Origin of the sequence: Klebsiella quasipneumoniae subsp. quasipneumoniae (assembly GCF_020525925.1) — a bacterium.
Taxonomy (GTDB): domain Bacteria; phylum Pseudomonadota; class Gammaproteobacteria; order Enterobacterales; family Enterobacteriaceae; genus Klebsiella; species Klebsiella quasipneumoniae.
Window position 1 is genome coordinate 3,112,195 of the sequence record NZ_CP084876.1, and the last position, 110,848, is coordinate 3,223,042.

Annotated in this window: 119 protein-coding genes and 2 pseudogenes (2 of these 121 running past the window's edge); 39 read left to right on the plus strand and 82 right to left on the minus strand. The window is 55.3% G+C overall.

The window, feature by feature from the left end:
• Both gapA and LGM20_RS15135 read left to right on the plus strand, forming a co-directional pair.
• Positions 1 to 272: the 3' end of a glyceraldehyde-3-phosphate dehydrogenase gene (gapA, locus tag LGM20_RS15130; RefSeq protein ID WP_004203784.1), read on the plus strand. It extends 724 nt beyond the left edge of the window; only the last 272 of its 996 coding nucleotides appear in the window; its start codon lies off the left edge, out of view; the stop codon is at positions 270 to 272.
• Positions 273 to 346: 74 nt separating this feature from the next.
• Positions 347 to 1,231 (plus strand): D-hexose-6-phosphate mutarotase, encoded by an 885-nt coding sequence (locus tag LGM20_RS15135; RefSeq protein ID WP_023289274.1) that lies wholly within the window; start codon positions 347 to 349, stop codon positions 1,229 to 1,231.
• A gap of 60 nt (positions 1,232 to 1,291) precedes the next feature.
• On the opposite strand, the gene LGM20_RS15140 is transcribed toward LGM20_RS15135, so the two are convergent.
• Both LGM20_RS15140 and LGM20_RS15145 read right to left on the minus strand, forming a co-directional pair.
• Entirely contained in the window at positions 1,292 to 2,146 is an 855-nt protein-coding gene (locus tag LGM20_RS15140; protein ID WP_044522302.1) for an aldo/keto reductase, read from the minus strand.
• A 91-nt stretch (positions 2,147 to 2,237) separates the two neighbouring features.
• Positions 2,238 to 2,984, minus strand: a complete 747-nt coding sequence (locus LGM20_RS15145; protein WP_023289272.1) for a MipA/OmpV family protein — start codon at positions 2,982 to 2,984, stop codon at positions 2,238 to 2,240.
• A 416-nt stretch (positions 2,985 to 3,400) separates the two neighbouring features.
• On the opposite strand from LGM20_RS15145, the gene yeaG reads away from it, so the two are divergent.
• Both yeaG and LGM20_RS15155 read left to right on the plus strand, forming a co-directional pair.
• Positions 3,401 to 5,335 carry a protein kinase YeaG gene (gene yeaG / locus LGM20_RS15150; RefSeq protein ID WP_004203779.1) on the plus strand — a complete coding sequence of 645 codons (1,935 nt, stop codon included), beginning with the start codon at positions 3,401 to 3,403 and terminating at the stop codon, positions 5,333 to 5,335.
• Positions 5,336 to 5,420: 85 nt separating this feature from the next.
• A complete protein-coding gene (locus LGM20_RS15155; protein ID WP_012968476.1) occupies positions 5,421 to 6,704 on the plus strand; it encodes a YeaH/YhbH family protein in 1,284 nt (427 codons plus the stop codon).
• A gap of 45 nt (positions 6,705 to 6,749) precedes the next feature.
• Here LGM20_RS15155 and LGM20_RS15160 read toward each other — a convergent pair whose 3' ends face one another.
• Entirely contained in the window at positions 6,750 to 7,313 is a 564-nt protein-coding gene (locus tag LGM20_RS15160; protein ID WP_044522300.1) for a hypothetical protein, read from the minus strand.
• A gap of 157 nt (positions 7,314 to 7,470) precedes the next feature.
• On the opposite strand from LGM20_RS15160, the gene LGM20_RS15165 reads away from it, so the two are divergent.
• Positions 7,471 to 7,953 (plus strand): glutathione peroxidase, encoded by a 483-nt coding sequence (locus LGM20_RS15165; protein WP_044522297.1) that lies wholly within the window; start codon positions 7,471 to 7,473, stop codon positions 7,951 to 7,953.
• 121 nt (positions 7,954 to 8,074) lie between these two features.
• Here the strand turns inward: LGM20_RS15165 and LGM20_RS15170 are convergent, their stop codons facing one another.
• A complete protein-coding gene (locus LGM20_RS15170) occupies positions 8,075 to 8,386 on the minus strand; it encodes a hypothetical protein (RefSeq protein WP_044522295.1) in 312 nt (103 codons plus the stop codon).
• A gap of 91 nt (positions 8,387 to 8,477) precedes the next feature.
• On the opposite strand from LGM20_RS15170, the gene LGM20_RS15175 reads away from it, so the two are divergent.
• Positions 8,478 to 8,573: a hypothetical protein gene (locus tag LGM20_RS15175; RefSeq protein WP_224222709.1), complete on the plus strand. Its 96-nt coding sequence runs from the start codon at positions 8,478 to 8,480 to the stop codon at positions 8,571 to 8,573.
• Between the two features lie 70 nt (positions 8,574 to 8,643).
• On the opposite strand, the gene LGM20_RS15180 is transcribed toward LGM20_RS15175, so the two are convergent.
• Complete coding sequence (locus LGM20_RS15180) at positions 8,644 to 9,525, minus strand: LysR family transcriptional regulator (RefSeq protein WP_044522291.1); 882 nt, start codon at positions 9,523 to 9,525, stop codon at positions 8,644 to 8,646.
• Positions 9,526 to 9,700: 175 nt separating this feature from the next.
• Here LGM20_RS15180 and LGM20_RS15185 point away from each other — a divergent pair, with 175 nt between their 5' ends.
• Positions 9,701 to 10,891: an MFS transporter gene (locus tag LGM20_RS15185; protein ID WP_044522288.1), complete on the plus strand. Its 1,191-nt coding sequence runs from the start codon at positions 9,701 to 9,703 to the stop codon at positions 10,889 to 10,891.
• Here the strand turns inward: LGM20_RS15185 and LGM20_RS15190 are convergent.
• The 7 genes from LGM20_RS15190 to LGM20_RS15220 form a co-directional block, all read right to left on the minus strand.
• On the minus strand, positions 10,888 to 11,904 hold the full coding sequence (locus LGM20_RS15190) for an acyl-CoA--6-aminopenicillanic acid acyl-transferase (RefSeq protein ID WP_044522286.1): 1,017 nt from the start codon (positions 11,902 to 11,904) through the stop codon (positions 10,888 to 10,890). The two genes, LGM20_RS15185 and LGM20_RS15190, sit on opposite strands and share 4 nt — an antisense overlap.
• A 21-nt stretch (positions 11,905 to 11,925) precedes the next feature.
• Positions 11,926 to 12,648 carry a glutamine ABC transporter ATP-binding protein GlnQ gene (glnQ, locus tag LGM20_RS15195; RefSeq protein ID WP_044522351.1) on the minus strand — a complete coding sequence of 241 codons (723 nt, stop codon included), beginning with the start codon at positions 12,646 to 12,648 and terminating at the stop codon, positions 11,926 to 11,928.
• A 2-nt stretch (positions 12,649 to 12,650) separates the two neighbouring features.
• Positions 12,651 to 13,307 carry a glutamine ABC transporter permease GlnP gene (gene glnP, locus LGM20_RS15200; protein WP_023289264.1) on the minus strand — a complete coding sequence of 219 codons (657 nt, stop codon included), beginning with the start codon at positions 13,305 to 13,307 and terminating at the stop codon, positions 12,651 to 12,653.
• A 51-nt stretch (positions 13,308 to 13,358) separates the two neighbouring features.
• Positions 13,359 to 14,111: a glutamine ABC transporter substrate-binding protein GlnH gene (gene glnH / locus LGM20_RS15205; protein WP_023289263.1), complete on the minus strand. Its 753-nt coding sequence runs from the start codon at positions 14,109 to 14,111 to the stop codon at positions 13,359 to 13,361.
• A 127-nt stretch (positions 14,112 to 14,238) separates the two neighbouring features.
• The gene (locus LGM20_RS15210; RefSeq protein WP_023289262.1) at positions 14,239 to 14,793 is read right to left on the minus strand and encodes a carboxymuconolactone decarboxylase family protein; all 555 of its coding nucleotides are present in this window, start codon (positions 14,791 to 14,793) and stop codon (positions 14,239 to 14,241) included.
• Entirely contained in the window at positions 14,790 to 16,118 is a 1,329-nt protein-coding gene (locus LGM20_RS15215) for an aspartate aminotransferase family protein (protein ID WP_044522285.1), read from the minus strand. The genes LGM20_RS15210 and LGM20_RS15215 overlap by 4 nt, the downstream gene beginning before the upstream one ends.
• 128 nt (positions 16,119 to 16,246) lie before the next feature.
• Entirely contained in the window at positions 16,247 to 17,104 is an 858-nt protein-coding gene (locus LGM20_RS15220; protein WP_044522282.1) for a MurR/RpiR family transcriptional regulator, read from the minus strand.
• 226 nt (positions 17,105 to 17,330) lie between these two features.
• Here LGM20_RS15220 and LGM20_RS15225 point away from each other — a divergent pair, with 226 nt between their 5' ends.
• On the plus strand, positions 17,331 to 18,338 hold the full coding sequence (locus LGM20_RS15225; protein ID WP_044522281.1) for an AraC family transcriptional regulator: 1,008 nt from the start codon (positions 17,331 to 17,333) through the stop codon (positions 18,336 to 18,338).
• Between the two features lie 102 nt (positions 18,339 to 18,440).
• Positions 18,441 to 19,271 (plus strand): oxidoreductase, encoded by an 831-nt coding sequence (locus LGM20_RS15230; RefSeq protein ID WP_044522348.1) that lies wholly within the window; start codon positions 18,441 to 18,443, stop codon positions 19,269 to 19,271.
• 13 nt (positions 19,272 to 19,284) lie between these two features.
• Here LGM20_RS15230 and LGM20_RS15235 read toward each other — a convergent pair whose 3' ends face one another.
• Positions 19,285 to 20,220, minus strand: coding sequence for a LysR family transcriptional regulator (locus LGM20_RS15235; protein WP_044522280.1), 936 nt, complete (start codon positions 20,218 to 20,220; stop codon positions 19,285 to 19,287).
• 100 nt (positions 20,221 to 20,320) lie between these two features.
• Here LGM20_RS15235 and LGM20_RS15240 point away from each other — a divergent pair, with 100 nt between their 5' ends.
• Both LGM20_RS15240 and LGM20_RS15245 read left to right on the plus strand, forming a co-directional pair.
• Positions 20,321 to 21,430 (plus strand): alkene reductase, encoded by a 1,110-nt coding sequence (locus LGM20_RS15240; RefSeq protein ID WP_044522277.1) that lies wholly within the window; start codon positions 20,321 to 20,323, stop codon positions 21,428 to 21,430.
• Positions 21,427 to 22,026, plus strand: a complete 600-nt coding sequence (locus LGM20_RS15245) for an ester cyclase (protein ID WP_187142938.1) — start codon at positions 21,427 to 21,429, stop codon at positions 22,024 to 22,026. The genes LGM20_RS15240 and LGM20_RS15245 overlap by 4 nt, the downstream gene beginning before the upstream one ends.
• A 90-nt stretch (positions 22,027 to 22,116) precedes the next feature.
• On the opposite strand, the gene LGM20_RS15250 is transcribed toward LGM20_RS15245, so the two are convergent.
• Positions 22,117 to 22,866, minus strand: coding sequence for an SDR family oxidoreductase (locus LGM20_RS15250; protein WP_023289256.1), 750 nt, complete (start codon positions 22,864 to 22,866; stop codon positions 22,117 to 22,119).
• 167 nt (positions 22,867 to 23,033) lie between these two features.
• Here LGM20_RS15250 and LGM20_RS15255 point away from each other — a divergent pair, with 167 nt between their 5' ends.
• The gene (locus tag LGM20_RS15255) at positions 23,034 to 23,939 is read left to right on the plus strand and encodes a LysR family transcriptional regulator (protein WP_044522273.1); all 906 of its coding nucleotides are present in this window, start codon (positions 23,034 to 23,036) and stop codon (positions 23,937 to 23,939) included.
• A gap of 6 nt (positions 23,940 to 23,945) precedes the next feature.
• Here the strand turns inward: LGM20_RS15255 and LGM20_RS15260 are convergent, their stop codons facing one another.
• Complete coding sequence (locus LGM20_RS15260; protein ID WP_044522271.1) at positions 23,946 to 25,211, minus strand: Y-family DNA polymerase; 1,266 nt, start codon at positions 25,209 to 25,211, stop codon at positions 23,946 to 23,948.
• Between the two features lie 2 nt (positions 25,212 to 25,213).
• A complete protein-coding gene (locus tag LGM20_RS15265) occupies positions 25,214 to 25,633 on the minus strand; it encodes a translesion error-prone DNA polymerase V autoproteolytic subunit (protein ID WP_044522269.1) in 420 nt (139 codons plus the stop codon).
• 270 nt (positions 25,634 to 25,903) lie between these two features.
• Here LGM20_RS15265 and LGM20_RS15270 point away from each other — a divergent pair, with 270 nt between their 5' ends.
• Positions 25,904 to 26,146 carry a DinI family protein gene (locus tag LGM20_RS15270; protein WP_004203750.1) on the plus strand — a complete coding sequence of 81 codons (243 nt, stop codon included), beginning with the start codon at positions 25,904 to 25,906 and terminating at the stop codon, positions 26,144 to 26,146.
• Between the two features lie 161 nt (positions 26,147 to 26,307).
• Here the strand turns inward: LGM20_RS15270 and LGM20_RS15275 are convergent, their stop codons facing one another.
• Positions 26,308 to 27,444: a glycosyltransferase family 9 protein gene (locus LGM20_RS15275; protein WP_072096653.1), complete on the minus strand. Its 1,137-nt coding sequence runs from the start codon at positions 27,442 to 27,444 to the stop codon at positions 26,308 to 26,310.
• On the opposite strand from LGM20_RS15275, the pseudogene LGM20_RS15280 reads away from it, so the two are divergent.
• The 3 genes and pseudogenes from LGM20_RS15280 to LGM20_RS15290 all read left to right on the plus strand — a co-directional run bounded on the left by LGM20_RS15280 (position 27,439) and on the right by LGM20_RS15290 (position 28,755).
• A pseudogene (locus tag LGM20_RS15280) lies at positions 27,439 to 27,595 on the plus strand (hypothetical protein). The gene LGM20_RS15275 and the pseudogene LGM20_RS15280 sit on opposite strands and share 6 nt — an antisense overlap.
• 95 nt (positions 27,596 to 27,690) lie before the next feature.
• Entirely contained in the window at positions 27,691 to 28,191 is a 501-nt protein-coding gene (locus LGM20_RS15285; protein ID WP_023289251.1) for a YbaK/prolyl-tRNA synthetase associated domain-containing protein, read from the plus strand.
• A gap of 117 nt (positions 28,192 to 28,308) precedes the next feature.
• Positions 28,309 to 28,755, plus strand: a complete 447-nt coding sequence (locus LGM20_RS15290; protein WP_044522266.1) for a DUF441 domain-containing protein — start codon at positions 28,309 to 28,311, stop codon at positions 28,753 to 28,755.
• On the opposite strand, the gene LGM20_RS15295 is transcribed toward LGM20_RS15290, so the two are convergent.
• A complete protein-coding gene (locus LGM20_RS15295) occupies positions 28,739 to 29,533 on the minus strand; it encodes an AraC family transcriptional regulator (protein ID WP_072096654.1) in 795 nt (264 codons plus the stop codon). The genes LGM20_RS15290 and LGM20_RS15295 overlap by 17 nt on opposite strands.
• 107 nt (positions 29,534 to 29,640) lie before the next feature.
• Here LGM20_RS15295 and LGM20_RS15300 point away from each other — a divergent pair, with 107 nt between their 5' ends.
• Positions 29,641 to 30,816, plus strand: coding sequence for a CynX/NimT family MFS transporter (locus tag LGM20_RS15300; protein ID WP_162823503.1), 1,176 nt, complete (start codon positions 29,641 to 29,643; stop codon positions 30,814 to 30,816).
• Between the two features lie 31 nt (positions 30,817 to 30,847).
• Here LGM20_RS15300 and LGM20_RS15305 read toward each other — a convergent pair whose 3' ends face one another.
• Positions 30,848 to 31,540 carry a CTP synthase C-terminal region-related (seleno)protein gene (locus LGM20_RS15305; RefSeq protein WP_032452478.1) on the minus strand — a complete coding sequence of 231 codons (693 nt, stop codon included), beginning with the start codon at positions 31,538 to 31,540 and terminating at the stop codon, positions 30,848 to 30,850.
• 145 nt (positions 31,541 to 31,685) lie between these two features.
• Between LGM20_RS15305 and LGM20_RS15310 the strand changes: the two genes are divergently transcribed.
• Together LGM20_RS15310 and LGM20_RS15315 are read left to right on the plus strand one after the other, a co-directional pair.
• The gene (locus LGM20_RS15310; RefSeq protein WP_044522261.1) at positions 31,686 to 32,195 is read left to right on the plus strand and encodes a 2-thiouracil desulfurase family protein; all 510 of its coding nucleotides are present in this window, start codon (positions 31,686 to 31,688) and stop codon (positions 32,193 to 32,195) included.
• The gene (locus LGM20_RS15315; RefSeq protein ID WP_023289246.1) at positions 32,182 to 32,538 is read left to right on the plus strand and encodes a DUF488 domain-containing protein; all 357 of its coding nucleotides are present in this window, start codon (positions 32,182 to 32,184) and stop codon (positions 32,536 to 32,538) included. The genes LGM20_RS15310 and LGM20_RS15315 overlap by 14 nt, the downstream gene beginning before the upstream one ends.
• Here LGM20_RS15315 and LGM20_RS15320 read toward each other — a convergent pair.
• Positions 32,528 to 32,767, minus strand: a complete 240-nt coding sequence (locus LGM20_RS15320) for a putative hemolysin (protein WP_023289245.1) — start codon at positions 32,765 to 32,767, stop codon at positions 32,528 to 32,530. The genes LGM20_RS15315 and LGM20_RS15320 overlap by 11 nt on opposite strands.
• 301 nt (positions 32,768 to 33,068) lie before the next feature.
• Between LGM20_RS15320 and LGM20_RS15325 the strand changes: the two genes are divergently transcribed.
• From LGM20_RS15325 to LGM20_RS15340, 4 genes are all read left to right on the plus strand, one after another.
• The gene (locus LGM20_RS15325) at positions 33,069 to 34,082 is read left to right on the plus strand and encodes a sensor domain-containing diguanylate cyclase (protein ID WP_017898645.1); all 1,014 of its coding nucleotides are present in this window, start codon (positions 33,069 to 33,071) and stop codon (positions 34,080 to 34,082) included.
• A gap of 57 nt (positions 34,083 to 34,139) precedes the next feature.
• Entirely contained in the window at positions 34,140 to 34,241 is a 102-nt protein-coding gene (locus tag LGM20_RS15330; RefSeq protein ID WP_004150782.1) for a YoaK family small membrane protein, read from the plus strand.
• Between the two features lie 20 nt (positions 34,242 to 34,261).
• The gene (locus LGM20_RS26640; RefSeq protein WP_349817323.1) at positions 34,262 to 34,315 is read left to right on the plus strand and encodes a hypothetical protein; all 54 of its coding nucleotides are present in this window, start codon (positions 34,262 to 34,264) and stop codon (positions 34,313 to 34,315) included.
• Between the two features lie 118 nt (positions 34,316 to 34,433).
• Complete coding sequence (locus LGM20_RS15340; RefSeq protein WP_004203733.1) at positions 34,434 to 34,559, plus strand: hypothetical protein; 126 nt, start codon at positions 34,434 to 34,436, stop codon at positions 34,557 to 34,559.
• Positions 34,560 to 34,618: 59 nt separating this feature from the next.
• On the opposite strand, the gene LGM20_RS15345 is transcribed toward LGM20_RS15340, so the two are convergent.
• The 4 genes from LGM20_RS15345 to fraE form a co-directional block, all read right to left on the minus strand.
• Complete coding sequence (locus LGM20_RS15345; RefSeq protein ID WP_004203731.1) at positions 34,619 to 34,882, minus strand: DUF2534 family protein; 264 nt, start codon at positions 34,880 to 34,882, stop codon at positions 34,619 to 34,621.
• 130 nt (positions 34,883 to 35,012) lie between these two features.
• Positions 35,013 to 35,651 carry a leucine efflux protein LeuE gene (leuE, locus tag LGM20_RS15350; protein ID WP_044522258.1) on the minus strand — a complete coding sequence of 213 codons (639 nt, stop codon included), beginning with the start codon at positions 35,649 to 35,651 and terminating at the stop codon, positions 35,013 to 35,015.
• A gap of 89 nt (positions 35,652 to 35,740) precedes the next feature.
• Entirely contained in the window at positions 35,741 to 36,655 is a 915-nt protein-coding gene (gene lpxP / locus LGM20_RS15355; RefSeq protein ID WP_044522256.1) for a kdo(2)-lipid IV(A) palmitoleoyltransferase, read from the minus strand.
• Between the two features lie 674 nt (positions 36,656 to 37,329).
• Positions 37,330 to 38,373, minus strand: a complete 1,044-nt coding sequence (gene fraE / locus LGM20_RS15360) for a fructose-asparagine asparaginase (RefSeq protein WP_044522254.1) — start codon at positions 38,371 to 38,373, stop codon at positions 37,330 to 37,332.
• Positions 38,374 to 38,676: 303 nt separating this feature from the next.
• Here fraE and LGM20_RS15365 point away from each other — a divergent pair, with 303 nt between their 5' ends.
• Positions 38,677 to 39,885: an HD domain-containing phosphohydrolase gene (locus LGM20_RS15365; RefSeq protein ID WP_044522251.1), complete on the plus strand. Its 1,209-nt coding sequence runs from the start codon at positions 38,677 to 38,679 to the stop codon at positions 39,883 to 39,885.
• Positions 39,886 to 39,957: 72 nt separating this feature from the next.
• Complete coding sequence (locus LGM20_RS15370; RefSeq protein ID WP_044522250.1) at positions 39,958 to 41,742, plus strand: sensor domain-containing diguanylate cyclase; 1,785 nt, start codon at positions 39,958 to 39,960, stop codon at positions 41,740 to 41,742.
• Here LGM20_RS15370 and LGM20_RS15375 read toward each other — a convergent pair.
• Complete coding sequence (locus tag LGM20_RS15375) at positions 41,739 to 42,638, minus strand: LysR substrate-binding domain-containing protein (RefSeq protein ID WP_023289227.1); 900 nt, start codon at positions 42,636 to 42,638, stop codon at positions 41,739 to 41,741. The genes LGM20_RS15370 and LGM20_RS15375 overlap by 4 nt on opposite strands.
• A gap of 119 nt (positions 42,639 to 42,757) precedes the next feature.
• On the opposite strand from LGM20_RS15375, the gene LGM20_RS15380 reads away from it, so the two are divergent.
• Entirely contained in the window at positions 42,758 to 44,260 is a 1,503-nt protein-coding gene (locus LGM20_RS15380) for a UbiD family decarboxylase (protein ID WP_023289226.1), read from the plus strand.
• 84 nt (positions 44,261 to 44,344) lie between these two features.
• Here LGM20_RS15380 and LGM20_RS15385 read toward each other — a convergent pair whose 3' ends face one another.
• The 4 genes from LGM20_RS15385 to LGM20_RS15400 all read right to left on the minus strand — a co-directional run bounded on the left by LGM20_RS15385 (position 44,345) and on the right by LGM20_RS15400 (position 46,838).
• Positions 44,345 to 44,755 carry a Spy/CpxP family protein refolding chaperone gene (locus LGM20_RS15385; protein WP_023289225.1) on the minus strand — a complete coding sequence of 137 codons (411 nt, stop codon included), beginning with the start codon at positions 44,753 to 44,755 and terminating at the stop codon, positions 44,345 to 44,347.
• 135 nt (positions 44,756 to 44,890) lie between these two features.
• On the minus strand, positions 44,891 to 45,577 hold the full coding sequence (locus LGM20_RS15390; protein WP_044522247.1) for a KPN_01159 family EAL domain c-di-GMP phosphodiesterase: 687 nt from the start codon (positions 45,575 to 45,577) through the stop codon (positions 44,891 to 44,893).
• 427 nt (positions 45,578 to 46,004) lie between these two features.
• Positions 46,005 to 46,160 carry a hypothetical protein gene (locus tag LGM20_RS15395; protein ID WP_044522340.1) on the minus strand — a complete coding sequence of 52 codons (156 nt, stop codon included), beginning with the start codon at positions 46,158 to 46,160 and terminating at the stop codon, positions 46,005 to 46,007.
• 45 nt (positions 46,161 to 46,205) lie between these two features.
• Positions 46,206 to 46,838, minus strand: a complete 633-nt coding sequence (locus LGM20_RS15400) for an ECs1377 family protein (RefSeq protein ID WP_023289223.1) — start codon at positions 46,836 to 46,838, stop codon at positions 46,206 to 46,208.
• Between the two features lie 568 nt (positions 46,839 to 47,406).
• Between LGM20_RS15400 and LGM20_RS15405 the strand changes: the two genes are divergently transcribed.
• The gene (locus LGM20_RS15405; RefSeq protein WP_023289222.1) at positions 47,407 to 47,604 is read left to right on the plus strand and encodes a hypothetical protein; all 198 of its coding nucleotides are present in this window, start codon (positions 47,407 to 47,409) and stop codon (positions 47,602 to 47,604) included.
• A gap of 59 nt (positions 47,605 to 47,663) precedes the next feature.
• Here LGM20_RS15405 and LGM20_RS15410 read toward each other — a convergent pair whose 3' ends face one another.
• Positions 47,664 to 48,458, minus strand: a complete 795-nt coding sequence (locus LGM20_RS15410) for an AraC family transcriptional regulator (RefSeq protein WP_044522244.1) — start codon at positions 48,456 to 48,458, stop codon at positions 47,664 to 47,666.
• 77 nt (positions 48,459 to 48,535) lie between these two features.
• On the opposite strand from LGM20_RS15410, the gene LGM20_RS15415 reads away from it, so the two are divergent.
• From LGM20_RS15415 to LGM20_RS15425, 3 genes are read left to right on the plus strand one after another with little or no spacing between them, the layout of a single operon-like run.
• Positions 48,536 to 50,593: an FUSC family protein gene (locus tag LGM20_RS15415; protein ID WP_044522242.1), complete on the plus strand. Its 2,058-nt coding sequence runs from the start codon at positions 48,536 to 48,538 to the stop codon at positions 50,591 to 50,593.
• Positions 50,586 to 50,798 (plus strand): DUF1656 domain-containing protein, encoded by a 213-nt coding sequence (locus LGM20_RS15420; RefSeq protein ID WP_023289219.1) that lies wholly within the window; start codon positions 50,586 to 50,588, stop codon positions 50,796 to 50,798. Before LGM20_RS15415 ends, LGM20_RS15420 begins: the two co-directional genes overlap by 8 nt.
• Entirely contained in the window at positions 50,795 to 51,715 is a 921-nt protein-coding gene (locus LGM20_RS15425) for an efflux RND transporter periplasmic adaptor subunit (protein ID WP_044522240.1), read from the plus strand. The genes LGM20_RS15420 and LGM20_RS15425 overlap by 4 nt, the downstream gene beginning before the upstream one ends.
• On the opposite strand, the gene cydB is transcribed toward LGM20_RS15425, so the two are convergent.
• The 6 genes from cydB to LGM20_RS15455 all read right to left on the minus strand — a co-directional run bounded on the left by cydB (position 51,709) and on the right by LGM20_RS15455 (position 56,384).
• Complete coding sequence (gene cydB / locus LGM20_RS15430) at positions 51,709 to 52,719, minus strand: cytochrome d ubiquinol oxidase subunit II (RefSeq protein WP_023289217.1); 1,011 nt, start codon at positions 52,717 to 52,719, stop codon at positions 51,709 to 51,711. The genes LGM20_RS15425 and cydB overlap by 7 nt on opposite strands.
• Positions 52,716 to 54,122 carry a cytochrome ubiquinol oxidase subunit I gene (locus tag LGM20_RS15435; RefSeq protein ID WP_023289216.1) on the minus strand — a complete coding sequence of 469 codons (1,407 nt, stop codon included), beginning with the start codon at positions 54,120 to 54,122 and terminating at the stop codon, positions 52,716 to 52,718. The genes cydB and LGM20_RS15435 overlap by 4 nt, the downstream gene beginning before the upstream one ends.
• 55 nt (positions 54,123 to 54,177) lie before the next feature.
• The gene (locus LGM20_RS15440; RefSeq protein ID WP_023289215.1) at positions 54,178 to 55,065 is read right to left on the minus strand and encodes a manganese catalase family protein; all 888 of its coding nucleotides are present in this window, start codon (positions 55,063 to 55,065) and stop codon (positions 54,178 to 54,180) included.
• A 15-nt stretch (positions 55,066 to 55,080) separates the two neighbouring features.
• A complete protein-coding gene (locus LGM20_RS15445; protein ID WP_023289214.1) occupies positions 55,081 to 55,587 on the minus strand; it encodes a ferritin-like domain-containing protein in 507 nt (168 codons plus the stop codon).
• 26 nt (positions 55,588 to 55,613) lie between these two features.
• Positions 55,614 to 56,108 carry a YciE/YciF ferroxidase family protein gene (locus LGM20_RS15450; protein WP_023289213.1) on the minus strand — a complete coding sequence of 165 codons (495 nt, stop codon included), beginning with the start codon at positions 56,106 to 56,108 and terminating at the stop codon, positions 55,614 to 55,616.
• 90 nt (positions 56,109 to 56,198) lie between these two features.
• On the minus strand, positions 56,199 to 56,384 hold the full coding sequence (locus LGM20_RS15455) for a con-10 family general stress protein (RefSeq protein ID WP_004150795.1): 186 nt from the start codon (positions 56,382 to 56,384) through the stop codon (positions 56,199 to 56,201).
• Positions 56,385 to 56,995: 611 nt separating this feature from the next.
• Between LGM20_RS15455 and LGM20_RS15460 the strand changes: the two genes are divergently transcribed.
• Complete coding sequence (locus LGM20_RS15460; protein ID WP_044522237.1) at positions 56,996 to 58,201, plus strand: zinc-dependent alcohol dehydrogenase; 1,206 nt, start codon at positions 56,996 to 56,998, stop codon at positions 58,199 to 58,201.
• Positions 58,202 to 58,300: 99 nt separating this feature from the next.
• The gene (locus LGM20_RS15465; RefSeq protein ID WP_044522234.1) at positions 58,301 to 58,528 is read left to right on the plus strand and encodes a DUF1272 domain-containing protein; all 228 of its coding nucleotides are present in this window, start codon (positions 58,301 to 58,303) and stop codon (positions 58,526 to 58,528) included.
• A gap of 54 nt (positions 58,529 to 58,582) precedes the next feature.
• On the opposite strand, the gene LGM20_RS15470 is transcribed toward LGM20_RS15465, so the two are convergent.
• Positions 58,583 to 59,128, minus strand: coding sequence for a cysteine hydrolase family protein (locus tag LGM20_RS15470; protein WP_023289210.1), 546 nt, complete (start codon positions 59,126 to 59,128; stop codon positions 58,583 to 58,585).
• 290 nt (positions 59,129 to 59,418) lie between these two features.
• A complete protein-coding gene (locus LGM20_RS15475) occupies positions 59,419 to 60,060 on the minus strand; it encodes a GntR family transcriptional regulator (RefSeq protein WP_044522232.1) in 642 nt (213 codons plus the stop codon).
• A 157-nt stretch (positions 60,061 to 60,217) separates the two neighbouring features.
• Here LGM20_RS15475 and LGM20_RS15480 point away from each other — a divergent pair, with 157 nt between their 5' ends.
• The 4 genes from LGM20_RS15480 (at position 60,218) to LGM20_RS15495 (ending at position 62,246) form a co-directional block, all read left to right on the plus strand.
• Complete coding sequence (locus LGM20_RS15480; protein ID WP_044522231.1) at positions 60,218 to 60,691, plus strand: OsmC family protein; 474 nt, start codon at positions 60,218 to 60,220, stop codon at positions 60,689 to 60,691.
• Between the two features lie 136 nt (positions 60,692 to 60,827).
• The gene (locus LGM20_RS15485) at positions 60,828 to 61,151 is read left to right on the plus strand and encodes an antibiotic biosynthesis monooxygenase family protein (protein ID WP_044522228.1); all 324 of its coding nucleotides are present in this window, start codon (positions 60,828 to 60,830) and stop codon (positions 61,149 to 61,151) included.
• On the plus strand, positions 61,144 to 61,536 hold the full coding sequence (locus LGM20_RS15490; protein ID WP_044522226.1) for an amino acid-binding protein: 393 nt from the start codon (positions 61,144 to 61,146) through the stop codon (positions 61,534 to 61,536). Before LGM20_RS15485 ends, LGM20_RS15490 begins: the two co-directional genes overlap by 8 nt.
• On the plus strand, positions 61,533 to 62,246 hold the full coding sequence (locus LGM20_RS15495; protein ID WP_044522225.1) for an ArsR/SmtB family transcription factor: 714 nt from the start codon (positions 61,533 to 61,535) through the stop codon (positions 62,244 to 62,246). Before LGM20_RS15490 ends, LGM20_RS15495 begins: the two co-directional genes overlap by 4 nt.
• Before the next feature lie 273 nt (positions 62,247 to 62,519).
• On the opposite strand, the pseudogene LGM20_RS15500 reads toward LGM20_RS15495, so the two are convergent.
• The 29 genes and pseudogenes from LGM20_RS15500 to LGM20_RS15640 form a co-directional block, all read right to left on the minus strand.
• Positions 62,520 to 62,687 (minus strand): annotated as a pseudogene (locus tag LGM20_RS15500) (isocitrate/isopropylmalate family dehydrogenase); the annotation flags it as partial.
• Positions 62,688 to 63,004: 317 nt separating this feature from the next.
• Positions 63,005 to 63,328 carry a hypothetical protein gene (locus LGM20_RS15505; RefSeq protein WP_123806412.1) on the minus strand — a complete coding sequence of 108 codons (324 nt, stop codon included), beginning with the start codon at positions 63,326 to 63,328 and terminating at the stop codon, positions 63,005 to 63,007.
• A gap of 5 nt (positions 63,329 to 63,333) precedes the next feature.
• The gene (locus LGM20_RS15510; protein ID WP_021462616.1) at positions 63,334 to 64,026 is read right to left on the minus strand and encodes an EAL domain-containing protein; all 693 of its coding nucleotides are present in this window, start codon (positions 64,024 to 64,026) and stop codon (positions 63,334 to 63,336) included.
• A gap of 355 nt (positions 64,027 to 64,381) precedes the next feature.
• On the minus strand, positions 64,382 to 65,440 hold the full coding sequence (locus tag LGM20_RS15515; RefSeq protein ID WP_023322373.1) for a sensor domain-containing diguanylate cyclase: 1,059 nt from the start codon (positions 65,438 to 65,440) through the stop codon (positions 64,382 to 64,384).
• 422 nt (positions 65,441 to 65,862) lie between these two features.
• Positions 65,863 to 67,272 carry a tail fiber domain-containing protein gene (locus LGM20_RS15520; protein WP_044522218.1) on the minus strand — a complete coding sequence of 470 codons (1,410 nt, stop codon included), beginning with the start codon at positions 67,270 to 67,272 and terminating at the stop codon, positions 65,863 to 65,865.
• A 61-nt stretch (positions 67,273 to 67,333) separates the two neighbouring features.
• Positions 67,334 to 79,921 carry a TipJ family phage tail tip protein gene (gpJ, locus tag LGM20_RS15525; protein ID WP_044522215.1) on the minus strand — a complete coding sequence of 4,196 codons (12,588 nt, stop codon included), beginning with the start codon at positions 79,919 to 79,921 and terminating at the stop codon, positions 67,334 to 67,336.
• 62 nt (positions 79,922 to 79,983) lie between these two features.
• The gene (locus LGM20_RS15530; protein ID WP_032432808.1) at positions 79,984 to 80,589 is read right to left on the minus strand and encodes a tail assembly protein; all 606 of its coding nucleotides are present in this window, start codon (positions 80,587 to 80,589) and stop codon (positions 79,984 to 79,986) included.
• A gap of 51 nt (positions 80,590 to 80,640) precedes the next feature.
• Positions 80,641 to 80,976 (minus strand): hypothetical protein, encoded by a 336-nt coding sequence (locus tag LGM20_RS15535; RefSeq protein ID WP_031280393.1) that lies wholly within the window; start codon positions 80,974 to 80,976, stop codon positions 80,641 to 80,643.
• A 35-nt stretch (positions 80,977 to 81,011) separates the two neighbouring features.
• Positions 81,012 to 81,722: a C40 family peptidase gene (locus tag LGM20_RS15540; RefSeq protein WP_044522210.1), complete on the minus strand. Its 711-nt coding sequence runs from the start codon at positions 81,720 to 81,722 to the stop codon at positions 81,012 to 81,014.
• Position 81,723: 1 nt separating this feature from the next.
• Complete coding sequence (locus LGM20_RS15545) at positions 81,724 to 82,479, minus strand: phage minor tail protein L (RefSeq protein WP_044522209.1); 756 nt, start codon at positions 82,477 to 82,479, stop codon at positions 81,724 to 81,726.
• On the minus strand, positions 82,476 to 82,814 hold the full coding sequence (locus LGM20_RS15550) for a phage tail protein (protein ID WP_017880254.1): 339 nt from the start codon (positions 82,812 to 82,814) through the stop codon (positions 82,476 to 82,478). Before LGM20_RS15550 ends, LGM20_RS15545 begins: the two co-directional genes overlap by 4 nt.
• Positions 82,814 to 86,149: a phage tail tape measure protein gene (locus tag LGM20_RS15555; RefSeq protein ID WP_044522202.1), complete on the minus strand. Its 3,336-nt coding sequence runs from the start codon at positions 86,147 to 86,149 to the stop codon at positions 82,814 to 82,816. The genes LGM20_RS15550 and LGM20_RS15555 overlap by 1 nt, the downstream gene beginning before the upstream one ends.
• A 232-nt stretch (positions 86,150 to 86,381) precedes the next feature.
• Positions 86,382 to 86,747 (minus strand): phage tail protein, encoded by a 366-nt coding sequence (locus tag LGM20_RS15560; RefSeq protein WP_014228914.1) that lies wholly within the window; start codon positions 86,745 to 86,747, stop codon positions 86,382 to 86,384.
• Positions 86,748 to 86,804: 57 nt separating this feature from the next.
• Positions 86,805 to 87,266 (minus strand): major tail shaft subunit, encoded by a 462-nt coding sequence (locus LGM20_RS15565; RefSeq protein WP_014228913.1) that lies wholly within the window; start codon positions 87,264 to 87,266, stop codon positions 86,805 to 86,807.
• A 31-nt stretch (positions 87,267 to 87,297) separates the two neighbouring features.
• Positions 87,298 to 87,690, minus strand: a complete 393-nt coding sequence (locus LGM20_RS15570) for an HK97-gp10 family putative phage morphogenesis protein (protein ID WP_014907811.1) — start codon at positions 87,688 to 87,690, stop codon at positions 87,298 to 87,300.
• A gap of 5 nt (positions 87,691 to 87,695) precedes the next feature.
• Entirely contained in the window at positions 87,696 to 88,085 is a 390-nt protein-coding gene (locus LGM20_RS15575) for a hypothetical protein (protein WP_014907812.1), read from the minus strand.
• On the minus strand, positions 88,066 to 88,404 hold the full coding sequence (locus LGM20_RS15580; RefSeq protein ID WP_014228910.1) for a phage head completion protein: 339 nt from the start codon (positions 88,402 to 88,404) through the stop codon (positions 88,066 to 88,068). Before LGM20_RS15580 ends, LGM20_RS15575 begins: the two co-directional genes overlap by 20 nt.
• Positions 88,401 to 88,718: a head-tail connector protein gene (locus tag LGM20_RS15585; RefSeq protein WP_044522195.1), complete on the minus strand. Its 318-nt coding sequence runs from the start codon at positions 88,716 to 88,718 to the stop codon at positions 88,401 to 88,403. The genes LGM20_RS15580 and LGM20_RS15585 overlap by 4 nt, the downstream gene beginning before the upstream one ends.
• Positions 88,699 to 88,959 carry a hypothetical protein gene (locus LGM20_RS15590; RefSeq protein ID WP_014907814.1) on the minus strand — a complete coding sequence of 87 codons (261 nt, stop codon included), beginning with the start codon at positions 88,957 to 88,959 and terminating at the stop codon, positions 88,699 to 88,701. The genes LGM20_RS15585 and LGM20_RS15590 overlap by 20 nt, the downstream gene beginning before the upstream one ends.
• Before the next feature lie 58 nt (positions 88,960 to 89,017).
• A complete protein-coding gene (locus LGM20_RS15595; protein ID WP_017898995.1) occupies positions 89,018 to 90,304 on the minus strand; it encodes a phage major capsid protein in 1,287 nt (428 codons plus the stop codon).
• Between the two features lie 77 nt (positions 90,305 to 90,381).
• The gene (locus tag LGM20_RS15600; protein WP_044522193.1) at positions 90,382 to 91,302 is read right to left on the minus strand and encodes a S49 family peptidase; all 921 of its coding nucleotides are present in this window, start codon (positions 91,300 to 91,302) and stop codon (positions 90,382 to 90,384) included.
• A gap of 36 nt (positions 91,303 to 91,338) precedes the next feature.
• Entirely contained in the window at positions 91,339 to 92,598 is a 1,260-nt protein-coding gene (locus LGM20_RS15605) for a phage portal protein (protein WP_012542166.1), read from the minus strand.
• Positions 92,598 to 92,777 (minus strand): hypothetical protein, encoded by a 180-nt coding sequence (locus LGM20_RS15610; protein WP_032418045.1) that lies wholly within the window; start codon positions 92,775 to 92,777, stop codon positions 92,598 to 92,600. Before LGM20_RS15610 ends, LGM20_RS15605 begins: the two co-directional genes overlap by 1 nt.
• A complete protein-coding gene (locus tag LGM20_RS15615; RefSeq protein WP_012542167.1) occupies positions 92,771 to 94,492 on the minus strand; it encodes a terminase large subunit in 1,722 nt (573 codons plus the stop codon). The genes LGM20_RS15610 and LGM20_RS15615 overlap by 7 nt, the downstream gene beginning before the upstream one ends.
• Positions 94,492 to 94,926, minus strand: coding sequence for a phage terminase small subunit P27 family (locus LGM20_RS15620; RefSeq protein WP_012542168.1), 435 nt, complete (start codon positions 94,924 to 94,926; stop codon positions 94,492 to 94,494). Before LGM20_RS15620 ends, LGM20_RS15615 begins: the two co-directional genes overlap by 1 nt.
• Before the next feature lie 249 nt (positions 94,927 to 95,175).
• Positions 95,176 to 95,607 carry a hypothetical protein gene (locus LGM20_RS15625; RefSeq protein ID WP_077255369.1) on the minus strand — a complete coding sequence of 144 codons (432 nt, stop codon included), beginning with the start codon at positions 95,605 to 95,607 and terminating at the stop codon, positions 95,176 to 95,178.
• Positions 95,604 to 95,921: a hypothetical protein gene (locus LGM20_RS15630; protein WP_014228902.1), complete on the minus strand. Its 318-nt coding sequence runs from the start codon at positions 95,919 to 95,921 to the stop codon at positions 95,604 to 95,606. The genes LGM20_RS15625 and LGM20_RS15630 overlap by 4 nt, the downstream gene beginning before the upstream one ends.
• Complete coding sequence (locus LGM20_RS15635; RefSeq protein ID WP_014228901.1) at positions 95,873 to 96,235, minus strand: HNH endonuclease; 363 nt, start codon at positions 96,233 to 96,235, stop codon at positions 95,873 to 95,875. The genes LGM20_RS15630 and LGM20_RS15635 overlap by 49 nt, the downstream gene beginning before the upstream one ends.
• Entirely contained in the window at positions 96,219 to 96,383 is a 165-nt protein-coding gene (locus LGM20_RS15640) for a hypothetical protein (RefSeq protein ID WP_165454527.1), read from the minus strand. The genes LGM20_RS15635 and LGM20_RS15640 overlap by 17 nt, the downstream gene beginning before the upstream one ends.
• A 176-nt stretch (positions 96,384 to 96,559) precedes the next feature.
• Between LGM20_RS15640 and LGM20_RS15645 the strand changes: the two genes are divergently transcribed.
• Positions 96,560 to 96,760, plus strand: coding sequence for a hypothetical protein (locus LGM20_RS15645; RefSeq protein ID WP_016160651.1), 201 nt, complete (start codon positions 96,560 to 96,562; stop codon positions 96,758 to 96,760).
• Here the strand turns inward: LGM20_RS15645 and LGM20_RS15650 are convergent.
• The 4 genes from LGM20_RS15650 to LGM20_RS15665 form a co-directional block, all read right to left on the minus strand.
• The gene (locus LGM20_RS15650; RefSeq protein ID WP_156732021.1) at positions 96,744 to 96,893 is read right to left on the minus strand and encodes a hypothetical protein; all 150 of its coding nucleotides are present in this window, start codon (positions 96,891 to 96,893) and stop codon (positions 96,744 to 96,746) included. The genes LGM20_RS15645 and LGM20_RS15650 overlap by 17 nt on opposite strands.
• A 942-nt stretch (positions 96,894 to 97,835) precedes the next feature.
• The gene (locus LGM20_RS15655; RefSeq protein WP_016160650.1) at positions 97,836 to 98,186 is read right to left on the minus strand and encodes a hypothetical protein; all 351 of its coding nucleotides are present in this window, start codon (positions 98,184 to 98,186) and stop codon (positions 97,836 to 97,838) included.
• Entirely contained in the window at positions 98,183 to 98,680 is a 498-nt protein-coding gene (locus LGM20_RS15660) for a lysozyme (RefSeq protein WP_023317653.1), read from the minus strand. The genes LGM20_RS15655 and LGM20_RS15660 overlap by 4 nt, the downstream gene beginning before the upstream one ends.
• Positions 98,680 to 98,895, minus strand: a complete 216-nt coding sequence (locus tag LGM20_RS15665) for a class II holin family protein (RefSeq protein ID WP_016160648.1) — start codon at positions 98,893 to 98,895, stop codon at positions 98,680 to 98,682. The genes LGM20_RS15660 and LGM20_RS15665 overlap by 1 nt, the downstream gene beginning before the upstream one ends.
• Before the next feature lie 427 nt (positions 98,896 to 99,322).
• Here LGM20_RS15665 and LGM20_RS15670 point away from each other — a divergent pair, with 427 nt between their 5' ends.
• Positions 99,323 to 99,718 carry a hypothetical protein gene (locus LGM20_RS15670; protein ID WP_052469698.1) on the plus strand — a complete coding sequence of 132 codons (396 nt, stop codon included), beginning with the start codon at positions 99,323 to 99,325 and terminating at the stop codon, positions 99,716 to 99,718.
• Between the two features lie 612 nt (positions 99,719 to 100,330).
• Here the strand turns inward: LGM20_RS15670 and LGM20_RS15675 are convergent.
• The 5 genes from LGM20_RS15675 to LGM20_RS15695 all read right to left on the minus strand — a co-directional run bounded on the left by LGM20_RS15675 (position 100,331) and on the right by LGM20_RS15695 (position 103,149).
• Positions 100,331 to 100,933, minus strand: a complete 603-nt coding sequence (locus tag LGM20_RS15675) for a hypothetical protein (protein WP_044522175.1) — start codon at positions 100,931 to 100,933, stop codon at positions 100,331 to 100,333.
• A gap of 16 nt (positions 100,934 to 100,949) precedes the next feature.
• On the minus strand, positions 100,950 to 101,981 hold the full coding sequence (locus tag LGM20_RS15680) for a DUF968 domain-containing protein (RefSeq protein WP_044522167.1): 1,032 nt from the start codon (positions 101,979 to 101,981) through the stop codon (positions 100,950 to 100,952).
• Positions 101,982 to 102,180: 199 nt separating this feature from the next.
• Positions 102,181 to 102,573 (minus strand): LexA family protein, encoded by a 393-nt coding sequence (locus tag LGM20_RS15685; protein WP_051017642.1) that lies wholly within the window; start codon positions 102,571 to 102,573, stop codon positions 102,181 to 102,183.
• 40 nt (positions 102,574 to 102,613) lie between these two features.
• Positions 102,614 to 102,853: a hypothetical protein gene (locus LGM20_RS15690; RefSeq protein WP_050597314.1), complete on the minus strand. Its 240-nt coding sequence runs from the start codon at positions 102,851 to 102,853 to the stop codon at positions 102,614 to 102,616.
• A 62-nt stretch (positions 102,854 to 102,915) separates the two neighbouring features.
• A complete protein-coding gene (locus LGM20_RS15695; protein ID WP_032414031.1) occupies positions 102,916 to 103,149 on the minus strand; it encodes a DinI family protein in 234 nt (77 codons plus the stop codon).
• A 451-nt stretch (positions 103,150 to 103,600) separates the two neighbouring features.
• Here LGM20_RS15695 and LGM20_RS15700 point away from each other — a divergent pair, with 451 nt between their 5' ends.
• Positions 103,601 to 103,834 carry a DUF1737 domain-containing protein gene (locus LGM20_RS15700; protein ID WP_072013413.1) on the plus strand — a complete coding sequence of 78 codons (234 nt, stop codon included), beginning with the start codon at positions 103,601 to 103,603 and terminating at the stop codon, positions 103,832 to 103,834.
• A 405-nt stretch (positions 103,835 to 104,239) separates the two neighbouring features.
• On the opposite strand, the gene LGM20_RS15705 is transcribed toward LGM20_RS15700, so the two are convergent.
• The 6 genes from LGM20_RS15705 to LGM20_RS15730 all read right to left on the minus strand — a co-directional run.
• Positions 104,240 to 106,108, minus strand: a complete 1,869-nt coding sequence (locus LGM20_RS15705) for an AIPR family protein (RefSeq protein ID WP_044522161.1) — start codon at positions 106,106 to 106,108, stop codon at positions 104,240 to 104,242.
• Positions 106,109 to 106,719: 611 nt separating this feature from the next.
• The gene (locus tag LGM20_RS15710; RefSeq protein ID WP_044522146.1) at positions 106,720 to 108,483 is read right to left on the minus strand and encodes a sensor domain-containing phosphodiesterase; all 1,764 of its coding nucleotides are present in this window, start codon (positions 108,481 to 108,483) and stop codon (positions 106,720 to 106,722) included.
• 313 nt (positions 108,484 to 108,796) lie between these two features.
• Positions 108,797 to 109,237, minus strand: a complete 441-nt coding sequence (locus tag LGM20_RS15715; RefSeq protein WP_032414029.1) for a PerC family transcriptional regulator — start codon at positions 109,235 to 109,237, stop codon at positions 108,797 to 108,799.
• Positions 109,238 to 109,250: 13 nt separating this feature from the next.
• Positions 109,251 to 109,796, minus strand: coding sequence for a replication protein P (locus LGM20_RS15720; RefSeq protein ID WP_224222687.1), 546 nt, complete (start codon positions 109,794 to 109,796; stop codon positions 109,251 to 109,253).
• On the minus strand, positions 109,708 to 110,691 hold the full coding sequence (locus LGM20_RS15725) for a DnaT-like ssDNA-binding domain-containing protein (protein ID WP_044522130.1): 984 nt from the start codon (positions 110,689 to 110,691) through the stop codon (positions 109,708 to 109,710). The genes LGM20_RS15720 and LGM20_RS15725 overlap by 89 nt, the downstream gene beginning before the upstream one ends.
• A 51-nt stretch (positions 110,692 to 110,742) precedes the next feature.
• Positions 110,743 to 110,848, minus strand: the final stretch of a protein-coding gene (locus LGM20_RS15730; RefSeq protein WP_014907826.1) for a toxin YdaT family protein. 449 nt of this gene lie beyond the right edge of the window; 106 of the gene's 555 nt are visible here — the last part of the coding sequence; the start codon falls outside the window, past its right edge; its stop codon occupies positions 110,743 to 110,745.

Genomic DNA, 110,848 nt, shown 5'->3' on the forward strand with positions numbered 1-110,848 from the left:
ACCTGACCGTTCGTCTGGAAAAAGCAGCGTCCTACGAAGAAATCAAGAAAGCTATCAAAGCCGCTTCTGAAGGCGCAATGAAAGGCGTTCTGGGTTACACCGAAGACGACGTTGTTTCTACCGACTTCAACGGCGAAGTTTGCACTTCCGTGTTCGATGCTAAAGCAGGTATCGCACTGAACGACAACTTCGTTAAACTGGTTTCCTGGTACGACAACGAAACTGGCTACTCCAACAAAGTTCTGGACCTGATTGCCCACATCTCCAAATAAGTTGAGATGAAAAAGTAATCTGTAAGAGCGACTTCGGTCGCTCTTTTTTTTGTCTGCAGAGATAGGATTGCACAATGATAAATAAAATTTTTGCTCTCCCGGTGAATGAAACCATTTCGCCCGTTATCTCCCGTCGCCAGCTGGACGACCTGGAGCTGATTGTCATCGACCATCCGCAGGTGAAAGCCTCTGTGGCGCTGCAGGGGGCGCACCTGCTCTCCTGGAAACCCGCCGGTGAAGAAGAAGTCCTGTGGCTGAGCAACAACACCCCATTTAAACAGGGCGTCGCCCTGCGCGGCGGCGTGCCGATTTGCTGGCCGTGGTTTGGCCCATCGGCGCAGCAGGGCCTGCCGTCGCACGGCTTTGCCCGCAACCTGCCGTGGACCCTGGAAGGGCATGATGAAGACGACAGCGGCGTGATGTTGACCTTTGCGCTGCAGAACAGCGCTGAAACCATGAAGCTGTGGCCGCATGAGTTCACCCTCTATGCCCGCTTCAAGCTGGGCAAGACCTGCGAAATCGAGCTGGAAGCCCACGGCGAATTCGAGACCACCTCTGCCTTGCACAGCTACTTCAACGTTGGCGATATCGCGGCGGTGAAAGTGAGCGGTCTTGGCGAGCGCTATATCGATAAAGTGAAGAACGCCGAAGAAGGCGTTCTGAACAACGGCGTGCAGACCTTCCCGGATCGTACCGACCGCGTCTATCTCGACGCCGAAGGCTGCAGCGTGATCCACGACGACGCGCTCAGCCGCACGATCGACGTGGTGCATCATCATCAGCACAACGTGGTGGCCTGGAACCCGGGCCCGGCGCTGTCCGTCAGCATGGGCGACATGCCGGACGATGGCTATAAAACCTTCGTTTGCGTCGAAACCTGCTGCGTGACCCAGCCGCAGAAAGCCAGTGAAGAGACCCCGTCTCGCCTGGCGCAAACCATCAGCGTGAAAAAACGCTAACCGCAAAAAGCCCCGTTTATCACGGGGCTTTTTCTCTTCTCCACCTGGATGCGCTGTGGGTTAAACCATATCCAACCGGGTTTTCCGCGGCGGCGGCGGATAGAGGCGATCCAGCTGCGCAAGCTCTTGCGGGCTGAGAACGATATCAAGCGCGGCGGCATTCTGCACCACATGCTCGATAGTCGCCGCTTTCGGGATCGCCAGCATTCCCGGATGACGAATCACCCAGGCCAGCAGCAGCTGCGCCACCGTCACGCCCCGCGCGTTAGCCATATTGATGATATCGGTATGCTGAAAAAGTCCATCGCGTAAGCGCCCCGCCTGCGCCAGCGGACAATAGGCCATCACCGGCAGGGTGTGCTGCTGACACCAGGGCAGCAGATCGTATTCAATGCCCCGCGACGCGAGATGATAGAGCACCTGGTTGGTGGCGCAGCGTTCGCCGCCCGCCGTGCGCCACAGCGCCTGCATATCGTCGGTGTCCAGATTGGAGACGCCCCAACGGCGGATTTTGCCCTCGGCCACCAGCCTTTCCATCGCCTCGACCGTCTCCTGCAGGGGGATATCGCCCCGCCAGTGCAGGAGATATATATCCAGATAGTCGGTCTGCAGCCGGCGCAGACTGTTTTCACAGGCGCGGCGCATCGCCGCTCCGCCGGCGTGCCAGGGATAGACTTTAGAGACCAGCGTCACCCGGTCGCGCAGGCCGCGGATCGCCTGGCCCACTACCTCCTCCGCCCCGCCGTCGGCATACATCTCCGCGGTATCGATTACCGTCAGGCCATGGTCGATGCCCGCGCGCAGTGCAGCCACCTCCTGCTGACGCTGCGCCGCGTTCTCGCCCATATACCAGGTTCCCAGCCCGATGGCCGGAACTGCCGCCTGCTCGCCAAAGCATACTGTTTTTTTCACCATCGTCTCCTTCTTCGCGCCCTGCACCACCATAAAGCAAAACAGGGCGCGAAGCCCTGTTTTGATGCATAAAGCGCACTGTAATAATGCACAATCAGAAGGTGTAGGTGATCCCGGTTGAGATCAGACCGCTCCAGGATTTGTCCACCATCGGGCTATCGGTGATTTCATCCGACAGACGCGTGTAGCGCGCAATACCGTATACGCTCCAGTCGCCGAGGAAGCGATAGTTGGCCGCCAGCTCCAGATACGGGTTCCAGCTGCTGTCCGGATCGTAGCTGCGCATCCCGCTGCGACGGGACTCATGCTGCGAGACGCCATAGTAGTATTCGTTCTGATTGTCGCTGTTCCACTCGACGCCAATGCCCGGCGTCAGCGTCAGGTTCCCGTTGGTGTAGCGGTACAGCCAGGCGAGATCCCAGTTGATACCGTTGCTGTTATCCAGCGTATCGCCGGCAATCGTCGTGCGCAGGAAGCCATAGGGCGTGTTGTGGACATAAGAAAGACCGGCCATCACGGTCGATTTACGTTTATCCAGGCGACGCATTTGTTCGCTATCGCTGTCGCCCGGCTTGAAGTACATCGGCGACCAGTAGGCCGTTATCGACAGCTTATCGTTGGTATCATTCCACAGGTAGTAACCCCCGCCCAGACCGTGGAACCAGAAGTTATCGCTCTCATAACTAATGACCGGCACCGGATAAACATCCGCATCATACTGCTTGTACGGATGCTCAACGATGCCGACGCCAGCCCCAAGCGTGAACTTCCCATCGGCATGCGCCGCGCTGGCGGAGGTCGCAATCAGCACGCCGAGTGCCAGAAGTTTGATTTTAGTCACAATCCATATTCCCGTTGTCAAATAATCAGCCCGTGCAGTTTACCGTCGTAGGTCTCATGCCTCAAATTCTTTACCCGATATGACACAAATCGTTCACTTTCCCACCCTTCTCTTACCATCTGGTGACAGCCCGATGACAGCTTCACGTCCCGGCGAATCAAAAAGCGTCTTTTTCAGGATGAGTTATTGATATGTCATTGAAATTGATTTTCTGCGGCATGCAAGATTTCTAAATGCATCTACGCTTAAATTTAGAAGGTGTAATTGCAGGGCACATTCACGCTACCCCACCCGCAACCTGGCATAAGGGTTGCTGGATACCAGGAGAGCGATGTTCAGCTTATGTCTTCCGGGGGCCCCCACTATTCATATGAACGGCTCTCAACCTGTGCTAAAAAACGAAAGGACGGCATGCCATGAATATATTCGATCACTATCGCCAGCGCTATGAAGCTGCCAAGGACGAAGAGTTCACACTGCAGGAGTTTCTTACCATCTGCCGGCAAGATCGCAGTGCCTATGCCAATGCGGCAGAACGTCTGTTGATGGCCATTGGTGAACCCGTCATGGTTGATACGGCTCTCGAGCCGCGGCTATCCCGTCTCTTTTCAAACCGGGTCATCGCACGCTATCCGGCGTTTGAAGAGTTTTACGGTATGGAAGACGCCATTGAGCAGATCGTTTCCTACCTCAAGCATGCCGCCCAGGGGCTGGAAGAGAAGAAACAGATCCTCTATCTGCTGGGACCGGTGGGCGGTGGTAAATCATCGCTGGCTGAACGGCTGAAAGCCCTGATGCAGCGCGTGCCTATCTATGTGCTGAGCGCCAACGGCGAGCGCAGCCCGGTTAACGATCACCCGCTGTGCCTGTTCAATCCGCAGGAGGATGCGCAGATCCTTCAGAAAGAGTATGGCGTCCCTACCCGCTATCTCGGCACCATTATGTCGCCATGGGCGGCCAAACGCCTGCATGAGTTTGGCGGCGATATCACGAAATTCCGCGTGGTCAAAGTCTGGCCATCGATTCTCGAGCAGGTCGCCATCGCCAAAACCGAACCAGGCGATGAGAACAACCAGGATATTTCAGCGCTGGTGGGTAAAGTGGATATCCGTAAGCTGGAACACTATGCGCAGAACGACCCGGACGCCTACGGCTACTCCGGTGCGCTGTGCCGCGCCAACCAGGGGATCATGGAGTTCGTCGAGATGTTTAAAGCGCCGATCAAGGTGCTGCATCCGCTGCTGACCGCGACCCAGGAGGGTAACTATAACGGGACCGAAGGGATCTCCGCCCTGCCGTTTAACGGGATCATCCTTGCCCACTCCAACGAATCGGAATGGGTGACCTTCCGTAATAACAAAAACAATGAGGCCTTCCTCGACCGCGTCTATATCGTCAAAGTGCCTTATTGCCTGCGGATCTCCGAAGAGATCCGTATCTATGAAAAACTGCTCAACAGCAGCGAACTGACGCATGCGCCATGCGCCCCGGGCACTCTGGAAACGCTGGCGCGCTTCTCGATTCTGTCGCGCCTGAAAGAGCCGGAAAACTCGAGCATCTACTCGAAAATGCGGGTCTATGACGGCGAGAGCCTGAAGGATACCGACCCGAAAGCGAAATCCTATCAGGAGTATCGCGACTATGCCGGGGTGGATGAAGGGATGAACGGGCTCTCCACCCGCTTTGCCTTTAAGATCCTCTCAAGGGTGTTTAACTTCGACCATGTTGAAGTGGCGGCCAACCCGGTGCATCTGTTCTATGTGCTGGAGCAGCAGATTGAGCGCGAACAGTTCCCGCAGGAGCAGGCCGAGCGCTATCTGGAGTTCCTCAAAGGCTATCTGATCCCGAAATACGCCGAGTTTATCGGCAAAGAGATCCAGACCGCTTATCTGGAATCCTACTCCGAGTACGGGCAGAACATTTTCGATCGCTATGTCACCTACGCTGACTTCTGGATCCAGGATCAGGAATACCGCGATCCGGACACCGGGCAGCTGTTTGACCGTGAATCGTTGAATGCCGAGCTGGAGAAAATTGAGAAGCCGGCCGGGATCAGCAACCCGAAAGACTTCCGTAATGAAATCGTCAACTTTGTGCTGCGCGCCAGAGCCAACAACAGCGGACGTAATCCGAACTGGACCAGCTATGAGAAACTGCGCACGGTTATTGAGAAGAAAATGTTCTCCAATACCGAAGAGCTGTTGCCGGTCATTTCGTTTAACGCCAAAACCTCAACCGATGAGCAGAAAAAACACGACGACTTTGTCGACCGCATGATGGAGAAAGGCTACACCCGCAAACAGGTTCGCCTGCTGTGCGAGTGGTACCTGCGGGTTCGTAAATCGTCCTGATGCGTCCAGCCCGGCGGTGCGCCGCCGGGCAAACTGCAGCTGAATGATGATAAGTAAAGTTGGCTAATGCAGTACAGGAGGGCATATGACCTGGTTCATAGACCGACGCCTGAACGGGAAAAACAAAAGCGCCGTCAATCGTCAGCGCTTTTTGCGCCGTTATAAGGCGCAGATTAAACAGTCGATCTCCGAGGCCATCAACAAGCGCTCGGTGACCGATATTGAGAGCGGAGAATCCGTCTCGATCCCGACGGACGATATCAACGAGCCGATGTTTCATCAGGGTCGCGGCGGGCTGCGCAACCGCGTCCACCCGGGCAACGACCATTTCGTGCAAAACGACCGCATCGAACGCCCGCAAGGGGGCGGCGGTGGCGGGGGCGGCGGTCAGGGGCAAGCCAGCGCCGATGGCGAAGGGAAGGATGAGTTTGTCTTCCAGATTTCGAAAGATGAGTACCTGGATCTGCTGTTCGAAGATCTCGCCCTGCCGAACCTGAAGAAAAATCAGCACCGGCAGCTGAACGAGTTTAAAACCCATCGCGCGGGCTTTACCTCTAACGGGGTGCCGGCCAACATCAGCGTGGTGCGTTCGCTGCAGAACTCGTTGGCCCGCCGGACGGCGATGACCGCCGGCAAGCGCCGTGAACTGCGCGCCCTGGAGGAGGATCTGGAGACCATCAGCCGCAGCGAACCGGTGCAGCTGCTGGAGGAGGAGCGCCTGCGCAAAGAGATTGCCGAACTGCGGGCTAAAATTGAACGGGTGCCGTTTATCGACACCTTTGACTTACGCTACAAAAATTACGAAAAACGGCCGGAGCCCTCCAGCCAGGCGGTAATGTTCTGCCTGATGGACGTCTCAGGCTCGATGGACCAGGCCACCAAAGACATGGCCAAGCGCTTTTATATCCTGCTGTATTTGTTCCTCAGCCGGACCTATAAAAACGTCGATGTGGTCTACATCCGCCACCATACTCAGGCGAAAGAGGTGGATGAACACGAGTTCTTCTACTCTCAGGAGACCGGCGGCACCATCGTCTCCAGCGCCCTGAAGCTGATGGATGAAGTGGTGCAGGCGCGTTATGACCCGGCGCAGTGGAACATCTACGCCGCCCAGGCGTCGGATGGCGACAACTGGGCCGACGACTCCCCGCTGTGCCACGAACTGCTGGCGAAGAAAATTCTGCCGGTGGTGCGTTATTACAGCTATATCGAAATTACCCGCCGGGCGCATCAGACTCTGTGGCGCGAGTATGAACACCTGCAGGCGACCTTTGATAATTTCGCCATGCAGCATATCCGCGACCAGGAGGATATCTACCCGGTATTCCGCGAACTGTTTCACAAACAATCGTCTAAAAGTGAAGCGTAGTGAAATACTCAGCCAGTGAGTCGAGTGACTTGCTGGCTATTTTCCTCAGACACAAGGCCCGATGGCACAGCCATACATCATGTAAAACGGAAACAACGGGGCCATGGCGACGGCGCCAAGCGAGCTAATCGTTTTGGTCTTATCATTGATTGATACCACAACGGGGTGAGCTAACTGGTAGGCGGCGGCCAGATCTGACGCGTCCGATGCCGTCCAAAACCCTGTCGCTTTAAACAACACCCCGAGGCGATCGTTATCAATCTGCACCGCATGATACTGATTTACCAGCTCGCTATGCTGCCCGGCATCCAGTTTGCGCTGATCCATCACCACCAGATATTCCGCCGTTACCTCATGTTGTTCCACGACAAAGTTAACCCGCACGCCGGAAGCCTGTTGGTGAAAGCGCTCATAAAAGGTCTTATAACGCTGATATTCCTCAGGCACACCGTCACGGACAAAGCGGTAACTGTATTTCGCTGAGCTGGCGACAATACCGGACTCTGTGGGTTTCATCGCCACAATGGTATCCCGAGGCGGCAAGTTTGGCGCGCTGGTACAGCCTGCGAGCATCGCCACTACGACCAGCGATAAGATATATTTGACCATTTTCAGCCGTTCCTGTTCGCGATTTTTTCTATGACATCTGGCGTTTTTTAACACTCCAGGTACAAATCCCTAACCCTGTGTATCATAACTGCCTAATCTGCTTCAAACATTCGCGCGATCGTTAGCGTTGAACTATTTCTACTCTCAGGAGCCTGCTATGACCCCTTTTTATCAATTGACGGCTACCCGCCTGCGCGGACAGCCCCTCTCCATGGCTGACTATGCTGGCAAGGTGGTTCTGGTGGTGAATACGGCCAGCCATTGTGGCTTCACGCCGCAATATGCTGGCCTTGAAGCGCTCTACCAAAAGTACGCGGCTCAGGGGCTGGTTGTGCTTGGGTTCCCCTGCAACCAGTTTGGCAAGCAGGAACCCGGCGGTGCGGATGAAATCGAGCAGACCTGTCACGTTAACTACGGCGTGAGCTTCCCGATGTTTGAGAAAGTGGACGTCAACGGCCCTGCCGCGCATCCGCTGTTTCGTTATTTGAAACAAGCGTTGCCCGGCGTGCTCGGCGGACGGATCAAGTGGAATTTCACCAAGTTCCTCATCGGTCGCGACGGCACTCCCCTCGCGCGTTTTGCGCCGTTCACGACGCCGGAGAAAATGGAAGCCGCCATTGTTGCCGCACTCAAACGCTAAGTGTTCCTGTCATTCCACGTTCGCCCAACGGCGGCTGGCTGCCCATGCAAGATAGAGGTCGATCTCACGCGGCCAGCAACCGTCTGTGGTTGGCCTAACTTCCGCATGCCCGACACGCAGCCTACAGCGGCGACACGGCCTCAACCTCATGCTGAAACACGTAGGGGTCGGAGAGCAGTTCGAATACTTCGTCGTCCGGATAGGTGACCGCGACGTGATAGTCTTCGCCTGCGAAGGCTTTGACCGCCGCGAGATCCTGCCAGTAGGTGGCGAGAAAGAAATGCGCCCATTCGCCCTGGTTTTCCCGGCGCACCAGCGCGCCCCTGTTGCCGGAGATACCCCGGGCGTGTTCCACGCCGGTCCGCTCAAGGTGCTTTGCAAACCCCTCGGCATGTTGCAATGGCACACAGCCGTGCCAGGTCCTGACAATCATTTGCGTTCTCCTGTGGTAATCAACCTCTTACCCTAACATCGACAGGCATTTTTGGGGGAGCGCAACAAGGCGGCGCTGGCAACAACACAAAATTATTTTGCCGGACGGGGATATCCCCTCACTCTGCAGTATTTTCGACTGCGGCGCAGCATTGGGCCGAATATTGCGCGGTGAGTATGACTGTTAGCGGGCGCGGAAAAAATCGTGGCTCGTCAGCCCCGGGGGGTCTTATCGATACACGCCCAAGCCGCGTCCCTTCAGGGCATCGCCAGCCGCTCTTGATGATCCGCAAAGAGAGCGATGAGATGGTCGGCGAGAACCCGCACGCGTCTTGACCCGGCCAGGTCGGAATGCATCACCAGCCAGAGGGTCTGATCCGCGCCGATTTCCGGCTGCAGGCACTGCAGGCCGCTGGCCCGCGCCATAAAGTGCGGCAGGACGCCCAGTCCGAGGCCCGCGGATACCGCGGAAACCTGGGCCACGAGCGTATTGGCTTCGACTTTACACGGCCGGCCGCGCAGGGTGCGCGTGATCCATTGGGCGGCCGGCAGGTGCTGGTGAGTTTCCGGCCACCCCACAAAGTCCGCCTCGCTCAGCGACAGGCCGTCCGCGCCGGCCAGATAGCCGGCGGCGCCATAGACGCCAAACCCCACCGTCCCCAGACGCTTTAACGTCAGATGCCCGGCCTCAGGCTTGACCATGCGGATCGCCAGATCGGCATCCCGACGGTGCAGGTTCACCGGCTGCACGCCGCTCAGCACCTCCACCCGCAGCTCGGGATATTGGTCCAGGAGCCCTTTCAGGGAGGGCAGAATAAAATGCGTGGCCAGGTTGTCCGCAGTGGCCAGGCGGACAACCCCGGCGACATGCCCCTGCAGTTGCGCCGCTTCGCCGAACGCCAGGCCTGCGTATTCCAGCGCCTCAGCCCGCGCGAGCAGGGCTTCGCCATCGTCGGTCAGGCGATAGCCGCTCTGATGGCGGCTGAAGAGCGGAACGTTCAACGCCTGCTCCAGCCGATCCAGCCGGCGGGAGACCGTGGCAATCCCCATGTTCATCTTGTCGGCGGCGCCGCTCAGCGTTCCCGCCCGGGCGATGGCGAGGAATATGCGCGCATCATCCCAGTTAAATTCTGCGGTCATCTATTTTCCATTTACGGAAAACGACTCTCCGTTTTCCGCTCTTTTTTATCAGTTTCACAGGGATGATACTGCACGCCACTCGCGGAGACAACCAGGCCATCCGGTCGCCTGCTCGCTCCTCACCTGAACGTCCGCGCACCGCGCGGAACGCACCTTTCCTAAGGATACGCCTGATATGAAAGAGATTGCTTTACTCCTCCACCCGGCGCCGGCGCGCGTCTGGATAGCCGTCGTTGCGCTCGGGATCTGCGCCTTTTCGATCGTCACCAGCGAACTGGCGCCGGTGGGCATGCTCAGCGCCCTGGCGGCGGATTTTCACCAGACGGAATCCGGCATGGGCCTCGCCGTCACCGCCTATGGCTGGGTGGGCGCCCTGGCGGCTCTGCTTTCCGGCGCGATGCCGGCGCGTATTTCCCGCAAGGCGCTACTGGTCGGGCTGATGCTGATCCTGGCGCTTTCCTGCCTCGCCGCAACCCGGTCTTATTCGATGTTCGCCCTGATGAGTGCCCGCATGATTGGCGCCCTGGCCCATGGAGCCTTCTGGGCCTTAATTGGCATCGTCGCCGCGCAGCTGGTGCCGCCGCACCGGCTGGGGCTGGCCACGGCGATCATTTTTGGCGGCGTGTCGGCGGCAAGCGTAGTGGGGGTACCGCTGGCGAGCTTTATCGCCACCCTGGCGGGCTGGCGACACGCGTTTATGGCGATGGCCTTGCTGTCACTGGCCGCCGCTGCGGCGCTGTGCTCAACGCTGCCCCCGCTGGCCGCCCCTGCCTCCGTCAGGCTGCGTGTTTATCGCGATATTTTCCGCAATCCGCTGCTCGGTGGCCTGTATGGCGCCACGGCCTGCATCATTACCGCTCACTTTGCCGCCTTCACCTACATTGAACCGCTGCTGATAAATCTGCAGGGAGTCCCGGCGACCGCCCTCTCCGGCCTGCTGCTGCTGTCAGGGGTTTCCGGGCTGCTGGGTAACGTTATCGCGGGTAAGCTTATCGATCGTCATCTGAAGGGGCTGATTTTCGCTGCGCTGCTGCTGAGCGGGGGCGCGCTGGCGATCCTTGGCGCCGCCCGTCTTGCGCCACTGTCGTTCTGTTTTAGCGGGCTACTGTTAGCCCTGTGGGGCGCCGGCATCGCGATTGTGTTCGTCGGCTTACAGACCTGGCTGCTGCGCAGCGCGGGCGCGGTCGCCCAGCCGGCGTCAGCCATTTACGTGGCCATTTTTAATGCCGCCATCGGCACCGGGGCGCTTGTCGGCGGCCAGCTGATCGCCTCAGCTGGCCTGTCGGGAATGGTGTGGCTGGCGGCGGGGATCATGGTGGGCAGTACGCTGCTGATCGCCCTGCTGAAAGCGCCCTCGGCCCGCTAAAGGCTGCCCTGTAAAACCGCGTTTTCACGGTCCAGAGTGAAGACCTGCCACACGACGCGGGTCGCGCTCAAGGTAAAAATAGCCGTCGCCAGCGTATTTTCCTCATCCGGATCGTCGGGAGACAGCCGGTAAATCGGTAACAGCGGATCCTGCTGGTCGGAGAGCATCGCTTTCGCTGTCACGCCATCCAGCGGCGGGTTCGTCGCCAGCCATGCGTCCAGGCGCCGCTGGCGCGAACCGGAGCTCCCGGTCACGATCTGTTCAATGGCCGCAAGCTGGGGATGGATCAGATGGTTGGCATGCCCGCCGGTGGCGGACAACTCGAGCACCGAGCTGCCGGAGCCGGTGGCTTCCACGCTAAACAGACGGCTATCGCCCATCTGGCCCAGGGTGTGGTGAAACGCGCCCGCGCGCGGCGTGGCGCTCAGCAAAGTGACGGCTTCCTCTAAGGTGGCGGCGTTCAGCGATGCGCGGGCCACAATCTGGCGCGGCATGCCGTCCGGACGATGCACGGCGCGAATATTGTTGACCGTATTGACTATCCCCTTCTCATTCACCGCGAAGGTATGCCCGCACAGGGAGCCGGGATAGGCAAAGCTGGTGAAGGCGAGGCCCACCTCCGGGGTTACGCTGACGATGGCGCACTCTTCACGCAGCTGCGGGAAGCCGTCTTCATTGTGCGCAATGATCAACGCGCCCTCCGGGCTTCTCCCCGCCAGGGTGGTGCAGCCATCTGACGTCGAACGTACCAGATCGCCGCGACAGTTCCAGGCGAACACCTCATCCACCGGCGCCTGCAGCCCGTCCGCCATGCCCTCCAGCTCCTGCCAAATCAGCGGGAACTGCGCCTGCACGGCTGCGCGCATGCGCTGGGTCTGTTCCGCCGTTTTCAGGGCGGTTACGGTTTGCCACAGCGCCGTTTGCCTGATTTTAGTCTGCCAGGCCTCACGACCAAACGCGCCAAGCTGCTGACCGACCGCATAGGCGGAACCACGGATTGCGATTGTTTTCATATTGTCATCATTCACTTATGTTCAGGATACGTGTTGCAAAAACTCTTGCAGACGCGGATTGCTGCTGGCCGTGAGCAGCGCCTCAGGTGAACCATCTTCGGCAATGGTGCCGCCATCAATAAAGATCAACCGGGAAGCCACCTCTCTGGCAAAGCCAATCTCATGGGTCACAATCACCATCGTCATGCCCTCTTCGGCCAGGGATCGCATGACCTTTAACACCTCATGCCGCAGTTCGGGATCGAGGGCGGATGTTGGCTCATCAAATAACATCATTTTGGGTTTCACCGCCAGGGCGCGCGCTATCGCCACGCGCTGCTGCTGACCGCCCGAGAGCTCTGCCGGATAGTGGTTGGCGCGTTCACGCAGCCCCACGCGGTCCAGCAACGCCAGCGCCTGCTCCCGCGCCGCGGCCTTACTCTGCTTGCGCACGCGAAGCGGACCGAACATAACATTCTCCAGGGCGGTCAGATGCGGAAACAAATGAAACTGTTGAAACACCATACCGGCTTCGCGGCGAATATCACACTCATTCGCATGCGGATCCGTAATGTGCATGCCCGCCACCAGCAGCGTTCCCGAAGAGATCGCCTCCAGCTTGTTAATACAGCGCAGCAGGGTCGATTTTCCCGAGCCGGACGGGCCAATGATCACCACCACCTCGCCCACTTCAATCTTTAAATTGATATCGTGCAGCACCTGAGTGGCGCCGAAGTTTTTCGCCACCGCGCTAAATTCAACCATGCTCATAAAATATGGATCCTTTTCTCAAGTTGTTTCAGCAGGAAGCTCAGGCACAATGTCAAAAACAGATAAATCATCGCCACCGCCGTCCACACCTCCAGCGCCCGAAAATTGCCGGCAATAATCTCTTGTCCCTGACGGGTTAATTCTGCCACGCCAATGACAATAAACAGCGAGGTATCTTTAATACTGATAATCCACTGATTGCCTAATGCCGGGATCATCCGCCGAAAAGCCAGCGGCATAATGACATGCCACAGGGTGCTGCGCGGCGATAATCCCATCGCCAGGCTGGCTTCTTTAAATCCTTTATTAATCGACAGAATCGCCCCCCGGGTGATCTCCGCTATATAAGCCCCGGAGTTAATCACAATGGTGATAATGGCGGCGGGAACCGGGTCAATACGCACTGGCAACACCATCGGCAGGGCGAAGTAGATAAACATCACCTGCACCATAATTGGCGTCCCGCGGATGACTTCCACAAACACCAGCGATACCGTTTTGGATATTGTTCCGCCTAATGCGCGGCAGGTCCCGGCCAGCAAGCCAATGATTAATCCACCTAACAAGCCTGATAACGAAATAATCAGCGTCAGCTGCAAACCTTGCATCAGCAGCGGCAATGCATCCCAAATATAGCGACTGTCAAAATTCATGCTTCTACCCGTAAAGAAAATATGAGGTCGGATCGCTCCGACCTGGCAGGGTTATTTCGGCTGTTTAGCAAACCACTTTACGTAAATCTTGTCGTAGGTGCCATCGGCGCGCAGGGCCTGCAGGGCCTGGTTGACTTTTGGCGTCAGGCTGCTGTTTTTCTGCATCGCAAAGCCATACTGCTGTGGCAGAATGCTGTCCGTCTCACCGGTGGATTTGACCTTGCCGTTACCCGCCGTCTTCACGTAGTAAAGGACATTCGGTGAATCATGAACCACGGCATCGAGATTACCGGCCTGCAGGTCAAGGTAAGCGTTATCGATATTCGGGAACTCGATATAATTCGCTTTATATTTGCTTTTCATAAAGCTGGCTGCCGCTGTCCCCTGCTTAAGGCCGACTTTTTTCCCGGTCAAATCGCTGAATTTAACAATGGAGTTGTCGGTACTTTTCACGGCCATGAGCAGGTCGGCATTATAATATCCTTCGCTGAAGTCCACGACCTGCTTGCGCGCATCGGTAATCGTTATTCCCGCCATCGCCACATCCAGATTACGTGACTGCAGACCGGGGATCAGGCCGCCGAAATCCATCGGCCTTAATTCGTAGCTGATATGCATTTTCTTCGCAATCGCGTCCCACAGATCGATATCAAAGCCGACATATTTATCGCCTTGTTTAAATTCAAATGGAACAAAGGCAGTATCGACACCCACCGTTATTTTATCTTCTGCTGCTGTCACAAAACTGGCTGAACAAATAACTAATGCCAGCGTCAGCTTTAATTTCTTAAATAATCCACTCATAATTACCCTCAGCGTCAGTGAAATAGCCTACAACGAACGTCATCCTGCGAAATATCTCGCCGGAAGAATTAATAATAAGAGCTGATATGCCGGGCGCAGTTTTATGCGCCCGAATAAAATCGATAACTTATTCAGAAAACAGAGAGTCAGAGGTATCCGGTACTGGCGTTTGCGCGCTGTTCATCACCATGGAGAGAAAACTGTAATAACCGTTTATTCCAATCAGATCCACCACGCCCTTCTCGCCCCATAACTCAATGGCTTGTTGCCAGGTCTCATCGCTGACCTTTTGCTGTTGATGCAGCTGCTGACAGAAGTCATAGATCGCCTGCTCATCGGGCCGCAGATCCGCGGGCCGGCGCCTTTCCTTAATCGCCTGCACCGCCGCGGCAGAGATCCCTTTCTCGCGTGCTATCGGCGCATGGATCGCCCACTCTACCGGCTGCGACCAGTGCCGCGCGGTCAGCAAAATCGCCAGTTCAGAAAGACGCTGGCCCAGCGCGCTGCGATAGCGCAGGTACTCCCCCATACGCTGGGCATGCGCCATCAGCTCGGGGCTACGCAACAGCGGTTCAAAGGGCGGCAGCAAGGCGCCGCGCGGTCCGTTGATGATCTCTTCCGCTAACTGACGCTGCCGATCGTCCCATTCCTGTTCCGCCAGGGGCGGTAAACGATTGATCATAATTTCCCCGTCTCTTCGCGGATCACACAGTCCAGGGTATCGACCACAAAATCGAGCTGCGCCGGGGTGATGATAAACGGCGGTGCAATCAGGATGTGGTCGCCAGACTGGCCATCGATCGTGCCGCCCATGGGATAGACCATCAGTCCGCGCGCCATACAGTTTGCTTTGATCGCGGCGTGCAGCTTCAGGGCAGGATCGAACGGCGTTTTGTCGTCTTTATCGCGCACCAGTTCGACCCCCGCAAACAGGCCACGTCCGCGCGTATCACCGACATGCGGTAACTCCCCCAGCACCTCGCGCAGCGCCTTGTGCAGATAGGCGCCCTGCTGTTTGACAGCGTCCAGTAAATTATCGCGCGCGATCACCTGCTGCACCGCCAGGGCTGCCGACGCGGCGGTGGCATGACAAATGTAAGTGTGACCGTGCTGGAACAATCCGCTGCCCGCCTTCAGCGCGGAGACGATGGTCTCACTCGCCAGCACCGCCCCAATCGGCTGATAACCCCCGCCGAGTCCCTTGGCGATGGTCACTAAATCGGGCACCACGTCGTCCTGTTCAAACGCATGCAGCGTCCCGGTCCGCCCCATACCGCACATCACCTCATCCGCGATGTACAGGATGCCGTATTTGTCGCACAGGCGGCGGACCCCTTGCAGATAGCCCGGCGTCGGCGGCGTGGCTCCCGTCGTCGCTCCCACCACGGTTTCCGCACAGAAACCGATGATCGTTTCCGGGCCGGCCTCAAGGATGGCTTGCTCCAGCTCATTGAGCAGACGTTCGGTATACTGTTGCTGGGTCTCGTCAGCCCGGCGATCGCGGTACTCATTGCAGGCGGAGACGCGGATAACATCCATTAATAAGGGGGCAAACTGGCGACGGCGCCATTCGTTCCCCCCCACCGCCAGCGCGCCCAGCGTATTGCCATGATAGCTCTGTTTACGGGCGATAAAGCGGGTGCGCGATGGCTGGCCGATCTCCACAAAGTACTGCCGCGCCATCTTCAGCGCCGTCTCTACCGCCTCAGAACCGCCCGAGACAAAGTAGGCGTAGTTAAGCTCGCCGGGCGCCGTGCGGGTGAGATGTTCGGCAAGCTGCTCGACGGCATCGCTGGTGAAAAAGCTGGTATGCGCATAGGCCAGCCGATCGATCTGGCGGTGCATCGCCGCCAGCACATCAGGATGCGCGTGTCCGAGGCAGGAAACCGCCGCCCCGCCACAGGCATCAAGATACGGTTTTCCCTGGGCATCAAAGATATAGGCCCCTCGCGCACGTGAGGCCACCATCGGCGTGCTACGCAGGCTGCGGTGAATGACATGACTCATACTGGGTTCTGCTCCTGAATCCGCTACATTAATTGAGCGTATCTTGCAGGATCCATTTGGATCACGTCAACGAATTAAAGATATAAATGCATCCATTATACTTATAACTGATACATTTGAATCATTTATCAGGACTTACCGGGGATCACGTAGGCGCCAGACTCAATGAGATAGCGTTCGGCACTTTCAATTTTACTCACCGCCTCCCGGCCGTGGCGCACCACCAGCATCGCCAGCAGACACTCCGCCAGCCCCATGCCGGAGACCACGGAAGGGAAAAATGACGGACTGTCGATGGAAAACAGCAGCGTGCAGTCTGCCGCCTGCGCTAAGGGGGAAACCGGCGAGTCGGTAATGGCGAGGATCTTCGCCCCTGCCTGCCGGGCTGCCTGTAAAACATCCAGTGATTCGCGCGAATAGGGCGCAAAGCTGGTGAGTAAGACGCAGTCCCGGGCGGTGAGTTCGCGGGTAAAGACTTCGATATTGCTGGCCAGGCCATCGATTAACGATACCTGGCGGTTGAACAGTCGATAGACATAGAACAGCGACCACGCGATCGGAAAGCTGGCGCGGAATCCGCAGATATAGACATTCTCCGCGCTGTCGAGCAAGGTCACCGCCTGCTCCATCTGCTGGGCATTTTCGTTTTGCGTAAAGGTCAGGTTCGCCTGATGCGCCTGAAATACCTCTTTATACAGCTGCGTTTGCGTGCCGCGGGCCATCATTTTTTCCGCTTTTGATACGTATGTATCATTGCGCAGCCCCAGGTCGTCAATGAAATCGCTTTTCAGCTCGCTCCAGCCGCGGTAACCCAGCCGCTGCGCCAGACGCAGCAGCGTCGCCGGTTTTACCCCGGCTTCCGCCGCGAAGGCGCGCATGGATAACACCACCAGCTGACTGGCATTTTGCAGTGAGAACTCGGCGGCGCGTTGCAGCTCGGGCGACAACCCGCCGAATTCATTAATGATTTTTTCCCTGAGATTCATGGCAGCCACTGACTGGTTTTAAGTGAAAGCTATCTAATCATATTTGAGATCAAGACTCTATAGGTGGCTAACGACCCCGCGTGTCACATCCGTTCCCCCTTCTCATTGCTGGCGTGCTTTACTTCAAATATGGCACAAGAGGAATGTCACTGGCGGGTGGGAAAAGGTATGCTCTTATCAGGGGGCGTTGCACATCAAAGCCCTGTTCACTGCTGGAAATCTCACCATGGCACGCAACCGCACTTTTTCTCTCAATCTCCGTTGGCGAGCGCTGCTCAAAGACGCAGGGATGGAGCCTGAACATCTTCTCCGCCAGGCCGGTTTGCCGGACGACACCTTTTCAGACATCAATCGCGGTCTGACTACCGATGAGTATCTGCGTTTCTGGCGCGTGCTGGAAAAAGAAAGCGACGATCAGGCCTTTCCTTTGCCCTTTGTAGAAAGGGTCTCTGCGGAAGTGTTTGATCCCCCGCTGTTCGCCGCCTTGTGTAGTACCCACATGATGCAGGCGGTCCAGCGGCTGGCCAGGTATAAACTGCTTATTGCCCCCATGGTGCTGGAGACGACGGTCGTGCAGAACGGCACGCTGACAGTGTCTCCGCGCTGGCTGGGAGCAACAGAAATCCCTGCCTCTCTGGAAGTGGCAGAGCTGGCATTTTTACTTCGTCTGAACCGACTGGCCACCCGCGAACCGGTTCAGGCCGTGAAAGTAACGCTCTCACAGCCCCTCACCCGCCAGCAGACCCACCACTTTTCAGCCTTCTTCGGCACGACCATACAGCGTGGAAAGCGGGCGACCATCAGCTTTGCCGCCGCTGATGCCCTGCGGCCCTTTTTGACGGTGAACGAGGGTATGTGGCAGGTCTTTGAGCCGGAGCTGAAGCGTCGTCTCAGCCAGCTTAGCGATCAGGCCTCAACGGCTGAACGTGTTCATGCAGTCCTGCTGGAGCTTCTGCCGGGCAACGACGCCTCTATCGACAATACGGCGCAACGTCTGGGAATGAGCAAACGCACCCTGCAGCGCAGGCTGGAGCAGGAGGGAGAGAATTATCGCGCCCTTGTTCACGCTTGTCGCGAAGCGCTGGCTCGCCACTATCTTCTCAATACCACGCTTTCCGGCTATGAAATCGCCTTTCTGCTCGGTTTTGAAGATCCAAATTCCTTCTACCGGGCTTTTATGGCGTGGACCGGCCAGACGCCAGAAAACTTCAGAGACATGATGCGCCTCAACTAAGCGCGCGTCATGGCGCGCTTTGCCAGTATTGTGGCGCACCGTGCCAGCGACACCGCGCCTGACAGCAGGCACACTCAGCGCAGTCTACTTGCCGAGGTGCTTATGTTTATTCAGGAAAATAAAACCGCGCTGGTCACCGGCGCATCGTCAGGGATGGGGAAAGCCATTGCCCGTCGTCTTATCCAGGAGGGTTACCAGGTTTACGTTGCTGCCCGGCAGCTCGGGAAAATGGAAGATCTGGCTTCGCTAGGGGCCCAATGCCTGCAGATGGATCTCTCACGGCAGGACGATCGGCTGGCGGTCGTGAACACCATTCTGTCTCAGACCGGAGGGGTCGATGTACTGGTCAATAATGCCGGTTTTGGCCTGTATGGCCCGGTCGAAGAGATCGGCATCGATGAGGCTCGCTACCAGTTTGAGGTCAATCTCTTCGGCGCGGCACATCTCACGCAACTACTGCTTCCCGCGATGCGCGCCCGCCGTCGCGGATATATTGTCAATATCTCTTCCATGGGCGGGAAGATGTATAGCGTCCTCGGCGCATGGTACCACGCCACCAAACATGCACTTGAGGGGTGGTCAGACTGCCTGCGGCTGGAAGTTGCCGACTTCGGCATCAAGGTGGTTATCATCGAACCTGGAGTGATTGAAACCGGCTTCGGCGATGCGGCCAGTGAAAGTATTGTCAAACGTTCGGCCACAGGACCGTATGGTCAGTTGGTAAAAGGGGTCGCCCTGTCGATCCAAAAAACGTACGGCCATGGCACCGGCAGCGACCCGCAGACGATCGCCGAGGTGGTCCTGGTCGCGGTGAATGCCTCAAATCCACGCCCCCGTTATGCCGTCGGTAAGTATGCCAAATTGCTTATCCGGATGCGTGTCTGGCTGGGCGACCGTCTTTTCGATCGTATTATCCTCAGCCAGATGCGCTGAGGTCATGTTCTGCTCACTTTCGCCTCGCGCTGGAGGGGGATGACTCTTCCAGCCAGTCGATAAAAAACGCCATAAACGCCGATACCTGAGGGGGCTGCAGCTTTCGCTGGGGAAAGACAAACTGCAGCCCAACCTCCTTGCGGTCTAACCGGCTGAAACCGGTGAAGCGGTCGGCAAACAACACCTGAAGCCGCCCCTCCTCGACATCCCTCTTCACATCCCACCATGATTTACCGGCGATCCCCGCCCCGCTGAGCGCCCACTGCCGCAGCAGTGCCCCATCGTCGCAGACCATCGCCGGCGTTACCCGGATGACCTGCTCTTTTCCCGCCTCCTCAAAGCGCCACTCGTTCATCACCACGCCGTGCCGCTCCAGCGCCAGGCAGCGATGATGATGCAGCGCCTCGGGCGAAGCAGGCGTTCCACGGGCGGCAAGGTAAGCCGTCGAGGCCACCAGCACTCGGTGGTTAGGACGAATGTGGCGGATGGCCAGGCTGCTGTCCGGCAGGTTACCGACGCGAATGCTCATATCCAGCCGGTTGGCGACCAGATCCTCCACGCGCTCGCCTAAGTAGACGGAAAAGGTCACTTCCGGGTGACGGCGGGTAAAGTCGACGATGGCCGGGCTAAGGTATTGTCGGCCAAAGTCGGAGGGGGCGGAAAGGCGAATATCGCCGCTCAGGACCCCCTCTTTTTGCGTCAGCAACGACTCGGCGTGGCGCGCCTCCTCCAGCACGCGCCGCGCGGCATGATAAAAATCTTCCCCCGCGTTGGTCAGGGTGATAGCCCGCGTGGAACGATGGAACAGGCGGGTCTGATAACGCTCTTCCATCGCCTTCAGACGTGCAGTCATGGTGGCCGGCGAGAGCGACAACCGTCTGCCGGCGGCGGAGAGTCCCCCCGCCTCGGCGACGGCCACCAGCAGCGCCATATCTTCCAGTTTGCCCATTTTTCGCATTTCCCGAAAAGTGAATCTATTTTTCGTCTAATTATCAAAATCAGATCCCGACTGTAAAGTGATTTCCATTCCACTCGCAAGGGACACCATTATGAACACGCTCTCACTTTTTGATCGTCATCGCATCGGTACGCTGCCGCTGAAAAACCGCATCGTCATGGCCCCCATGACCCGGGCGCGCGCCCTGCAGCCGGGAAATATCCCCTCCGCGCTGATGGCGGAGTATTACCGCCAGCGCGCCAGCGCCGGATTGATCGTCACGGAAGCGACGCAAATCTCTCCCGAGGGACAGGGGTACTCCTGGACGCCCGGCCTGCATTCCGCAGACCAGATTGCCGGCTGGCAGTTGACGACCCGGGCCGTACACCAGGCCGGCGGCGTTATTTTTTCTCAGCTCTGGCACGTGGGACGCATGTCGCACGCCCGTTTTCATGCGGATGGTCAACCCGTGGCCCCCTCGGCGCTGGCGCCGGACGCCCAGGTCTGGGTGGTGGATGAGCAAGGCCGGGGCCAGATGGTGGACTGCCCACCGCCGCGGGCGCTCTCCCGGTCGGATATCCAGCGTATTGTCGCCGATTACCGCCAGGCGGCGCGCAATGCGATCGCGGCGGGGTTTGACGGCGTGGAGGTGCACGGCGGCAATGGCTATCTGATCGACCAGTTCCTGCGGCGTACCGCCAACCAGCGCACCGATGAGTACGGCGGTAGCCTGAACAACCGGATCCGTTTTGCCCAGGAGGTGCTGACCGCCATCGGCGACGCTATCGGCCGCGAGCGGACGGGCATCCGCCTTTCCCCCTTCATTACCCAGCGCGGGATGAATGACCCGCAGGTGATCGACGCCATCCTTGCCCTGGCGGCCTGGTGCGAACAGCAGGGTATCGCCTTTATCCACCTGGCGGAGGCGGACTGGGACGATGCGCCAGCCGTTCCCCTGCACTTCCGCGACACGCTGCGCGCAACCTTCAGCGGCACGCTGATCGTGGCCGGGAATTACGATCAGCAGAAGGCGGAGCGCATTCTTGGCGCCGGTCTCGCCGACCTCGTGGCTTTCGGCCGGCCGTTTATTGCCAATCCCGACCTGCCGCAGCGGCTTCAGCACCGCTGGCCGCTGGCGACCGTCAGCGATCCCGGCACGCTGTTTGGCGGGACAGAGGTGGGCTATACCGACTATCCCTTCTATACGGAGCATAAAGAGTGAAATTGATCGACAAAATGTTACCTGCCGGGCGTGGTGTCGCTGTTGCCCGCACGCTGGCCAGGCGCGGCCTCACGCGCCGTCGCTGCGCCACCGCGCTGCTGCTTGCCGGGATATCCGGCTCCGCGTTTTCAGCCCCGCAGGGTTTGCTGAAGCCAGCCCAGCTCATCGTTGATAGCGGCCTTCCCCCTGCCACACGCGTCGCCAATGAATATGTCGCCAGGCAATACGCCACGTTCTGGAATACCGGCGATGACGCGCTGGCCCGGGCGGCGCTGGCGGAGAATTTCATCGATAAAACGCCCCCGGAAGGGCGCCGACAAGGGCCGGAAGGAGCGATCCTCGCCTCCAGAGCGTTTCGCCAGGCGGTGCCGGATTTACGCTGTGATGTCGAACAAATGATCGTGGCCGGTGACCGGGTGGTCTCACACTTACATTTCCATGGCCACTTTACCGGGACCTTCGGCACCCGGAAGGGGAAGGGACAAAATATCGATTTTATCGCCACCGATATCTATCAGATCAGCGGCGGTAAAATTGCCGCCAACTGGCATATTGAAGATAACCTGACGCTGATGAAACAGCTGGGCACGCAATAAGCTGCCCACCCGGACGGTGAGTAAGCGATCGGCAAAACCACGAGCCGCCCCGGACTCCGCCAGGACGGCTCGCCTGGCGGAGTCCGGCGCTTAAATTTGCGCCAGCCCGCCGTCGACATAGATCTCTGCGGCGTTAATAAAGCTCGACTCATCCGACGCTAAAAATACCACCGTCCGGCCAATCTCCTCCGGCTCGCCCAGCCGCCCGAGCGGAACGCTGGCGGCCAGAGCATCGAACAAGCCCTGGCGGTCCGCCTCCGCCACCAGCCCGCCCAGACCCGGGGTACGCACCGGACCCGGGCTGACGACATTGATGCGGATCCCGCGATCGTTCACCTCCAGCGCCCAGGAGCGCGCCAGGCTGCGTACCGCGGCCTTACTGGCGCTATAGATGCTGAAGTTCGCCGTCCCTTTGACCGCCGCCGTAGAGCCAGTCAAAATCACCGAGGCGCCGTCGGTGAGCAGCGGCAGCGCTTTCTGGACGGTGAACACCACCCCGCGCACGTTGGTGGCGAAAATCCGCTCGACGTGCGCTTCGGTGATGGCGCTGAGCGGCAGCATATCCCCGCCGCCAGCATTGGCGAACAGCACATCCAGGCGGCCGGACTCGTCGGCAATGGTCGCAAATACCGCGTCAAGGTCGCTTAACACGGCGGCGTCGGCGCGGATCCCGCGGGCGGCGGGCCCGATGAATCTTACCGCCGCATCCAGCTCCTCCTGTCGGCGGCCGGTGATATACACCTTCGCGCCCTGCTCCGCCAGCGCTTTCGCCGACGCCAGGCCAATCCCGGTGCTGCCGCCGGTCACTAACGCCACTTTATCCGCAAGTTTTTTGCTCATGGTGCATTTCCTTGGTTAGAGTATAAACAGGCCAGGCTCGCGAAAGCGTCCCGCCGGGTATGGAAAGCACTGTAATCGCCTCAGAGAGGCGGAAAAATGGCCTAATCTGAAAAACACTTTTCCCCTCCGTGGATAATGGACGCCCGCTAACCAGGATACTGCGAATAATGGACCGGTTTTCAGCCCTCAAAGCCTTCACCCGCGTTGTCGAAGCCGGCAGCTTTACCCGCGCCGCGGACTCGCTGGATATGCCCAACGCCACGCTCAGCAAAACCATCAAGCAACTGGAAGCGCACCTGGGGGTTTCCCTCCTGCAGCGCACCACCCGGCGTATTACCGTAACGCCGGAAGGACGGGAGTACTATGAAAAAGCTCGCTGCCTGCTGGAAGACCTGGAAGAGATCGACGCCTCCTTCAATACCGCCCACAATAAGCCGAAGGGCCATCTGCGGATCGCCATCGGCGGGTCGACCGCGCGCGATGTGCTGATCCCGCTGCTGGCGGACTTTATGACCTCCTGGCCGGATATCCGTATTGATTTGCAGGTGGCCGATAAACCCGCGGACCTCATCAGCGGCAATATTGACTGCGCCATCCGCGGCGGGCCGATGGAAGACTCGACGCTGATGGCCCGTAAAATCGGCGAGGCGACGCTGGTCACCTGCGCCACCCCTGGCTATCTTCAGCGCTGCGGCACGCCCGCCTCGCCGGATGAACTCCACCATGGCCACCAGCTCATCAGCTATCTGTCGCCGGCCAGCGGCAGAGCGTTTCCGTTTCGTTTTACGCGTCACGGCGTCAGTACCGAGCTCAAGACAGAGCCCCATCTCGGCATCAATGAGAGCAACGCGCATATTGCCGCCGTCGAGGCGGGCTTAGGCATTGTGCAGACCTTTACCTATTCGCTAAGACCCGCGCTGGCAAGCGGCAAACTGGTGGAGATCCTCGCCGCCTGGCGCCCGGCCCCCTATCCCTTTCACGTCGTCTATGCCCGGCACCGGCACGTGCCGCCCCGGCTCCGCGTCTTTATTGAATGGCTGGCGGCGGTTTTTCCGGCTGCGGTGCAGGGATAGCGCGCGTTATCTGACGCGGAGCAGGTCGCCGTATCGCGTGGTGTAGCGCGGCGATAGCATCTCTCGCTTCATCTGCCACTGCTGCTGGATCCCCTGGCCGGCAAAATAGAGCGCCCCCCTGCCGTTTTTCGCATTCAGCTGGTCGAGCACCTGCATCAGCCTGGCGCTGTTCTGCCGCGGGGCAAGCTCGTCGAACAGGTTCAGCTGGGCGACGCCCTGGCTGTAGAAATCGCCGAGCATCACCCCGGCCTTCTGATAGCGGTGCCCCGCTTTCCAGATGGCGTCCAGGCAGCTTGTCGCCGCGGCGATAATATCCCGGGAATCCTGCGTCGGCGTCAGCAGCTTCAGCGAGGCGCTGTTGCCGTAATAGGGTTCATTCAGCGCGAAGGGGCTGGTTTTGACAAAGGCGGAGACGAACCGGCAGTACTGATGCTCACCGCGCAGCTTTTCTGCTGCCCGCGCGGCATAGCTGCAGATCGCCTGGCGCATATCCTCATAGGCCGTAATGCGATCCCCGAACGAGCGGCTGCAGATAATTTCCTGCTTCGCGGGGGCAAACTCCTCCAGCGCCAGGCAAGGCTCGCCGCGCAGCTCCCGTACCGTTCGCTCGAGCACCACCGTGAAGTGCTTGCGGATAAAGCGGATATCGCTCTCCGCGAGCTGAAGTACCGTGCCGATCCCCATCGCCTCGAGCTTTTTGCCGATCCGCCGCCCGATGCCCCAGACCTCACTCACCGGCAGCAGCGCCATCAGCTTTCGCTGCCGCTGCGGGCAAGATAAATCCACTACCCCGCCCGTCTGCCGCTGCCACTGCTTCGCCGCGTGGTTGGCCAGCTTCGCCAGGGTTTTGGTCGGGGCGATCCCGACGCCCAGCGTCAGATGGGTGCGCTGCTGCACCGTGGCGCGGATTTCCCGGCCAAAGTCAGTCAGATCTCTGCAGTGGCGCACGCCGCTGACATCGCAAAAGGCTTCATCAATACTGTAAATTTCGCAGCGCGGGGCGAGCTCTTCCAGGGTGGACATCACCCGGCTGGACATGTCGGCGTACAGCTCATAGTTGCTGCTGAACGCCACGACGCCGTGGCGAAGAAACGCCTGCTTCTGCTTAAAGTAGGGTTCGCCCATTTTCACAAACGGCTTCGCCTCCGCCGAGCGGGCGATCACGCAGCCATCATTGTTCGACAGCACCACTACCGGCCGCCCCTTCAGGTCTGGCCGGAAGGCGGTCTGGCAGCTCGCATAGAAGGCGTTCACATCACAGTGCGCGAACATGATCAGCCCGCCGCCTTGATGATGTAGGTCACCACGCCGAAAATATCGAGCGTCTCCTCGCGGCCGACCACGATGGGCGAATAGTCCGGGTTCATCGGGTTAAGCTGCACCCGCGGCAAAAGCTGCAGCTTTTTTACGGTAAACTCGCCGCCGACGGCGGCAATCACGATATCGCCATGCTCCGCTTTGCGCGCGCTGTCCACCACCAGCAGATCGCCTTCGTCAATGCCGGCGTCGATCATGCTGTCGCCAGCGGCTTTGACAAAATAGGTCGCGCTGGGATGCTGCACCAGCAGCTCGTTGAGGTCGATTCGCTTCTCGACATAGTCCTGAGCCGGGCTGGGAAAGCCGCACTGCACCAGGTCGGCAAAAAAGGGAAAGGAGACAATCTGACGTAGCTCAACCGGCGTGTAAAAGTTCATTTTTCAACCCACCATATAATACTGAATATATATACAGTAGTTTTGCCGGTTTTGCCGGTCAATATCGGCTCCAGCTATCAATCTCCAGCACTGAAATAACTCCTTGATGTCACTGAAGGTCACCGTCGTCGGTGGCGAACCGTTTGCTGCTTTTGCGCGCAGCCCCTCTCCCGCGCGAGGTGGCGGATACGCAGCGCCGCGGCAATCGCTTGACACTGTACATTAATACAGTAAAACTATCGCCCGCGATCAGCATACAGAGGACAGAATATGTTTGTGGAACTGATTTATGACAAGCGCAATTTTGCCGGGCTGCCGGGCGCCAGAGAGACCATTCTTAACGAGCTGACCAAACGCATGCAGCGCATTTTTCCGGAGGCGGAAGTGCGCGTGAAGCCGATGATGACGCTCCCGGCGATCAACACCGACGCCAGCAAGCATGAAAAAGAGCTGATCAGCCGTACGGTGCAGGAGATGTTTGAAGAAGCGGATATGTGGCTCACTGAAGAGTGATGCCGCCCGTCGTTGGCGGCGCCCCCCTCTTTAAGAGCTTTCCCGGATGTGGCAGAGCAGCGGGCAACAGTACAATAGCGGCGGTTGCAGACTGGCAATGCAACCTTCGCTCACCTGCTGGCTCTTGCATACGGCCAGCAGGTGAGCCTCCCCTCATCGCCTCACAGCGTCTCCGGCAGCGCCGCCATTATCCGATCCACCAGCTCGCGATGCTGATGCACCTTACCGCATTTAACGATAACCTGCCTGGCGTTGTCATAGCCCGGCGCCCACAGACGGTTGTTGAGCAGAACGTCCTTGTAGACCGCGATCAGCGGTTTGTTCCACGCCGCCGCCATGTGCACCACCGAGGTGTCCGGGGAGATAATCAGCTCCGCCTGGGCAATCAGCGCCATCGCATGGTGCAACGTGTTAAATGGATTAACCACCACCTCCGGCGGCAGCGGGATGCGGATCTCGCGCCGGTGATCGAGCAGAATCACCGCGATCCCCGGATGGCGAGCCAGCAGTTTGTCGAGGAGTTCGGCCAGCTGCGTCTGGGAGAGACTCCGGTCGGCATGGCCGGCAAAAATATTAATCACTACCGCTTTTCCGCTCAGCGACGCCAGATACTGCGCCACCTCCTGCATAATCGGCCCGGGGATCGCCAGGTCGTAAGCATCCAGCCCGCAGGTGTCCAGTTTGAGATAATCGGCGATCAACTCGAACGTTTTCGTCACGTGCCAGCGCTGGCAGTCAAAATCAAAAGAGTGGGAGTAGTGCTTAATCGACGGCCATTTATTAAACCCGAGCACCGATTTCGCTTTTATTTGTCGGAAAAGCCGTAGACGATGCACGGGAATATCGAACAGCGAAGGGTCAATAATAATATCGTACTTATTATTAGCCAGTTCATTAATAACGTCGCGGGGAACGTTATGATTAAATTTTCGCAAAAAATCGGCGGACGTGACCGGGTCAGCTTCATAAATATGGCGGATCCGCGGGTTATAACGCATCACCTGGCTATTAGAGGTCGTCAGCAGGAAATCAACGATATAGCCTGACTGATGCAGGCATTTCACCAGCGCGGAATCCACTACCACATCGCCGACCGCCCCCTCATTGCGCATCAGTAAGACGGTTTTCGCGGACGACAAATCCACCGGCTGACGGCGTCGGCGATCCCAGAGCGCTTTCGCCACTCCCACCCGCAGGGCATTACGTACTTTCTTAGTGAAGTAATTTCGCCGTCTGTTGAGTTCCCTTATTTTATTAAACTTCTTGCGTGGGGAACCCTGCATGGTTGCATCGTGCATCATCCTAACCTCATTACGGCAATCATTAATATTCTGTGTCGTCCGATAAAGACTGAGCGAAATAAAAAAAGTTCGATTGAAAATGAAAATCATTCTTTTTTTTATTTACAAAACTCATCCAGCCCTGCGGGATTGCACCACAGCACTGTGAAGCAATAATGAGTGAATAGTGAATTTCCCGGCCCACCGTTGGCAGGCCGGCGCAACAGCGCTAAGCTGGCTGCTTTATGATGTCAGGAGGACGCTATGCTTGAAGCAGTAGAAGGTAATATCCACCAGCGGCTGTGCGCGCTGCTCGACGAACACCAGGCGCGCTACCGGGTGATGGCGCATGACGCGGTCGGCCAGTGCGAAGCCGTCTCGGCGATCCGCGGCACCGCGCTTGGCCAGGGCGCGAAAGCGTTAGTCTGTAAAGTGAAAGGAAACGGCGTCAACCAGCATGTGCTGGCGATCCTCGCCGCCGATCAGCAGGCCGATCTGGCCAGCCTGGCCCGGCATATCGGCGGCAGCAAAGCCTCGCTGGCCAGTCCGGCGGAAGTGGAGGCCCTCACCGCCTGCGTGTTCGGCGCCATTCCCCCCTTCAGCTTCCATCCGGCGCTGCGGCTGGTGGCCGACCCGCTGCTATTTGAGCGCTTTCCACAAATCGCCTTTAACGCCGGGCGCCTGGACCGGTCGATCATTCTCGATACCGAAGACTATTTACATATCGCCCGACCGGAGATCGCGACCTTTCGCCGTCTTAGCTAACCGGGCATCGGCCCTGATTTCCGCCGCATGGCGCAAAAATCCTGTTTATTCACGCCACGATGCGTAGAGTAAGCGGGATATTTTTTAGCTTTCTTTTTTTGGCAAGGACCTCTGTACATGTTTGATACCACCCTGTTGATCCTGCTGGGTCTGGCGGCGCTCGGCTTTATCAGCCATAACACCACCGTAGCGATCTCCATCCTCGTGCTGATTATCGTGCGCGTCACGCCGCTGAACGCCTTCTTTCCCTGGATTGAGAAACAGGGACTGACCGTCGGGATCATCATTCTGACTATCGGCGTGATGGCGCCCATCGCCAGCGGCACGCTGCCGCCGTCGACCCTGATCCACTCCTTTATGAACTGGAAATCACTGCTGGCGATTGCGGTCGGGGTGTTTGTTTCGTGGCTCGGCGGGCGCGGCGTCTCGCTGATGGGCTCCCAGCCGCAGCTGGTGGCCGGACTGCTGGTCGGTACGGTGCTCGGCGTCGCCCTGTTTCGCGGCGTCCCGGTCGGGCCGCTGATTGCTGCCGGGATCATCTCGTTGTTTATTGGGAAGTCGTAGCCAGGCTGCCGTGATAGCGGCCCGGCGTCTGTCCGAGCCCTTTCTTAAACATGGTGATGAAGGCGGTGGTGGAATCGTAGCCCAGCGCCTGGGCCGTCTGCTGCACCGTCTGCCCGCGGATCAGCTGCTGCAGCGCAAGGATCAGCTGCAGCTGATGGCGCCAGCGGCGAAAGCTCAGCCCCGTTTCACGCACTACCAGCCGCGCCAGATTGCGCTCGCTCATCGCGAACTCCGCCGCCCACTGGCTCAGGGTCTGCCAGCGCGCCGGATCCTCGGCCATCATCGTCACCATCTGACGAATTTTCGGGTGGTTCGATACCGGCAGCTGCAGGTGCTCCTGCGGCTGCCGGGGCAGCTCATCAAACAGCACCTGCACCAGCCGGGCCGTGGCAGGGGCGGCCAGCGACTCGCCGCCGCGTTCCGCCAGGGTGAGGATCAGCTCACGCACCAGTGGGGAAATCTTTAACGTACAGCAGCGGTCCGGCATCGGCGCGGCGCCCGGCTCGATGAACAGGAAGCACACCTGGGCGCCGGGGGTGGCGCGGTTACTGTGGGAAAGCTGCCCAGGGACCCACACCGCATACTGCGGCGGCACCATCCACATCGCGTTCTCCACCTCGCAGGTCAAGGCGCCGTGCAGGGCGAGGATCAGCTGCCCCTTACGGTGGGAATGCGCCGGAATATACTGCTCCGCCTCCACCACCCGAATACGAAAGGCAATAGCCGATTCGTGGCCACTGTCCGGTTCATAACCATCCAGACCCAGTCCGATCATCATGTTGTCCGATATTAGCGATAATCTGTCATTTTAGCTTGATTTAAACAGGGGACAAAGTCGCTATCGTAACCCCCCTCGTTAGTTACCTTGAGAATGATATGTCTTCTGTGATCTCCTCCACCGGCCGCAGCCCCGCGCTGCTGATTGCCGGTATCCTGCTCATCGCCACCACCCTGCGCGTGGTCTTTACCGGCGCGGCGCCGCTGCTGGACGCGATTCGTAGCGACTATGGCCTGACCACCGCGCAGACCGGGCTGCTCACCACCCTGCCGCTGCTGGCCTTTGGCCTTGTCTCGCCGCTGGCGGCTGGGGTTGCCCGCCGGTTCGGCATGGAGCGCAGCCTGCTGCTGGCGATGCTGCTGATCTGCGCCGGCATTGCCCTGCGCTCCCTGCCCTCCGCTGCATGGCTGTTTATCGGCACGGCGGTGATCGGCTGCGGCATTGCGCTGGGTAACGTGCTGCTGCCCGGGCTGATTAAACGGGATTTCTCGCAGCATGTCGCCCGGATGACCGGCGCCTATTCCCTGACGATGGGCGGCGCGGCGGCGCTTGGCTCGGCGCTGGTGGTCCCCGTGGCGATGGCCGGATTCGGCTGGCGCGGGGCGCTGCTGCTGCTGATGATCTTCCCGCTGCTGGCGCTCGTCAGCTGGCTGCCGAAGTCCCGGCGTCAAGCGGAGGCGCCGCTGACCGGCTCAGGCGCCATGCATAACCGGGGGATCTGGCGGTCGGCGCTGGCCTGGCAGGTGACGCTGTTCCTCGGCATCAACTCGCTGGTCTATTACGTGATTATCGGCTGGCTGCCGTCGATTCTGCAGAGTATGGGCTATAGCGAAGCGCAGGCCGGCTCGCTGCATGGCCTGCTGCAGCTGGCGACCGCCGCGCCCGGCCTGGCGATACCGCTGATCCTGCATCGGCTGCGCGACCAGCGCGGGATCGCGGTGCTGGTCGCCCTGATGTGCGCCATCAGCGCCGCCGGGCTGTGGCTGCTGCCAGGGCTGGCCATCGGCTGGACGCTGCTGTTCGGCTTTGGCTCCGGGGCCACGATGATCCTCGGCCTGACGTTTATCGGCCTGCGCGCCAGCTCGGCGCACCAGGCCGCGGCGCTGTCGGGGATGGCGCAGAGCGTCGGCTATCTGCTGGCCGCCTGCGGACCGCCGCTGATGGGCAGGATCCACGATGCCAATGGCGACTGGCATATTCCGCTGCTGGCGGTGGCGCTGATTTCGCTGGTGATGGCGGTCTGCGGCGCCCTCGCCGGGCGCGACCGGGAGATTCATCCCTGAAAATGACCGGCAGCGCCCGCTGCCGGTAGGGTTATTGTGCCGCGGCGCGCAGCAACGCCTGCACCAGCGGCGCAGGACGCCCGTCCAGCGCGTGGCGTTCATGTTGAAACAAGGTGGCGACAAAAAACGGGTGCGTCACCAGCTCGACGGCGCGGATCTCGCCCTCTTCATCCCAGCCGGTGACGCGCAGATCGCCCTGCTCCAGCTCCGCGGCAAACGCGCTGTCCACCCCGTAGCGGCAGTGGTAGCCCTCTTCAATGCTTTCCCGACCATAGGCGCGGGCAATCAGCGTATTCGCCCGCAGCTCGACGACGGCAGAAGTCTCCACCAGCGAGCAGCTGAGGGGAGCGATCACCATCCGCCCTTCGCTGTCGGTTTCCGCATGACCCGCGTCCTGCCAGCCGAGCACGTTACGGGCGTATTCAATCACCGCATGCTGAAAGCCGCCGCAGGTGCCGAGGAAAGGAATGCTGTTTTCACGGGCATAGCGGATAGCGGCAAACGCGCCTTCCGGGTGACGATACGGGCTGCCGGGAACGACCCAGACGGCATCGTACTCCGCCAGCGCGTCGCCGGAGGCGATCGACGGGGTGGCGAGCCAGTCATATTTCACCGGCTGCTCCAGCACGGCGGCAGCATCGTCTATCGCCAGGGGAATGGCCTGATGGGCAACAATATCGGGGTGATAATCGCCGACGAGGGCGAGGCGTAAAGGGGTTTTCATAGCAGGTTCCTTATGTCTGGACGAGACGAGCAGCACAAGGCACGTCAGGATAGCGATCCCCTCCGCGGAACACAATCCTTATTTTCACCCCACCGCCGTGGCCGGCGGGTGAGGTATACTGGAGCAAGCGCAAAAGGGAGAAAGGATGAAAAGTAAGCTTTTGGTCAGCGCCTGCCTGATGGGATTCCAGGTGCGATATAACGGTAGCGAGAAAGCGCAGCTGGCGGCGACGCTGTCCCGCTGGCAGCAGGCGGATCGTCTGGTGATCCACTGCCCGGAGCTGGCGGCCGGTCTGCCGACGCCCCGCCTGCCGGCGGAGATCCTCGGCGGCGCCGGCGGCGATGTGCTTGCCGGACGGGCGCGGATCGTGGAAAGCGACGGCCGCGACGTCACGGGACATTATCAGCTGGCCGCCTGGCTGGCGCTCAGCGCCGCCCGGGAAGCGGGATGTCAGGCGGCATTACTCACCGACGGCAGCCCCACCTGCGGCAGTCAGTTTATCTATGACGGTTCCTTTCTCGGGCGGCGCAAAGCGGGCGCCGGCGTGGCCGCCGACCTGCTGCGCGCTCACGGCATCACGGTATTTTCCGACGGGCAGATCCCGCAGTTGCTCGCCTGGATGGCACAGAGGGAGCAGGATGATGATTCAATGTAAACGGGTGTACGATCCACAGGAAAGCAGCGACGGCTACCGGGTGCTGGTCGACCGTCTCTGGCCGCGGGGGATTAAAAAAGAGGCGCTGGCCTGTGATGAGTGGTGTAAAGAGTTAACGCCGTCCGCTGAGCTGCGGAAAGCCTTTCACGGCGAGGCGATCGATTTCGACCACTTCAGCCAGCGCTATCGTCAGGAGCTCGACGCACATCGCGAAACGGGCCTGCGGCTGGCGGCGCTGGCGCAGCGCCAGCCGCTGACGCTGCTGTACGCCGCGAAGAACACCGAGCAGAATCATGCCCGGGTGCTGGCCGCCTGGCTGGCGGCCCTGCCGGTTACGATTTAGCCGGATGGTCCCGGCGCCATAGCGCCCACTCATCGAGGGTTTCGCCGCTGGGCAGCTTGCACTGGGTGCTGACGCCCTGCGGCGTTTGCACCGGCACCCGGGTGCCGCCGGATTGCTGGCAGTAGACCGACGCGGGATTGGCCATGCCGATGGTTTTCGTCGGCGCGGTGGGCTGCGGCTGGGCGCAGCCGGCCAGCGCCAGGGGCAAAATAGCCAGTAACTTTTTCATCTTTTCTCCCTTTCTTCAATTCCCGGGGATTTTAGCCTGAATCTCCACGTTTTCTCCATCTTGCCTGCACTTTTCCCCCGTAGATTAACCCTTGTTCTCGAACTGACCAGAGAACAGATCATTCCATAATCAATGAGTTTTTCCCCGTCGCCCCCGACGGGGCTTTTTTTCCCGCCGTGTCGACAAGTATTCCCCAGACAGATGTGATAAATTTAAAAATATCACTGTTTACTCGACGCTGATGTCCGTTTGCAGCCCAATATGCTGGGGTGACGTTTGGCGTGCTGGAGCTGTATTATTCATGTCAGATTTTATTCTTGCCCGGGTGTCGCAAACCCTCGCTACGGAACAGTCCCTGGAAACCTTAGTGCGCCAGCTGCTGGAGATGCTGGAGGCGGTGACGCGAATGGAGTCCACCTACCTTACCCGCATCGATATCAACGCCCAGCGGCAGCAGATCATGTTCGCCCACAACAGCAGCGAAATGCAGATCCCGGAAGGATTTTCCGTCCCCTGGGATGAATCTCTGTGCAAACGCGCCCTTGAGGATCAGTGTACGTTTAGCAATGACGTCGCCCGTCGCTGGCACTCCTGCATCGCCGCCCAGGAGCTGGGGATCGCCACCTTTTTAAGCATTCCTGTGCGCCTGGCCGACGGCTCTCTGTTCGGCACCCTCTGCGCCACCAGCCGGCAACAACAGCCTTATAACCTTGAAGGTGAACAGGTCATGGGCCTGTTCGCGAAGCTCATTTCCCACTACGTGGAAAAAGACACCCTGGTGCAACAGCTGCAGGCGGCAAACGTCGCGCTGGAGCTGCACTCGTCGACCGATGAGCTCACCCAGCTCCCTAATCGCCGCGCGCTGTTTAAGCAGCTGGCGCTACGCTTTGCCTCCGCCCGCGCTCAGCAGCAACAGGTCGCGCTCATTTTTATCGATCTCGACGGTTTCAAAGCCATTAACGATCGATTCGGCCATCCGTGCGGCGACAGCTTTCTGGTGCAGGTCGGCGAACGACTCACCGCCGTCGCGCGCCGTGAAGATATCGTTGGCCGCCTTGGCGGCGATGAGTTTTTGATCGTCGGTAGCGCCCAGCCGCCCGCGGCGCAGCAGGCGTATGTCACCACCCTGCGCCAGGCCCTGTGCGGCGTCTACTTCCTCGGCGAACAGCGTATCAACTATGAGGGCGCCAGCTTCGGGGTGGTCATCTGCGATCCGCAGAGTATCGATGTTGAAGCGGCCTTACGCGCTGCCGATGAGGCGATGTATCAGGATAAAAAGTCTCGTCGGCAGGAGAATTTTATTCATATTGACTAAAGTCACGCGATATCCAGTATCATGCTGGGCATCATTCGTGGGTACAGGGACACTATCATGAAATTAGGTATTCTTTTCCCGGTGGCGATCTTTATCATCGCCGTCGTCTTTCTCGGCTGGTTTTTTGTCGGCGGCTATGCGGCGCCGGGCGGGGCATAATGAAAAAAAGCACCATTATTATGCTGGTTGTCGCCATCGTGGCGGTGGCCGGCGCCCAGTTCGGCTGGTGGTGATCGCCGCGGCGATATTGCGGAGTTGTCCTATCCCATCAATAAGTTAACGCTTTACACTCACGTTATCCGCCGCGGCATTCTCGGCCCCGGGGAAAGAAAAATAGCGGGAGAAGTAAGGATGAAAAAACCGATCGTGTTACCGTTGATTATTGCGCTGTGCACGCTGTTATCGGGATGCATTGTTGACGATGGCTATCACCACCATCGCCATCACCACCATCATCACTATCATGACGATGATTAATGCTTCACGCTGTTGATGAGCCGATAAAACAGGGCGAACGTTGGTTCGCCCATTGACGCTTAATCCTGACGCTCGTCGCCAAGGAAAATAAAGCCGAGCGGAATAGCGAAGAGCGCGGTAAAGACGATGCTGTAAACCGTCACCATCGCCCCCTGCAGGAAGAACATGGACGTCGTCCACTCCGAGTACGGCATATTGTACTCGCTCACCACGCCGCCAAAGGTCGCCCGTCCCACCACCGCCAGCGCGATAGCAAACACCGCCGCGAGCGACAGACAGTATTTTTTGCAGTTTTTATTGCTGAGGAGTTTTTGCAGAATCATCCGGGCTTCCTTTTTGCTGAGCGATAAACGGCTGTATATGTAACACCAATGCAATAAAAAATGAAGGGTTTTTGTTACAGGGCAGAATAAGAGGCGGCGGGCCGGTCTGTGGGTAACCGGCCCGTGGGGATCAGGACTGCAGGGTAGCCAGGCGCGCGGCGAACCCAACGAAAACCAGGCCAATCAGGCTGTTGCCAAGTTTGGCCAGCTTCTTGCGGGTTTTGACGTAGCGGGTGACAAACGAGCCGGAGAGGATCAAAAAGCTCATATAGCAGAAGCTTATCACCTCGAGGGTCAGCGCCAGAATAAAGAACGCCACCTCGGGTGCTTTGGCGTTGACGTCGATAAACTGCACGAAAAACGACACATAAAACAGAATCGCTTTCGGGTTGGTCAGGCTCAGTGTCAGGGAGCGCTTGAGGATTGCGCTCGCCGGCTCTGCGCTGGCGTCGGCCTGGCCGTCACGCTGGGTCAGCACCGCATAGAGCATTTTGCCCCCCAGCCACAGCAGGTAAATCGCTCCGAGGTAACGGACGACGTTAAACAGCACCGGCGTGGTCTTAATCAGCGTCGCCACGCCGGCAAAGGCCAGAAACATCAGCACCGCGTCGCCAATAAAGACGCCCGCCGCCGCCAGATAGCCTTTCTTCACGCCGTGGGCAATGCCCGTCTTCAGCACAAAAAACGTATTAGGGCCAGGGACGAGGATGATAAACACCGCCCCGACCAGGTAGGTCAAATAATTCAGAACACCAAACTCAGCGAACACTCTGCACTCCTTCGCGCACGACTAAAACATGATCCGGCTCACGTTACCCCAACTGTCGGGATTTTGAAAGCGCAGCCTGTGCGGGAAGGTTAATAGACGGAGGGTTCACCCAGCGGGCGGGTTTTAAAACGGCGATGCACCCACAGATACTGCTCGGGGGCGCGCAGGATCTCGCGCTCAATCACCTTGTTGATATAGCCGGCGGCGATCTGCTTATCCTCACCCGGATAGTCATTCATCACTTCGCTAATGTGCAGGCTGTAGCCCTGGCGATCCAGCTTGCGCACCATGCTGATGCTCAGCATTTTCGCCCCCGATAAACGGGAAAGCACATAGGTGCCGTTGGTGGTAGCCGCCTGCGGGACGGAGAAAAACGGCGCAAACACGCTGCCCTTGGGGCCGTAATCCTGGTCCGGAGCAAACCAGACCGCTTCGCCTGATTTTAAGGCATGTACCAGGCCGGTCAGGTTGTTGCGATCGATCATCGCTTTGTTCGAGCGCAGGCGACCGCGGGTTTGCACCCACTCCATCAGCGGACTGTTGTGCGGACGATAGGTGGCCATCATTGGACGACACAGCCCCATGGCGCGCCCGCCCAGCTCCAGCGACATAAAGTGTATGCCGACGACCATCACCCCTTTCCCGCCGCTAAGCGCATGATTAAGGTTGGCAAAGCCCTCGACATCAAACCATTTTTTAACCCGCTCATCGCTCCAGAACCAGGCCATGCCGGTTTCGATCAGTCCCATTCCCAGCGACATAAAGTTTTGATCGATGAGGGTCTCGCGCGCCGCCGGCGACATCTCCGGGAAGCAGAGTTCAATATTGCGCCGGGCGATATGTTCGCGGCGTTTGAGAAAGCGTCGGGAAAGACGACCCGCGCTGGTGCCGATAAAATGCAGCAGCGGATAAGGCAGTTGCACGATCAACCAGAGAATGCCGAGCCCGAACCAGGTCAGCCAGTTGCGCGGGTGTAAAAGTTGTTTATGAAATACGCAGGCCATGATTTTTCCTGTAAACATTAATTATGTGGTAACGCTTAAGGAAAACAGAGTCCATTTATCATCATTAGGCGGTACGTACAGCAAGTTCGACAATACTAATCCGGCGAAATTCCTTCCGGCAAGTAAAAAACTGCGTGCTGACAAAAAAACATAATTGCGGCACAAATGTTACTAAATGTAAACTTAAATCTTGCGGCCCTTTTAATATATTCATCATGTATATCATTTTCACGCTAATCATCCGCGTTACTAGCAGAAAAAACCGAATTCTTCATCGGGAGCGCCCTGCCTGCGGGGAGATGTCGTCCGCTAAGCCGCGCGGCCAGCGGCGTGGCGCATCGCGTCGCATCGTCATTTGTGGGCGTGATAATTAAAGCGCGCGCGCCGTGGAATGCATCCTGTTTAATCTATCAGCATAAGGAAGATTAAATTCGCCTTAAGACAATAATTAAGAATAGGCTTATTTAAGCCTGCTTTAAAAATACTCGTCTTTTCCTGCGGAGGCATTTTAATGGCGCCCTCGCCGGCTGCTAAAAAAATATTTCTTTACGCCTCGCGCATAAAAACAGGCGGGGGTGAATGACGGACAATGATCCGCCGCCGGTTTGCACTCGCGTCGGGTGATTGAGAGAACAACGCGGCCAGGGCGCGAACCACGCCCTGGCCGTAGAGGATCAATAGGTGTGGAAGTATTGCTGGATCAGCTGCGGATTTTTCGTCTGCGTCAGCGCCGTCATCAGCAGAATACGCGCTTTAGCCGGGTTGAGGGAATCGGCCACCAGCCCTGGCTGGCTGTCGTCCGGGGGCACCACGCCGCTGCCGGTGCGGGAGGCACGCACCACCACGATACCCGCCTGCTGCGCTTTTTTAATACCAGCAGCGCTACGTACCGATACAGAACCCGCCCCCGTGCCGGCGTAAATAATACCGTCGGCATGATGGGCGATCGCCGCATCGTACATATACTCCGGGTCGTCCTGGTAACCATAGATGATCACCACTTTCGGCAGGGCCTTCAGCTGACGCACATCGAAGACCGAGCGCAGGGTGTGAATTTTATCCACCCGCGTTTCAAACTGGGGTTTTCCCCCCACCACGACGCCAAGATAACCTTCCTCCGGCGCCCGGAAAGTATCCAGCGAGGTGGCATTGGTTTTGGTGACGAAGCGCGCCGCGCCGATGCGGTCGTTAAGCACCACCATGACCCCGCGCCCGCGGGCATCCGGGTCGGCGGCGACGGTGACGGCTTCCAGCAGGTTCATCGGCCCGTCGGCGCTGATCGCCGTCGCCGGACGCATTGCGGCGGTAAAGACCACCGGTTTATTGCTTTTCACCGTCAGATTGAGGAAATAAGGGGTTTCATCGAGGGTGTCGGTGCCATGAGTGATCACCACGCCATCGACATCATCCCGGGCTAATAACGCATTCACCCGCTTCGAGAGCTGCAGAATAATATCGCTGGTCATATTCTCACTGCCGATATTCGCCACCTGCTCACCTTCGACGTGGGCGATTTTACTTATTTCCGGCACGGCGTTAATCAGCGTCTGCACGCCAATCGCCCCGGCCTTATAGCCCGTCGTCTGGGTATTGCTGGCCGCCGAGCCGGCAATCGTCCCGCCGGTGGCTAAAATGACAATATGCGGTAAGCGCGTCTCGCTAAACGCCAGGCTGCTCATCGTCAGTAACGCAATGGCAAGTAATGCTCTAAAATTCATACAAGTCACTCCCTTCATAGACATTAATCAAACTTACGCTTGCTTAATGCAAAGGGCTTGCCAGAATTGATATCTTTTACGGGGGGTAAATGGTTAACTATCAGACAATAATAAGGTTCTCGCATCAACATCGCCCAAATCTGGTGCATGACTGGATCTGAACCGGGCAGGCGCCATGAACCCATACATTATGAGTTTTTACCCTTTCAGCAACACACAACACGCATTGGGATCAGATTATCGACACTTCCGTCACCCCCGAGGTCATTTATGCCCGCCGGGTGACGCGAACGGAGAACAGAAATGCGTATTGCCCTGAAGTCGGCCCTGATGCTGACCACCAACGTCATTCAGATCATCAACCCTGATCTACACCGGCATATGCAACGAACGGCCTTAATCGCCCTGACGCTGGCGCAAAGGCTGGGCTTGCCTGCCGAGCGGCAGCAGACCATTTTTTGCGCCGCGCTGCTGCACGATATCGGCGTACTGGGTGATAGACGCACCATTCATTCGCTGGATGCCATCGATAATATCCACGATCCGCATCAGCGCCAGGGGGCGGCGATGCTCGAGGGGTTAGCAACCTTCCGGCCCATCGTCCCCTTTATTCGCGACCACCACTTTAGCCCGGAGCACCGCGGCAGCCGCGAACAGCATATTGTCTATTTCGCCGATGCCTTTGAACGGCTGCTCCCGGCGGATAGCCGCGTGACCGCCTGGCCCACGCGGGCAGTGGTGGAGCAGTTCGTCACCCTGCACCGGGAGATCGATCCGTTACTCTGCGATACCCTGTGCGAGGTCGCTGAAAATGCGAACTTCTGGCAGCACCTGCATCCCGGGCATATTCAACGGCTGCTGGAAATTATTGCCCCCATCAACACGCTGTATCTGGATATTGACGGTCTGAAAGATGTCTGCCTGCTGATTGCCAAAATTGTCGACACCTACAGCAGCTTTACCGCCAGCCACAGTATTATGGTGGGGGAAATCGCCCGCCAGCTTGCCCACTGGATGCAGCTGCCGGAGCCCATCTGCCAGCAAATACAGGTTGCCGGCTATCTGCACGACATTGGTAAGGTTTATATCCCTCTTTCTATTCTGGAAAAAGAGGGGGAGCTGGATGACGACGAGCTGAGCCAGGTACGCGAGCACAGCTACATGACCGGGGATCTCCTTAGCGACTACAGCGAGCTTGGCGACATTATCAACTGGGCCTCGAATCATCATGAAAAACTGGACGGCAGCGGCTACCCTCTGCATCTCGAAAAGGATCACCTGACCCTCGCCGACCGCATTATCTCCATCGCCGATATTTTCACCGCCCTGACCGAAGATCGCCCTTATCGTAAAGGGATGGCCTGGCAGGAGGCCTTACAGATTATGGAAACGGATGTTATAAATGGCGCTCTGGATCGCGATGTCTTTCTCGTTTTGCGCCACCATGCGGAAACGCTACACGCCATCATTCTTCAGACCCTCGAACACCCCCGCAGCGAGCACCGTCCCTGAAGCGGACCGCCGTCGTGACGGGGACGGGTTCTATAATTAAAACAGCTTCATCTGCATGCAAGGAAACACAGGGTGAGAATCGCCACCATCACCAACTGGGCCTACGGGATCACCGTCGGCCTGACGCTGGCCTCCGGGAGCGCCATGCTCATGGCCTCCAGCGCAGACCGCGTCGAACGCCAGGCGGTACAGCAGCGCCAGGTCTTTGATACCCTCTCCGACGAGGTGGAAAACGACGCCTGGGCGCTGTCTGACCTCGCCCGGCTATACGTGGTTAAGCCCTCTCCGGAGACGCTGGAGCAGTACCAGCAGCTGCAGCGGACCGACAAAAGCATTGAGCTGCGGCTGGCCAGATTGAAAGATAACGGCGCCAGCCGCGAGGAGCTGGCGCTGCTCCACGATGGCCTGCAGATTGCCGCTGAACTGCAGGATGAACAACTGGCCGCCCTGACGCATGTCGCCCACGGCGATGCGCCAGCGGCCATCGCCGTGCTGTACGGCAATGCATACGAGACCGAGCTGGAACGCATGCAGACGCAGATCGATCGCTTCCGCCAGATGCTCGAAAATCGCGCCGCCGTCGCCATTGACCAGGCCACCGAACGCTCGCGGATCTGGCGCACCCTGTCGGAAATCATGGTCGGCCTGACCGCGCTGATGTTTTTGTTCGTCCTCGGCTTTATTCTCAAGCGGCGGGTGCTCTACCCGGTGGTTCGCCTGAGCGACGTGGTGCAGCGTCTCGCCTCCCAGGACTATGCGGTGGAGACGCCGCAGTTCACTCAGGTGGATGAGATTGGCGATATGGCCCAAGCCATCCGCATTTTTCGCGAGAACGGCCTGGCCCGCCAGCAGCTGGAGCAGCAGCGCGACGCTGACTGGGCGATCCGCGAACTGCTGGCGCGCATGACCCAGCGTCTGCAGGGCTGTGAAACCATTGAGGATGTGATTAAGGTGGCGGAACTGTTTGCGCCGAATATCGCCCCGACGATCCCCGGGAAACTGTATATTCTCGATACCGACCCCTGGCAGATGCGCTGCGTGGCGCAGTGGCTGGCGCCCGCCGGGGAGACGACGCCCTTTTCACCCGACGACTGTTGGGCGATACGTCGGGGACTCAGCCATCCGCCGGTGCAGGGCGAACCCGATATCACCTGCTATCATCTGCCGGAGGCGCACGCCGGCCAGTCGCTCTGCGTACCGCTCATCGCCCAGGGCGAAGCCATCGGGCTGCTGACCTTTCAGAACGTTACCGCCAGTGACGCTCCTTCCCGGGCCTACCTTGAGCTGATGGCGGAAGCGTTGGGCCTGGCGCTGGCCAATCAGCGCTTACGCAGCGCCCTGCTGGAAAAAGCGCTGTTCGATTCCCTGACCGGCCTGCGTAATCGCCATCATCTGGACGAAGCGCTGCATTCACAGATGGCGCTGGCGGTCCATACCCGCACCCCGCTGAGCTGTCTGATGATCGACATCGATCATTTTAAAGCCATCAATGACCGCTACGGCCACGAGGCCGGCGATCTGGTGATTAAGAGCGTCGCCACCATCGTGCAGCGCGCGGTGCGCGATATCGGCACGGCTTTCCGCTACGGCGGTGAGGAGTTTCTGGTGCTGCTTCCCGGCCTTGACGAAGCCGGGGCGCACCAGTGCGCCAGCGAGATCTATACCCAGGTGCATGCGATGACGCTGCGCGATGGTCTGACCGAGATAGGCCAGGTGGATGTGTCGATTGGCATCGCCAGCTACCCGCAGCATACCCAAAGCGACAGCCTGCTGCGCGCGGCGGACGCCGCGCTGTACCGGGCGAAAGAGCTGGGCCGCTCAAGGATTGTCAGCTTTGGCCGCCTGAAGACCAGCTAACCGGGTGATTGCTCGGTCGCATTGAGCAGCGAGATAACTTTCCGCACCACCGCCGAACGGATATGGCGGTGGTAAACCATGCTCAGCTCACTCTCCGCCAGCCGGTCCTGAAGATCGATATACACCACGTTATCGAGGCGTAAGGCCCGCGCCGAGACCGGAACCAGGGCCACCCCGACCCCGGCGGAGACCAGGCTAATCATCGAGGTGACGTCGTTAATCCGCTGCGCCACCTGCGGCGTAAAGCCCGCGACGCGGCAGGCGTCAATAAACACCTGCTCCAGCCCGGTGCCCTGCGGATCGTCAAGCGAGATCCAGTTATCCGCGCGCAATGAGGCCAGATTGAGCGCCCCCACGCCCGCCAGCGGATGCTGTTGATAGAGCGCCAGGCAGAGCTTTTCCCGCACAAACGGCCTGACCACCAGCGCCTCCGGCGGCGAGGCCAGCGGCGCGCGGATGATGGCGATATCCAGGCGCAGATCCAGCAGCGCTTCGTAGAGCATTTGCACATCGCCATGCACCAGCGACAGCTCAATCCCCGGCCAGTCGGCGCGCAGCTCGCGCAGCAGCCCCGGCAGTTTACTGTCGTACATCGCGCTGGAGACATACCCCAGATGCAGCCTTCCCTGCTCGCCCCGCGCGGTGCGCTGGGCGTCCAGTGCCGCCTGGTCGACCATCTCCAGCGCCAGCCGCGTCTTCTGCCAAAAGGCCTCGCCCGCGGCGGTCAGGGTCAGACGGCGGTTGGCGCGGGAGAAGAGTACAACCCCCAGACGCTGCTCGAGCTGTTTAATCTGCTGGCTGAGGGCGGGCTGGGCGATATGTAACCGCTCCGCCGCCCGGTGCATATGTAACTCTTCGGCAACGACCACAAAATGGCGTAACGCTCGCAAGGACATGCCGGACTCCATAGGTTTTATTGATAACAAAAATCTTATCAATAACGCATGAATGATGCAATTGATAACCATTAGCCTGCGAAGCATACTGTGCGCATCGACACGCTAAGGAGAACATCATGACCGCACCGATTCAGGATCTGCGCGACGCCATCGCGCTGCTGCAACAGCATGACAATCAATACCTCGAAACCAATCATCCGGTGGACCCTAACGCCGAGCTGGCCGGCGTCTATCGTCATATCGGCGCCGGCGGCACCGTGAAGCGCCCCACCCGCATTGGCCCGGCGATGATGTTTAACAATATTAAAGGCTATCCGCATTCACGCATTCTGGTGGGCATGCACGCCAGCCGCCAGCGGGCGGCGCTGCTGCTGGGCTGCGAAGCTTCGCAGCTGGCGCTGGAGGTGGGTAAAGCGGTGAAAACACCGGTTGCGCCGGTGGTGGTTCCGGCCGGCAGCGCCCCCTGTCAGGAGCAGGTTTTTCTGGCCGACGATCCGGACTTTGATTTGCGCACCCTGCTCCCGGCGCCCACCAACACCCCGATCGACGCCGGCCCCTTCTTCTGCCTGGGCCTGGCGCTGGCCAGCGATCCTGACGACGCCTCGCTCACCGACGTCACCATCCACCGCTTGTGCGTGCAGGGCCGGGATGAGCTGTCGATGTTTCTTGCCGCCGGCCGCCATATCGAAGTGTTTCGCCAGAAAGCCGAGGCTGCCGGCAAACCGCTGCCGATAACCATCAATATGGGTCTCGATCCGGCCATCTATATTGGCGCCTGCTTCGAAGCCCCTACCACGCCGTTTGGCTATAACGAACTGGGCGTCGCCGGCGCGCTGCGTCAGCGCCCGGTGGAGCTGGTGCAGGGCGTCAGCGTCCCGGAGAAAGCCATCGCCCGCGCCGAGATCGTCATTGAAGGCGAACTGCTGCCCGGCGTGCGCGTCAGAGAAGATCAACACACCAACAGCGGCCACGCGATGCCGGAATTTCCCGGCTACTGCGGCGGCGCCAACCCGTCGTTGCCGGTGATCAAAGTCAAAGCGGTAACCATGCGGCACAATGCCATCCTGCAGACGCTGGTGGGACCGGGGGAAGAACATACCACCCTCGCCGGGCTGCCGACCGAAGCCAGTATCTGGAATGCCGTCGAGGCCGCCATCCCGGGCTTTTTACAAAACGTCTACGCCCACACCGCGGGCGGCGGTAAATTTCTGGGGATCCTGCAGGTGAAAAAACGTCAGCCTGCCGACGAAGGACGTCAGGGACAGGCTGCGCTGCTGGCGCTGGCGACCTATTCCGAACTGAAAAACATCATTCTGGTTGATGAGGATGTCGATATCTTTGACAGCGACGATATCCTGTGGGCGATGACCACCCGCATGCAGGGGGATGTCAGCATCACCACCCTCCCCGGTATCCGCGGTCACCAGCTCGATCCTTCCCAGACGCCGGAATACAGTCCGTCGATCCGCGGGGAAGGTATCAGCTGCAAAACGATTTTTGACTGTACGGTTCCCTGGGCGCTGAAAGCGCACTTTGAGCGTGCGCCGTTTGCCGATGTCGACCCGCGTCCGTTTGCCCCGGAGTATTTTGCCCGTCTGGAAAACGGCCACGGTCAGTAAGTCAGTCAAGCGGGGCGACAGGCGCCGGACACGCGGCGTCTGTCGTCCGATGCAGCGCCATCCGGAGCGGATGGCGAAGGCGGGTTAGTTGATCGCCGCGGCGAGGTCTTTTTTCACCTGCTCACGCTGCTCAGCGGTCAGCACCTGGCTGACGTCGAAGTAGTATTTCACGCGATAATAGCGCACCTGCTGATCCAGTTGGCTAAAGGCAGCCAGCTGCTGTTTGACTTTGGCTTCATCCCATTTCCCGGAGTGAATCACGTCGGCCAGGGCGCCGTCCTGATAGCCGCTGATTTTAATCTGGCTCACACTGTTCTCGAAGCCCTGACGCAGCGCCTGGATTTTGGCGACCTGATCCTCACTCAGCTTCAGGTGCTGGACGACCGGGTCCTGCGAGACAGACGGCACGTCAGCCGAGGTCGACGCCTGGCTGGCGGCGGTGAAGCAGGTGGTCAGCGCAATGGCGATCAGGGTGTTACGCAAGCGTGTATTCACAATGAGTTATCCTTCAGGCAAGTAAAAGAGACTGGATTATCATCGCGGGAATAAAAACTATCTGTAACAAAGCATTCGTTTAAAACTGGATAAGAAAAGAATGGCAGGTAACCGAAACCTGGCCCCGGCGGGCGCTCAGCAGCAAAGAAAGATATATTCATCCTTCCAGTAACGGCCCTGACCAATGATATCCCCGGCCGCAGTGATGAGCCGTTTTTGCTTTTCGGTTTCGATCCCCTCCACAATCACATGCCCGGTCAGGGTATGAATAGCCTGTAACAGCCCGGGCAATGCGGGATCGTTTTCTTTGTCCCAGAAATAGTCTTTATCCACTTTGACGCAATCAAAGCGAAATCGCTCCAGCAGCCGGAACGTCGTTCGTCCGCGACCAAAGTCATCCAGCCAGACCGGGCAAAGCGTCGCCAGCGTGCTCAGCGCCGTCAGTTCACGGCCAGCGATAAATTCATGAAAATTCTCATTTATTTCCAGAGCAATGTTTTTACAGGAGCGCAGAAAATCACAGAGATAGCGGTCGGTCAGAATAAAATGGCTTAATAAATCATCAATATTCAGAGAGATCGGCTTATTATCGACCTGGGAAAAATCAAATACGGAAAGCAACTCGATTTGTCGGGTAAATAGTGCAAGCTTATCGCTTTCGGTGAGCGTGGAGAAAGAAAACGTGGGCGCTGAGGTGTTATTTTGTGCGGGTGCTATAATGTCTTTAGTGAGCAATTCCCACGAGTGGTAGCCGCCACCATCGCTAATAGCGGGCTCCAGAACGAAGCGATAAGAGGTATTTTTCACGTTTTCTTTAACCATTTAAAAAATACCAGAAATAAGAAAGGGTTAAAGCATGTCATATATTTCCCGCTAACAAAAATAGTTTAAAATGATCGATAAGAAACATTCGATAGCTAAAAGCTATCAAGATATAATTTATTGATCGGTAAAGTGAATTAATATAAATTTGCCCCCGCTGTCAGACCCGCGTAAATCACAATTAAAATATCGTTTCAAACCAGCCAGTTACAAGATAACCCCGCCGCCAGGCATGGCGACTTCATGCTTTTCCCTGCAGGATAAAAAGCATGGTGTAATAAAAACGAAAAAAACAAGCCGCCAGTTTTTGTCATATTGTTATGCCGAAGATGAATAACGCATCACCCGGCACGCCCCGCCGGCCATGCCTTCTGCGGGCGATAAATCAGGCAGCCGGGTCAACGAAACGTCATATTTTCCCGCTACCTTACTGGCAGAAAAGGCGAAGCGGGAAAAGGGAAGTGAAAAGAATATACGTGGTTCCGCTGGCGCTGATGCTGATCATGCTCAGCGCCAGCGCGTGGTGGGAGCCGGCTCCGCGGCATGCCGCCAGAGGGCTGTGCGTCTGGTTTGATGGCGCAATGGTCGACTGCCTGCAGAGGCAGCGGCTGGGCGAAGCGAGGCCCGCTCACGCGCTGGTCAGACGATAAACCGGTACCCGCCGGGTGGTATTGAACAGATTGTCGCTGACCTCCACCTCCTCAGTGACAATAGCCATCCCGGACCGGCGCAGCTGGGCAATGTCCGCCGCCACCCGCTGGCTGCCGAACCAGAACAGGGCATCAAGCGCGGTAACCGGCAGGCCGGCGATTAATGCCTGGCGGAGTCGATCCCGGGCAGGTTTAATCTCCCGGGCGATCTGCTGGTACGGTGCCGCCGTCAGGCCCGTCGCTTCGACGCGACGAATGCGGTTTGTCAGGTGGTAATGAAAGCTCTCCGGTACAGCCTGTAAATCCTGCTTCAAACTGTAGACGCAGCCGTAACGTTTGCCGTTGAAAACGGCGGCTTTACGGCTGAGCTGCAGCGTCTCGCGGACGTCGGCGATCAGCTGCGGCGCGCGCACCAGCAGCAGGCGAAAAGGCAGCTCGAAGCTGGTGACATAGTCGACGTTCAGTAACGCAATGCGCAGGCGCTCCTCTGCCCCGGCCTGCAGCTGACGGCACTCCTGATAGACTTCGCGCCACTGCTCCCGCAGCCGCGACGTTTCACCGGCTTCGGTAAACTGGTATTTTTCAATATCGTAATCAACTCTCCCGGCCACCGCGCATTCCTTCCTGAATCAGTCCCGGCGTTATACTATCATCCTCCGGCGCTGTACCCTACGCCGAGCGCCGTCGCCGCTGTCGGTTATTTACGATAAAGATAACGGGTGATGACCACATCAAGAACAAACAGCAGGAAAATAACGCTGCTTAACCACAATAAGCCTGCGAATAAATCAAGTAATTGCATCGTTGTTCCCTCGCCGTTGGCCATAAAATATAAAGCCCCATCACCATAAAGTAGTTAAGAACTACCTTAACAGCCACAGAATAAAAATTATTTAGCGATATGAAATCCCGAGCCCTTGCAGGTTCATTTTACTGACATCAAATTGTCATCAAACAATGTCTATCATCAGCCGACGCCACAGGATTGTTCCTGCCGTCATGGTATCGCCGGCAAACGCGCGACCGCACGGTTTAACAACACGGAATAATATCGCCCTACCCCACTCTTACTGTCATTGCATAATCTTATATCAGGCCCCATTGCCATTCTGCTGAATAATCCGGAAAGCGCGATAAGTCATAAACGCCCTGCTGATTGGTTGACCATGGAGAAATACGATGCCCAGCGAAAAAGCCCGCAGCCTTGACCATTTCTATGAATTACTGGCGACAGGACAACATCAGAAAATTGAACTCGATTTCGACGTCGCCGCGGACGATTTTTTTAAAATCGCCACCGAGTTTGGCGACATTGGCGCGAGGATCACCCGGCTGAATGAGCGATTTATTATTAAGATCAAGTCGCCGAAAGCCTAAGCCCCTGCCCGCCCTCTCTGCCGGGCGTCAGGCCAGCGGTCGTCGCCCGTCCCTTTTTCTTAACGAGTGCCGGTCTGCCGTTCGGCAAAATAGTGCGCCGGCGTCGTCCCCATCGTTTTTTTAAACAGGGTAATGAAAGCATTCACCGACTCATACCCCAGCTTAGCCGCCACGTTTTGTACCGAAACGCCGCTGGCCAGCTCCTGCAGGGCAATAATCAGATGCAGCTGCTGGCGCCAGCGTCCGAAGGTGAGGCCGGTCTCCCGCTGCATCAGGCGCGCCAGGGAGCGTTCACTCAGCGCCAGACGTTTCGCCCACACCGGCAGGGTACTGCGATCGTCTGGATGACTCACCAGCCTGTCGGCCATGGCGCGTATTTTGGGGTGCGCTGAGACGGGCAGATTCAGGCGCTGCGCCGGCATGGTCGCCAGCTCGTCAAGGGTCACCCGGGTCAGTCTCCCGGCATGGCTATCCGCCGCGTAGTCCGCCCCTTCGCGGGTGAGCCGCCCCACCAGCTCATGGATCAGGGAAGAGAGCGCCAGCGCGCAGCAGCTGTCGGGCAGCGCCGCCGCCCCGGGTTCAATAAACAGGTAGTTGAGGCGCGCGTTCCAGGTGGCGGTCACACTGTGGGCAATACCGCCCGGGATCCATACCGCGCAGCGAGGCGGCACGATCCACAGGTTATTTTCCGCCCGACAACGCACCGCGCCATACAGCACGATAATCAGTTGTCCTTTGCGATGGCTATGCACCGGCACTTCGGCTTCATACTCGACAAAATCAAGATGGCGCGCGACGGCCGGGCAGGAAGACGCGTCCGGATCGTACAGCGTATTGGCAAAAGGTGATGGCATACGGTTGGCAAGATTCAGGTATTTTTTGACAGAATAGAGTATTTCTCCGCAAGCGCAAGCCGGCAATAATCGGCGGCATGAACATCATCCTCTTTCGTCAGGCCCGCTGGCTGCGGGCCGCAGGCGCCGTCGCGCGCCGTTTCATGCCGCAAACACCCTCAGCCGCGCTGCGCAGCGATGGCCAGGCGGTGATCTATGCCGCGAAGAGTTTCGCCGCGGCGATGCTGGCTTACTATCTTGCGCTCTCCATCGGTCTGCAGCGGCCTTCCTGGGCCATCATCACCGTCTATATCGTCTCGCAGACCTCGGCGGGCGCCTCGTTGAGCCGTAGCGTCTATCGGCTGGTCGGGACCGTCGTCGGCGCGGCGGCCACCGTGATCATCGTGCCCACCTTCGTTAACCAGCCGATCCTGTGCAGCGTCATGCTGGCCCTGTGGATCGCGGGTAGCCTCTGCCTGTCCCTGCTTGAACGCACGCCGCGCGGGTACGCCTTCCTGCTGGCGGGTTACACCGCGAGCCTGATTGGCTTTCCCGCCGTCTCCGCGCCCGGGACGATCTTTGACCTCGCCGTCACCCGGGTGGAAGAGATCGCCATCGGTATCTTATGCGCCGGCCTGATCCATCGCTTCGTGCTGCCGGTGCGCATCGCCGGGCGGTTTAACAGCACGCTGGCACAGACGCTGGCAACCGCCCGCCAGCGGATCGCCGATACGCTGGCAGGCAAGCCGGTGGCGGCGGAAACGCTGCGGCTGGCGCTGAGCCTGCAGTTTCTCCAGGGCATCAACCACCACCTGCCCTGGGATGACGGCCTGTCTGTCCCTCACCGCCAGGCGAGAAGAGCGATCCACGACCGGCTGGCGCGACTGTTGATCGTCAATGGCGAATTATATGACCGTTTACAGCGGAGCGGGCCGCCACCTGACGACCTGCAGGCGCTGCTGGCGGAGGCAGAGGCCTGGCTAACAGGCCCGCAAGCCGCCAGGTCGGCGCCCTCGGCAGACGGACTTCTCTCCCGCTGCGAGCGGCTCATCGCCCGGTACGCTGCTGACGCGCAGACCATGGACGAGGCGCTGCGGCTCAGCCTGGCGCGCCATCTGGCGGAAGCCATCCGCCTCCTGCAGGAGAGCGAGCGGCTGGCGAAGGCGGTTTATCGCCGGCGGTCGCCTGCCCTGCCCCCCGACGCCGGCGCGGCGAAGGGTTATGTTTTCCATCGCGATCCGCTCAGCGCCCTGCGGACTTCCTTCGGCGCCTTCGTCATCATCCTTAGCGGCTGCCTGATCTGGATAGGATCCGCCTGGCCCGATGGCGGCACCGCGGTCTCGATCCTCGGGGTCTGCTGTAGCCTGTTCGCCAGCTTCGACGCGCCGGCGGCGCATCTGGTGAAATACCTGATCGGCTGCGTGTGGGGCGTGCTGTTCAGCCTGCTCTACAGCTTCGTCCTGCTGCCGCAGGTGAACGAATTTGCGCTGCTGGCGGCGGTGCTCGCCCCGGTCTATCTGCTGGCCGGCTCGCTGCAGGCGCGGCCAGCCACCACCTTTATGGCGATGGGCATCACCCTGACGCTGCCGATATTGTGCGAGCTGGGGGCCAGCTACCGCGGCGACTTCGCGACGGCGATCAATACCGCGCTCGCGCTGTTTATCGCCGTCGGTTATGCGGCGTTTGGTATGCGCCTGCTGCAAACCGTGCAGGCGGAAACCGCTATCCGTCGTCTGCTGACGCTGTGCCAGCGCGATATCCGCCGTGCCGCTCGCGGCCGGCTGGCGCACAATGCCCACCGCTGGACCAACCTGATGATCGACCGTACCGCATTACTGCTGCCCCGCCTGCCGCAGAGCGGACCGGCAGCCGGTCAGTTGCTTGACACGATGCTGCGCGATATTCGTACCGGTCTCGCCGTGATCCATCTGCGCCGTCGCTATCAGCAGGCGGACAGTGCGTCGGCGGACGCAGTGCAAGCGCTCCTGGATGCGCTGAACCCGCAGCCGGACATGACGGCCCTGGAGCAACCGGTCAATGCGCTGCTGGCCCAGGCTTTACCGGCGACCGATGCCGCCTCGCGCGAACGCGCGGAAGCGCTCATCGCGCTGTATTGCGCCTTACACCTGCCTGAGGAGAGCCAGAACCATGCGTGACCTCGCGCTGGGCGGGGTATTTTTCCCCGGCCTGCTGATTGTCGGCCTTATCGCCCTGCTCGCTACACTGTTGCTGCAACCGCTTATCTTCTCCGCCCGCGGCCCGGGTCGCCTGCCGTGCCGGCCGCTGTGGGGACTGTCCCTTTTTATCGCGCTTTTCTTCCTGCTCCTGCAGGGCGTTCACACGCTGGGGTTATCCGTATGACACTGTATCTGACACTTCTGGGCCGCTATGCCCTGACCTTAGGCGCCGCCGCCGCCGCCGCGCTACTGGCTTTCATTTTCTGGAAACAGGAGGCGCAGACGCCCTGGACCCGCGATGGCCGGATGCGGGCCGACGTGGTGCAGATCGCCCCCAATGTCTCGGGGCCGGTGGCCAGCGTGGCGGTGAAAGACAACCAGTGGGTCAATCGGGGAGAGGTACTCTATACCATCGATCCGCGCTGGCTGAAGCTGGCGGTCAGCAGCGCTCAGGCGGAGGTGGAAGCCCGACGCCAGGAGATGGCGATGCGCCAGGATGCCGCCAGACGTCGGGCGCAGATCCAGGGCGTCATCTCCAGCGAAGATCTGAAACAGACCAACAGCGCGGCCAGCGTCGCGGCCGCTAACTACCAGGGCGCGCTGGCGGCACTGGCGCTGGCGCAGCTGAATGTAGCGCATGCCACCGTGCGGGCGCCGGTATCCGGCTACGTGACCCATCTCCGGCTGCGCCCCGGCGACTATGCCACCGCCGGGGTGACGACAGTCGCCATTATCGATGGTCAGAGCTTCTGGGTGGTGGGGTATTTTGAAGAGACCCGTCTGCGCCACATCCACATTGGCGATACCGCGCACATCACGCTGATGGGCTACGACCCTGTTATTACCGGCCATGTGGAGAGCATCGGGCACGGGATCGGCGATACCAATGATGAAACCGGCGCCCTGGGCCTGCCGCAGGTCGAGCCAACGTTCAGTTGGGTGCGGCTGGCGCAGCGTGTGCCGGTGCGTATCCATATCGATACCCTGCCCGCAGGGGTGGAGCGGGTCGCCGGTCTGTCCGCGACCATTTCGGTCATCCCTGACCGGACGGCGCGGCACGCCGGTCAATCATCAATAGCCGACTTGCTGTCCTCTCAGTGATAGCCTTCGCTGCCGGACACTTTGCCGCGAAAGACGTAATAGCTCCAGGCGGTATACATCAGGATCACCGGGATGATCAGCAGCGCCCCCGGCAGCATAAATACCTGACTGGAGGGCGGCGCGGCGGCATCCCACAGGGAGATGTGCGGCGGAATAATGTTCGGCCAGACGCTGATCCCCAGCCCGCTGAAGCCGAGGAATATCAGGCCCAGCGTCAGGATAAAGGGACGAGCGTGGCTGGCGGGGCGCGCGCTCAGGCGCCAGATCCACAGGCTCAGGGTCAGCACCAGGATCGGCACCGGCACGAACCAGAAGAAATTGGGCAGCGTAAACCAGCGTTCCGCCACGTAGCGCCAGCCCAACGGCGTCCAGACGCTGACCACCGCGATCACCACCATCAGCGCCAGCAGCACCTTGCGGGTCAGCTCGCGCATCCGCTGCTGCAGCGCGCCTTCGCTTTTCATGATGAGCCAGGTGGTGCCCAACAGCAGATAGGCCACCACCAGCCCCAGACCGCAGAACAGGTTAAAGGGGGTAAGCCAGTCCAGCGTCGAGCCGGCAAAGCGGCGGTCGGCTACCGCAAAGCCGTTGATAAAGGCGCCGACGACAATCCCCTGGCTGAAGGTCGCCAGCAGCGAGCCGCCGGCGAAGGCATAGTCCCAGAAGGTGCGATGCGAGGGAACCGCTTTAAAACGAAACTCAAACGCCACGCCGCGGAAAATCAGGCCGATGAGCATCGCCGTCAGCGGGATAACCAGCGCATCGGTGATCACCGCGTAAGCCAGCGGAAACGCGCCGAACAGCCCTGCCCCGCCGAGCACCAGCCAGGTTTCGTTACCATCCCAGACGGGCGCCACGCTGTTAACCATTACATCGCGCTCTTCGGCGTCATGCACCACGCTGAACAGCATCCCGATGCCTAGATCGAAACCATCCATCACGATATACATCAACGTGGCGAAGACAATGATGACAAACCAAATCACCGAGATATCGATGCTCATGATGCGTTCTCCTCATCCCGCACCGGCTCTGCCGCCGAGAGCGGACGCGCCGGGGTGCCTGCGGTTTGCGAGGTCAGCTCCGTCACCGGCTGCGGCCCTTTTTTGATAAGCCGGAAGATATAGTAATACCCCACGCCAAACACCGCGCAGTAGACCACGATAAACACCAGCAGGCTGATAGCCATCTGCAGCGTACTGTGCAACGACACCGCGTCCCGGGTGCGCAGCAAACCGTAGATCACCCACGGCTGACGGCCCATCTCGGTGGTCACCCACCCGGCGACCAGCGCAATAAGACCTGCGGGCCCCATACAGAGCGCAAACCACTGGAAGGGACGCGAATGGTACAGCCGCCGCCGATAGCGCAGCCAGGCGCTGCAGATCCCTAAGGCGATCATCAACACGCCCATCCCAACCATGATACGGAACGACCAGAACACGGCGGGCGAATAGGGCCGGTCCTCTTTCGGGAAATCTTTCAGGGCCGGCACCTGCTTATGCAGGCTGTGGGTGAGGATCAGGCTGCCCAGCGCCGGGATCTCCAGGCCATAGCGGGTCCGCTCCTCTTCCATATCCGGCAGGCCAAACAGCAGCAGCGGGGTGGCCTCGCCCGGCCGGTTTTCCCAGTGTCCTTCAATCGCCGCAATCTTCGCCGGCTGATGCTCAAGGGTGTTAAGGCCATGCATATCCCCCACCACCGCCTGGATGGGCGCCACCAGCAGCGCCATCCACATCGCCATCGACAGCATTTTGCGGATGGCCGGCGAGTCGTTGCCGCGCAGCAGATGCCAGGCGGCGGAGGCCCCGACGAACATGGCGCTGCTGAGGAACGCGGCGATCGCCATATGGAACAAGCGATACGGGAATGAGGGGTTAAAGATAATCGCCAGCCAGTCCTGCGGGATAAGGTGGCCATTTTCGAGGGTAAAACCCTGCGGCGTCTGCATCCAGCTATTGGAGGCGAGGATCCAGAAGGTGGAGACCAGGGTGCCAAGGGCTACCATGCAGGTGGTAAAAAAATGCAGCGCCGGCGGCACCTTGCTCCAGCCGAACAGCATCACGCCGAGGAATCCCGCTTCGAGGAAGAAGGCGGTCAGGACTTCATACAGCAGCAGCGGGCCGGTAATACTGCCGGCAAACTGGGAGAATCCGCTCCAGTTGGTGCCGAACTGATAGGACATGACTAATCCGGAAACCACGCCCATGCCAAAATTGACGGCGAAAATTTTCAGCCAGAAGTTGTAGAGCGAGCGCCAGACGTTATCCCGGGTTCGCAGCCACATCCCTTCCAGCACCACAAGGTAGCTGGCAAGGCCGATGGTGATGGCCGGAAACAGAATATGGAAGGAAACGGTAAAGGCAAATTGCAGTCGGGCCAGATGAAACGCGTCAAATTCAAACATAATCCGCACCCATCATTATGAAACGCCCCGGCCGCAGCCGGGGCTTATGCGAACATCACTTAGCCGATGATGACGTGTTTTGCTTACCGGCGCCCAGTTCAGCGCCGGTCAAAGGATCACCCTGCGGGTCAGACTCTGTTCGCTTCAGCATCGCTTTGCACAGCGCTTCTTGCTCCGGCGTCAGGCCGACAGAGGCGCTGCCATCTCCGCCATCCACGGCCGGCTGCGGATCCTTGACATAATCGAAGTGTTTGTCACTGTTCCAGCTGCCGCGTACTTCTCCACCTTCAGACATATTGTAGTAGGTGTTCGCGTACTCGCTAATGGGCGGCAGTTTGCCCGGCGGATAGTTGTTGCGAATTGACTGCAGCGCCTTCTCAAAAGAGAGCTGATGCGCCGCTTCGCGGGTCATCAGGAACGCCAGCGCGTCTTTTACGCCGGGATCGTCGGTCACGTTGATCAGCCGTTCATAGACGATCTTCGCCCTCGCCTCCGCCGCGACGTTCGACCGCAGGTCGGCGGTGGGTTCGCCGATAGTATCAATGTAGGCCGCCGTCCACGGCACGCCCGCCGAATTGGTCAGCGGGGTACCGCCGCCGTACAGTAACGACGTAATATGGCTGTCGTTGCCGTTGGCGGTGAGCGAACGATAGAGTTCCGCCTCGCTCTCGGTGCCCTCCGCCAGCGCCCCTTTGGCGCCTTTATTTAGCATGCCGACCAGGGTGCCAATGATCTCCAGATGGCTCAGCTCCTCTGTCGCGATATCCATCAGCATGTCTTTGCGGCCGGGATCGTCATCGCTTAATCCCTGAGTGAAATAACGACACGCGGCGGCCAGCTCGCCCTGAGGGCCGCCAAACTGTTCGAGCAGTAAATTCGCGAGCCCCGGATTGGGTTCAGCAACGCGCACGGTATACTGCAGTTGTTTCACATGACGAAACATAGGCCTGCCTCCTGGTTATTTTTTCGCTTCTACGCCGTCAGCATCTGAACGCAGGAGAAATTGCTCCGTGGTCTGAGGAATATGTTTGATCAGCCAGTCGGCCATGGCCTGCTCTTCCGCCAGGATGGCCTCAATGGCCGGAATGGAAGCGGTATCGCCCGCTTTTTCAGCCGCCGCCAGCAGAGAGGTATAGCAGGCGATCTCAAACTGCTCGAAGACGTACCCGCTGATCGAGCCTTTGACTATTTCATCGGAAGGAAACATCCCGCCGATGGACTGGCCGAGAGCCGCCATTTTACTCATTGAATCTTTAATCACCGAGCGCGAAATCTCGTTGCGGTCGAGGATCTCTTCCAGCACGGTAATTTGCCGTTTGGTCTCATTAATATGCTGTTCGATTCTGGCACGGAGATCCGGATAATTATCGATACGACCAGCCATTGATTCCAGCATGGATTCTGCCTGTTTTTCCATGGCATGCGCATCTCGTAGCCAGTCATGATAATGTTCAATGTGATTCATCGTGATTTCCTCGTGTCAGGGAGCGTTTATTTTTCTGCTTTTTTATTAATATTACCTACCGCCAGGTCGGTTAATTTCACATCGGTTTGTTTTTCTTCTTCCAGGGTTTCGGCCAGCAGTTTGACCGCTTTTTTATAACCCAGCTGTTCCGCCAGGGTCACCAGGGTACCGTAACTGGCAATTTCGTAATGCTCGACCTTTTGCGCAGCGGCAATTAACGCGGCATCACGTACTTCATTTTTTTCCGTGCTCTCAACGACTTCATTGGCCTCTTCAATTAATCCTTCCATGGCCACGCATTTCATGCGTTTGATTTTCAGACCGGATTCCTGCTCAACGATCTGGTCGATACGTTCAATCTGGCCCTGGGTTTCTTCAAGATGAGCATTGAACGCCGCGCTGAGTTTTTCACTGGACGCCGCTCTGGCCAGTTTAGCCAGCCCGCGGGTTAATTGTTTCTCTGCGCTGTAGGTATCTGAGAGCAGGTGAATAAATACATCTTCAATGCTTTTCATATTCATAGAAATACCTTCCGGAGTCAGAAAATAACTGCGAGTCTGTGACAGACTCGCAGGAGATACTTTCACTTCAGGGTGCAAGGAAAAGGATAATCAGGAATTATCAGACTTGCGGCCACCGCCGTGGCTGTTTTGTCCGCCTTTTTTACCCGCTTCGGACGCACGCTGCGGATCATTTTTAAAGTTCCCGCCGCTGTGCTGACCACCTTTACGACCTGCTTCAGAAGCTTTTTCACGATCTTCAGCAAAATTACCGGAACCACCACGATGCTCTGCCATATTTTCACCTCATGTATATCGGTTATGTCAGTACGATACGAAAATATTCCGTATCACTCGTCGTTCGATATTTAAATCTAGCGGGTAATGCTGGTTAGTCAAATTATTATCCGGTGCTTTCGATGTCTTTTAGCAGCAATTCGGAATAATTCTACAAAACACATCAAAAACAACCAGACGGCACATTTCGGCTAACTTACTGTGTTCAGGGAAATAATGCATAGAGACCACCCATGCGGCAAAGAATTATTTATACCGGCGGGTTACTCCCGTTGGGTTATATAACGAAGCGGCAGTATTGCCTGTAGCCCGACTGAAATTAGGAATTTTTCTTGTTTTTAAGGCAAAAAAAAAGCCGCTGGGGAAGCGGCTGGAAAAATAAAATGGAGCGAATATCATGCCCGATTAAGCCTGGCATATTCAGGGGAAACAGGCAAATAACGCCAATAAATAAGCGAAGCGTGGCATATATTCAGCGACTGGAATATCACGCAGTTCCATTATTAGTACTCTACGCTTTATTTTCACGGTGGTTTATCGGCGGCAATAGCGTCAGGTCACTTTGCCTTTGCGCCTGATGCGATCAGCCATTCTCTCCAGGAGAAGACTCTATGAAAGCACTCACTTATCATGGCCCCCATCATGTCAGCGTTGACACCATGCCCGACCCGGCCCTTGAGGCGCCGGACGATATTATTCTGCGCGTCACGGCGACGGCGATCTGCGGTTCCGATCTGCACCTTTACCGCGGAAAGATCCCCGGCACGCACCATGGTGATATTTTCGGCCATGAATTTATGGGGGAAGTGGTGGACGCCGGTTCGGACGTCACCGCGGTTCGTAAAGGCGATCGGGTGGTTATCCCGTTTGTCATTGCCTGCGGAGACTGCTTCTTTTGTCGCCTGCAGCAATATGCCGCCTGCGAAAGCACCAATAGCGGCCAGGGGGCGACGCTCAATCGCAAAGGTATTTCGCCACCCGCGGCGCTGTTTGGCTATAGTGATTTGTACGGCGGGATCCCCGGCGGCCAGGCGGAATATGTGCGGGTTCCCAAAGCCAATACCGGCCCGTTTAAAGTGCCGGACACCTTACCCGATGAAAAGGTGCTGTTTCTGTCGGATATTCTGCCCACCGCCTGGCAGGCGGTAAAAAACGTCGAGGTCAAACCCGGCAGCAGCGTGGCTATTTTTGGCGCCGGCCCGGTTGGCCTGCTGTGCGCCTCCTGCGCCAGACTCAATGGCGCAGAGCAGATATTCATCATTGATCATAACGATTACCGACTCGACTTCGCGCAGCAGCGCTATGGCGCGATCCCGATAAACTTCGACCACCATGACGACCCGGCGCAGTGGATTATCGACAACACCGCCGGCCATCGCGGCGTCGACGCGGTGATTGACGCCGTCGGCTTCGAGGCGAAAGGCAGCCTCACGGAAACCGTTCTCAGCACCCTGAAAATCGAGGGCAGCAGCGGGAAAGCGCTGCGCCAGTGCATCGCCGCCGTGCGCCGCGGCGGCATTGTCAGCGTGCCCGGGGTTTACGCCGGTTTCATTCACGGATTTATGTTTGGCGATGCCTTTGATAAGGGGCTGACCTTCAAAATGGGGCAAACCCACGTCCATGCCTGGTTGCCGGATCTGCTGGCGCTAATTGAGCAAGGGTTGCTCACCCCGGAGGAGATTATCACGCACCATATGCCGCTGGAGGAGGCCGCGCGCGGCTATCAGATCTTTGAGAAGCGTGAAGAGGCATGCCGCAAAGTGATCCTCGTGCCGGGGATGCAGCCCGGAAAGGCAACGCTTTGCGGCGCAGGTTAACGCAGCGAAACCCTTCGGCGGCCAGTGCGGGCCGTGATATAAAAACAGCATCCGCTGGCCCGCCGTGGCGGATACCGCCGTTAACCACAGGAGAAGGTCATGCTCGAGTTACGCCCGAATTGCGAATGCTGTGATAAAGATCTGCCGCCAGACTCACCCGAAGCGTTTATCTGTTCGTTCGAGTGTACCTTTTGCCAGGACTGCATGACGGCCCGGCTGAACGGCCATTGCCCGAACTGCGGCGGCGAGCTGGTGCGGCGCCCGGTGCGTCCCGAAGAGGCGCTCCGGCGTCACCCCGCCTCCACCCTGCGTCGCCCTACGCAGTAAAACCGGATGAGCAGGCGTCGCAAACGGGAGCCCTCAGGCTCCCTTTCTTCACCCTTATTTCTCTGCCGAAAAGCGCCACTCTGCGGCGGTCGACAGCGTCACAAAGGGCCCCGCAAGGGTGACATTGTGATGGCCAATGATGTCAGGCGCTGATAAACGTTCGTTATCCATGGTTGAGTGCGCATCCGAGATTAACACCGTCCGTAATCCCAGCGCCGATGCCGCTCGGCAGGTCGTGTCCACGCAGAATTCGGTTTTCATCCCGGCAATAACCAGCTGTTTTACGCCGGCCTGGGCGAGCTGATGCTCAAGGTCAGTTTGCTGGAAACAGGAGGGGTATTTTTTAATCAAAACGATATCCCGCTCGCAGTTAACCCCCATCTCAGGCAGCAGTTGGGTTAATGGACTTTGCGCGGAGAACGGAGAGTCGTCAGGTCCGGTATGGCGGGCAAAGAAGACTGGCACCTCAGCCTGTCTCGCTTTTTCAATCAGCAGGCAAACGTTCGCCAGAAGCGCATCGGCCTGATACGGGGAAACCGGGCCACGGAAAAGCCCCTGCTGCATATCGATAATTAACAGGGCATGTTCAGATGAAATCATGATGGGTCTCCATTCAGTCTGTCACGAACGGAGAAGACGCTCCCCGTCCACATTGGCGGGGAGTGAGGATCTGTTTGTCAGGAGCCGGTCACAGATACGCCCACACCACCGCAGGTTACGGTGGTGGTGGTGACGGTGGTGGTTGGCTGCACTGACGTAATCATTATCTGACCTTCACTTATTCTTTACAGATAAAACATAAGCGCCATTAAAACGGCTCTTTTCTTATAGCATTGAGCTGAGACGGATTGCAATTTATGCGTGAACAACGCAGCCGCTTTACGCAACCATTAACGGCTTACAATATAGGCGCGAAGGATTTCACCTGCTGAAAGAATATGTTTCACGGTATATGCCCGAGCCTCCTGTGGATTATTTTGCTGGCAGGCCATCAGGATCTGCTGATGCTCATCCTGGAATTTCAGCGTATCCGACAGCAGTCTGTTCTGAAAAAGCTCATATCTTTCAATCTGCTCGCGCAATTCACCGATCATCTTCAACAGGCGCTGATTGTTACACTTCCGATACAGCAGTTCATGAAACTCCCGGTTATACCTCCCCTGCTGCTCGGGTTCAGAAGCGCTGCTCAGCAGCTGATGCACCAGCTCTGCCCGGGCAAGCGTTTCCGGGTCCATATTCTTCAGGCTATGAAAAATGGCTTCACCTTCCAGGAGTGCCCGCAGCTGATAAATTTCATCGACATCTGCGGCCGTCAGCGTTTTCACCACCGCGCCGCGATTTCTGTAAATCTCAACCAGACCTTCGCGCTCAAGCTGCTGTATCGCTTCTCTCATTGGGATACGGCTGACAGAAAACTGGCAGGCCAGGTCGCGCTCCACAAGCCGGTCGCCATCTCGCAATGCCCCCTTGTTGATTAAGATTTTTAACTCACTGGCAAGGATGTCGGCGGTCGAACGGGTAGCAGCGTTCATTTGGCTCTCTTTACATCATTCATAAATGGTATACCATTATGCCATTCTAGCCAACGTCATGACAACCTTGCGATTCTACCTGCGGCTTCGTTCAGGCAATGCACCTGGACGATACCGCAGTGAAGAAATTCATCCCTCTATAGAGAAAGGCAAACCAATGGAACATGCTTATACCAGTCATATCACATGGACCGGCAATCAGGGCACGGGTACCTCGGGTTACAAGGCTTATGCCCGAACCTGGGATATCGCGATAAAGGGAAAAGAACCTATTCATTGTTCAAATGATCCATTACTGGGCGGCGATCCCGGCAAAATGAACCCGGAAGATCTCCTGCTCTCTTCTCTCTCTGCCTGTCACATGCTGTGGTACTTACATCTGGCCTCAGATGCCGGCATTACGGTCATGGAATATCAGGACTCGCCGGTGGCAACGGGTGAAGTATTAAAAGGGGGCGCGGGTCGCTTTATTTCTGCTACCCTCAGGCCGAAAATCACCGTATTACCAGGTACCGATCTCGACGCCGCCGCGGCCATTCATCAGCAGATCCATCACGTCTGTTTTATCGCCCGCTCGGTCAATTTCCCGGTCAGCTACCAGCCTGAATTTATTATCTTTAACGAAGAGTAACTCGTTTCTGGCGCGGTCATCCGGCGCTCAGGAAATGTGGCTGGGGTATCCAACCTCAGCCACACTTCGCTGCACGCCGAAGCATCCTGCTCTGGCCGTCATTAGACTGCAGGGAAATTCACCACGGAGCAGACTTATGATTGCGGTACTTTTTGAGGCCGACGCCTTACCGGAAGCACAGGAAAGATATCTTCAACTGGCGGCCGGGCTGACGCCTTTGCTTTCAGACACGCCGGGGTTTATCGCCATCGAGCGCTTTCAGAGCCTGAATTCGCCCGGCAAAATCCTTTCGTTATCCTGGTGGGAAGATGAAGCATCGGTGGCCAACTGGCAGCAAAATGAGCGGCATCTGGCTGCCCAGCGCGAAGGCAAAGCATCGATTTTTTCATATTACAGAATACGCGTTGCCCGCGTGTTCCGGGATTACTCATCGGAGCGGGGAGCACAGCCAGATGTATGATATTCACGTCATTCTCAGCAACTCGCCGGGCTCGCTTGGCGCAATGGGTATAGCGCTGGGCAACAACGGTGTGGGTCTCGAAGGTGGTGGGGTATTCACCACGCCTGATGCCGGACATGCGCATTTTCTGGTAGAAGACGGTGAGACAGCCCGCAGGGTGCTGACCGAGGCCGGATTTACGGTCAGCGATGTATGCCGCCCTCTGATACGCAAGTTACCCCAGGAACGACCCGGGGAACTGGGAGACATTGCAGACACCCTGGCCCGCAACGGTATTAATATTCTGGTACAGTACAGCGACCACCGTAACCGGCTCATTCTCCTTACCGATGATGACACCCGGGCAGCGGAAGTGACCAAAAAATGGGCCATACTTTCTGAATGAATCTCCTGAAAGCGCAGCAAGACAGTGAGCCAGAGGCGGCGCTGGAAACCGCGATGGCGATGGTGGCCTCAGCCCTCTCTGACCCGTCAAGGGTGAGTATTCTCTGCGCGCTGATGGACGGGCGCGCATGGACGGCGACCGAGCTCAGCACGGTCGCCGAGGTCTCCGCCTCCACCACCAGCGGACATCTTGCCCGGCTGCTCAGCAACGGGCTGGTGGTGTGTCTCGCGCAGGGGCGCCACCGCTATTACCGCCTGGCGGGCCCGCATATCGCCGGGCTGCTGGAAAACCTGATGGGCGTCTCAATGCAGGCGCATAAGGCGCTGGCCACCAGCACGCCGGTTACGCTTCGCTACGCCCGCACCTGCTACGACCATCTGGCGGGCGAACTGGCGGTGAATATTTATGAGTTTATGCTGCGGCAGAAATGGCTGACGGCCGATGGGCAGTCCCTGACGTCAGCCGGTAAAACCCAGCTTGAAAGCCTGGGGGCAGTACTTAACGCTCGACCGCGACGTAAGCCTTGCTGCCCCTGTCTTGACTGGAGCGAAAGACGTTTTCATCTGGGAGGCGACGCCGGATCGGCGCTGATGGCGCTGTTTGAGCAGAAAGGATGGATAACCCGCGCACCGGGATATCGGGAAGTGCAAGTGACGGATAGCGGCAGAGCGGCGCTGTCCCGGCTGTTTAATCTGAAGGTGAACGGATAGCCTGAGTTTAGGCTACATCACATTTTCGCCGAACAGCGCCGGTTTAAGCCGGTCGGGCCATCAGTATGGCCCCTGGCGTTCAATCCATTCCCACTCGCGATCTCGCGGTAAACTGAGCTATCCCTGTCACGAGGTGCATGGCTTTGATGGACATTGTGTTGCGGGAAATCGGCGATGGCACCGCGCAGCGAGCGCCCGGCAAAATAATAGCCTGCATGCGATAAAAAAACGGGAGCCCATTGGCTCCCGCTTTTACTTAATCCACCAACGGGATTACATGTTCGCGATAATCGCGTCGCCAAACTCTGAACATTTCAGCAGTTTAGCGCCTTCCATCAGACGTTCGAAGTCATAGGTCACGGTCTTGGCGGCGATAGCGCCTTCCATGCCTTTAACGATCAGGTCTGCGGCTTCGAACCACTGCATATGGCGCAGCAGTAGTTAACTAACAACATCATTACTTATTGATTTAAAAAGAAAAATAGGTGTTTTTGATATGTGGTTAATGTTTTTAGCCTAAGCCCTAACCTATTGAAATTCATTAGTATATTTTCAGTTTTGATAACTGGCTTTGAGTTTTTCAGCTCATCTGGAGGGTGAATTATTAGCCAATAATACTCACTCCCTGTGAGTCGGGTTAAATATTTCGGATGTTCTAATTCATGCTTTGAAAGCATTATAAAAATACTATAAAAAAGCCTCGAAATTCGAGGCTTTCATTGAAAGCACCATCACTATAATATTATTTTAATAATTATCTACCATGTGATTATTGCTCTTTTCCAAACCATCTTCCCTTTTTTCTCTTCTTTTAAATAAAGAATCTTTTTCATAATAAAATAAAAAACAAGAGAAAACGCAATTATAGCAATATATGCACCGATACCGAAAGATACCAGAAACACAACTAAGATTCCAAAGAGCGCAACCAGTAAAGACGTGCCGATAGATACCAAATTAATTCTTGTGCGAGCGTCTCTTGATACATATCCTTTAATCTGAAATGCATGGCAACTTTGGCAGTGGTCCTCAGCAATTAAATATGCACCACAAAATGGACATTTTTTATCTTTTGTTATCATTTATTTTAAATCTCGACATAATAGTAATCGCTCATCCACAACCTTCCCTGGCAAGCGCAATCAACAACAGAATGTACTTTATTTTTTTGTTCTATTGTCTCAACTCCCTCAACAATTACGAAATTGCAGTATGATTTTACTTCATTTAATATCTTAAATAATTTACTCTCATACTGTATTTCCCAGAAATAATCTTTATCGATTTTTATACATTCAAAATTAAACATCTGAATAATTGTAATACTTGTTAAACCCCTCCCAAAATCATCCAGCCATACTGGACACAATTTCGAAAGACACTTTAAGTCAATCATACAGCATTTAGTATTAAATTCATGAAACTCTTCGTTAATCTCAAAGGCAATGTTTTTTTGTTTTTTTAAGTAATCGCTAATATATTTATCATTCAAGATATAATCGCTAATTAGGCTGTCAACATTCAACGAAACTGGCTTTAACTTCAATTTAGAAGCATCAATTTCTTCAATTGTCAATATCTGTTTATTAAACAAATCGATTTTTTCTTTGTCACTTAGTGTGCTGAAACAAAAAGCACTTTCATTAGCAAGATAACCATTAGCATTCTTTTTTTTAACATTTTTCGTGAGAATTTCCCAAGAATGTACAGAACCATCTTTTTTGTAAGATGGTTCTAAAACAAATCTACAGGATTCTATTTCCACACTGTTCTTTATCATTAAAAAAACACCGGAACTAAGAATAATCCTAATCGTGTCATAATTAAATATGAAAGAGAAATAGTTTAAAATGATCGATAACGATCTAATGATAGGCAAAAACTATCATACTTTGAGTATCGATCGATCATTCAAATCAAATGAAAAGGAAGGTTAAAAAAGAAACATGATTTCAATATTAAAGCTATTTGGATCAGATAGTTGCATTACGCGAATGACTTGGGTGGCAGATGTCCAATGTAAGTTGAAAGGCGCTTATGGTTTCGAAGAGATTTATCCTTGTTACAATTGTGGATAATAAACGTTCTTAAACATATATATGTATAAAATCATGAGAAAAGAAATCATATCTTCTTCAATTATTTGGCATGCAATATCCATTCTTTCCGTTACGTTTAACTTCATATAGCATTTCATCAGCCTCTTTGATCCACTCGATGATTGATTCTTTATTTTCTGCACAAGAAATACCGATACTGACAGTACAGTACATATCTTTGTGGGAAGGCAATGAAAGATCTTTAATATTTTTTTGAATTAAATGAACCATAGCTATAACAAGCTTGTTATTACTGTTGTTAACAATAATAGCCAACTCATCGCCACCAATCCTTGCTGGCACGTCCTTCACACCAGCGCACTCTCGTAATATTGTTGATATACGAGATAACACCGCATCGCCTACTTCATGACCATAGGTATCATTAATTTTTTTAAAATTATCAACATCAATGAGCATAAGATATGAATGAATTCTTTTTTTACGCGTCGCACGAAAAGCACTTTCCATTTTCTGCTCAAAAAAACGGCGATTTGGAAGATCTAGACCAGGATCCATCAGGGCCTGCTTTTCCAGTAACTCCCTTCTTTTCCTCAACTTTATAGATAAATGTCTTGAAACCACACTCAATACAATGGGATAGCAGGTTGCCAAGGGTAAAGAAAGCAATACCGTTCGGGTACTGAATTCAATCGTATATCTGAAATCATTTGCTAACCAAACTGTCAGGAAACTAATCATCATACACGTTAATGCTGGTTTTAAAATTTTCCATCCACCAGCAGCATAGCGATCAGCTATTTGAACTGAAATTATGAATAATGATGGAATTGGACTAACTTGCATTACGGCTATCCAGATACCAGCCCAGAATGAATCAAGTATCATATTCTTTTTTTCAGTACCCAGCATATCCTTCGACATCATGCTTGCCAGATAAGCAACCGATGGCCAGATGAGTGCATTAAGAATTAACAAGGCTATTGTTATTTTTTGATGTGACTGCTCCTGGAGGACAGAGTATATAGGGAGAAAGCAAAGAACGACACCTATCTGACGTAAAAAATATACTCGTTTAATAAACGATGAATTTCTATCAGAAATGTATTTTTCATCCGGGAAATTTGTTAACATAGAAAGCCTATTAAAAATCGCTAAGAACCGATATCACTACAACCCACTAAATAACAAGATAAAACCGCCCTGCATTACAAATTTATAACATGGGTTTAAAAATTACAAGATTGCACCTCAATTAATTATAAACGTGTCAATAATAATATTTAGCATCCATTACCCTGAATCTATCTTTATGATTTCTATCTGATGGAAAGTAATACTTTAGTTTTAAATCCTTAAACATGAAAACCCAACAGGATTTAGCACTATTGCATTATTAATTTTGGTAGGTTATTAAAAAACGACACAACATCTGACCAGTAGAAGTTTACTTGAACTTACTTATCGTTTACTTCAAATTATTCTGTGATGTACACAGCAATTAATGTCGTTTCAGTTGCCCCCGGCAAGTGCCTCCGGGGGATTTTTTATGCTCCTCAACTTTCTAGGGCGTCAACTCGCCTAAGCAAATCCTGTACCACGGTCACCAAATCGGCGATGATTGCCGTGTAATCCACATTCATCACTCTGAATTTTTCGCCATCAATCTCCTGCTCGATGCCGAGGAAAGTATACAGATCGTCAGCTTTTTCAGCCTGCTGGGCGATAAATCCACGCCTCCGGCGCGTTTCACCCTTCATGTTGAACTCGCATACCCCCAGCGCGTTAATGCGCCTGGAGGCACCTTCCCGAGATTCCGTAAAATCCTCTTTAAGCCGCACGTCTGAGCCGGTGGTCAGGACGTCCCCTTTGCCAGTGGAAATGGTGCCGCCAGCACGGAAGATCCATGCATCAGTTCGGCCATAACCATCGAGATAGACAACCGCCCTGTGCTCCGAACCCACAGACTCCTCAACATAATAGTTTGCTACCGCACCACGGGCATCGCCAAAGCCGCCACGCCCTTGAATCATCGACTGGAACGGTGCGCCGGTGATCAGTTGTCCATTCGCTGGATTGCTCGGGGCAACGCTTCTCGCCATGAGTGCTCCCCAGGCGTATAGATGCTTTTTACACATAAAGGCCCCTTCGAGAGTCAGCTCACCTGCTACGTTCTCGATAAGCCGTGTTGTGTAATCGGCGGTACTATCGTTGAAATGAAAGTCGATGTATGGCGTACTCATCGATAGCTCAATGGCCTGCGCAAAATATTTCCCCGCGCTGATGTTGCCCGGAACAGCCAGATTGCCGGCGCTATCGACCCCCATAATCTCCGTCTGGGTATCTTCAGGGCTGATGGTCGCCTTATTTCCTTTCACCACGCTGAAGCGCGTTCCGCTGCCCACCATCAGCTTCCCGTAGGTGCCTGATTTTTTGACCAGTCCAATATCGTTGTTCCTGCCAAGAATAAAACCGGCATTATCGCTGGTTATAACCTGCGAGCCGTCGAGGTCGTTTCCTCCAGTGAGTTTTGCCAGTGCGTTAAGATCCGATGCCTTCGCCATCCCGGCTATCGCCGGTACGGTCACCTGCTTTCCGGTGATCGGGTCAGTCAGGGTGATATTGCCGCTGCCGGTCAGGGCCATCGACCAGCCCTCCACCACACTACGCCAGAATGCAAATGCGCTGGCCAGCTGGTTAGCAAACGACGAGGTGCTGGCGGTTTCAGCGGTAATAATGCCGTAACAGGCACCGGAAAATGCGGTGGTGATATTCCGGGTCAGCGTCAGTTGCGTGTCGCTGTCCACAGATTTGATCGCATACAGGTCAGCACTACCGCTGCGGTAGACCACCAGAATCGACCCGGGCAGTATCCCCAGCGCCTCCTGTGACCATTTTGTTGTCGCACCTGTCACCCGTGCCTGCGACGCTGCACCCGTGACGGTGCCGACTTCATACATCGCCATAATAAAATTCCTCCTGGATGGTTTTCCCTGGAAAAAGAAAAGGCCCCTAGCGGGGCCTTTGTTAGCTAAATGAACTGCTGTCCGTTCGGAAGGCGGTTGCGGTGATGTTCTCGACTGTGCAGGTGTAATCAATCGCGGCATTTCGACCTGTAGCCTTGATAAAGAAGCCGACATTGTTGTAGTCAGCATCCAGGCGCGCGGCAAACCGCAATTCAAAGGCCGTGGTGCCAGCTGTGATATTACCGGCATCGACGAAGATACGGCGGGTTACCTCCTGCCCACCAATGTTGAACGTAATATCAGAGGTATACCCCAGGCCACTGCCCGTCCCATAGGTCTGGCACACCAGGGTGCAGGCCAGAACCACTGTCATGCTATACCCCCTGTTCTGATACGCACCGTTCCGCTGTACCGTCTGGTTGCGGCGGAAGGTCAGGCTGTCGTAACCTTTTGCCACCGCAATGTCACCGATGAACGCATCCGCCTGGACAGTGCCACGGAACACGCCGCTATTCGCTTCGACCCTGCCACGAACGATCACGTTATTGAACTGCGAAGAGCCATCCTTGGCGATACGCCAGCCTTGCGACCCGTCAACAAAGTTATTCGAGCGGATCTCGTTGCCGATCTTCGCGTTCGTGATGGAACCGTCCGCGATTTTAGTTGAGGTCAGGGAACTGTTTTTGATACGTGCCGTATCGATATACAGTTCATTGCCTTCGGCAATCATCACCGGCACTGCCGTCGCATTGTTACGGTTAAACAGCGAGAAGCGGTCGGCATAGAGGATCATGTCGCTTGTTTCACCATTGCTGCCCAGCGTAATCCCCGCGCCAACATTCTTCCCGTTAACCGTCTCAACCTTCATCGACCACAGCGAACTCACCGTACCATTCACATCCGCCACGGTTTTAGCGGTGTTTTGAACGGAGGCGCTGAGATCCCCGACACTGGATGTCAGGGTCGTCTGCTGCGTTGCCAGCGCCTCCAGTGCCGTTGCATGCGTCTGCTGGGTACTGGTGATACTGGCCACCGATTTAATCGTGTTGTCCAGCGTCGTCTGGTTTTTGATGTTGGCGGCCGCCTGCGCGTCAATCTGCGACTGAAGCGAGGTATTCAGGCTGGCCTGTGTGCTCTGGCTGTCGCTCAGCGTCTTCGCCATGTTATCGACGCGGGAGTTGGCGTTATCCACTTTCGTGGCCAGTGCCGTCTGCTGCTGCGCCTGGGCAGTGATTTTCCCTTCGGCATCCGTTACGCGCGCCGTCAGGCCGCTCACGGCACTCGCCGTCGCGTCTGAGGCATCCTGTGCCGCTTTCGCATCGGTAACATCCGTGATGACCAGATCGTCGATATACAGTGAATAGCCAGGGGTACCGTTGCCGGTGGCGCCGCGGGTGGAGATCCAGACCACCGCGCGTGTTCTGCCTGCCCCGTTGTTACTGGCGATCCCCGTGAATTTCACCCACTTATCGCGCGCGCCCAGAGAGGCTTCGCTGACAGTGACCGCCGCCTGCCAGGCATTTTGCCCGGCAGCATTCTGTGACTGGATACCGACCAGCGTTGTCCACCCGGAGGATGGCGCCTGATCCGCCGGCATCATAGCCCAGAACTCAAACCGGAACTTCGCATCCTCACGGACTGACTGCCAGCTCCCAAGCTGTTTATCGCTGTTGCCGTTATTGTTCGCTCCTCGACTCACCTTCAGGCTCTTATTGCCGGTGAATTTCTGAGACGCCACCACAACGGCTGTGCCGTTCCCGCCCAGCACCTGGCCATCGCTGTAGCTTTCAAACGTACCGTCAACCCACGGATTAGCTCCCTGAGTGCGGATGGTATTGATGGTGCTGGTCAGCGACGTGATGCTCTGCGACTGGCTGGTGATGGTGTTTTCCACCTGGCTTACGCGACCGGTCAGTGAACTCACCGCGGACGTGTCAGCCTTTTTACCCAGCTCAGTATTCATCGTGGTCAGGCTGTTCTGCAGACTGGTGAGCTGCTGCGACTGCGAATCCAGTTTACCCTCGGCAGACGTCATCCGGGTGGTCAACCCGGTGACAGCGCTTTGCTCGGCCTTCTTACTGACCGCCGCATTCGTGACGGCCAGATCGCCGCTGAGTTTCGTCAGCTGCTGCGCCTGGGTGGTGATAGCCCCTTCAGCAGCGGTGACGCGGGTATTCATCTGAGAAATGGCCCCGGCATTAGCTGCGATATCCTTTTCATCCGTAACATCGAGGACATGGAAATCATCGAAATACATTGCCCCCGCGCTGAGGAAGGTCGTCAGCTGGAAACTGGCCGTCGTGGTCTTCGTGGCTTTCCAGTCAAACGTTACCAGTTGCCAGCCAGAACTAAACGGTCCGTAGTTTGAGCCGACCAGCAGGCCAGTGCTGTCGGCCACACGAAACTTCGTGTTACCCGCATCTTTAATCGTGGTTCCCGGGTCCTGCTTCGCCCATACCCCCATGCGGTAGGTACGACCCTGCGTGATACTGATTTCCTGCCCGACCAGGTTCGACTGGCCGGCGGACATTTTCAGCGCCTTGTTACCCGAATGCGGAACCTGTAAATCGGCCACCGTCGCGGTACTGCTCCAGCCGGTAAAGCCCGCCGCGCCGCGCTCAAAACTGCCGTTGACAATGAGGTTGCCCGGCATTTTCCCGCTGGCGTCAATATCCGCTGCCGTCTGGCTCAGGCTGTTACTCAGTTGCGTTAGAGAATCCCCTTGTGCACTGAGTGTTTTGCCCTGCTCAGTGACCTGGTTCTGCAGGGTGTTCATCGCGCTTGCGTCCGCTTTTTTGTTCACATTCGCATTCGTAGTGGCCAGATCGCTGCTGAGTTTTGTCAGCGCGCTGTTGGCTGCCGCGATGTCATTCCCCTGCTGCGTCACCGTGCCCTGCAGCTGCGTCACCGCTGTCGTGTCAGCCTTTTTACTCACCGTATCGTTTGTCGACCGGAGGCTGTTCTCCAGCGAGGTGGTCCGCGTGCCGATGCTGCTGAGCGTATCGCCCTGCTGGCTAACCGTGGTGGTCAGTGAATCCACCGCTTTTGCGGTCGCATCTGCGGTTTTCTGCGCACTGTTCGCCGCCGTCACGTTACGCATATGCCAGTCGGCAGCGTACCAGACAGTGCCGAACGGGCTGCTCTGATTAACCTGCAGGAACGGTCGCAGGAAGTTCGTGTCTGCCGGCACAGTAAAGCGCCAGGTGGCTCGTTTCCACGCGGTGGTGGTCTTGGTGTTTCCCCCGGACGCTCTCGCCCCAATACCACCAGTAGCAGTGGTGGCCCGACCGATGTAGAAATTAAAGTCAGCGCTGCCGGTACCACACGCTACCAGAGCAGACATTTCGTAAACGTCGCCCGGAGTCACAGCGATGTTGTTGATTTTTGGCACATGGTCTCGCCCGGCCAGCCGGACGGCATACCTGAACGGGCAGTCAGCCGGCACACCTGCAGCAGTGGTCTCCACCACGTCATAACCCATGCGGTCATACGCCGGATCAAATGACGGGTTTGGGATGTAATCATCCCCGGCAGCATTCCCGGCGTTCACCGCCGCCGTCAGACTGACGATGTTGCTGTTGGCTGCCGTGAGGCCTGCCTCGGTTTTCTCCACCCGGCCAGTCAGCGCGTTAAGCGCCGTCTGATCCGCTTTGGTGTTGACCTTATCGGTGGTGCTGCTCAAATCGCCCTGCAGCTTCGTGATAGCCTGCCCCTGGGAGGTGATTTTGCCTTCCGCACTGGTGACCCGGCTGGTGAGATCACTCACCGACTGCGCGCTGGCCTTTTGTGCCACGTTGTTGTTGGTGGTGTTCAGGCTGTTCTGCAGATTCGTGATGCTCTGAGACTGCGCGGTCAGTTGCCCCTCGGCATTCGTCACCCGACTGGTGAGGCTGTTAATGGCCGATGTGTTCGCGGTAATACCGCTGGCCGCATCATCCGGACTCGGTGACCAGTCAGTCATCACGGTCCCGGTTTCCAGCTGAGGGCGACAGAGCCAGACTTCTTTGTCGGCAGACGTCGCGCTTTCCAGACGCGCGGCAATCAGCCGTTTGGTGCCACTGGTGGCAGGAATAACCCATTTCACCCAGTAACGCGCCCATGCGGTGGTCAGTTTCGTGACCGCCTTGCCGTCACCGGCCCCGCCTTTAACGCCCTGGCTGGTTTCCGTGGTGGTGGTGTTCGACGGGTTATAGAAATAACTCGCCATCTCCTGCCCGTCATAAGCCCCTTTCGCATAGAAGCTGAATACAAATTCCGTACGCCCGGTAACGTCCAGCGTCTGTTCATCCAGCTGGGTATAACCGGATGCACCTTTCGCCAGCCGGGTGTAGGCCACGCGGTCGCCCAGATAGGTCTCTGTGGCGTGGCGGCTGCTCCATCCCTCCAGTGTGTCCGCATTGCGGATAAGGTTGGTCCCGCCCACGGCCAGGGAGGAAAAGTTGTTTTCCAGGTTCGTCAGCGCGCTGCTTTGCGTGGTCAGATCCCTGCCATGCTGTTCAACGGTGTTCTGCAGGCTCTGCAGCGCCGTTGCATCAGCCTTCTTCGCCACATTGCTGTTAGTCGTGTTCAGGCTGTTCTGCAGGCTGGTCAGGCTGTCTCCCTGCGATTTCAGACCGCCTTCGGTAGCCGTCACGCGGGTCGTCAGATTCGTCAGTGCGCTGGCATCGGCCTTGCCGCTGATATCCTTACCAAGTTGCGTTACATCCGACTGCAGTTTCGTGATCGCGCTGCCCTGAGACGTAATATTCTTCCCGTTCTTCGTGACTGATGCGGACAGACTGGAAAGCGCCTGCGCATTCGCATCGGCGGCATCGAGCGCCGCCTTTGCATCGGTCACGTCAGTGATGATCAGATCATCAATCAGGAAGGCGTCACCCAGGCGAACTTTTGGTGTATTCGGGATGGAGATCCTCACCATTGCCTGTTTCAGCGCGGTTCGGTTGTTGGTCAGATAGCCACTGACTTTTGTCCAGTTGTCCACCGACAACTCGGAGACTTTCACGTTCAGGCCAGGCCACGACCAGCCATTGGCAGAATCCTGGAAGGAAAATCCGAGCACCATATAAACGGTCGGATCGGCGGTCGAGCCAGCCGGCAACTTAACCCACGCCTCCACGTAATAGACCGCGTTATCGCGAACCTGCATGCCTGAAAAGATATGGGTATCGTTATTATCCGTCGCGTTCGGGTTGTACTCCGTACTGCGCGTAACACGCAGGCTTTTGGTCCCGCTGTGAGCAGCTTCACTGGTGATAACGGCGCGGGCATTACTGAGAACATCGCCGACGGCATAGGATTCAAAACTGCCGTCCGGCAGTACGTTGGCTCCCCGTGTCGCCTGCTGCTTCAGCGATGTATTCAGGCTGGTCAGGCTGTCGGCCTGGCTACGGATATCCTTTTCAGTGTGGGTAACCCGGTTGGTCAGTGAACTGACCGCCGACGCATCAGCCTTCTTCGCCACATCGCCTTTGACCCCTTCCAGCGCGTTATTCAGCGCCGTGATGGATTGCCCCTGTGATGTCAGGGTGTTCCCCTGGTTCGTCACCGTCCCGGTCAGAGACGAAACAGCATCGCTGGTCGCCTTGATGTTGGTTTCATCGGTGATATCAAACACCCGGACGGAATCGAGCCAGATTTCACCGTTTGTCGGATGAGAATAAAGTTTGAAGTTCTGCCCGTCCGCGCCGGCAGCCGTCAATCCGGTTTCCCAGGTGATGGTTTGCCAGTCAGTGGTCAGCGTGACCGTTTTATCCTCATACGTACTGTCCGTCTGGCCGATTTTGTTCTGGCGACGGATCAGCAGACTCATCGCGCCGGAAACACCTTTGGCCTTCACCACCACCCGATACTTGCGCTGGCCATTCAGCGGCACCGGCTTGTTGTTGTTGGAGAAAATGCCTGGGCTGGTAGTGGTCGTCCGGTTCAGCCGGACCCCCGCTTTCCCGTCCCCGAAATCGCCAAAGGTCACACCGGCGGGATACTGAATATCCCAGGCCGTGCTGCCCTGCAGAAAATCAAAGTTCGGGATCAGGTTGTCGCCGGCGTTGCGGGTGGCCGTCAGCACATTCGCCAGATTTGTCAGTTGCTGGCTCTGTGTGGTCAGTTTCCCTTCTGCCTCTGTCACCCGGTTATCGACCGAAGTCAGTGCCGTTGCATCGGCCTTCTTCGACACATTGCTGTTGGTCGTGTTCAGGCTGTTCTGCAGGTTCGTCAGCTGCTGGCTTTGTGAGGTGATGGCCCCTTCCGCTGTGCTGACCCGGCTCGTCAGTCCGGTAACGGCGCCGGCGGTGGCATCGATGTCCACCCGGTCGGTAACGTCAGTGACGTAAAAATCATCGAAGTAGCGGCTGCCGCTAATCAGATAGTTACTCAGCGTCACCGGCAGGCTGGCTGTCTCCGTCGCTTTCCAGCGACCGGAAATCAGGGTCCAGTTTGTCCCCACCGTACCGCTGTTGTATGGACGCTCAAAAACCGGCTGGCCGGCAGAGTTGCCGATCCGCAGCTTGTTGTTCCCCGCGCCATTATCCGTCGTCGCTCCGGGTTCCTTGACCCACACCCCGATTTCATAGGTTCGCCCCTGAACAAACGGGATGTATTGCCCCGGAGTCACATTCCCCGGATCAACCTTCAGCGCCCGCGTCCCGCTGTGAGGAACGGAAACCTCCACCACACTGGTCGCGGTTGACCGCCCGGTGTAGCCATCCAGCCCACGTTCAAACGAGGGATTCACGACCAGGTTACCCGGTATCTGACCGCTGGCATCGATATCTGCCGCAACCTGCGAGAGACTGTTCGACAGATTCGTCAGCGAATTGCTCTGGCTCTCCAGCGTTTTACCCTGCTGCGTCACTTTCGTGTCGAGCGTGGCCAGCGCAGTCGCATCGGCTTTCTGCGCCAGCGCTTTATCGGTATTCGCCAGATTTCCGGTCAGTTTCGTGATGGCGCTGTTCGCAGCAGTCAGATCGTTGCCCAGCTGTGTGACGGTATTGGTCAAATCCTGCACCGCTGTCGCATCAGCCTTTTTGGCCACTGCGGCATTGGTGGTTGCCAGCCCGTTTTCCAGCTGGGTTGTCCGGTTGCCGGTCGAGGTCAGCAGATTACCCTGTTGCGTCACGGTGGTGGTCAGAGAGTCAACCGCCGCCGCTGTGGCATCCGCAGTATCCTGAACCTTTTGCGCCGCTGTCACATTTCGCATATGCCAGTCCGTAACGAACCATACGGTGCCATACGGGCTGTTCTGCGAGATCTGCAGGAACGGGCGGATATAACCCCTGTCCACCATCGCCTGCGTGACCTTGAAGCGCCAGGTGGTTCTCTGCCAGGTCGCGGAGGGGGATTTCCCGCCCCCCGCCATGAGTGGCGCACCGGTGCTCGTATCTGGCCGAACGGCGGTGCCAACATACAGATTAAAATTCGCCGTGCCGGCGCCGCAGGCAACCAGTGCGCTGATCTCAATCACATCGTTAAGCGTGGCCGGGAACGCGGCAAAGTTAGGATGGTGATCCCGGCTGGCAATTCGGGCCGCATAACCATACGGGCAGCCCGGCGGGACCTCCTCAGCCGTCGTGGCTACCACGCTGAACCCCATCTGGTCATACGCCGGGTCAAACGTCGGGTTGGGAATTAAATCCCCGCCTGATGCGTTTCCGGCCCGTACAGCGGATTTCAGCGAGGTAATGTTGGCGTTAGCAGCCGTCAGCCCGGATTCCGTCTTCTCCACTCGTCCGGTTAGCGAGTTCATCGCCGTCTGATCCGCTTTGCTGGCCACGTTCGCGTCTGTCTGCGTCAGCGCATTCCGGAGCTGGGTGATGTTCTGCGAATTGCTGACCACATCGTTGCCAATCTGGCTGACATTCGAGCTGAGCACGCCGGCTGCGTTTGCCAGCGCGGAAACCCCGAGACCGGAGTACATCTCAGCAACCTGGTCTGACAGCTTCAGGCCCAGGTTGATATACGCCTGGCCGGTCCACTGAGTCACCAGAAACTCAACGGTGTTCCAGCCGGCTTTCAGTTCAAAACTGACAGTATTCCAGCTGGCATTACCCCAGGCGACCTGAACCCCATTCACAAATATGGCGCCGGTATCATCAAAAACCCTGGCGCCGGGCGCCAGTGTGATGGTGGTATCTGCGGCCACTTTCACCTGGCAGGAATACAGCGCGATCAGATAGCTGCCGGCGGACGTAAAGTCCAGTTTGGCCGCGTCGGCCACCTCATCCACTACCGTTGGTGCCACAGCGCGAACATCGCTGAATGACGGGACTGTCCCGGCGTTAGCCAGTTGCACCGGATAGATCCGACGGGACCAGCGATTCGGCTGGCCATTGACCAGTTGATTCGACAGGCTGGTGATGCTGTCAGTATTGCTGCGAATATCCTGCCCGTTTTGCTCTACCTGCTGCGTTAAGGCAGTGACCGCAGCCGCTTCGGCTTTCTTCGCCAGCGCGGCATTTGTCGTGCCCAAATCGCTCGTCAGTTTCGTGATGGACTGACCCTGGCTGGTTATCCTGTCGCCCTGCTGGGTAACAACAGACTGCAGCCCGCTCAGTGCCTCATTCGTACCAGCCAGGCCCGTTTCCGTCTGGCCAACCCGGTTAGTGAGCGATGTTAACGCGGCGCCCTGCGATGTCAGCGTGGTGCCCTGTTGCTCAACTTTCTGCGTCAGGGACGTCAGCGCGGCCGCATCGGCTTTTTTCCCGAGGCTGGTTTCCAGGCCACCGATACGGCTCGCCTGCGCGCTCTGCTCTGTCGTCAGAGAACTCAGTTCACCAGAAACAGCAGCTTTGTTGTCGTTAAACTGCGTCTGCAGGGACTCTCTGGCCTTAACTTCCGCCGAGATGGCGGTAACGCGCGCGGTTTTTTCCTGGTACAGCAGCCCGGAGGTGACTTTCTCCAGATCGCTCCCATCATAGGAGCCACGCATCTGCGCCGCCAGCGTGCTGCGTGCCTGCGCTTCGGCGGTCAGCGCGTTACTCAGCGTACTCCGCACATCCTGCAGAGCCGCCGTACTGGCGCCGGGTGCTGGCCGGCCAACGGCGATCCAGTCGAATTCGATAAAGTTGCTGGCATCCTGCTGGTTCGTCAGGTCCAGGCGAATACGATCAATGTTCCCTGTCCACGGAATATCACGCACCGTCAGGGTTGCCACCCCATCGACATATTCCGGCTCAGCAACAATGTATCGCTTCGTGTTATTGAAGTTTTCGCCGGCAGACACCCAGCGGATCTCACCCGCCCAGACTGGTTTGCCGGTTTTACGAAAGCGCAGCATGATGAAACGGTACGCCGCACCATCGACAGCCAGCCCGCCAGGAGAGGTAATGTACGGATCGGTGGCGCTGTCCGCCGGGCGTAACCAGCCATCCTGTGACACACCCGGTACGCCGGCGCTGCCGGTCCAGCCCTCGGTCGTCTGATTGTTGAAATGCCAGATAACCTGCGAATCGAACTGGATATTAGCGCCGGCAGCGAGGCTGGACATTTCCCGCGCCAGATTTTCATCGGCGGTCTTCATCACCTGAGTCAGGCTCTCGATACTCGCCTCAATCCCCTGCGTTGCCGCCAGCAGTTCATCAGCGGCCTGTGACGCCTTCGCGTTAACATCGGCGATACGATCCGCGGTCTCCTGCTTCACCGCATTGGTCAGCGTGGTGTTGACCTGAGACAGCGACTGCTTCAGGCCATTTTCGGCAGTCTTTATCTGCGCATTCAATGCGGCATCGCCGTCGGTCAGCGTTTTGTTGACCCTGGCAATCTCCAGGTCGATGGTGGCGTTGATTTCCGCAGCCGTATCAGTGACTGACTGTCTGACCTGGGTGATGCTGTCGGTCAACGACTTGTTCACAGTTGCGATCTGCTTGTTCGCATCTGCGACGGCGGATTTTGCCTCCTGAACACCTTTGTTTGCCTGAGCCAGACCAGAATCGAGAGCCTCATTGACCGAGGTGATCTCATCCGTGATGGTTTTATTCACGGCGGAGATCTTCCCGTCAACATCAGCCGTGATGCTTTTCGCCGATGCATCAATATCCTGGCTGACCTGCTTCGCCTGGTCTTCGGCTTCCTTACGCAGAGCCTCAGCGGTCTGCTCCAGTTCCTGCTGCGTATTGCGGATACCTTCCTGTGTTTCGCTAATGGTGCGCTGTGTTTCCTCCCAGGCAGCCGTATCCTTGATCGCGTCGGTCAGGTTTTCGTAGTAGTCATCAAAGTTATCGCTGGCCATCCCCTGGACCCAGCCGGTCCACGGGCTTTCATTGCCAAGACGATCCACAAGGCGCGCCCGATACCAGAATTCTGCGCCCATACTGAGGCCCATCTGCTGATAGCTTTTCCCCGGATAGGCCACGTCTGATAACGGCATCGGCGCACTGCCGTCCTGATTTTTGCTGTACTGCAGTTCCGTGCGCAGCGTATCCCCGGAGCCGGTCGGGAACTCCCAGCTAACCTGGACCCCATGAACCAGCGAACGGGTTGCCAGCGCCAGCGGTGCCAGCGGCTCGCCGACCTTGCCGGTCAGGATTTTCTCTTCGGAATACGCCCAGCCGCTCGAGATCTCCGCCGCATTGATCGCACGGACGCGAACCAGGTAACGACCGGCATAAATGCCGCTGACCTCAAACGAGGTGGTCGAGCTGCGCGGCACATTAATCCAGTTCCCGTCGTTACGGCGCCACTGCGCCTCGTAGGCAATAGCGCCGCTGACCGCTGACCAGTTAACCTGCATCGTTTCGACGCTGATCCCCTGATTCACGACCGAGCGGGATGTGATGACAATATCGTCAGGAGGTGACTGGTTGCCCGCCGGCAATACGCTAACCGGGCGCTGATCGATAATCGCGCCGGTATCGATGCGGGCGAATTTATCCGGGTCATGTGACACGCCGGTGATCGTGAGGGTGGCATCGCCGTTCTCTTTTACCCCTGTGACCCGGTACTGCTGCAGAAAGAGGTCATTAGATTCTACGGCCCAGACGCATTCCCGTTCTGGCGTCTCACTGTACGCCGTTGTGACCGTAATCTGCCGGCGTCCGTTAACGGCCTGGATGGTCCGGCTCTGTGAGATCCCGGATGGCAGGTTTAGCTGGAGGCGGTCGCCAGGTTTGGCATCCACATCACGATCCAGCGTAATCACCCGGCCATTCACCGCGCTGATCCGCCCGCCGTTGACCCGTCCGGCCAGCAACTCATCCGCCAGGGCAATGATATAACCGGGTTGAGGAATGCGACCGTCCAGCCCCACATCAAACTCAACGACCCGGTCTTTGTTGTTGGTCAGTATGCCCCACAGCCCCTTACGGTGGGCTTCGCTCTGGCGCGTACAGCCAATCGCGGTCATTTCGAGCTGGTTAAAACTGTAGCGGGAAACCAGTTCCGGGATAAACGCCGGCTCCATTGCATCAGCATAAGCATTATCCGGATCAGACCAGGAAACTAGGGCGTTGGTGTACCGAACCTGGCTGCTGCTGCTCGAATAACGGGGTTTGCCGACAATATTGGCGCGCGTATAGGTAAAATCGACATCACGCGGCATATCAGCCTGCACAACAATCTGCTCACCGTTCCAGCAGGTCATGCCCCGGAAAATGGCGGCAAAGTCTCGCAGCACGGTGTAAGCATCGTTGCGTTCCTGGACGTAGACGTTACAGGTATAGCGCGGCTCCATGCCGTCACCACCGCGCCCGTCAGGAACCAGCTGATCGCAGTACTGTGCAATCTGGTACAGCGTCCATTTCGAAATATTGGCGCTGCTCAGACGATTACCGAGACCAAAACGGTCAGCTGTAACAATGTCGTAATAGATCCAGGCCGGGTTATCCGTCCAGGCCCATTTAAACCCGCCGGTCCAGACGCCGGTATATTCGCGGGTTTCCGGATTGTAGTTATCCGGCACACGAATCACGCGCCCACGCGGCTCACAGGAAATTTGCGGAATGGAGCCATTAAACTGGCTGGAGTCGAACTCGATATAAAGCAGCGCGGTGTTGGGATAACGCAGCTTCGCGTCGATCACTTCGGTATAGCTCTGCAGCGTCATCACGTCGCCAACTTTGACACTGTTTGCATCCGGAGAGATTTTACGCAGGCGTAGCGTCCAGGTACTGCCGGCATGGGGCAGATCAATACGATGGCTCCGCTCATAACCGGAGGTGGTTTTACCCGTGACAGCGGTTTCCAGCACCGTCTGCCAGGCGCCGCCGTCGGTCTGCAGGTCAATCGCATACTTGACGGTATTGCCCACCACGTCGCCGTCATCTTCCTGTTTCATCAGGGACGGCCATTTCAGGCGGACACGAACGGCAGAAAGCTGGGTATTAGTAAAGGTATGGGTCCAGGCTGTCTTGCTGGAAACTTCCGTTCCTACACTGATTTCATTTTCAGTACCGGGAATACCCTGAATATAAGTCTGAGCCTGCGTGCCGGGGCGAAATTCCCAGGACACGCCACTGAAGTTTTGCGAACCATCAGCATTTTCAAGCGGGGTGCCATCAAGATAAATATCTTTCCCGGTTAAACCACCTGCAAATTCACCCTCACCTAATGCGAGCAGAATTTTGGCTTTTGCAACGGACTGTAAATCATCCGGCTGTTCCGTCGGTGTACGCTGCTTTGAGCCGCCACCCTTGCGCCCTTTAATTATGTTATTTGCCATATTACGCCCATAAAAAAAGCCACCGCAAGGTGGCCTGAATTGGATGGTTTACTGAATAAAACTTATTGCTGGTCTTCTACGTAAATACCGGCAGATATAATGGCGCCGCCAATTCGGCGTCTGCCATAAAGCAAAGGGACTGGGTATCCCTGAGAGGCAGTGTTCGTCACTCCCCCAAAGGCGTAGGACGCTTTATTGTCAGCGGATTCTTTTCGTGCCAGGCCAGCTGGCTGTGGGGAAAGCATCTGAACGACGCCACCGAGCATCATAGCACCGCCCATCATTGCCATCTTAGAACCAACAGCCCAACCTACACCGGTCCACCCAGAAACATATCCAACGATAACCCCAACTGCAACCAAAGCCGCGCCCATAATTGTTTGTAAAACACCTGCTTTTTTACTACCAATGACAACCGGAATTATGCGTAAAACCTCTCCTGTAAGAGGAAATGATAAATCACGTTCACCAATATTTTTTTTGCCCTTAAATACTGCAAACGTTATCCCTTTTTCCTTGCTTTTATTAAGAAATTTTTCAAAACCCTCTAAGGTACAACATAAGGCTCTAACAGCTTCAGATGAGTTTGAAACAAGTCTTTGATGATACTTCCCAAAAGTTTTACCCAAAATTCCGCCTAATTCTATTTTTGTCATTACCTCTTTCATGCTCACCCCAATAAAAAACCCACCGAGGTGGGTTTGTTTCGTTATTTAAATTCACATGCAACTTTTCGCAGCTTTTCCCCAAGGGTCATTCCAACCTTTGGATATAGCATAAACATGAACGTTGCTTCCACCTTCTTTGGAAGGTTCTATTTTTGCTATGGATACAGTTCCTAATAAATCATCCGACGCGACAATTTTATACCCTGTCTCAGTAGGGATAACTGAGCTTGATGGCCTTAATTCAACCCATTTAGGAGCAAGGCACTTACTTATTTTATCTATGCTTTTTTGTGAATTTCCGGAATATATTGGCTCTTGCGATTCCAAAGAACTTGCCATACAACCACTAAGCATAAACATTGAAAATAGCAGGGCTGTTTTTTTCATCTCCATATCCTTTTTAGATGCCATTTCCTTAAAGGTTAACATAGAGACTTATACCGAACGACCTTCATTGTCCTTTCCATCCAGTACCCACCATACGGCACGCGCTTGCTGAGATGGCCATAGAGGTGATGCAGCAGCAGGTTCCCTTCCAGCAGAATCCCGGCGTGGTTCCACTTATCCGCCTGCACCTGCATGATCACCATATCACCCGGTTGTGGTGGGCCATCAAACTCACGGAACCCGCATTCATACCAGCAGTCCTGATAAAAATTGTCCGGATACTCCTTTTCCCACCACGGATAATCGACGCGGTAATCGTGCAGCTCGATGCCGTGGGTTTGCCGAAAATAGCTCATCACCAGGCCCCAGCAATCGTAGTGGCCCAGCACGAATGGTCGCTCGAGGAGCGGCAACTCACCACGCGGGTGGATGGTACGGAGATCGCCTTCTGGCCAGCTGATAATATGCCAGGGGAGAAGGGTCGCGTCGCATTGCGCTTTATCCAGTTCGCTCGGCTGGGTGGTGGCATCAGGATGGCTGTGAACAATACCGGTGATCGTTCCCCATTCCTCAACCTCTGCATAATCCTCCGGCGCCAGCACAAAATTATCTTTCGACTCTGTGGACAGGTTCCGGCAGGGGAAATAACGCTCCGCTCGGCCCCTCTGGGCGACGAGGCCGCAGGCCTCGCGCGGATATTCTGCGGCCGCATGTTCCTGGATGGCCTTAATCGTTTTCTGACGCATATCAGCTCCTGATTAATGAGGTGCCGGGGAACCCGCCAAACGGCAGTTCACTATTCTCACCATGACGTAATTTACAGGCCGTGAGCGTGCCGTTGCAGACATCCTGCGACGGGTCATCAACTGGCTGATTGTTCCTGTCAAAATACCGGGTGCCGACATAGTCGCACCCGTTACCGCTGCGGTACTGATTGCGGATACACCAGGTGCAAATCGCATGCAGCTGGCGAGTGGGGATCATCATCCCCTGCAGGGCAAACGGGCTGGAGAGAGTAAACTCCACCTTCTCATCGTCTTCATAATGCTTTACGTCAATGAAGAAAAGGCGCCGTTTCTCCTGCGTCGGATCGGCTGAGGCATTCCCGTCCGGGAAGTTCTTCGCATCGAGATACTGTTTTTGTGTGTCGTGGATGACAACCCGCGCCAGAGCCAGATCGTCGTAATGAAGACAGAGCGCGGATATCTTCCCGTCGATGTTCCCTACCCGCAGCGTTGGCTGCGCGTCACTGCCCGTGGTGGAGGACTCGATCCCTTCGATTTCACATGGCCAGGCTTTATACTCCCGCCCCTGCCACCAGATGCTTTTCGCCGGCAGCTTATCCAGGTCGCCGCCAGCGGCGAGGATTTCGGCTGCAGTATGGGGAACGTTATAGCCGTGGAAATACAAAACCTCATCCAGGCCAAACGCCTGGCCATCGATCTCCAGGAGACGAACCTCATCGCCTGGCTCTAACTTCTGATAATTCGCGTTAAGGCTCATGGTTTAAATGCCTGAATAAAAGTGGCTGAAAGTGAGTAATTTCCGCCGCCTAACGGCACCGGTTTGTATTGTTCGCAGCGGTAAAGCCCCACCTCTTCCAGAGGCGGGGTCCACTGAAACGCGCGAGTGCCGGCATGACGGTCGAGGAACTGCTTAATCGGGCGGATATAGTCCTCCGTACCGACAAAACTCAGCTCCCAATCCTGTGATCGGGTGTTAATACCATCGCCGGATACCTGCGCATACCCGTCACCGAACTGCGCCTTCCGGACACGAAAGTTAACGGTCTGCTGGGGATTAACCCGCGGACTCCAGGTGAATATCTCAATAGCCATCAACGTTGCCCTTTAACTGCATTCCAGACCATCCCGCCAGGGCGCATATCCTGCGCCATCAGCTCCCTGTATTTTTTCTCCACAAACGAGCCGATCTGCTGGCCAAACTGCTCAAAACCAGACGGCGCCTGCGTTGAGGTGTTTCCGCCTTCAATCGTGATAAAGACTTTTGGCCCTTCCGACGCGCCGGCGTTCTGACCACCACCGACAGCGCGTACACCCAGCGAACCATCGCCGGCACGCGTCAGCGGCATGATGGCCTCCGGCCCGGCCTCGCCAAATACGCCGGCCCCTTTTGCGAAGGCGAAGAACTGCGGAGAGTCGTAGACCTGGTTGCTGTATGCGCTCAGCGACGGCGAGTCGTAAACGCCGCCTTTGGCGTTGAACTGGAAGTTACTGGCGGCATTCTGGATCGCCGTCCCCGAGCCTGCGCCCGCAGCGCCCGTGACAACGCTGGTCCCGACGCCCACCACGCCCATAATGGTTTGCATGACGGAACTGGTGACCAGCGCCTGAGCGGCCATATCAACGAGGTTTTTTATGATCGACTGCGTGAGCGAGGAAAACAGGTCAGCCATATTCTCCTTAAAGCTTCTCGTCCGCGTCAGCATGCTCGTCAGGAAGTTGCTTGAGCGCTCATGGGCCGTTTCAAATAACCCGACGGCCATGCTCTGGAATTCTCCCTGTGATCGGTATAACTCCAGTGACGTCTGATACTGCGCATCGGCGGATTCTTTCGTCGCCTTCTGCATCAGCATTTCGTACTGTTCTTTGCTGATCGCGCTGCCCTGGTAGTACGCCTGCAGCAATGCCTGCCGCTGCGCAAGCTGATTGCGCAGCGAGACAAGTGGATCAACTTCGCCGGCGATATCCAGTGCCGGCGCAGCGATTTCATCGGCATGCGCCTGCAGCAGCTCTTTCGCAGTATCTCTGGCCAGCGTTATTCGTGCGGCCTGGTACTCTTTTTCATCAAGAAGGCGGGCTTTGAAAAGCTCAGCCAGGTCCCGGCTGGCTTCCTGCTCTTTTCGCAGAGTTTCCTGGGCGGGGGAATACTGCGCAGCCAGATCCAGTCGTTGTTTCTGGTAGTTCTCTGCATTCATTAACAGCGCGCGCTGCAGGTCAGCATCACTGGCGCCATTTTTCTTCGCCGCTTCCTGCAGCTCCCTGTTGCTGTCCTTTTCCTGCAGGTTAATTCTGGCCAGGCTGGATGCATGGGCTTCTTCAATTTGCTGCCGTAGCGTTTTGAACTGGTCGACCTGGGACTTACTGCCTTTCCCCGTGCCGGTACCGCCATCGCCGCCCCAGGGATTTCCATCTCCGGTCTCTTTGGGGGGCGTGCTTAACGCTCCTTTCAGATCGTCCGTAAGGGAGGTTATTTTTCCCGATAAACCCAGCTGAGCCAGTGTTTTTGCATCACTGACACGCTTAATGTTTTCCTCGGTTTTGCGGAGTCCCTCGTTAACGCTATCGAGATCCGCCCGTGCCCGCGTCTGGTCTTTTGTCACCCCTTCCAGCTGGCCGAAGGGGTCAAACCCTTTCAGGCTGCCGATACGACTGTCGGCATCCTGAATCTCTTTTATCAGCTGGTTACGCTGCACGACCTGGTTTTCGTACTGATCCTCCAGGTCGAACTGCTTCACATTTAACTGGTTAAGCGAGAGGCGCATCAGCGCTTCACTGGTTTCGACTACGGCATCTTTTAAATCAATGGCTGACTGCCGGGCTTCCTTTGCCTTCTCATGAAAGTAAAGAATGCCTGAGCCGGCCAGCATCGCGGCGCCGAAAGGACCACCGATTAAATTTAATGCGCCTCTTGCCAGCCCCACCGCAACGGAAGCCGCGCGGGCCGATATCGACATCTGCCGGTTTGCCGCTGCCAGTTTCAGTTTCGCCTGGCTGGCCAGATTGGTTTGCTCAGTTTCCTGCCGGATAAGCCGGGTAAACTCATCCTGGTAACTGATATTCATCCCATACTGTTTAGCCGTCCGCTCCATCTGCCGGTAGTGGCCAAACTCAGCGTCGTTCTGTTTCAGGATGGCCGCTGTCGAATCCAGCGTTTTGCGGGCAATATCCGCATCAGCCTGCGCCCGCGCTTTTACCGCCGCCTGGCTTTCCCGCCAGGCCGCGATATTCTCCCGCAGCCCTGCAGTCAGTTTCGTGGATAACACGGGGATCAGGCTGTAAAGCGCCACGCTGGAGACGGTGTTGAAATTGTCTGCCAGGCTGTTCAGTGCCTCCGTGGCAACCTGAATCCCGCTGCGGAGTGGCCCGTTACTGCTCTGGCCGATCTTAATGACCATCCCTTCAAACGCACTGCTCAGCCCCAGCAAATCGCCGTTCAGGTTGTTAACCCTGATGGATGCCTGCTCATGCGCCGTTTTGGTACCGGTCAGGGAAGCGGTTAGCTCATCAAGCTTTGAACGGTTCTGGACCAGGATAGACGCCGCATTCAGGTTCTCCACGCCAAACAGTTTTACGGCCTGGGCCGTGGAGAGATTTTTCCCGGAAAGATTGGTCAGCGCCTGGCTGAGACCAACCACGGACGGCTTGAGGCTCTTGTCCGTGCCCTTTTCCAGATTCAGGATGACGTTACGCAGCGCCGTGCCGGCTTCACCGCCTTTAATTTCACGCTCTGCCAGCACCTGAATCGCGGCATTCAGCTGCTCAAAACCAACGCCGGCCTGTGCGGCTGCGACGCCACCATTTTTAATGGCGGCCGCTGTATCCACAATCTCCGACGACCCGTACTTCGCGCCGGCGGCCAGCACGTTGATATAACGATCCGCCTCCTGCGCGCTCGCCCCGTACTGGTTTAAGGAGAGCGCCAGCGTTCTGGTCGCATCGGGCAGCGTTGTGCCGGCGGCCTGCGCCAGGATAAGCGCGCTGTTCGTAGCCTTCTGCAATCCATCGGACGTTTTTAAAAGCTCCGGTTTAGCCGACGCCATCAGCTTTAGCGCCTCGGCGGCCTGGCTGGCGCTGTACTCTGTCGTGCGTCCCATTTCCTGCGCAGCCAGATCCAGCGCTTTCATTTCAGCAGCAGTCGCACCGGTGATGGCCTGCAGGTCTGATAATGCCTGTCCATATTGTCTGGACGTGGTGACGATCGTACCGATGGAAAGGCCGGCTCCTGCCAGCCCCGCCAGCCGGCTGGCCATCCCGGATATCGACAGACCGACCTTTTTATAGGCGTCCTCCGTCTTTTTCGCGTCCGCCTGGGCATTACGGTTGAACCGTCGTGACTGGTTCTCCGCATCGCCATACGCTCCCAGCAGCTGGGATTTAAAACTGGCTGCGTTCAGGTGCAGCCCGACCGCTAAAGATGCGACGTCTGCCATTACATTAATGCCCTCATGACTGCCGCGCATTCATCATCGACCCGGGATGGCGCAGGTGTGGTTTCGGTAGGTGGCGCGTTTTCATCGACAGGACGGCGGAAAGTGCCTTGTTTCAGGAAGTAGGCTCGCCAGTGGTACAGAGTGTTGGCCGGCAATGCGGCAATTTTGGATGGGTCAGGCTCGCCCCAGCGGTCGGCCAGCCAGAAGATCAGCTCCAGCCAGGGCGAGTCACTCAGTTTTTTTCCGCTTCCTCCAGCTTGCCGATTGCGTGTTGCTTCACTTTTTCCACAGCGGCCAGCAGTTCGGGGTTTTCATGGGCCTTCAGCAGCTCGGCTGCCGTGGGTTTAAATTCATCCGGAATGGCCGTTCCATCCGGCTGAACCAGTGCATCGATGACGATCTGAATGACTTGCTCCGATGCCTCGCGCGCTGCGCCAGCTTTTGCGGTTTCAGCCATTTTCTCTTCGTAGCTGATGAGGTAATCCCCGGTCAGGCGGCGGATGAATACGGTGGCGCCAAATAACTCGGTTTTAATGACGGTTGGCTCCGATTTAAGCAACGCGGATTTCAGCGTGGACAGGTAATCTTTATCTTTCACAGATAGTCCTTAAAAATAAAAAGCCACCCTAAGGTGGCTGTTTAAAGGTTAAGTTAATCAGGCGCCGCCGGAGACAGCGACGGTTCCCCAGGTGATCTTGTTCTGTTTACCCTGAACAGTGATCTGGATGACCTCATTCGCCGGAGCGGCGATTTCATTCATCTGCCACCCGGACAGCGCCAGGAGCATCGTCGCTGTTCGCTTGTTGGGTAATTCGACGTATAACTGGATGGTCTTGCGGGCCTCTGCTGCGTTCAGCAGCGCGGCAAAATCGGTATTGCCCGGATCATCAATGAAGCCCAGCGACTTTTCAGGCCCGTCAGGCAGATCGCTGATGGACTGTTTCTGCTTATCCAGTAACGTGGTGCAGTCGACAAAGCCCCCCGTCTGCCCCATTGCACCCAGCGCTTTACAGTTAATCAGCGGTTTCAGCGCTGACGTGGCAGCGCCAGGCTCCCCGTATTTCACAATGGTGCCCGCCGGCAACATCGCATATTCAGGCGAAGTTTTATCAGCCATGTTTCTCTCTCTTTTTATACGGCAGCGGATGCTACCTGTTTTCAATGCCGTTTCGGATTTCCACGGTTAACACGCGCAAAACGGTCTGGAGGTTGTAATCCAGGGCGGGTCGGATAAAGGGGTCTGCAACCTGTTTAACCGTGCCAAACTCCTGCGCCAGCGCCTTCATATGGTGCTGCTTGCTGGGGCCAACACGGAGCGTTACAACCGCGTTCCCTTTACCCTTGCGGGTGGAAGAGCGGATTTTGATTGAGTCCCGCATGTGCGGCCCGGCAGACGTTTCGTCAAAGCCGGCATGCTGCTTCATATCTTCCTCGACGACCTTTAGCGCTTCGCGCCCGGCATCCCGCAATACCTTCGTCGCCACTTTTTCGCCCAGGGCCATTAACTGCCGCTCCAGCTCATCCAGCCCTTTAACTTCCATTCGGATCACGAGGAGTCCTCCACGTAGTGAATGATGAAATCGCGGGTCAGGCGATACTGAATGCGACGATTCGTCAGCTGGTTTTTATCCTGATGGATACCGCCTCGCTCCACATACTGAACCGGGATACCCTCCAGTTGGCCATGAACGACGGACTTCAGTTCCGTCCAGATTTTTTTATCCAGCTGCAGCAGTGAGGTGTAATCATCGAGACGGCACAGATTCACCTGGATACGGGCAGATACGATCCCCGTTCGCAACATTCCCGAGACCATTTCCGGGTCAGAGATACGCTGAAAGGTCGCACCTTCCTGGACCGTGTCCGGCAGTAAAAGCGGATACGCATTCATGCCGGTGATGCGCTCCAGCGCACCCTTAATCGCCAGCTCTATCATGCCGCCCGTCAGCCTCCCCCGTGATAATGATCCGGTCTGTTTTGCGGTCGATATTCCGGACGGTATAAACCAGATTTTTCGTCGTGATTTTCCAGTCAATATCAACCAGCACGCCCGGATAGACCGTGAACAGGCAGGTTTCCACCACCTGCTGCTGATCCAGCGTGCGGACTTTTCGCCCCGATACCAGCTCCCGTTTTGCCCACGCTTTTCCCGATTCAACCTGCTTTTCCGGTAGCGGTTCGCCCAGCGGCCCACGACCGGACTGAACGTAGCTAATTGCAATGCGACAGTTCATATCACCCGGTTTCAGGCTCATAGCGTATGCTCCTGCAGGGGGAAAAGAAGATGCCTCACCGCAGTGGTTTCCAGCCACTGTCCGGTATGGCCATTCAGATACGCATCGCTGACCAGAAACTGAATAGCCAGCCGGATATCTTCATCCGCGATAAATCCGCGGACGGTCTCCGGGAGCGCCTGCAGCTCTTCATCACTGGTGACCAGCTTGCAGTAGTAATCACGCTCGATGCTCCGCTGCGCGGCGTTCACCATTTGCGTGAGCATGGCATCATGCTCCGTGAAGTCCAGTTCCAGGCGTAGCTGGGTTTTCACATCATCCAATGTCAGTATCAAAATCGCTGTCTCCCGGCTTCGGTTTCAGCGCACGTTCGGCATCCTCCGGCCATACCGCGATACGCCGCTTAACCAGTTCTTCGGCGCGCGATCCTTCAAAGCACGCGATATCTCCACGGGAATAACGGTGGTGCGGCCCAAGGAACACAACGGATTTACGCTCTGCCTGTGCGACCACGGTCGCATGGTTGTCCTGTGTGCCTGTTTCTTCCGGCTCCACTGCTTTATTTTTCGCAGCCATAACATTCTCCTGAAAGGGAAAAGCCCGCATATGCGGGCCATATTTACTGAGGGATGGGTTAGAACAGGACGCCGGTACCCAGCACCAGGCCTTCCGGATGACGGAAGCCAATATCATGCTCAGTAACAACGCGGATTAGCGACTGGTTACGGGAAAACGCAGATACCAGGGTGCCATCGGCATCGATGTAAGAGGCTTCCTTCGAGAAGTCGACTTTCATATTGCCGTCTTCAGCGATAACCACATCATTGAAGTCAGCAAAGTAAATCTCAGTCTCCTTACCCCCGGTCCCCAGATTCGCAGGGATCGCGCTGGTACGCTGAACCGGATATCCTTTAAGTAATCCCTGAGCCATTTCCGGATAGACTTTGTTGCCGTTGCCGTCACGCAGCCCAAACAACTTCATATAGGTACGGTTCGACATGCCCCAGCCGCTGCTGATCATATTGCTGTTGCCGTCCATCGCCATCAAAATGATCTTGTCCAGGTACTCGTCAACTGTGTTCAGGTTGATCGCTGCATCAGCTTCCCACGGCAGCAGGCGGTTCCACTGCGTCGCGCGCGCCTTCATACCAATCGGTGTATCGCCGGTACCGTCATCGCGCATAAAGGCTTTATCCTCACGCACTGAGATGGCGGTCAGAATATCCTGCAGGACCAGCTGCTCGACGTTGAATCCGGCGCGGCCAATCAGTGCATTGGAAATAGGCACCATCGCAATCAGAGTTTTCGCCGTAAGTTTTACATCATCAAAGCGTGTTTCTGATGTCTTGGCGTCTTTGTTTTCTCCTGTGTAGCTTGCCGTTGCTCCACCGGCCACGCGTGGTAGCGTCATATTACCGTTAGGCAGCGGAACGGGACGGGCGCCCAGCTTGCGGACGATGGTTCGGTCGCTCAGTAGCTCGATCACCTCACTGTGGAGGTTCTGCGGAATAAGCACACCACCGGACGCCGCTGCGGTGGAAATGGCCATCGATACGGACTGGTCATTCAGCTCTTCTGAAGCGAATTTTGCCGCGTCCTGCAGATTCCCTGCGCCTGCGGCGACAGACATAACCAGTCGGGTCATGCCAGCACCGGTGTACTGTTTAGGCTCCTGCTTAACAATAATGCCGGGGGCCTGCTGAGTCGCTTTCACGGGTTTTGCGACCAGCGCCGCAGCACGTTCGGCGGCTTCCAGGCGTTCAATTTTGGCGCTGATATCAGTGAACTGCTGCTGCAGGTTCGCAAACTCCGTCAGCTGCTCCGCAGTCAGCGTGCTGCCGCTGGCGTCAATGGTTGCCAGGGCCTGAACCTGTTCGTTGATACCCGCACGCTGACGACGCAATTCTTCAATCTGTGGCATTTGATTTCTCTCTTTTTAGACATAAAAAAAGCAGCCTGCTGGCTGCTTAAGGTGACGCGGTTTGTGTTTGCGCCGGGTTACATTTTGGTTTGCAGGTCCATCGCGGCTGCCTGCATCTGAATGGAGGTTTTTTGACGGGGTTGCTGATACTTTGCCGCGATAGCATTGATCGCCGCCTGGGGGTCAGAGACTTCATCCGCCAGGCCGGCAGACACCGCGCCAGGGCCAAAATACAGCCCCGCCTGCGTATCAATGACGGCCTGCTGCTTCAGGCCGCGATATTCGGCCACCGACCCCGTAAACGTCTTGTACATTTCGTCGATCATGCCCTGGAACATACCCAGCGACTCTTCACTCAGTGGTTCATGTTGGGTGCCGTTATTTTTGTTATCTCCCCGGTAAATGGTGGTGAACGTCAGCCCCATTTTTTCTTCCATCTTCGACGTATCGAGGTGCTCCATGATCACACCAATCGACCCCACGCCACTGGTCTGGCTGACGATGATTTTGCTGCAGGCCGATGCGATGAAATACGCGGCGGAATACGCGCTGTAGTTCACAATCGCCGTGATGGGCTTCGTATCGCGAGACTGATAAATGTAATCGGCCAGCTCCTTGCACCCCACCGCTGCGCCGCCGCCGGAGTTAATATCCAGAACGATTTCGCTGATTGAGGGGTCGTTTAACGCCGCCTGCAACTGCCCGCGGATCCGCTCGTAGCTGGTCAGCTCGGAGCACATCGCCGTAATCTGCCCCCGGCGTGGAACGAGAATGCCGTGAACGGGGATCACCGCCACCCCGCCGGTGGGCTGGACCTGCTCAGCAGCAGGTGATTTACCCGGATTCAATGCCATCTGAATGGCGGCATCTTCGGTGATCCCCTGAATACGGGGGATGAGCACCGCTTTCACGGAGTCCATTGTTTGCCGCGTCACGTAATGCGGCACGCCAAAGACCATATCTGCCAGGTGCGGCAGGTTAATTAATTTCGTTGTCATGTTGTCTTCCAGGTCATCCCGCGCGGCGGGAAATAATCAGGCTCTGGCCAGAAGGGTTTCGATTTCGGCCAGCTGTTTTGCTGTCGGCGATTTATCGCCAGGAAGGATCTTCGCGCTGTCGACCATGTTGAGCGGCGTCAGGTATTTATCCCCGCCGGCAATTGGCGGCAGATTCTCCATACGCCGGATATCGTTAGTGGATAGCCATCCCCACTGGCGGCCCAGCGCATAAGATTCATAGCGTGATTTCTGATCGCCTCGCAGCAGCCCGGAAACATTGAACTCGATGTACAAATCGCGGCGTTCGCTGGGCAGAAGCAGATCGCGCTGCAGCGCACCCTCATGGCGTTTCAGCCAGGCCAGCAGCGTATACATCACGAACTGCAGGCCCTGGTGCTCGATGTTGTTGTTGGTTGCTTTCGCCAGCATCTGCACCATATGTGGCGGGATTTTATAGAGCCGGCAGACCTCTTCCACGCCCCACTGCCGCGACTGTAGCAGCTGCGCCTTTTCGTTATCCTGCGACAGTTGTTTGTAGCTCATGCCCTCCTGCAGCAATGCCACAGAGAACATATTGTGAATACCGGAATGGCGCTCGGTCCATTTCGCCAGCAGGCGATCAATAGCATCCTGGCTTTTAATGGTCGCAGCCTCTTTCGGACGCTCTATCACCCCGCTCATCGTTGTCCCGCGCCGGAATGTCGCGGCCGCATGCTCCTCAACCGCCAGATTCAGCCCCAGAACATCGGCGTTCGTCTGAATTGGGGAACTGCCGATATAGCCATCCAGAGAAAAGACCTTCACATGGTGCATCATGCGCATCGGCAGAATTTCGCCGACTTCCGGGAGTTCGTAATACGGCATACCGTCCGGCCCTTTCAGCACAATGACCTTTTTCGGGTTAATGGGGATCAGCTCTTTCGGGTAGCCTTTTCCGTCCCGTTCGATGATCGAGTAGCAATTTCCCTCAAGCCCCAGCAACCCCTGCTGCTGCTCGAAATACTCGAATGAGGTGTCTTTCCTGTTGGGCTGGGAGTGAATCAGGTCATAAACCGGGTGGTCCGTCGCACGCTGGCGCCCGCCATTTTTATCCCGCCGGTAGAGTTCGCACGGCAGCTGCGCGACTGACTCCGCCAGGAGGGTGACACAGGCCCGGACCGCTGAAAGTCCAAGAGCGGTTTCCGGCGTGATTATGATGCCAGTTTTGCTCTGGCTTGAACGAACCCCGCCCAGCATGGCTTCCCAGAAGCTATTACCCGAGTATTGTCGGCCCCTGAACATCTGGGGTAGGAACATTATTTACCTCCGCCATTGCTGATGCCGGAGGAAAAGGCCCGGGTTGTCATATATGACCAGCCCAGACAAATAATCCCTCCTGTTATCAATCCCACTGATGGAGAAATAAGCCAGGCACCTGCGGATAACAATCCAGCACCAGTGAGGCCGACAATAAAACTCAGAACTGAAATTAGCATGCTATATCTTCCTCATCGTATACGGATGTCATCACTGAACTGTTGAGCATGGCGCGCCCCAGCCCCATCATTAAACCAACCGCACCATCTATCTTGTTCTGCCGCCCTTCTTTCCCGGGACGCACAATATCGTCACTTCCGGGAAGGTACTGGCCGACGATATTGGAAATACACCAGTTCATGACAGGGTGTCCGTCATGATGGAATCTCCCCGAGATGAGCGCAGCCTCAATCTCTCTCATAGGATCACTCATATGGGTAAAATTTTGTCTTATCTCGACAGGCTCAAGCCCCTCTTCCTCAAGCATGTGACGTAATGAAGTCGCGCCATAAGGATCAATGGGGCATTGGGCAATTTTTACGGTATTCCGCAGCTTCAGGATCGTTTCAAATATCAGCCTGTAATCAACTTCGCCACCATCGGTCGGGATCAACTTACCCTGCCGGACAAAGGACTGATAACGTTCTGCGGTACTTTTCAGCGCGGTCTCCTGCGAGTAAATGGTTTCTTCTGGTGCCCAGAACAGAGGAGAAACACAGTAAAAATGTGTTATTCCGTCTATTTCACGACGAAAAACTGGAACCACGGCATTGAGGTCAACTTTCGAGGCCAGATCTATACCCAGCCAGCATTCTTCCCCTTCAAAATCTGACAACTTAAGGTTTTTATCGGCTGCATCCATCCATTTTCTCAGGTCGTAATAAGCTGATTTTGCGCTTACCCAGCGATTGAAATGCTTGGTCAGAATCTTGTTTGTCTGCCCGGGCGTCGACATACCCAATAATTGTTTAGCCCGGAGAAAATCTGCTTTTACCGAAATGCCATAGTTGGGGTTTGCCTTGATTAATGCCTCAGGAGTCGTCCAGTCATCATCGTCATCAAGGCCATAAATCAGCCCAAATATGGTTTCATTTTCCTCGCCATTACGGGTTCTCCGCAGGATCTCGACAACCTGAGTACGCTTTTCATAGCAAGGGGATGTAATGTCATAGCCGGCGGTGGTGATGATCAGTGTCATCGGTTGTTCACGAGCCCCCATACCGGTGGTCATGGTGGTGTAAAGCGCATCAGTAGTATGTTCGTGATATTCATCAATGATGGCGCATGATGGCGAATCACCATCCCCCGGGTCACCGATCACAGGAGCAAAAACCGAACCGTCAGGGCGCGTCATTTTTTTTGCCCAAGGTTTTATCGAGAATTTTTGCCGCAATGCCGGCAGCTTTTTCACCATTTGCAGCGCCGGAGAAAATACCTTCCATGCCTGTTTTTCAGTCGTGGCGCCGCAATAGACTTCTGCACCATGCTCGCCATCTGCACAAAACATATAATTTCCTACAGCAGCGGCAATAGCGGATTTCCCGTTCTTCCTGGGCACCTCGATATAGATTTCAGAGAAACGACGCAGGCCTGTCTTCTTGTGTACCCATCCAAACGGTACGCCAAGAGCGAACTTCTGCCAGGCTTCAAATTCAATCCGGAGTTTACGCCGGGCCCATTCCCCTGAGGTATGAGGCATTTTCTGGGCAAAACGAAGAAATCGTTCTGCTTTGTTTTTATCGAAGCGGTAGGGCCAGTGGGGATCCTTTGCTCGTTCGAGGTCGTCCAGATGTCGCTGACAGGCAAGTACCGTTAACTGACACGCCAGAATCTTCCCGCCAACGATATCCCGCGCATACTGGTTCGCCGCATTGACGTTCGGATAGGTAGCCATCAGTCAAACTCATCGAATTCATTCCCGTCATCGTCCGGATCCTTTTGTCCGCTGGTCATGCGAAGACGACTGAGCGGATCTAACCCCAACAGAGAGCCGAGGCGGGCAAGCTGGGAAACCGAGTCATTCCGGACATTAACTGCAGGGTGTTTTTTCAAGCCCCCCATTTCACTTTCTGAGGTCAGTCCGCTGGCCAGCATTTTTTCGGCTTCGAGCATCAGATGAAAAGCATTGCAGTAAGCCAGCAACAAAGGTGCGTCCTCCAGCTCAAACACCCCTCGGTCGATGAGTATTTTGCTTTGCGTCTTCCACATTCTTATTGCCGCCTCCCCCATTAACTCAGCGGGAGGCGCAATACGTGTTAATTTGCTTTTTTGCCCGGTGGGTAAAGTGGGTTTTCGGCCACCACCGGACGATCGAATTCCTCCGGCCATAAACGTTCCTTTGATAGATGAAACCTTCCGAAAAAAAGTTTCTTATTTCTGGCGTGTAAAAATAGACTTCAACGGGCAGTCCCGAAGCGCGAAAGGGGTCAGGGATTTGATCCCCCCTCCCCCCTGGCTGCAGCTGCCTCAGTCGAGGTGGAGGTCGTCATTCCGGCTGCGCCGGCGGCGAATACGGTTCGCACTGCGTGGGCCGGCATATCTCAGACGTTCAATGAACACCAGTTGTTATACCGGCGGTCAGGATCCTGTCGCTGTAGCAGATTCTCCATCGACCTGCAGTACGCTTTCTGGAAGCCGTTCATCTAATGGCTGGTTCTCGAAAACCTTCATCCCAAACTGACCGATCCAGGTGCTAACTGAGTTGATGTTCCCTGCGATGAAGTCGGTCACCTCGGCGATCAATCCTTTAACGACGACATCCGTGCTCTGACGCCAGTAATTCTCAATCGCGACCAGCAACGGATCGGAACCATTACTGACAGATTGTTCACCTACGCTATACGTTTTTTTCTTCGCGCTATCGGTTATACATCGCAGCTGGCTGGTCTGGACGGCTCCAACCTCTGCTGCAATTACCTGCATCGTCAACGTAGCCACTTTGTTCCCGTCTGCATCAGCGCTGGATGCATAGAACATGGAGAGCGTCAGATCCGTGCGTTTAAACATCATTGCTTACCTCCCCTACGATGGCGGGAACGACGACCGCCGGGAAACGGAGATTGTTGATCCTGTACCAGCTCACCCACTAAAGGTTCCTGAGCCGACTCAGCAGCCGGTGCCGGTGCAATATCATGCGCAATCGTCAGTTTCAGCAGTGGGCGGCCGCCCTGGACATGCTCAAAATGGATGCCATGCACGGCTTCATTCATTCGTGACTGACCATCCGTCTCCAGAACGGTCAAAACGCCATCAACGTATTCAATTTTGAAACTCTTCATCGGGTTCTCTCTGTTGCTGTTTTCTTGCTGTGGCAGGTCCAGCACAATGACTCCAGATTAAAGTCATCATCGGTACCGCCATGAGCTTTAGGAATGATGTGGTCGACACTTGAGGCTTTCGTGGCAATACCGTCTCGCCTGCAGTTCTGACAAAGGTATTTATCCCTCTTCATGATACGGGCCCGTTTAATTTCCCACGGTCGACCATAACCACGTTCCTGCCGAGTTTTTCCGGGCTGGTAGTTACGCCAGCCATCACCAGCGTGTTGCTGCCGATGCATCTCACAGTATCCACCGACATCATTGGTCACAGTCGCGCATCCTCTGTGCCGGCAAGGTCGTTTAGCTCGTGGCGGCATAAGCATCCTCGAGCATGAGTTGAGGGAGAAGAGTTAAAGCGGTACTGTCGATGGGAAACTCTGAAACGGGCAGCGATGAGCAGGACAATCCGTCACACTCAATCCCCTCCAGCTTCTCGTCTACGTATGCAATTTTTAAGTTCTTCATCGCGTTACCTTTTGCGAATAAAAAAGCCCCGCAGATGCGAGGCTACTGGTTAAATATCAGGGTGTTACTGTGAAAGCTCAGAGTGTAAGGTTGCGGCTCAGCCTATCTGTGGTGGGACACAGTTAAACATTGTACTTGCAGAGGAATGGCTGATTAGCTCTGCTTAAGGAATAGATATGATCAAGAAGCATATACGCCTAGAAATGGAATCAAACGCCCAAACAATCGACGAATTGAACAAGGAAATTGGGCAATTGAAATGTGTCGTTGGTTTTTTGATGACTCAATTAACACCTGATTCCAGGCAGGCTGTCATTGATAACTTGAAAGAATTTGGACTAAATGATTCAGCCAAGGAATTTACTCAGTTCCTTTAAAAATTGCCAAACCTACTATATTAATTTTCCAACCTTGTGAATGATTGGGTTGGGTCTCAGGCGTAATAGTGGATTCATCCCTTTCGCCTGAGACAGATTCAAATCTTGAAAATGTAAGTTTCAGCGTTTTCATGTTGTTGTTCCTCATTTTTATCCCCGACAAGGGATATCGGTTATTTTATCCCTTATCGGGGATAGACGTTCGCGCCGATTCGTAAATCCGCTCACAGGTCATTCCTGTTTCCCCTGATTGGTTTTATCAAATATTTTCGTCCAGGATGTCCTCAAACCATTAAACCGACTAAAAAAAGGCCGCATAGGTATGCGACCTTTGGTTAGTAACAGTTAGAAACCTAAAATCTCTCAGGAGCCACCCGGGAGAGATTTTCTGCTTGCTAAATGACCTCTGCCGTTTCGGTGTTGGCTGGCAGTGGTAACGTGAGGATAGCTTCATTTCAGCCATCGATATCATTTAAATGGATGAATAGCTTATTAGACCAGTAATTCGCGATTCTCAAGAACATTAACCAGAACAACAGACGTCTGTGCTTATTTTTTTAGCGCAATGATCCGTTAGTCACCAGTAACTAACATATTATTCGATGGTTCCTTAGACAGTGACCCATAAATCTAATTGTTTAATGTACCATTGGATGGGCACACAAATAACCACACCATCCCCAAAGTTAACAGATTTGATAACACACCCTTGTGGCGGAAAAAATTCCGCACCAGTCTGGGGCCGGATCGAGCGCTCAATGCCGTAACGATAACCGCATGGTAGTTGTGGTAGTAAGTTTACTGTCATGAGTGGCTACTTAGTTAAGAGTGGTTTGAGATCCTATAGTGCATGACATCCCCTGAATTAGATACAAACATTTCGATGCTGAAAGCTTGAATGTCTTGTTTTCAGATTTTTTGTTCACTTAAGGCCACTTATTTCATGTGCTATGCCTGTTACTTACTCACCGCCCGATAGTACGCCTGCCAGCGATACTTATCCAAACGGAGCTGGCGCAGGCATTGAGCGGTTTCTACATCAGACTGTAAATCTTCATCGCTGTCATTCCCTGCGTCACTTGCTTTGCACGGCGGACTCATCAAATCCGGGGATGGAGTTGGCAGCATCGATGGCGCGCTGACGCAACTGCACAGCAGCATCATCAAACCTACACACAGTACGATTCGGAGACTGAACATATTTCACCACGTCGCGGGTTATTGTTTTGTAGATGACCTTACCCGCTTCGTTAGCAGTCGCGGCCTTTTCCTCTACAGGCTTAATGGCATTCTCGGCCTTCTCTCTCTTCTTCGCAGCCTGAGCATTGATGTGATCAGCGTGGGAACTCCATCCCATACGCCATGAAATGGCACAGGACATTAGCAGGATTGCTATTGCGATGATAACGGCGGTTAAGCGACTCATCTTTGCTCCCATAAACACACTTCACGCTCAATTTCCCTCCGGGTAATAAGTCCTTTCCACTGCTTACCTTTGGCATAGGTCCAGCGGCGCAGCTGATCACACGCACCTTTCTGGTCACCCTGGTTGATTTTGCGAAGCAGAGTAGAGGTCTGGAAGTTCCCGGCTCCGACGTTATAGGCGAATGAGTACAGAGCCCCACGCATTGTTTCTGGGATCGGTTTTTTGATGTAAGGGTTGATCTGCCAGGCGACGGTATTCAGGTCTTTATTTAGTAGCGCCCGACACTCTGCCTCGGTATAGGTTTTGCCGAGCATGATGTCTTTACCTGCGTGGCCGTAGCAAACCGTCCAGACACCTACCACATCCTGATAAGGGGAGTATCGCACTCCCTCAAGCCCATCATTACCCATCGGGCCAGTGATGAGTGCAGAGGCAATCGCCAGGGCCCCGCCGCCCACCGCCGCAAGAACAGTTTTACGTAGTGTCGGAGACATTATTCACCTCGAGCAGCTTTTCGCCGGTCTTCTTTAATTTTGAAGTACAGATTCGTCAGGTATGTCAGCAAGCCAAATACCAGACTTCCCAGAACACCAATAGCGGCCCACTGGGATGGGGATACTTTGTCGAGCAATTGCAACATCCAGAACCCCGCGTTACCTGCGGACGTTCCGTAGGCAATACCTGTTGTTAGCTTGTCCATTCGATACATACTCCACCTCCGGATTAACGGGGTGCTTTGTGCGTGTAGGGGGTCAGGCCCATCGGGCTGATTTAACAACGAGCCGTATCGATGATGATTCCCGTGAGCCTGAAACGAAAAAGGCCACGCAAATGCGCAGCCTCTGAATAGGTGCCGCACAGTGGCGGCATATTTCCCCTTCTGTTATTGTAGGTTTGCGAAGACTAACAACCAGCAAGAGGAAAATTCTATATGAATAAAACTCGTCAAGTTGTAGGTGACCATATGCCGCCTGGACTTAGACCTAAACCAAAACCTGCGCCTGCAAAGCCACCGGCTGCACCCGCAAAATCTAAATAGGTGATTTATGTGCCGAGACGACGTGATTTTTGATCTTCATTACTCTTATTTTCTTGAAAATATGTTTTCTACCCTAATGGGTAGGATGGATAAAACTATGTCTCTTTTTCTCATCGTCTTGGGCGGCACAGCTTTTGCACCTTTTAGTAATGCTTTTATTTTTGGCGTTTCGGTAGCAACCCTTTCGGCAGCACAATTTATTTTCCAGCCTGGAAAGCAGGAGGGTATTTCGTCTGAGCACGCAAAAAAATACCTCCAACTCATCAGCATCTCTGATAGTCTGGATGATGAAACACTACTGAAACGGTTTAATGAACTTCAATCCCTGGACTCCAAACCGTGGAGCGTTCTTAAAAATGCCGCCCAACGGCGCGCCACGATAGTACTCGATCTGCACGACATTCAACCAGAACTAACTCGGTGGGAAAGTCTGTGGTCATGGTTTGCAGGGGATTTACCCGTAAAAGAGCGATATGAGCATCAGAGCCATTGATACATACGAGCCGAATCCTGGGAGCCACAGACCCATCAATCCCAGACCTGTTCCAAAACCGCGATAAGTCATTATATAAGCCCCGGAATGCGGGGCTTCTCACTTATGGAACTAAATCACCAGCTTAGGCTGGCATGTGCATTTACAGTTCTTTGTTCGTATCTACATCCAGTGCTGAACGAAAATTTTCAAACTAGGTATAAAAACGAAGAAAAATAAATATGCGCGCATCTCTACTCCTGAATTAATTGGTTTACGAAAACTACTACTGCCAGCCAATTATCTCAGAGTGAAAGCCAAAAAATTCCAATTAAGCGGTAAAAAATAAAAATTTTTTCGACAAAATCTCATCAAAAGTCACTTTTACAACTTTCACTAAAAGTCACTTTTCAAGCAGAGTTCGGCGATATGACAGGGGTACTGATGCAGCGCATCTCGCGAATACCCCTGTCGTATCGCCGGAAAGCAAAAACCCCGCATGCGCGGGGTCTTCGTTATATTCAGATTGTCGCTTTTTGCCGCTGCCGAGTGGCGCAGCTCTGCCAAGCATGAAGGGATTATCTGATTTTCTGGCCCGTTTTCAATACCAAAAAGGGGGAATAGCACTTTTTGTTAATCCACATGAATCGCCTTATGAACAGCCAGGAAAGCTTTTGCTCTGAATATTTCTAGGCACCAGCGCACTCTTTTCCGGGCCTCACTGTCTGTTAACCATGGAGCCACCAGCTGTAATTCCCGTGTTATGTCTGAGATTTTTTTACGGGTGGTGTAATAGTTAACGCCAACGAGATAAACCGGATCGCCCGTTTCAAATATCGCCAGTACACATCGTTCAACAAATTCAACATCATCCTCAGTGATCGCAGCGTCAATGGCGAGCGTTGCAGGCTTCGGCCACAAAATGGCATGCGCCCTGCTTAGTGCCTGCCGCCCGCGATAGCCTTCACTCCTTGCCTGCTCGATTGCTGCCGTAAAGCGCTCTAATGCTCTATCTGACCAGTGATCACCCTTCATACCTCGCCAGCATGAATGTCCTGATGGTTTGCGCGGGGCCGCACCTCCTCTCATACCTTCTCCCCATACAGTAAGCAGAGATTTTATCCAGGCGGACTGAATGCCATTAAGGGGAGTGAATCGGCCCAGCCAGCTTTTGCGCGGGGCGGCGGCCACTGTTTCTAATCCTGCACGGTGTAGACGGCGTTGACGTGGTGTCATTCTGTTCTTCTCCTTACTACGCCAGAACGCCGAGCGAGTATGCCCGGTCCAGCAATTTAATAATCAATACCGGCTGGGTGCCGTATTCACGCTCAAAAGCGGCAGGGTCATGGTGCAAAGCACGGTGGTGCTTGCGGCATAATGGGATCGTAAAAACATCGTGGGCCTTGGTGCCTACGCCGCCCTGCCCCCAGCCAATAAGATGGTGTGCATCATCTGCAGGCTGCCCGCAGCACATACACGGTTGTGTTTTAACCCATGAGATAAAATCAGCTGATAACCATCGGCTCCGCTTAGGTCTCGCGAATAGTGTCGCCGGAGCAACAGGATCGACGTTCACAGGAACCAGAGGTTTGCCCGGCGTTGTTATTGCCGTTGGCTTGATTGTTTTTTCGAGACGGGGAGAAAGAATACTGGTGGCCGGTACCGACGGAACAATCTCACTCTCCCTGTAAACCGATTTAATGCCATCGTCTTTAATACGCAGGGATCGGCGCGCCATTTCTTCTGTAATTTCATCGCCAATCCCGGCGCCTACCGCCCACCAGCATAGCTCCGCCAGTGACAATGAGCGCTGAGCGTCCAGACCAAGCGCGATGCGGACAGTGTCGATTACCCAGTCAGCGTTGTTAACACCTACCAGTTGATCGAGGGTTTGTTCCGTTTGGTTTTTCAGCTCATTATCACAGTGCCAGCATGCGATTATTACACCCGTCGAATGGCGAAACGGGACAAGCTCATGGTGATGGTAATCGGAATGTTTCCACTGACAGTTTTTAACCTGCCTACGCAACCATGACTCGAGGGCACTAACCCCACCAGCTGCAGTGATAACTGCCTTCTTCATGAAAAAAGGTCTGATCCCCATATCATCCCGCAACGGCTGCCGGGCATCAGGAAGACGTCCGCTGGGTATCTTTTTCATGCTTGCCGGCGGCATTTCAACAAGAACCCGGCCGGCACCGAATAACGGCATTAATTCACTACCCGGCTTAAGCAGCACAATTCCAAGATGGCGTGCAATATCCACGTTAAGCAAAGCTCGCATCAGTCCCTCCACATCTTCTGTATGTAGGTCCTGTCAATCCGTGGCGGCTTCTTCGATTCCGGCAACAACACGCGGATCTCCCACGATGCAAAGTCTCTGGATAAGCTCTTCTCAACCACACAGTTATTTTTACGGTATCGCTCCACCAGCTCTGTAGCCTCAGTCTCTGAAAGCTGCTCGTGTAAAAACCAACTTTTCTTCATGGCTGATCACCGAACAGTCGCAAAAACTCAATCGCTCTTTCCCGCGCTCCGGGTTCTTCAGCGATCATTTCCTGCAGCAGCTGCACGGCGAGCATAGGCTCCTTTCGCCCGACGATGGAAATTCCTCTGGAGACACGGCGAGAGAGTTTTATAAAATTTTTTCTCTCTAACGCACGCAGATGCAACAGGACAGCATTAGACGAGCTAACGCCGAGCATATCGGCCAGCTCAGATAGCGTAGGTGGGTAGCCATGCTGATTGATGTAGGCCACCAGCAGATCGAAAACTTCCTGCTGGCGAAAAGTTAGTTTTGAAGACGAAAGCAAACCGGCGCTCGCTGAAGGAGCACCAGTCTGATGGGATTTTGATACTTCGGGGGTTTGCGTCATGGTTTCTCTCCGCGACGCAGCAGGTATAGGTTGTTCAGGCCTATGACGGGATTGTAACAGAACCAGGCGGAACCTGGTAACCAACTCCAGACTTTGCCTTTTCAATCATCTGTGAAAATAGAGAGAGAGTCCCCACGATCTCATCCGGCTGCAAAGGCATAAACGAAACAGTATCGCCGCGCCGGTACATCAGAGCGCGCTCACACACAGGAAAGGATGTCAGACGAGCAACGATCACCCCATCGTCGCATCTGATAATTGCATAGCCGGTGTTCGGCATTTCTTGTTTTTTACTCACAGCAAAATCCTCAAAGTAAACCAGGCAAGCCACTGGACCTCAACTTAACAGAACCAGTCATCAGCGCTTTCCCAGGTGTCCTGCAGGATTTCCTCTACACGTTTTTTATCTCCGTCCATTCCACCAAGCACGGTCAACCCATCAGAGTTGGCCCGACGAATCACAAGACTGCAGTTATTAAAGTTTTGATCCAATCGCCGCAGTAGCTCCTTCTCCAGAGCAGGCACAGCGCCATCTGGCAATTTTTTTTGGCGATCAATTGTGATTTCCACTTTCATAACTAGCTCCTCACGCAAGTACTGTATAAATAAACAGTATACTTGTTAGGTGAAATGTTCAAGCGTTTAATGCCACTTTTCGCTAACCCATGCTCATGTTTAGATTGATCTTTTCTCCACAAAGGACGAAATCCGCTATCACAGGGATACAGTCATTTTTGTAGTGATCAACACCGTTGATAAGAAACGTTGCTACTTCTGGCGTACACCCGAATTTATTAAGATGGTCAGTAGACACGTGGCAATGTAAGTATCCCTGCAAAACGAACCATCAATTTTTAAAGGGCCTCTGGCGCTCTAGATTCCGCTCTTAGCACACAGGGGATGTCCAGGGCTCGGGGGTACTCCCCTGGACGCATGGCCCAGATTGACCATTATGATTTTTTATGGTTTTGTGAAGATAAAAATAACGACAGAGCCAAAAAGACTAAAATTGAAGAGGAGCACTACCATGAGCAACCCAGAAATAAAAAATAAGGGCCATGAACCTCCGGATGGTCTTCCTCGTTATCGTCTCCTGACAGGTAAGGATGACGCTAAATTTTGTCATCGAGTTTCAGAAGCACTGGCGCTTGGTTATCAACTGTATGGTTCCCCCGCCGCGACGTTTAATGGGCAGGATGTGATTGTTGCCCAGGCTATCATATGGCCTGAGGTACAGCAGAATCAGGCTTCGTGGCAATGAGTGGGCTCACAGCGTCCGGAATCCGCCCGGTGCCGTAAATCACCGCAAGGTCTGTCATAAGGTAATTTCATCACGCATCGCGACACCTTTTTCTTTACGCAGGCCTTCTCTTTCACTGTTTGTCAGAACTGTGGACCGCAGTAATCTCCACTCCGTGATTTAATCAATGAGAGTGATGACGGGTGCAAATTAAACTACCTTTCTCAACAGCAAAGGCGGAATAACCCTACCCTCGCAGGATTTCTGCGTCTGGTAATATACCCATGACCGTCTCTAAGACCGCTTAGAGCGAAGAGCGGACATTGCCTTTATGGCATCTTTCGGCTATATAATATTTTATTAATATAAATAAAGCTAAAGCTCTCTAACTTTAGCTTTCCTTTTTACTCGGCATAATTAAATATTTTAACCAAGTAGATTTCGTGCTTTATCTATCAATGCCGATGTAAATCTAGACCTTTTCAGTTGGTCATCTGTCACATCACCATTACTGTCATTAACTACTGCGTCTATAATCTGGTGACATTTAGAGAAATGTGCAATATAAGCATCACTTTTAAAGCTTTTGATTATTTTATCGCAGTAGTTATTTATTTTTTTTGAGTTTGGTTCTATTTTTTCGACTTTACCGTGAACCACCCAAGGGTACAGCATTGCGATATGCCACCGGTATTTGTTATATCTTTGCGCATTTTCTCTTTTACCGTTAATCATTGTATTATACTTATAGCGTATATAAACAGAAGCGAAGTAAGCGCACTCGTTGTCTGAAGGGTTAAATATAACATCTTCTTTTTTTTCAGATACTTGTTGGTCTGCTGCTTCTTGTTGGTCTGCCGCTTGTTGGTCTGCCACTTCTTGTTGGTCTGCCGCTTCTTGTTGGTCTGCCACTTGTTGGTCAGGGTTTTTTTGTCCAGATGCCTTTTGATTCAAAACTTTCTTCACATATCTCGCGGCATTATGAGGATCGGCCTTAAATACGGATATAAAACATCTAGCTAATTCTTTGATATCATAAATCCTTGTTGATTGGATATCGTGACCACGATATTCATTTTCTCTGCGCTCAAAATATAGACTCTCTAACGTATCGTCCTTACGCTTTAGGTCAAAAAACTTTTGTACCATCCTCGCTTTTTCTTTAAGCGCTAAAAAAGCTTCTCCCTCAATAGCGGACTGACTATTAGTAGCTTCAATGATTCTACTAGCAACATCTGCATCTTGTGATTCAATAAATTTTACTATTAATCTTACATCATCATTGATTTGATTATAGTGATGATGCAACGTATTAGTCGTTTGGCAACCATTTATTATTTGGTAATTAGTAAGGTTTATCACTTTTGTATTCGGCTGAATAGACAATTCTGGAGAGATAATTGTCACTCCATTATTTAAAACTGGGAATTGCTTAGATTTTATTTCATCGTCTGTTATTGTCTCTGAGATTTTTTTATTTACTTTATTCTCACCACCAAGAAAAGCCCTTATATTCTCTTCAAAAACAGACTCTTTAATCTTTCCGTCTTCATCCATTGCTATTTTTTCAATGAAGTGCTTGGCTTTAACAGTCGCAATATATGATTGAGGAATACCCGGCATGGATTCAATACCGATGTAGTCAATTAACTGCAGTTCCGCTTCATTTTTTTCTGTGAGCGATATCCATAAGTCCATCAACTCCTTTCTACCTAATGGTTTAACTTCCACCTTGCTGAAATAGTCAGTCTCAATGCAAAAACGTTTGATTATATCTAACGTTGCTTCGATCTCTCTCTCTGCATTATATGTCCCACTAGAACAAAAGTTTATCGTTAGCGAAGGTTTTTTATTATGTATTTTTTTGACATTTTTAAAAATTAACTTAAGAATTTCAATTGCTTGGGTGTTATAAATGCCATTTGGAAGTTTAGGTTCTAAACTTAGAAAGTCTTCTATACCTACCTTAAAATTTGATATATCACTCTTTAAGAAACTTTCCCCAGATTTTGCTTGTGTAAGAATTATTTCAACGGGTAATGATGTTTTGTAAGTATTAAATGCTGCCTCAGCATCGTCAACATTATATATCAATTCCCCATCAACTATAAATATCACACCATCCAATGAGGCATCATCTTCTTGTGTGGTGATGTCGATTGGATTGAATCTACCCAAATATTTTTTTGATGCTATGACATAGTTACAAAAATATTCAAATAGCTTCGACTCTTCAGCTTCAATTTCAAATTGAGCAGAGAGATCTTGGACATACTGTTGAAGAATTGCGTGCATAATTATAATTCCTAGCTAAGATTAATGATTTTTATGAATCCTGCATTAAAACTAATCAAAGACAATAAAATTATTACACAATCAATTTGCTCATAATTTCACGGAATTGTCAATGTAAAAATACTGAACCGAATAAGTACATCGACTTGATAGGATATAGTTGTTACCGCATTACCTAGCTAAAACCTCGGAACTATCGCATTGTACTATGATTCTTATCTAAACATCATAGTCCACCCAGTTTAAACTCTCTTTTCCGTAGAAACGTCAGGAGGTTTGGAGCTTGTAGCGAACTAAGACGAGCTATTAGTGCTAAACATTTTAGCCATCGAACGTACTCCTGCTGCATTTACCAAACAATAAAAGGTTACACAATGTCTGATCAAGGACCTTTCCAGGTTAAGCTATCCGCTTATGTCACATAGCAGACAGCTATCTGCTGCTAAAGGTCCACTGTGAGCGAGAAACGGAAGTGAGAATTTGTCATGATTACCCGGATGCAGAACTAAAATCGGCCGCTGATAATCAATGAAGAGCAGGTCAGGGTGACCAGCTCCCTTCTTATTTATATATTACGGACAGGCGAGCATACGTTTTTACTTAATACTCGTTCACTTTAAGGCTTCGTCTCTGCCGTGATACCAGGTTTCAAAAGCATCAGGGGTCATCGGTTTGGCAAAAAAATAGCCCTGAACTTCATCGCAGCCCAGCCTTCTTAAAATATCAACGGTCCTGGCGTCCTCGACTCCTTCGGCCAGAACGATATAGTCGAGCTGCTTGAGGAGTGTGATAACGTTGCGAACAATGATGCGGCTGGCATTGTCGCCAGCAACCTTACTCACAATAGAGCGGTCAAGCTTGATGATGTCCATCGGGATTTGTCGCAGGTAATTAATGTTGCTGTATCCGGAACCAAAATCATCCAGAGATATTTTAAATCCGCGTTGTTTGAGCATGTCCAGGCCGATAAGTGCAGCGGGGCTTTCCAGCATCTTCTCGGTTTCCAGACACTCCACCCCCAGCAGGGCGGGATCCAGACGCGCGTCCAGCATTTTCTGTTCCAGCTCATCGCAGAAATCTGGTCTTGAAAAATCACTGGCAGCCAGATTAATCGACACAGGTAAAGAAACTCCACGGCTTTGCCAGGCACTCAGTTGCACAATCGTGTGATCGATAACCCATGCTGTGAGTTCACGCATCAGGCTGGTCTTTTCGACCAGAGGAATAAACACACCCGGCAACACTTCGCCGTTTTTAGGATGTTGCCATCTAAGCAAAGCTTCGGCTCCCGTCACACGCCCTGTCACCAGTGAGATTTTCGGCTGATAAACCAGATATAAGCCCTGGTTTTCTTGTAGCGCTTGTCTAACTTCAGTAAGAAGGCTGAAATCAGTCGTCTTACGGCTATCCAGTGCGTCATCATAAACTGTAAACCGGCGCCCCTGACTTATCCCTTCATGCAATGCGCTGACTGCACGGCGCAGTATTTCATTCGATGTCAGAGATTTATCGCAAAGCCCGGAGTCACCCATGTGAATATCCAGATCAAGGGGAACTTCAGGGGTAAACCTGGCCTGGATCCCCTGAAGGCTTTGAGAGATATCTTCTAATGTCCGAGTTTTTTCCTTATGGGTAAAAAAGGCAAATCGTCCAACTGCCACGGCGTAGAGCGGCCCTTCTAAAGGCAGGCGGATCTGCAGCTCTGCGACCATATTACGAAGTAGATTTTCTACGGCAGTCATACCGAGTGAGCGAGCCATTTCGTAGGCTAATGGCATATCAATACAATCAATAATGACGAGCCTGAATGCGCCTTCAGTTGAAACCTCTATATCCTTCAGCAGTCGCTGCCGGTTTGGTAATAGCGTGACTATATCGAGGTAGCCGACGGAGTGCCACGAGGCCAGAAAATCCGATATAAGTCCTGCAATCTTTTCAAAAAGATCGAGCTGCTCGTCTGAAAGTTCCCTAGGCTGAGTATCGAGGATACACAAGGTACCTATGGGTACTCCATCCTGGGTTTTAAGTGGGCAGCCTGCATAAAAGCGAATGAATGGAGCCTCTTTCACCGCGTGATAGTCACGAAAGGTAGGGTGCTGATGAGTGTCATGACAAATGAATGTCTTACTCTGTTCCTGGGTCTGTACGCAAAATGCCTCGCTCAGGCTGATTTCCGTGACGGCAACATTTTGGGCTGATTTGATGTATTGCTTTTCTTCATCGAGAACAGAAACAAAGCCCATCGGCATGTTCAGCAATTGGCATATTAGATGAGTATATTTTTTTAACGCATCATCCCGGCCCTTGTCAGGATTTTTCAACAAGTCGATTGCCGCAAGTCTTTTACTTTCATCTCTGCTGAGATCGGTCAACATGGCAAGACATCCTCCGGCGCAATAGGCTTCTGGTTATTCCACACTCAAAGGTAGCATGCATCATTCTTCCAATGGCATATGGTAATACATACGCTGTGACCTGCATAAACTCTCACATTAAAATGTTTCCAGTTGATTGTCTCCCGGAAATGTCGCCCCCGGGCTGCCCGGTAATCCATTTGCTGGTTGTGTTTGTGTCAGTAATGTCCGCTCCTGGCACTCAGCGGACATCTCAGCTTTGCCTCACCCCGGGATATTTAAACTTACCTTTGACATCCCGTACCAGCTGCTGTTGATTCCATTTTAGGCATAATCAGCACCTCGTCGCTTTGCGCAGGCAGCGGTTACGCATTTTGGCAAGCAACCAGAGTTCGTTTGCTGTTGTAGTCATCCCAAGCATCGATGTGTAAACAGTCGCAGCCCGGCGCCACAGCTTTTTGTCTTCCAGCGTCTTCGCCAGGGCCAGTGCGTCCTGGACTTTCTTCACATCCTCTTCAGATAATGGTGTTGCAGTCTGCGGCAGGGCAACATCGGGAACCTCAACGCCTGCAACAACCCGGTAGACATACTGGCAACCGTTATGGGTACGATGGAGTTTTCCCGCGGCATGGAGTTGCCGCAGCAAGTTACCTGCTGTACTGGCTTGCAAGTCCAGCGCATCGCAGACATCCTGCAGGACGCATTCTGGCGTCCGGCTAACGATGGCAAGCACCATCTGTGCTTTGGTTACTTTGGTTTTTGATTGTTTGGTCATGGTCAAAACTCGTTTACTTGGTTAAACCTGCCGTCTTGCGGCGTTTGTACTCTTCCATCAGAACCTGCGCTGGCGTCGGCCCAGCTGGATGCCTCGGTGCTGCCAACTGCCGACGAATCGGAGGAATCGAAAACCCGTTAGCCAGGTGTTTAGTCCATTTCGTGAGTAAGTTTTCTGCCAGTTTTTTCAGCTCTCCCTCCGTCAGGTTCCTCTCAACTCCGGTTCTGCGCATCTCAATGCAAATGTGATACAGAACATCCTGTTTCCATGGATATTTGTCGCTGCCCGAGTATCGATAAGATTCGTTTCTCCAGCGTTTGTACTCCGCCATCACTGCATCGGATGTCAGATTGAATGGATTAGCACCGCTGGCTGACACCAGCGCAACGAACTCAGCAAGATCCGGCGGCCATGTGTTTCCCGCCGCACAGCGCTCCATACACTGCCTGCAGACCAGCATAATCTGGGCATCACTCATCGATCCAATCTGGGCAATCCACATATCCGAGGGCGCCGCCCCGTTCTTCTGGGTCCACCGGTTCGAGAATATCTCCCCCATTACCGTCCATAGCCGCCAAGCCGTATCCGCCGCCAGCAAGTCCGTTTTGCTTTTCCCAGCGCTCTCTGGCTGCCTGAATTTCCTGAACTGCCCGGGATGCGGTGTTAGCTGGTTGAATTCCTGCATGGCCATTACCTCCGGTTGCTGGTTGTGGTTTAGATTTGGCTCTGGCACTTATCACGCTGCGGGCAAATTTCTGCTCCCACTGAATCTGAGTGAACACTTTCCCCTCGGATTTCCAGTACGCGATGAACTCTGCCAGCTCTGTAGGCAGATATGCCGGTTCGGGAAGCGCTATACCCCAGGTAGCAGCCAGTCGCGGCCAGTCCTGTGACGGCAGCCAAAGGTCGTGCATGGTGAATTTTCCGATCGGAATATCCACTCCAGGTAGATACTGAGGTTGCTGGGGAAAATTTCTCTCCTGCGCATAGAGAGTGGGGTTTGATCCTTTTCCCTTCCCTTCCCTTCCTTTTCCGTCAGTGAGTCCTCCATGAGGATTCACTGAGTCCTCACTGAGCCCTCCTTGATTAGGAGCTCTCTTTTCTTCCTTTCCTGCCTTAGACTCAGTGAATTCTGGCGGAAGAGGTATTTTTGAGGCCGAAGGCCTGTTTATTTTTTGATGCTTAAGGAAACCTTTAATCTGCAAATAGCAGACATCATTCACTGAATACTCAGTGAGTAATCCATGAGTAATCAGTTCCTGTATTAGTGGTTCGCAATCGAGCGCGTCCGCAGGGAAGATTTGCATCTTCAACCGTTTTGGCGAACGCTCAAGGCATCCCATATCGTTGGCGAAGTTGAACAACCCGATAAACAGGAGACGCGCTGGAATTGAACATTCCACCACCTTCTCATCTGTCCAGAATTCAGGTTTAACTGTTCTGATGCGGGCCATCTGAAACCTCTTATTAACCAGCTGGTGCTGGTGGTCATTGTCAAAACTCGATTAGAAAAACTGCGGCGCTACGGCGCTGATGCTCGCCAGTAGTGGTCCCGCCGCATCTGCAGGGAGCATGTTAAAAAGTGCAATTGCAGCTTCCCGTATTTCACGC

Coding starts and splice junctions, on each gene's coding strand:
- LGM20_RS15135 (WP_023289274.1), top strand. CDS start 347: ATGATAAATAAAATTTTTGCTCTCCCGGTGAATGAAACCATTTCGCCC.
- LGM20_RS15140 (WP_044522302.1), bottom strand. CDS start 2,146: ATGGTGAAAAAAACAGTATGCTTTGGCGAGCAGGCGGCAGTTCCGGCC.
- yeaG (WP_004203779.1), top strand. CDS start 3,401: ATGAATATATTCGATCACTATCGCCAGCGCTATGAAGCTGCCAAGGAC.
- LGM20_RS15155 (WP_012968476.1), top strand. CDS start 5,421: ATGACCTGGTTCATAGACCGACGCCTGAACGGGAAAAACAAAAGCGCC.
- LGM20_RS15160 (WP_044522300.1), bottom strand. CDS start 7,313: ATGGTCAAATATATCTTATCGCTGGTCGTAGTGGCGATGCTCGCAGGC.
- LGM20_RS15165 (WP_044522297.1), top strand. CDS start 7,471: ATGACCCCTTTTTATCAATTGACGGCTACCCGCCTGCGCGGACAGCCC.
- LGM20_RS15170 (WP_044522295.1), bottom strand. CDS start 8,386: ATGATTGTCAGGACCTGGCACGGCTGTGTGCCATTGCAACATGCCGAG.
- LGM20_RS15180 (WP_044522291.1), bottom strand. CDS start 9,525: ATGACCGCAGAATTTAACTGGGATGATGCGCGCATATTCCTCGCCATC.
- LGM20_RS15185 (WP_044522288.1), top strand. CDS start 9,701: ATGAAAGAGATTGCTTTACTCCTCCACCCGGCGCCGGCGCGCGTCTGG.
- LGM20_RS15190 (WP_044522286.1), bottom strand. CDS start 11,904: ATGAAAACAATCGCAATCCGTGGTTCCGCCTATGCGGTCGGTCAGCAG.
- glnQ (WP_044522351.1), bottom strand. CDS start 12,648: ATGGTTGAATTTAGCGCGGTGGCGAAAAACTTCGGCGCCACTCAGGTG.
- glnP (WP_023289264.1), bottom strand. CDS start 13,307: ATGAATTTTGACAGTCGCTATATTTGGGATGCATTGCCGCTGCTGATG.
- glnH (WP_023289263.1), bottom strand. CDS start 14,111: ATGAGTGGATTATTTAAGAAATTAAAGCTGACGCTGGCATTAGTTATT.
- LGM20_RS15210 (WP_023289262.1), bottom strand. CDS start 14,793: ATGATCAATCGTTTACCGCCCCTGGCGGAACAGGAATGGGACGATCGG.
- LGM20_RS15215 (WP_044522285.1), bottom strand. CDS start 16,118: ATGAGTCATGTCATTCACCGCAGCCTGCGTAGCACGCCGATGGTGGCC.
- LGM20_RS15220 (WP_044522282.1), bottom strand. CDS start 17,104: ATGAATCTCAGGGAAAAAATCATTAATGAATTCGGCGGGTTGTCGCCC.
- LGM20_RS15225 (WP_044522281.1), top strand. CDS start 17,331: ATGGCACGCAACCGCACTTTTTCTCTCAATCTCCGTTGGCGAGCGCTG.
- LGM20_RS15230 (WP_044522348.1), top strand. CDS start 18,441: ATGTTTATTCAGGAAAATAAAACCGCGCTGGTCACCGGCGCATCGTCA.
- LGM20_RS15235 (WP_044522280.1), bottom strand. CDS start 20,220: ATGGGCAAACTGGAAGATATGGCGCTGCTGGTGGCCGTCGCCGAGGCG.
- LGM20_RS15240 (WP_044522277.1), top strand. CDS start 20,321: ATGAACACGCTCTCACTTTTTGATCGTCATCGCATCGGTACGCTGCCG.
- LGM20_RS15250 (WP_023289256.1), bottom strand. CDS start 22,866: ATGAGCAAAAAACTTGCGGATAAAGTGGCGTTAGTGACCGGCGGCAGC.
- LGM20_RS15255 (WP_044522273.1), top strand. CDS start 23,034: ATGGACCGGTTTTCAGCCCTCAAAGCCTTCACCCGCGTTGTCGAAGCC.
- LGM20_RS15260 (WP_044522271.1), bottom strand. CDS start 25,211: ATGTTCGCGCACTGTGATGTGAACGCCTTCTATGCGAGCTGCCAGACC.
- LGM20_RS15265 (WP_044522269.1), bottom strand. CDS start 25,633: ATGAACTTTTACACGCCGGTTGAGCTACGTCAGATTGTCTCCTTTCCC.
- LGM20_RS15270 (WP_004203750.1), top strand. CDS start 25,904: ATGTTTGTGGAACTGATTTATGACAAGCGCAATTTTGCCGGGCTGCCG.
- LGM20_RS15275 (WP_072096653.1), bottom strand. CDS start 27,444: ATGCACGATGCAACCATGCAGGGTTCCCCACGCAAGAAGTTTAATAAA.
- LGM20_RS15285 (WP_023289251.1), top strand. CDS start 27,691: ATGCTTGAAGCAGTAGAAGGTAATATCCACCAGCGGCTGTGCGCGCTG.
- LGM20_RS15290 (WP_044522266.1), top strand. CDS start 28,309: ATGTTTGATACCACCCTGTTGATCCTGCTGGGTCTGGCGGCGCTCGGC.
- LGM20_RS15295 (WP_072096654.1), bottom strand. CDS start 29,533: ATGATGATCGGACTGGGTCTGGATGGTTATGAACCGGACAGTGGCCAC.
- LGM20_RS15305 (WP_032452478.1), bottom strand. CDS start 31,540: ATGAAAACCCCTTTACGCCTCGCCCTCGTCGGCGATTATCACCCCGAT.
- LGM20_RS15310 (WP_044522261.1), top strand. CDS start 31,686: ATGAAAAGTAAGCTTTTGGTCAGCGCCTGCCTGATGGGATTCCAGGTG.
- LGM20_RS15315 (WP_023289246.1), top strand. CDS start 32,182: ATGATTCAATGTAAACGGGTGTACGATCCACAGGAAAGCAGCGACGGC.
- LGM20_RS15320 (WP_023289245.1), bottom strand. CDS start 32,767: ATGAAAAAGTTACTGGCTATTTTGCCCCTGGCGCTGGCCGGCTGCGCC.
- LGM20_RS15325 (WP_017898645.1), top strand. CDS start 33,069: ATGTCAGATTTTATTCTTGCCCGGGTGTCGCAAACCCTCGCTACGGAA.
- LGM20_RS15330 (WP_004150782.1), top strand. CDS start 34,140: ATGAAATTAGGTATTCTTTTCCCGGTGGCGATCTTTATCATCGCCGTC.
- LGM20_RS15340 (WP_004203733.1), top strand. CDS start 34,434: ATGAAAAAACCGATCGTGTTACCGTTGATTATTGCGCTGTGCACGCTG.
- LGM20_RS15345 (WP_004203731.1), bottom strand. CDS start 34,882: ATGATTCTGCAAAAACTCCTCAGCAATAAAAACTGCAAAAAATACTGT.
- lpxP (WP_044522256.1), bottom strand. CDS start 36,655: ATGGCCTGCGTATTTCATAAACAACTTTTACACCCGCGCAACTGGCTG.
- fraE (WP_044522254.1), bottom strand. CDS start 38,373: ATGAATTTTAGAGCATTACTTGCCATTGCGTTACTGACGATGAGCAGC.
- LGM20_RS15365 (WP_044522251.1), top strand. CDS start 38,677: ATGCGTATTGCCCTGAAGTCGGCCCTGATGCTGACCACCAACGTCATT.
- LGM20_RS15375 (WP_023289227.1), bottom strand. CDS start 42,638: ATGTCCTTGCGAGCGTTACGCCATTTTGTGGTCGTTGCCGAAGAGTTA.
- LGM20_RS15380 (WP_023289226.1), top strand. CDS start 42,758: ATGACCGCACCGATTCAGGATCTGCGCGACGCCATCGCGCTGCTGCAA.
- LGM20_RS15390 (WP_044522247.1), bottom strand. CDS start 45,577: ATGGTTAAAGAAAACGTGAAAAATACCTCTTATCGCTTCGTTCTGGAG.
- LGM20_RS15405 (WP_023289222.1), top strand. CDS start 47,407: ATGCCCAGCGAAAAAGCCCGCAGCCTTGACCATTTCTATGAATTACTG.
- LGM20_RS15410 (WP_044522244.1), bottom strand. CDS start 48,458: ATGCCATCACCTTTTGCCAATACGCTGTACGATCCGGACGCGTCTTCC.
- LGM20_RS15415 (WP_044522242.1), top strand. CDS start 48,536: ATGAACATCATCCTCTTTCGTCAGGCCCGCTGGCTGCGGGCCGCAGGC.
- LGM20_RS15420 (WP_023289219.1), top strand. CDS start 50,586: ATGCGTGACCTCGCGCTGGGCGGGGTATTTTTCCCCGGCCTGCTGATT.
- LGM20_RS15425 (WP_044522240.1), top strand. CDS start 50,795: ATGACACTGTATCTGACACTTCTGGGCCGCTATGCCCTGACCTTAGGC.
- cydB (WP_023289217.1), bottom strand. CDS start 52,719: ATGAGCATCGATATCTCGGTGATTTGGTTTGTCATCATTGTCTTCGCC.
- LGM20_RS15435 (WP_023289216.1), bottom strand. CDS start 54,122: ATGTTTGAATTTGACGCGTTTCATCTGGCCCGACTGCAATTTGCCTTT.
- LGM20_RS15440 (WP_023289215.1), bottom strand. CDS start 55,065: ATGTTTCGTCATGTGAAACAACTGCAGTATACCGTGCGCGTTGCTGAA.
- LGM20_RS15445 (WP_023289214.1), bottom strand. CDS start 55,587: ATGAATCACATTGAACATTATCATGACTGGCTACGAGATGCGCATGCC.
- LGM20_RS15450 (WP_023289213.1), bottom strand. CDS start 56,108: ATGAATATGAAAAGCATTGAAGATGTATTTATTCACCTGCTCTCAGAT.
- LGM20_RS15455 (WP_004150795.1), bottom strand. CDS start 56,384: ATGGCAGAGCATCGTGGTGGTTCCGGTAATTTTGCTGAAGATCGTGAA.
- LGM20_RS15460 (WP_044522237.1), top strand. CDS start 56,996: ATGAAAGCACTCACTTATCATGGCCCCCATCATGTCAGCGTTGACACC.
- LGM20_RS15465 (WP_044522234.1), top strand. CDS start 58,301: ATGCTCGAGTTACGCCCGAATTGCGAATGCTGTGATAAAGATCTGCCG.
- LGM20_RS15470 (WP_023289210.1), bottom strand. CDS start 59,128: ATGATTTCATCTGAACATGCCCTGTTAATTATCGATATGCAGCAGGGG.
- LGM20_RS15475 (WP_044522232.1), bottom strand. CDS start 60,060: ATGAACGCTGCTACCCGTTCGACCGCCGACATCCTTGCCAGTGAGTTA.
- LGM20_RS15480 (WP_044522231.1), top strand. CDS start 60,218: ATGGAACATGCTTATACCAGTCATATCACATGGACCGGCAATCAGGGC.
- LGM20_RS15485 (WP_044522228.1), top strand. CDS start 60,828: ATGATTGCGGTACTTTTTGAGGCCGACGCCTTACCGGAAGCACAGGAA.
- LGM20_RS15490 (WP_044522226.1), top strand. CDS start 61,144: ATGTATGATATTCACGTCATTCTCAGCAACTCGCCGGGCTCGCTTGGC.
- LGM20_RS15495 (WP_044522225.1), top strand. CDS start 61,533: ATGAATCTCCTGAAAGCGCAGCAAGACAGTGAGCCAGAGGCGGCGCTG.
- LGM20_RS15505 (WP_123806412.1), bottom strand. CDS start 63,328: ATGATAACAAAAGATAAAAAATGTCCATTTTGTGGTGCATATTTAATT.
- LGM20_RS15510 (WP_021462616.1), bottom strand. CDS start 64,026: ATGATAAAGAACAGTGTGGAAATAGAATCCTGTAGATTTGTTTTAGAA.
- LGM20_RS15515 (WP_023322373.1), bottom strand. CDS start 65,440: ATGTTAACAAATTTCCCGGATGAAAAATACATTTCTGATAGAAATTCA.
- LGM20_RS15520 (WP_044522218.1), bottom strand. CDS start 67,272: ATGGCGATGTATGAAGTCGGCACCGTCACGGGTGCAGCGTCGCAGGCA.
- gpJ (WP_044522215.1), bottom strand. CDS start 79,921: ATGGCAAATAACATAATTAAAGGGCGCAAGGGTGGCGGCTCAAAGCAG.
- LGM20_RS15530 (WP_032432808.1), bottom strand. CDS start 80,589: ATGAAAGAGGTAATGACAAAAATAGAATTAGGCGGAATTTTGGGTAAA.
- LGM20_RS15535 (WP_031280393.1), bottom strand. CDS start 80,976: ATGAAAAAAACAGCCCTGCTATTTTCAATGTTTATGCTTAGTGGTTGT.
- LGM20_RS15540 (WP_044522210.1), bottom strand. CDS start 81,722: ATGCGTCAGAAAACGATTAAGGCCATCCAGGAACATGCGGCCGCAGAA.
- LGM20_RS15545 (WP_044522209.1), bottom strand. CDS start 82,479: ATGAGCCTTAACGCGAATTATCAGAAGTTAGAGCCAGGCGATGAGGTT.
- LGM20_RS15550 (WP_017880254.1), bottom strand. CDS start 82,814: ATGGCTATTGAGATATTCACCTGGAGTCCGCGGGTTAATCCCCAGCAG.
- LGM20_RS15555 (WP_044522202.1), bottom strand. CDS start 86,149: ATGGCAGACGTCGCATCTTTAGCGGTCGGGCTGCACCTGAACGCAGCC.
- LGM20_RS15565 (WP_014228913.1), bottom strand. CDS start 87,266: ATGGCTGATAAAACTTCGCCTGAATATGCGATGTTGCCGGCGGGCACC.
- LGM20_RS15570 (WP_014907811.1), bottom strand. CDS start 87,690: ATGGAAGTTAAAGGGCTGGATGAGCTGGAGCGGCAGTTAATGGCCCTG.
- LGM20_RS15575 (WP_014907812.1), bottom strand. CDS start 88,085: ATGATAGAGCTGGCGATTAAGGGTGCGCTGGAGCGCATCACCGGCATG.
- LGM20_RS15580 (WP_014228910.1), bottom strand. CDS start 88,404: ATGAGCCTGAAACCGGGTGATATGAACTGTCGCATTGCAATTAGCTAC.
- LGM20_RS15590 (WP_014907814.1), bottom strand. CDS start 88,959: ATGGCTGCGAAAAATAAAGCAGTGGAGCCGGAAGAAACAGGCACACAG.
- LGM20_RS15595 (WP_017898995.1), bottom strand. CDS start 90,304: ATGCCACAGATTGAAGAATTGCGTCGTCAGCGTGCGGGTATCAACGAA.
- LGM20_RS15600 (WP_044522193.1), bottom strand. CDS start 91,302: ATGACAACGAAATTAATTAACCTGCCGCACCTGGCAGATATGGTCTTT.
- LGM20_RS15605 (WP_012542166.1), bottom strand. CDS start 92,598: ATGTTCCTACCCCAGATGTTCAGGGGCCGACAATACTCGGGTAATAGC.
- LGM20_RS15610 (WP_032418045.1), bottom strand. CDS start 92,777: ATGCTAATTTCAGTTCTGAGTTTTATTGTCGGCCTCACTGGTGCTGGA.
- LGM20_RS15615 (WP_012542167.1), bottom strand. CDS start 94,492: ATGGCTACCTATCCGAACGTCAATGCGGCGAACCAGTATGCGCGGGAT.
- LGM20_RS15620 (WP_012542168.1), bottom strand. CDS start 94,926: ATGGCCGGAGGAATTCGATCGTCCGGTGGTGGCCGAAAACCCACTTTA.
- LGM20_RS15625 (WP_077255369.1), bottom strand. CDS start 95,607: ATGATGTTTAAACGCACGGATCTGACGCTCTCCATGTTCTATGCATCC.
- LGM20_RS15635 (WP_014228901.1), bottom strand. CDS start 96,235: ATGCCGCCACGAGCTAAACGACCTTGCCGGCACAGAGGATGCGCGACT.
- LGM20_RS15640 (WP_165454527.1), bottom strand. CDS start 96,383: ATGAAGAACTTAAAAATTGCATACGTAGACGAGAAGCTGGAGGGGATT.
- LGM20_RS15645 (WP_016160651.1), top strand. CDS start 96,560: ATGATCAAGAAGCATATACGCCTAGAAATGGAATCAAACGCCCAAACA.
- LGM20_RS15650 (WP_156732021.1), bottom strand. CDS start 96,893: ATGAAAACGCTGAAACTTACATTTTCAAGATTTGAATCTGTCTCAGGC.
- LGM20_RS15655 (WP_016160650.1), bottom strand. CDS start 98,186: ATGAGTCGCTTAACCGCCGTTATCATCGCAATAGCAATCCTGCTAATG.
- LGM20_RS15660 (WP_023317653.1), bottom strand. CDS start 98,680: ATGTCTCCGACACTACGTAAAACTGTTCTTGCGGCGGTGGGCGGCGGG.
- LGM20_RS15665 (WP_016160648.1), bottom strand. CDS start 98,895: ATGTATCGAATGGACAAGCTAACAACAGGTATTGCCTACGGAACGTCC.
- LGM20_RS15670 (WP_052469698.1), top strand. CDS start 99,323: ATGTCTCTTTTTCTCATCGTCTTGGGCGGCACAGCTTTTGCACCTTTT.
- LGM20_RS15675 (WP_044522175.1), bottom strand. CDS start 100,933: ATGACACCACGTCAACGCCGTCTACACCGTGCAGGATTAGAAACAGTG.
- LGM20_RS15680 (WP_044522167.1), bottom strand. CDS start 101,981: ATGCGAGCTTTGCTTAACGTGGATATTGCACGCCATCTTGGAATTGTG.
- LGM20_RS15685 (WP_051017642.1), bottom strand. CDS start 102,573: ATGACGCAAACCCCCGAAGTATCAAAATCCCATCAGACTGGTGCTCCT.
- LGM20_RS15690 (WP_050597314.1), bottom strand. CDS start 102,853: ATGCCGAACACCGGCTATGCAATTATCAGATGCGACGATGGGGTGATC.
- LGM20_RS15695 (WP_032414031.1), bottom strand. CDS start 103,149: ATGAAAGTGGAAATCACAATTGATCGCCAAAAAAAATTGCCAGATGGC.
- LGM20_RS15700 (WP_072013413.1), top strand. CDS start 103,601: ATGAGCAACCCAGAAATAAAAAATAAGGGCCATGAACCTCCGGATGGT.
- LGM20_RS15705 (WP_044522161.1), bottom strand. CDS start 106,108: ATGCACGCAATTCTTCAACAGTATGTCCAAGATCTCTCTGCTCAATTT.
- LGM20_RS15710 (WP_044522146.1), bottom strand. CDS start 108,483: ATGTTGACCGATCTCAGCAGAGATGAAAGTAAAAGACTTGCGGCAATC.
- LGM20_RS15715 (WP_032414029.1), bottom strand. CDS start 109,237: ATGACCAAACAATCAAAAACCAAAGTAACCAAAGCACAGATGGTGCTT.
- LGM20_RS15720 (WP_224222687.1), bottom strand. CDS start 109,796: ATGGGGGAGATATTCTCGAACCGGTGGACCCAGAAGAACGGGGCGGCG.
- LGM20_RS15725 (WP_044522130.1), bottom strand. CDS start 110,691: ATGGCCCGCATCAGAACAGTTAAACCTGAATTCTGGACAGATGAGAAG.